The organism is Pseudomonas sp. XWY-1 (assembly GCF_002953115.1).
GTDB classification, from domain to species: domain Bacteria; phylum Pseudomonadota; class Gammaproteobacteria; order Pseudomonadales; family Pseudomonadaceae; genus Aquipseudomonas; species Aquipseudomonas alloputida.
The window spans coordinates 3,190,260-3,301,310 of record NZ_CP026332.1 but is presented as its reverse complement, the minus strand read 5'-3'; the positions used below and the strand labels follow the sequence as shown (position 1 = coordinate 3,301,310).

At 61.6% G+C, this 111,051-nt stretch carries 109 protein-coding genes and 2 pseudogenes (2 of these 111 running past the window's edge); 48 read left to right on the top strand and 63 right to left on the bottom strand.

Going from position 1 to position 111,051, the window contains the following annotated elements; translation table 11 throughout:
- The 3 genes from PRJ_RS15335 to PRJ_RS15325 form a co-directional block, all read right to left on the bottom strand.
- Positions 1 to 959, bottom strand: the 5' portion of a protein-coding gene (locus PRJ_RS15335) for an NAD(P)/FAD-dependent oxidoreductase (RefSeq protein WP_104961856.1). Its footprint begins 244 nt before the window's first position; 959 of the gene's 1,203 nt are visible here — the first part of the coding sequence; the start codon lies at positions 957 to 959; its stop codon lies off the left edge, out of view.
- Positions 960 to 1,039: 80 nt separating this feature from the next.
- Positions 1,040 to 1,639: a helix-turn-helix domain-containing protein gene (locus tag PRJ_RS15330; RefSeq protein WP_104961855.1), complete on the bottom strand. Its 600-nt coding sequence runs from the start codon at positions 1,637 to 1,639 to the stop codon at positions 1,040 to 1,042.
- Between the two features lie 39 nt (positions 1,640 to 1,678).
- Positions 1,679 to 3,631: an FAD-dependent oxidoreductase gene (locus tag PRJ_RS15325; RefSeq protein WP_104961854.1), complete on the bottom strand. Its 1,953-nt coding sequence runs from the start codon at positions 3,629 to 3,631 to the stop codon at positions 1,679 to 1,681.
- Between the two features lie 174 nt (positions 3,632 to 3,805).
- Between PRJ_RS15325 and PRJ_RS15320 the strand changes: the two genes are divergently transcribed.
- The 6 genes from PRJ_RS15320 (at position 3,806) to PRJ_RS15295 (ending at position 7,847) form a co-directional block, all read left to right on the top strand.
- Positions 3,806 to 4,849, top strand: coding sequence for an ABC transporter substrate-binding protein (locus PRJ_RS15320; RefSeq protein ID WP_104961853.1), 1,044 nt, complete (start codon positions 3,806 to 3,808; stop codon positions 4,847 to 4,849).
- 22 nt (positions 4,850 to 4,871) lie between these two features.
- The gene (locus tag PRJ_RS15315) at positions 4,872 to 5,627 is read left to right on the top strand and encodes a class II aldolase/adducin family protein (RefSeq protein WP_104961852.1); all 756 of its coding nucleotides are present in this window, start codon (positions 4,872 to 4,874) and stop codon (positions 5,625 to 5,627) included.
- 162 nt (positions 5,628 to 5,789) lie between these two features.
- A complete protein-coding gene (locus tag PRJ_RS15310) occupies positions 5,790 to 6,674 on the top strand; it encodes an EamA family transporter (protein WP_003253899.1) in 885 nt (294 codons plus the stop codon).
- A 70-nt stretch (positions 6,675 to 6,744) separates the two neighbouring features.
- Entirely contained in the window at positions 6,745 to 7,065 is a 321-nt protein-coding gene (locus PRJ_RS15305) for a YbjQ family protein (RefSeq protein WP_003258990.1), read from the top strand.
- 138 nt (positions 7,066 to 7,203) lie between these two features.
- Complete coding sequence (locus tag PRJ_RS15300; RefSeq protein WP_003253897.1) at positions 7,204 to 7,392, top strand: hypothetical protein; 189 nt, start codon at positions 7,204 to 7,206, stop codon at positions 7,390 to 7,392.
- Between the two features lie 143 nt (positions 7,393 to 7,535).
- On the top strand, positions 7,536 to 7,847 hold the full coding sequence (locus PRJ_RS15295; RefSeq protein WP_010953779.1) for a hypothetical protein: 312 nt from the start codon (positions 7,536 to 7,538) through the stop codon (positions 7,845 to 7,847).
- Between the two features lie 46 nt (positions 7,848 to 7,893).
- On the opposite strand, the gene PRJ_RS15290 is transcribed toward PRJ_RS15295, so the two are convergent.
- Together PRJ_RS15290 and ampC are read right to left on the bottom strand one after the other, a co-directional pair.
- Positions 7,894 to 8,226 (bottom strand): hypothetical protein, encoded by a 333-nt coding sequence (locus PRJ_RS15290; RefSeq protein WP_003253895.1) that lies wholly within the window; start codon positions 8,224 to 8,226, stop codon positions 7,894 to 7,896.
- A gap of 300 nt (positions 8,227 to 8,526) precedes the next feature.
- Positions 8,527 to 9,669, bottom strand: coding sequence for a class C beta-lactamase (gene ampC, locus PRJ_RS15285; protein WP_104961851.1), 1,143 nt, complete (start codon positions 9,667 to 9,669; stop codon positions 8,527 to 8,529).
- Between the two features lie 106 nt (positions 9,670 to 9,775).
- Here ampC and PRJ_RS15280 point away from each other — a divergent pair, with 106 nt between their 5' ends.
- Positions 9,776 to 10,777, top strand: a complete 1,002-nt coding sequence (locus tag PRJ_RS15280; RefSeq protein ID WP_010953782.1) for a bile acid:sodium symporter family protein — start codon at positions 9,776 to 9,778, stop codon at positions 10,775 to 10,777.
- A gap of 407 nt (positions 10,778 to 11,184) precedes the next feature.
- On the opposite strand, the gene PRJ_RS15270 is transcribed toward PRJ_RS15280, so the two are convergent.
- Entirely contained in the window at positions 11,185 to 11,778 is a 594-nt protein-coding gene (locus PRJ_RS15270) for a DUF4157 domain-containing protein (protein WP_020193791.1), read from the bottom strand.
- The gene (locus tag PRJ_RS15265; protein ID WP_104961849.1) at positions 11,765 to 12,328 is read right to left on the bottom strand and encodes a TetR/AcrR family transcriptional regulator; all 564 of its coding nucleotides are present in this window, start codon (positions 12,326 to 12,328) and stop codon (positions 11,765 to 11,767) included. Before PRJ_RS15265 ends, PRJ_RS15270 begins: the two co-directional genes overlap by 14 nt.
- A gap of 89 nt (positions 12,329 to 12,417) precedes the next feature.
- Here PRJ_RS15265 and PRJ_RS15260 point away from each other — a divergent pair, with 89 nt between their 5' ends.
- Both PRJ_RS15260 and PRJ_RS15255 read left to right on the top strand, forming a co-directional pair.
- Complete coding sequence (locus PRJ_RS15260) at positions 12,418 to 13,149, top strand: SDR family oxidoreductase (protein ID WP_010953786.1); 732 nt, start codon at positions 12,418 to 12,420, stop codon at positions 13,147 to 13,149.
- A gap of 28 nt (positions 13,150 to 13,177) precedes the next feature.
- Positions 13,178 to 13,792, top strand: coding sequence for a 2-hydroxychromene-2-carboxylate isomerase (locus PRJ_RS15255; protein ID WP_104961848.1), 615 nt, complete (start codon positions 13,178 to 13,180; stop codon positions 13,790 to 13,792).
- Here the strand turns inward: PRJ_RS15255 and PRJ_RS15250 are convergent.
- The 5 genes from PRJ_RS15250 to PRJ_RS15230 form a co-directional block, all read right to left on the bottom strand.
- Positions 13,765 to 14,064, bottom strand: coding sequence for a hypothetical protein (locus PRJ_RS15250; protein ID WP_256597838.1), 300 nt, complete (start codon positions 14,062 to 14,064; stop codon positions 13,765 to 13,767). The two genes, PRJ_RS15255 and PRJ_RS15250, sit on opposite strands and share 28 nt — an antisense overlap.
- A 2-nt stretch (positions 14,065 to 14,066) precedes the next feature.
- The gene (locus PRJ_RS15245) at positions 14,067 to 14,612 is read right to left on the bottom strand and encodes a cupin domain-containing protein (protein ID WP_003248033.1); all 546 of its coding nucleotides are present in this window, start codon (positions 14,610 to 14,612) and stop codon (positions 14,067 to 14,069) included.
- Positions 14,613 to 14,693: 81 nt separating this feature from the next.
- Positions 14,694 to 15,899: an MFS transporter gene (locus tag PRJ_RS15240; RefSeq protein WP_104961846.1), complete on the bottom strand. Its 1,206-nt coding sequence runs from the start codon at positions 15,897 to 15,899 to the stop codon at positions 14,694 to 14,696.
- A gap of 81 nt (positions 15,900 to 15,980) precedes the next feature.
- Complete coding sequence (locus PRJ_RS15235; RefSeq protein ID WP_104961845.1) at positions 15,981 to 16,514, bottom strand: cytochrome b; 534 nt, start codon at positions 16,512 to 16,514, stop codon at positions 15,981 to 15,983.
- A complete protein-coding gene (locus PRJ_RS15230; RefSeq protein ID WP_010953791.1) occupies positions 16,511 to 17,563 on the bottom strand; it encodes a catalase family peroxidase in 1,053 nt (350 codons plus the stop codon). The genes PRJ_RS15235 and PRJ_RS15230 overlap by 4 nt, the downstream gene beginning before the upstream one ends.
- 124 nt (positions 17,564 to 17,687) lie before the next feature.
- Here PRJ_RS15230 and PRJ_RS15225 point away from each other — a divergent pair, with 124 nt between their 5' ends.
- Both PRJ_RS15225 and PRJ_RS15220 read left to right on the top strand, forming a co-directional pair.
- The gene (locus tag PRJ_RS15225) at positions 17,688 to 18,209 is read left to right on the top strand and encodes a sigma-70 family RNA polymerase sigma factor (RefSeq protein WP_019437145.1); all 522 of its coding nucleotides are present in this window, start codon (positions 17,688 to 17,690) and stop codon (positions 18,207 to 18,209) included.
- Positions 18,206 to 18,958, top strand: coding sequence for an anti-sigma factor (locus PRJ_RS15220; RefSeq protein ID WP_104961844.1), 753 nt, complete (start codon positions 18,206 to 18,208; stop codon positions 18,956 to 18,958). The genes PRJ_RS15225 and PRJ_RS15220 overlap by 4 nt, the downstream gene beginning before the upstream one ends.
- A gap of 40 nt (positions 18,959 to 18,998) precedes the next feature.
- Here the strand turns inward: PRJ_RS15220 and xthA are convergent, their stop codons facing one another.
- Positions 18,999 to 19,811 (bottom strand): exodeoxyribonuclease III, encoded by an 813-nt coding sequence (gene xthA / locus PRJ_RS15215; protein WP_104961843.1) that lies wholly within the window; start codon positions 19,809 to 19,811, stop codon positions 18,999 to 19,001.
- A 162-nt stretch (positions 19,812 to 19,973) separates the two neighbouring features.
- Here xthA and PRJ_RS15210 point away from each other — a divergent pair, with 162 nt between their 5' ends.
- From PRJ_RS15210 to PRJ_RS15200, 3 genes are read left to right on the top strand one after another with little or no spacing between them, the layout of a single operon-like run.
- Complete coding sequence (locus tag PRJ_RS15210; protein ID WP_004576713.1) at positions 19,974 to 20,624, top strand: N-acetyltransferase; 651 nt, start codon at positions 19,974 to 19,976, stop codon at positions 20,622 to 20,624.
- 52 nt (positions 20,625 to 20,676) lie between these two features.
- Positions 20,677 to 22,419, top strand: a complete 1,743-nt coding sequence (locus tag PRJ_RS15205; protein ID WP_104962883.1) for an autotransporter assembly complex family protein — start codon at positions 20,677 to 20,679, stop codon at positions 22,417 to 22,419.
- A complete protein-coding gene (locus PRJ_RS15200) occupies positions 22,416 to 26,090 on the top strand; it encodes a translocation/assembly module TamB domain-containing protein (RefSeq protein WP_104961842.1) in 3,675 nt (1,224 codons plus the stop codon). Before PRJ_RS15205 ends, PRJ_RS15200 begins: the two co-directional genes overlap by 4 nt.
- Positions 26,091 to 26,109: 19 nt before the next feature.
- Here the strand turns inward: PRJ_RS15200 and PRJ_RS15195 are convergent, their stop codons facing one another.
- The 4 genes from PRJ_RS15195 to PRJ_RS15180 form a co-directional block, all read right to left on the bottom strand.
- Positions 26,110 to 26,664, bottom strand: a complete 555-nt coding sequence (locus PRJ_RS15195; RefSeq protein ID WP_019437142.1) for a DUF2589 domain-containing protein — start codon at positions 26,662 to 26,664, stop codon at positions 26,110 to 26,112.
- Positions 26,665 to 26,739: 75 nt separating this feature from the next.
- Positions 26,740 to 27,384 (bottom strand): DUF2589 domain-containing protein, encoded by a 645-nt coding sequence (locus PRJ_RS15190; protein WP_104961841.1) that lies wholly within the window; start codon positions 27,382 to 27,384, stop codon positions 26,740 to 26,742.
- 65 nt (positions 27,385 to 27,449) lie between these two features.
- Positions 27,450 to 27,830, bottom strand: coding sequence for a Mor transcription activator family protein (locus PRJ_RS15185; protein WP_010953799.1), 381 nt, complete (start codon positions 27,828 to 27,830; stop codon positions 27,450 to 27,452).
- A gap of 251 nt (positions 27,831 to 28,081) precedes the next feature.
- The gene (locus PRJ_RS15180; protein ID WP_012052540.1) at positions 28,082 to 28,540 is read right to left on the bottom strand and encodes a hypothetical protein; all 459 of its coding nucleotides are present in this window, start codon (positions 28,538 to 28,540) and stop codon (positions 28,082 to 28,084) included.
- 151 nt (positions 28,541 to 28,691) lie between these two features.
- On the opposite strand from PRJ_RS15180, the gene PRJ_RS15175 reads away from it, so the two are divergent.
- A complete protein-coding gene (locus PRJ_RS15175; RefSeq protein ID WP_003248064.1) occupies positions 28,692 to 28,880 on the top strand; it encodes a hypothetical protein in 189 nt (62 codons plus the stop codon).
- Positions 28,881 to 28,916: 36 nt separating this feature from the next.
- Here PRJ_RS15175 and PRJ_RS15170 read toward each other — a convergent pair whose 3' ends face one another.
- The gene (locus tag PRJ_RS15170; RefSeq protein ID WP_010953802.1) at positions 28,917 to 29,291 is read right to left on the bottom strand and encodes a hypothetical protein; all 375 of its coding nucleotides are present in this window, start codon (positions 29,289 to 29,291) and stop codon (positions 28,917 to 28,919) included.
- 196 nt (positions 29,292 to 29,487) lie between these two features.
- Here PRJ_RS15170 and PRJ_RS15165 point away from each other — a divergent pair, with 196 nt between their 5' ends.
- Entirely contained in the window at positions 29,488 to 31,800 is a 2,313-nt protein-coding gene (locus PRJ_RS15165) for an acylase (RefSeq protein WP_104961840.1), read from the top strand.
- Positions 31,801 to 31,881: 81 nt separating this feature from the next.
- On the opposite strand, the gene PRJ_RS15160 is transcribed toward PRJ_RS15165, so the two are convergent.
- Entirely contained in the window at positions 31,882 to 32,604 is a 723-nt protein-coding gene (locus PRJ_RS15160; protein WP_012052537.1) for a UDP-2,3-diacylglucosamine diphosphatase, read from the bottom strand.
- Positions 32,601 to 33,101, bottom strand: a complete 501-nt coding sequence (locus tag PRJ_RS15155; protein ID WP_010953805.1) for a peptidylprolyl isomerase — start codon at positions 33,099 to 33,101, stop codon at positions 32,601 to 32,603. Before PRJ_RS15155 ends, PRJ_RS15160 begins: the two co-directional genes overlap by 4 nt.
- Before the next feature lie 248 nt (positions 33,102 to 33,349).
- Between PRJ_RS15155 and PRJ_RS15150 the strand changes: the two genes are divergently transcribed.
- Together PRJ_RS15150 and cysS are read left to right on the top strand one after the other, a co-directional pair.
- On the top strand, positions 33,350 to 35,053 hold the full coding sequence (locus PRJ_RS15150; protein WP_010953806.1) for a glutamine--tRNA ligase/YqeY domain fusion protein: 1,704 nt from the start codon (positions 33,350 to 33,352) through the stop codon (positions 35,051 to 35,053).
- 9 nt (positions 35,054 to 35,062) lie between these two features.
- Entirely contained in the window at positions 35,063 to 36,445 is a 1,383-nt protein-coding gene (gene cysS / locus PRJ_RS15145; protein WP_104887522.1) for a cysteine--tRNA ligase, read from the top strand.
- A gap of 403 nt (positions 36,446 to 36,848) precedes the next feature.
- Here the strand turns inward: cysS and PRJ_RS15135 are convergent, their stop codons facing one another.
- From PRJ_RS15135 to csiR, 4 genes are all read right to left on the bottom strand, one after another.
- Positions 36,849 to 38,054 carry an ISL3 family transposase gene (locus tag PRJ_RS15135; RefSeq protein WP_104960601.1) on the bottom strand — a complete coding sequence of 402 codons (1,206 nt, stop codon included), beginning with the start codon at positions 38,052 to 38,054 and terminating at the stop codon, positions 36,849 to 36,851.
- A 227-nt stretch (positions 38,055 to 38,281) separates the two neighbouring features.
- Positions 38,282 to 39,673, bottom strand: coding sequence for a HAMP domain-containing sensor histidine kinase (locus PRJ_RS15130; RefSeq protein ID WP_104961838.1), 1,392 nt, complete (start codon positions 39,671 to 39,673; stop codon positions 38,282 to 38,284).
- The gene (locus PRJ_RS15125) at positions 39,651 to 40,331 is read right to left on the bottom strand and encodes a response regulator transcription factor (protein WP_010953809.1); all 681 of its coding nucleotides are present in this window, start codon (positions 40,329 to 40,331) and stop codon (positions 39,651 to 39,653) included. Before PRJ_RS15125 ends, PRJ_RS15130 begins: the two co-directional genes overlap by 23 nt.
- 74 nt (positions 40,332 to 40,405) lie before the next feature.
- Positions 40,406 to 41,101 (bottom strand): DNA-binding transcriptional regulator CsiR, encoded by a 696-nt coding sequence (gene csiR / locus PRJ_RS15120; RefSeq protein ID WP_010953810.1) that lies wholly within the window; start codon positions 41,099 to 41,101, stop codon positions 40,406 to 40,408.
- A 195-nt stretch (positions 41,102 to 41,296) separates the two neighbouring features.
- Between csiR and glaH the strand changes: the two genes are divergently transcribed.
- The 6 genes from glaH (at position 41,297) to proP (ending at position 48,960) form a co-directional block, all read left to right on the top strand.
- A complete protein-coding gene (glaH, locus tag PRJ_RS15115) occupies positions 41,297 to 42,274 on the top strand; it encodes a glutarate dioxygenase GlaH (protein WP_010953811.1) in 978 nt (325 codons plus the stop codon).
- A gap of 114 nt (positions 42,275 to 42,388) precedes the next feature.
- A complete protein-coding gene (gene lhgO / locus PRJ_RS15110; RefSeq protein WP_104961837.1) occupies positions 42,389 to 43,639 on the top strand; it encodes an L-2-hydroxyglutarate oxidase in 1,251 nt (416 codons plus the stop codon).
- A 151-nt stretch (positions 43,640 to 43,790) separates the two neighbouring features.
- Positions 43,791 to 45,182, top strand: coding sequence for a GABA permease (gene gabP / locus PRJ_RS15105; protein WP_104961836.1), 1,392 nt, complete (start codon positions 43,791 to 43,793; stop codon positions 45,180 to 45,182).
- Between the two features lie 87 nt (positions 45,183 to 45,269).
- Entirely contained in the window at positions 45,270 to 46,163 is an 894-nt protein-coding gene (locus tag PRJ_RS15100; protein ID WP_019437052.1) for a PA4780 family RIO1-like protein kinase, read from the top strand.
- 161 nt (positions 46,164 to 46,324) lie between these two features.
- Positions 46,325 to 47,299, top strand: a complete 975-nt coding sequence (gene hemB / locus PRJ_RS15095) for a porphobilinogen synthase (protein WP_020192985.1) — start codon at positions 46,325 to 46,327, stop codon at positions 47,297 to 47,299.
- Positions 47,300 to 47,457: 158 nt separating this feature from the next.
- Positions 47,458 to 48,960, top strand: coding sequence for a glycine betaine/L-proline transporter ProP (gene proP / locus PRJ_RS15090; protein WP_104961835.1), 1,503 nt, complete (start codon positions 47,458 to 47,460; stop codon positions 48,958 to 48,960).
- On the opposite strand, the gene PRJ_RS15085 is transcribed toward proP, so the two are convergent.
- From PRJ_RS15085 to PRJ_RS15070, 4 genes are all read right to left on the bottom strand, one after another.
- Complete coding sequence (locus PRJ_RS15085; RefSeq protein WP_104961834.1) at positions 48,961 to 49,662, bottom strand: YoaK family protein; 702 nt, start codon at positions 49,660 to 49,662, stop codon at positions 48,961 to 48,963. It abuts the gene before it with no gap.
- Positions 49,663 to 49,671: 9 nt separating this feature from the next.
- On the bottom strand, positions 49,672 to 50,301 hold the full coding sequence (locus tag PRJ_RS15080; RefSeq protein WP_104961833.1) for a riboflavin synthase subunit alpha: 630 nt from the start codon (positions 50,299 to 50,301) through the stop codon (positions 49,672 to 49,674).
- 173 nt (positions 50,302 to 50,474) lie between these two features.
- Positions 50,475 to 52,541 carry a maltose alpha-D-glucosyltransferase gene (gene treS / locus PRJ_RS15075; RefSeq protein WP_104961832.1) on the bottom strand — a complete coding sequence of 689 codons (2,067 nt, stop codon included), beginning with the start codon at positions 52,539 to 52,541 and terminating at the stop codon, positions 50,475 to 50,477.
- A gap of 191 nt (positions 52,542 to 52,732) precedes the next feature.
- Positions 52,733 to 53,650 carry a LysR family transcriptional regulator gene (locus PRJ_RS15070; protein WP_010953821.1) on the bottom strand — a complete coding sequence of 306 codons (918 nt, stop codon included), beginning with the start codon at positions 53,648 to 53,650 and terminating at the stop codon, positions 52,733 to 52,735.
- Positions 53,651 to 53,770: 120 nt separating this feature from the next.
- On the opposite strand from PRJ_RS15070, the gene PRJ_RS15065 reads away from it, so the two are divergent.
- The 3 genes from PRJ_RS15065 to PRJ_RS15055 all read left to right on the top strand — a co-directional run bounded on the left by PRJ_RS15065 (position 53,771) and on the right by PRJ_RS15055 (position 56,477).
- Complete coding sequence (locus PRJ_RS15065) at positions 53,771 to 54,529, top strand: 5-oxoprolinase subunit PxpA (RefSeq protein ID WP_104961831.1); 759 nt, start codon at positions 53,771 to 53,773, stop codon at positions 54,527 to 54,529.
- A 92-nt stretch (positions 54,530 to 54,621) separates the two neighbouring features.
- Positions 54,622 to 55,509, top strand: a complete 888-nt coding sequence (locus tag PRJ_RS15060; protein ID WP_049586156.1) for an allophanate hydrolase subunit 1 — start codon at positions 54,622 to 54,624, stop codon at positions 55,507 to 55,509.
- Positions 55,506 to 56,477: a biotin-dependent carboxyltransferase family protein gene (locus tag PRJ_RS15055; protein ID WP_014861077.1), complete on the top strand. Its 972-nt coding sequence runs from the start codon at positions 55,506 to 55,508 to the stop codon at positions 56,475 to 56,477. Before PRJ_RS15060 ends, PRJ_RS15055 begins: the two co-directional genes overlap by 4 nt.
- A gap of 62 nt (positions 56,478 to 56,539) precedes the next feature.
- Here the strand turns inward: PRJ_RS15055 and PRJ_RS15050 are convergent, their stop codons facing one another.
- Both PRJ_RS15050 and PRJ_RS15045 read right to left on the bottom strand, forming a co-directional pair.
- Positions 56,540 to 57,388 (bottom strand): TIGR03915 family putative DNA repair protein, encoded by an 849-nt coding sequence (locus tag PRJ_RS15050; protein ID WP_104961830.1) that lies wholly within the window; start codon positions 57,386 to 57,388, stop codon positions 56,540 to 56,542.
- The gene (locus PRJ_RS15045; RefSeq protein ID WP_020191325.1) at positions 57,379 to 58,599 is read right to left on the bottom strand and encodes a putative DNA modification/repair radical SAM protein; all 1,221 of its coding nucleotides are present in this window, start codon (positions 58,597 to 58,599) and stop codon (positions 57,379 to 57,381) included. The genes PRJ_RS15050 and PRJ_RS15045 overlap by 10 nt, the downstream gene beginning before the upstream one ends.
- Positions 58,600 to 58,743: 144 nt before the next feature.
- Here PRJ_RS15045 and mqo point away from each other — a divergent pair, with 144 nt between their 5' ends.
- On the top strand, positions 58,744 to 60,363 hold the full coding sequence (gene mqo / locus PRJ_RS15040; RefSeq protein ID WP_019438544.1) for a malate dehydrogenase (quinone): 1,620 nt from the start codon (positions 58,744 to 58,746) through the stop codon (positions 60,361 to 60,363).
- Positions 60,364 to 60,372: 9 nt separating this feature from the next.
- Here the strand turns inward: mqo and PRJ_RS15035 are convergent, their stop codons facing one another.
- A complete protein-coding gene (locus PRJ_RS15035; protein WP_104961829.1) occupies positions 60,373 to 61,701 on the bottom strand; it encodes a UDP-glucose/GDP-mannose dehydrogenase family protein in 1,329 nt (442 codons plus the stop codon).
- A 244-nt stretch (positions 61,702 to 61,945) separates the two neighbouring features.
- Here PRJ_RS15035 and PRJ_RS15030 point away from each other — a divergent pair, with 244 nt between their 5' ends.
- On the top strand, positions 61,946 to 62,992 hold the full coding sequence (locus PRJ_RS15030; protein WP_020191327.1) for a class I SAM-dependent methyltransferase: 1,047 nt from the start codon (positions 61,946 to 61,948) through the stop codon (positions 62,990 to 62,992).
- 145 nt (positions 62,993 to 63,137) lie between these two features.
- On the opposite strand, the gene PRJ_RS15025 is transcribed toward PRJ_RS15030, so the two are convergent.
- From PRJ_RS15025 to yghU, 6 genes are all read right to left on the bottom strand, one after another.
- Entirely contained in the window at positions 63,138 to 64,382 is a 1,245-nt protein-coding gene (locus tag PRJ_RS15025) for a saccharopine dehydrogenase family protein (protein WP_003248123.1), read from the bottom strand.
- Positions 64,383 to 64,414: 32 nt separating this feature from the next.
- A complete protein-coding gene (gene nspC, locus PRJ_RS15020; protein ID WP_003248125.1) occupies positions 64,415 to 65,512 on the bottom strand; it encodes a carboxynorspermidine decarboxylase in 1,098 nt (365 codons plus the stop codon).
- A gap of 184 nt (positions 65,513 to 65,696) precedes the next feature.
- Positions 65,697 to 66,614, bottom strand: a complete 918-nt coding sequence (locus PRJ_RS15015) for a pyridoxal-phosphate dependent enzyme (protein ID WP_104961828.1) — start codon at positions 66,612 to 66,614, stop codon at positions 65,697 to 65,699.
- A complete protein-coding gene (locus PRJ_RS15010) occupies positions 66,611 to 67,285 on the bottom strand; it encodes a transcriptional regulator (protein WP_104961827.1) in 675 nt (224 codons plus the stop codon). The genes PRJ_RS15015 and PRJ_RS15010 overlap by 4 nt, the downstream gene beginning before the upstream one ends.
- Positions 67,286 to 67,367: 82 nt before the next feature.
- A complete protein-coding gene (locus PRJ_RS15005) occupies positions 67,368 to 69,071 on the bottom strand; it encodes an amidase (RefSeq protein WP_104961826.1) in 1,704 nt (567 codons plus the stop codon).
- 191 nt (positions 69,072 to 69,262) lie between these two features.
- Positions 69,263 to 70,105, bottom strand: coding sequence for a glutathione-dependent disulfide-bond oxidoreductase (gene yghU / locus PRJ_RS15000; protein WP_104887530.1), 843 nt, complete (start codon positions 70,103 to 70,105; stop codon positions 69,263 to 69,265).
- A gap of 201 nt (positions 70,106 to 70,306) precedes the next feature.
- Between yghU and PRJ_RS14995 the strand changes: the two genes are divergently transcribed.
- Positions 70,307 to 71,353 carry a dienelactone hydrolase gene (locus PRJ_RS14995; RefSeq protein ID WP_064490685.1) on the top strand — a complete coding sequence of 349 codons (1,047 nt, stop codon included), beginning with the start codon at positions 70,307 to 70,309 and terminating at the stop codon, positions 71,351 to 71,353.
- Here PRJ_RS14995 and PRJ_RS14990 read toward each other — a convergent pair.
- The 4 genes from PRJ_RS14990 to PRJ_RS14975 form a co-directional block, all read right to left on the bottom strand.
- A complete protein-coding gene (locus PRJ_RS14990; RefSeq protein ID WP_104961825.1) occupies positions 71,315 to 72,508 on the bottom strand; it encodes an MFS transporter in 1,194 nt (397 codons plus the stop codon). The two genes, PRJ_RS14995 and PRJ_RS14990, sit on opposite strands and share 39 nt — an antisense overlap.
- Positions 72,509 to 72,750: 242 nt before the next feature.
- Positions 72,751 to 74,337, bottom strand: coding sequence for an ABC-F family ATPase (locus PRJ_RS14985; RefSeq protein ID WP_003248141.1), 1,587 nt, complete (start codon positions 74,335 to 74,337; stop codon positions 72,751 to 72,753).
- Positions 74,338 to 74,369: 32 nt separating this feature from the next.
- Complete coding sequence (locus PRJ_RS14980; protein WP_158682565.1) at positions 74,370 to 74,789, bottom strand: integrase; 420 nt, start codon at positions 74,787 to 74,789, stop codon at positions 74,370 to 74,372.
- Between the two features lie 176 nt (positions 74,790 to 74,965).
- The gene (locus PRJ_RS14975) at positions 74,966 to 75,439 is read right to left on the bottom strand and encodes an OsmC family protein (RefSeq protein WP_017147656.1); all 474 of its coding nucleotides are present in this window, start codon (positions 75,437 to 75,439) and stop codon (positions 74,966 to 74,968) included.
- A gap of 837 nt (positions 75,440 to 76,276) precedes the next feature.
- Between PRJ_RS14975 and PRJ_RS14970 the strand changes: the two genes are divergently transcribed.
- On the top strand, positions 76,277 to 76,606 hold the full coding sequence (locus PRJ_RS14970; RefSeq protein ID WP_080634978.1) for a hypothetical protein: 330 nt from the start codon (positions 76,277 to 76,279) through the stop codon (positions 76,604 to 76,606).
- 86 nt (positions 76,607 to 76,692) lie between these two features.
- On the top strand, positions 76,693 to 76,950 hold the full coding sequence (locus PRJ_RS30710; RefSeq protein WP_104961823.1) for a hypothetical protein: 258 nt from the start codon (positions 76,693 to 76,695) through the stop codon (positions 76,948 to 76,950).
- A gap of 270 nt (positions 76,951 to 77,220) precedes the next feature.
- On the opposite strand, the gene PRJ_RS14960 is transcribed toward PRJ_RS30710, so the two are convergent.
- Positions 77,221 to 77,886, bottom strand: coding sequence for an SOS response-associated peptidase (locus PRJ_RS14960; RefSeq protein ID WP_104961822.1), 666 nt, complete (start codon positions 77,884 to 77,886; stop codon positions 77,221 to 77,223).
- Between the two features lie 120 nt (positions 77,887 to 78,006).
- Complete coding sequence (locus PRJ_RS14955; protein WP_020189881.1) at positions 78,007 to 79,377, bottom strand: HD domain-containing phosphohydrolase; 1,371 nt, start codon at positions 79,375 to 79,377, stop codon at positions 78,007 to 78,009.
- A 197-nt stretch (positions 79,378 to 79,574) separates the two neighbouring features.
- Here PRJ_RS14955 and PRJ_RS14950 point away from each other — a divergent pair, with 197 nt between their 5' ends.
- The 5 genes from PRJ_RS14950 to PRJ_RS14930 all read left to right on the top strand — a co-directional run bounded on the left by PRJ_RS14950 (position 79,575) and on the right by PRJ_RS14930 (position 84,987).
- Positions 79,575 to 80,573, top strand: a complete 999-nt coding sequence (locus tag PRJ_RS14950; protein ID WP_104961821.1) for a cytochrome-c peroxidase — start codon at positions 79,575 to 79,577, stop codon at positions 80,571 to 80,573.
- On the top strand, positions 80,570 to 82,384 hold the full coding sequence (locus PRJ_RS14945; protein ID WP_104961820.1) for a DAHL domain-containing protein: 1,815 nt from the start codon (positions 80,570 to 80,572) through the stop codon (positions 82,382 to 82,384). The genes PRJ_RS14950 and PRJ_RS14945 overlap by 4 nt, the downstream gene beginning before the upstream one ends.
- Entirely contained in the window at positions 82,381 to 83,784 is a 1,404-nt protein-coding gene (locus PRJ_RS14940) for an ATP-binding protein (protein WP_049586148.1), read from the top strand. Before PRJ_RS14945 ends, PRJ_RS14940 begins: the two co-directional genes overlap by 4 nt.
- Before the next feature lie 157 nt (positions 83,785 to 83,941).
- Positions 83,942 to 84,355 carry an alternative ribosome rescue aminoacyl-tRNA hydrolase ArfB gene (gene arfB, locus PRJ_RS14935; RefSeq protein WP_104962882.1) on the top strand — a complete coding sequence of 138 codons (414 nt, stop codon included), beginning with the start codon at positions 83,942 to 83,944 and terminating at the stop codon, positions 84,353 to 84,355.
- A 266-nt stretch (positions 84,356 to 84,621) separates the two neighbouring features.
- On the top strand, positions 84,622 to 84,987 hold the full coding sequence (locus PRJ_RS14930; protein WP_014591145.1) for a histone-like nucleoid-structuring protein, MvaT/MvaU family: 366 nt from the start codon (positions 84,622 to 84,624) through the stop codon (positions 84,985 to 84,987).
- Between the two features lie 131 nt (positions 84,988 to 85,118).
- On the opposite strand, the gene PRJ_RS14925 is transcribed toward PRJ_RS14930, so the two are convergent.
- The gene (locus PRJ_RS14925) at positions 85,119 to 86,501 is read right to left on the bottom strand and encodes a PLP-dependent aminotransferase family protein (RefSeq protein ID WP_104961819.1); all 1,383 of its coding nucleotides are present in this window, start codon (positions 86,499 to 86,501) and stop codon (positions 85,119 to 85,121) included.
- Positions 86,502 to 86,622: 121 nt separating this feature from the next.
- Here PRJ_RS14925 and PRJ_RS14920 point away from each other — a divergent pair, with 121 nt between their 5' ends.
- Positions 86,623 to 87,489, top strand: a complete 867-nt coding sequence (locus tag PRJ_RS14920) for a DMT family transporter (protein WP_010953849.1) — start codon at positions 86,623 to 86,625, stop codon at positions 87,487 to 87,489.
- 112 nt (positions 87,490 to 87,601) lie between these two features.
- On the opposite strand, the gene PRJ_RS14915 is transcribed toward PRJ_RS14920, so the two are convergent.
- The 3 genes from PRJ_RS14915 to PRJ_RS14905 form a co-directional block, all read right to left on the bottom strand.
- A complete protein-coding gene (locus PRJ_RS14915) occupies positions 87,602 to 88,078 on the bottom strand; it encodes a nuclear transport factor 2 family protein (RefSeq protein ID WP_020190199.1) in 477 nt (158 codons plus the stop codon).
- 53 nt (positions 88,079 to 88,131) lie between these two features.
- Complete coding sequence (locus PRJ_RS14910) at positions 88,132 to 88,698, bottom strand: TetR/AcrR family transcriptional regulator (protein ID WP_010953851.1); 567 nt, start codon at positions 88,696 to 88,698, stop codon at positions 88,132 to 88,134.
- A 125-nt stretch (positions 88,699 to 88,823) separates the two neighbouring features.
- The gene (locus PRJ_RS14905; protein ID WP_104961818.1) at positions 88,824 to 89,714 is read right to left on the bottom strand and encodes a LysR family transcriptional regulator; all 891 of its coding nucleotides are present in this window, start codon (positions 89,712 to 89,714) and stop codon (positions 88,824 to 88,826) included.
- 105 nt (positions 89,715 to 89,819) lie between these two features.
- Here PRJ_RS14905 and PRJ_RS14900 point away from each other — a divergent pair, with 105 nt between their 5' ends.
- Both PRJ_RS14900 and PRJ_RS14895 read left to right on the top strand, forming a co-directional pair.
- A complete protein-coding gene (locus PRJ_RS14900) occupies positions 89,820 to 90,827 on the top strand; it encodes a zinc-binding alcohol dehydrogenase family protein (protein WP_104961817.1) in 1,008 nt (335 codons plus the stop codon).
- 114 nt (positions 90,828 to 90,941) lie between these two features.
- Positions 90,942 to 91,328: a putative quinol monooxygenase gene (locus tag PRJ_RS14895; protein WP_104961816.1), complete on the top strand. Its 387-nt coding sequence runs from the start codon at positions 90,942 to 90,944 to the stop codon at positions 91,326 to 91,328.
- A gap of 109 nt (positions 91,329 to 91,437) precedes the next feature.
- Here PRJ_RS14895 and PRJ_RS30080 read toward each other — a convergent pair whose 3' ends face one another.
- From PRJ_RS30080 to PRJ_RS14885, 3 genes are read right to left on the bottom strand one after another with little or no spacing between them, the layout of a single operon-like run.
- Positions 91,438 to 91,581 (bottom strand): hypothetical protein, encoded by a 144-nt coding sequence (locus PRJ_RS30080; RefSeq protein ID WP_177429898.1) that lies wholly within the window; start codon positions 91,579 to 91,581, stop codon positions 91,438 to 91,440.
- 56 nt (positions 91,582 to 91,637) lie between these two features.
- Positions 91,638 to 92,549, bottom strand: a complete 912-nt coding sequence (locus tag PRJ_RS14890; protein ID WP_104961815.1) for a magnesium transporter CorA family protein — start codon at positions 92,547 to 92,549, stop codon at positions 91,638 to 91,640.
- 3 nt (positions 92,550 to 92,552) lie between these two features.
- Complete coding sequence (locus PRJ_RS14885) at positions 92,553 to 94,133, bottom strand: RimK family alpha-L-glutamate ligase (RefSeq protein ID WP_020190206.1); 1,581 nt, start codon at positions 94,131 to 94,133, stop codon at positions 92,553 to 92,555.
- A gap of 94 nt (positions 94,134 to 94,227) precedes the next feature.
- On the opposite strand from PRJ_RS14885, the gene PRJ_RS14880 reads away from it, so the two are divergent.
- Complete coding sequence (locus PRJ_RS14880) at positions 94,228 to 95,322, top strand: GNAT family N-acetyltransferase/peptidase C39 family protein (protein WP_104961814.1); 1,095 nt, start codon at positions 94,228 to 94,230, stop codon at positions 95,320 to 95,322.
- Positions 95,323 to 95,555: 233 nt separating this feature from the next.
- On the opposite strand, the pseudogene PRJ_RS14875 reads toward PRJ_RS14880, so the two are convergent.
- The 5 genes and pseudogenes from PRJ_RS14875 to PRJ_RS14855 all read right to left on the bottom strand — a co-directional run.
- A pseudogene (locus tag PRJ_RS14875) lies at positions 95,556 to 95,772 on the bottom strand (NIPSNAP family protein); the annotation flags it as partial.
- 16 nt (positions 95,773 to 95,788) lie between these two features.
- Positions 95,789 to 96,304: a GrpB family protein gene (locus PRJ_RS14870; protein WP_104961813.1), complete on the bottom strand. Its 516-nt coding sequence runs from the start codon at positions 96,302 to 96,304 to the stop codon at positions 95,789 to 95,791.
- A 118-nt stretch (positions 96,305 to 96,422) separates the two neighbouring features.
- A pseudogene (locus PRJ_RS30420) lies at positions 96,423 to 96,554 on the bottom strand (histidine phosphatase family protein); the annotation flags it as partial.
- Between the two features lie 51 nt (positions 96,555 to 96,605).
- A complete protein-coding gene (locus PRJ_RS14860; protein WP_104961811.1) occupies positions 96,606 to 97,634 on the bottom strand; it encodes an SDR family oxidoreductase in 1,029 nt (342 codons plus the stop codon).
- Between the two features lie 3 nt (positions 97,635 to 97,637).
- Positions 97,638 to 97,826, bottom strand: coding sequence for a hypothetical protein (locus PRJ_RS14855; protein WP_104961810.1), 189 nt, complete (start codon positions 97,824 to 97,826; stop codon positions 97,638 to 97,640).
- Positions 97,827 to 97,943: 117 nt separating this feature from the next.
- Here PRJ_RS14855 and PRJ_RS14850 point away from each other — a divergent pair, with 117 nt between their 5' ends.
- Positions 97,944 to 98,825, top strand: coding sequence for a LysR family transcriptional regulator (locus tag PRJ_RS14850; RefSeq protein ID WP_104961809.1), 882 nt, complete (start codon positions 97,944 to 97,946; stop codon positions 98,823 to 98,825).
- 65 nt (positions 98,826 to 98,890) lie between these two features.
- Here the strand turns inward: PRJ_RS14850 and PRJ_RS14845 are convergent, their stop codons facing one another.
- On the bottom strand, positions 98,891 to 99,334 hold the full coding sequence (locus tag PRJ_RS14845) for a helix-turn-helix domain-containing protein (RefSeq protein ID WP_020190213.1): 444 nt from the start codon (positions 99,332 to 99,334) through the stop codon (positions 98,891 to 98,893).
- A 114-nt stretch (positions 99,335 to 99,448) separates the two neighbouring features.
- Here PRJ_RS14845 and PRJ_RS14840 point away from each other — a divergent pair, with 114 nt between their 5' ends.
- From PRJ_RS14840 to PRJ_RS14830, 3 genes are all read left to right on the top strand, one after another.
- Positions 99,449 to 100,447 (top strand): NADP-dependent oxidoreductase, encoded by a 999-nt coding sequence (locus PRJ_RS14840; protein ID WP_104961808.1) that lies wholly within the window; start codon positions 99,449 to 99,451, stop codon positions 100,445 to 100,447.
- Between the two features lie 46 nt (positions 100,448 to 100,493).
- Positions 100,494 to 101,288, top strand: a complete 795-nt coding sequence (locus tag PRJ_RS14835; RefSeq protein WP_104961807.1) for an SDR family oxidoreductase — start codon at positions 100,494 to 100,496, stop codon at positions 101,286 to 101,288.
- A 137-nt stretch (positions 101,289 to 101,425) separates the two neighbouring features.
- On the top strand, positions 101,426 to 101,905 hold the full coding sequence (locus PRJ_RS14830; protein WP_104961806.1) for a MerR family transcriptional regulator: 480 nt from the start codon (positions 101,426 to 101,428) through the stop codon (positions 101,903 to 101,905).
- A gap of 15 nt (positions 101,906 to 101,920) precedes the next feature.
- On the opposite strand, the gene PRJ_RS14825 is transcribed toward PRJ_RS14830, so the two are convergent.
- Complete coding sequence (locus PRJ_RS14825) at positions 101,921 to 102,847, bottom strand: acetoacetate decarboxylase (ADC) (protein ID WP_104961805.1); 927 nt, start codon at positions 102,845 to 102,847, stop codon at positions 101,921 to 101,923.
- A 114-nt stretch (positions 102,848 to 102,961) separates the two neighbouring features.
- Positions 102,962 to 103,765 carry a type 1 glutamine amidotransferase domain-containing protein gene (locus tag PRJ_RS14820; protein ID WP_064490604.1) on the bottom strand — a complete coding sequence of 268 codons (804 nt, stop codon included), beginning with the start codon at positions 103,763 to 103,765 and terminating at the stop codon, positions 102,962 to 102,964.
- A gap of 237 nt (positions 103,766 to 104,002) precedes the next feature.
- On the opposite strand from PRJ_RS14820, the gene PRJ_RS14815 reads away from it, so the two are divergent.
- The 3 genes from PRJ_RS14815 (at position 104,003) to PRJ_RS14805 (ending at position 106,441) form a co-directional block, all read left to right on the top strand.
- Positions 104,003 to 105,259 (top strand): NADH:flavin oxidoreductase/NADH oxidase family protein, encoded by a 1,257-nt coding sequence (locus PRJ_RS14815; RefSeq protein ID WP_104961804.1) that lies wholly within the window; start codon positions 104,003 to 104,005, stop codon positions 105,257 to 105,259.
- A 69-nt stretch (positions 105,260 to 105,328) separates the two neighbouring features.
- Positions 105,329 to 105,523: a DUF6196 family protein gene (locus PRJ_RS30705; protein WP_371928124.1), complete on the top strand. Its 195-nt coding sequence runs from the start codon at positions 105,329 to 105,331 to the stop codon at positions 105,521 to 105,523.
- Positions 105,524 to 105,679: 156 nt separating this feature from the next.
- Positions 105,680 to 106,441, top strand: a complete 762-nt coding sequence (locus tag PRJ_RS14805) for an SDR family NAD(P)-dependent oxidoreductase (RefSeq protein ID WP_019751731.1) — start codon at positions 105,680 to 105,682, stop codon at positions 106,439 to 106,441.
- A 342-nt stretch (positions 106,442 to 106,783) separates the two neighbouring features.
- On the opposite strand, the gene PRJ_RS14800 is transcribed toward PRJ_RS14805, so the two are convergent.
- The 5 genes from PRJ_RS14800 to PRJ_RS14780 all read right to left on the bottom strand — a co-directional run.
- On the bottom strand, positions 106,784 to 107,677 hold the full coding sequence (locus tag PRJ_RS14800) for a LysR family transcriptional regulator (protein ID WP_003248221.1): 894 nt from the start codon (positions 107,675 to 107,677) through the stop codon (positions 106,784 to 106,786).
- Positions 107,678 to 107,758: 81 nt separating this feature from the next.
- On the bottom strand, positions 107,759 to 108,811 hold the full coding sequence (locus tag PRJ_RS14795) for an alpha/beta hydrolase (protein ID WP_054888819.1): 1,053 nt from the start codon (positions 108,809 to 108,811) through the stop codon (positions 107,759 to 107,761).
- Positions 108,812 to 108,860: 49 nt separating this feature from the next.
- On the bottom strand, positions 108,861 to 109,805 hold the full coding sequence (locus tag PRJ_RS14790) for an alpha/beta fold hydrolase (protein ID WP_177429910.1): 945 nt from the start codon (positions 109,803 to 109,805) through the stop codon (positions 108,861 to 108,863).
- A gap of 121 nt (positions 109,806 to 109,926) precedes the next feature.
- Positions 109,927 to 110,700 (bottom strand): carboxymuconolactone decarboxylase family protein, encoded by a 774-nt coding sequence (locus PRJ_RS14785; RefSeq protein ID WP_104961802.1) that lies wholly within the window; start codon positions 110,698 to 110,700, stop codon positions 109,927 to 109,929.
- A gap of 229 nt (positions 110,701 to 110,929) precedes the next feature.
- Positions 110,930 to 111,051 carry the 3' portion of a cupin domain-containing protein gene (locus tag PRJ_RS14780; protein WP_003248227.1) on the bottom strand. It continues 346 nt past the right edge of the window, so only the last 122 of its 468 coding nucleotides appear in the window; its start codon lies beyond the right edge, outside the window; its stop codon occupies positions 110,930 to 110,932.

Genomic DNA, 111,051 nt, shown 5'->3' with positions numbered 1-111,051 from the left:
GCATTGTTGCCCGCATGGCGCCCCAGCGCAATCGCATGTTGGCACGACATCACGGCATGATTGCCAAGCTCGTCACAGGTGGCGTAGGCCACGTCTCCAGCTGCATACACGGCATCATTGCCCTTGACCTTCAGGTTGCCATCGACATGCAAGCGGCCGCGGTTGTCGCGCTCGCCGCTGATCTGTTCGGTGAGCGGGTTGGCCTTGAAGCCAACCGTCCAGACCACCGTGCTGGCGTCGATCCGCTGGCCGTTGTCCAGCTGCACACCGGCAGGGTCTACCGAAACTACTGTGGCACCGCAAACCCACTCCACGCCCAGGGCCTCGCATGCCTGCTCGATGGCTGGGCGGATGCCGTCACCCAGGGCTGCGCCAATCCTGGCGCCGCGGTCGATTACCACTACGCGCAACGCGGCGTCTTCACCCAGTATCGCGCGCAAGCGGGCCGGCAATTCGGTGGCCGTCTCGATGCCGGTAAAGCCGCCCCCGGCTACCACTACGGTATTGCGTGCCGGCGTGTTCGGCAGGCTGGCCAGTGACTTCAGGTGGGTTTCCAGGCGTGCGGCGCTGTCGAGCTTGTCGACGTCGAAGGCATGCTCGATGCCGTCCATGTCAGGGCGCTCAAGCTCACTGCCGCAGGCCATGATCAGACGGTCATAGGGCAGGGTGCAGCGAGTGCCGCTGCGGGTGCGATAGCCCACGCGGCGGGCCGCTTCATTGATGTGGTATGCCGTGCCCTGCACGAAACGGACATTGACAGCGTCGAACAGCGCCTGCAGGGGGGCGGCCAGGGTATGCACGTCTGGCTCGTAGAAGCGCGGACGCACATGCAGTTCAGCCTGGGGGGCGAGCAAGGTGACCTCGACGCCCTTGCTGCCGTTGAGGTCAAGCTGGCGGATGGCGCTGAGTGCGCTCCACAGGCCGGCAAAGCCCGCACCAATGATCAGGATCTGCTTCATGGTTGTGCTCCTTTGAAGTTCGGTGGACAAGGTAGACCGTATTGCCGGTCAACGGTGTTACCAGTGCTTGCCGGAGTGCTTCAGAATGTTGGCGGTGTGATCACCCAGATCACCACGGCATCCACTTCACCGGGGTTGCCGTAGCGGTGAGGTTCCTGGCTCGAGAAGCTGAAGCTGTCGCCTTCACTCAGCTGGAAATGCCGCTCGCCCACCCACAGCTCAAACGTGCCGCTGAGCAGGTAACCGGCTTCTTCGCCGTCGTGGCTGTAGCTTTGCTGGCTGTAAGTACCTGGCGGGAAACGTGAGTGCAGCATCTCCAGCTGGCGGTTGGGCTGGGGGGTGAGCAGTTGATCAACGATGCCATCTTCGTAGTGCACGCTCAGGCGGCTGTTGCGCCGCACCACATAGCCTTGGTCTTCGGGCGCGGTGGTGGCTTCGCTGGCGAAGAACCACTGGATGGTCACGCCCAGGCTGCGGGCGATATTGAACAGCGCCGGGATCGACGGGTAGGAGAGGTTGCGCTCCAGCTGGCTGATGTAGCCTGCGGTCAGTTCACTGTGTGCGGCCAGCTCCGCCAAGGTCATGCCGCGGCGCTTGCGCAGGCCGCGGATGCGGGTGCCGAGGAACTGCGGCGCGGCGCCCCCGGGTTCGCTGGCGGTGGGCTGGGAGGGTTGGCTCATGCGCGTCGGTCCATCGCAAAAGCCGCAGTATGTACAGCCTCAGAGTGCCCAGGCAACCGTCAGGCCATCGTGAATCGCTTCTTCGGCTGTGCGCGGCGCCAGGCAGTCGCCAATCCGCCGTACGTCCACCACACCTGCCAGTTCAGTGGCCAGGCGGTCTTGCGGTTGATGCCCCATGCACAGCACCAGGGTGTCGATGCCTTCGAAGATCATCGGATCGCCGCTGGCGGTGTGCTGCAAATACACCGTGTTGTCGTCGCTGCCATACAGGCGTGCGTATGGGGTGACAGGGATACCCAGGCGATGCAGCTCGCCGGCCAGTTGGTCACGTACATAAAGCGGCAGGCTCTCGCCGCAATGAGTGCCGTTGACCGCCAACTGGACCTGATGACCTTCGCGCACCAGGCGTTCGGCGATACCGGGGCCGATCCAGTCACAGCGCCAGTCGATCACCAGCACCGAACGCCCCGGTTTCACCTCATTGCGCAGCACTTGCCAGGCGTCCACTACCTGAAGCTCGCCGGTACGCTCGAACGCCGGCCAGTAGGGGGTGGCGCCGGTAGCGGCAATGACCAGATCAGGGCGCTCACGTTCGACCAGCGCGCGGTCGACCCAGGTGTTGCGCACCACTTCTACACCTGCCAGGGCCATTTCCCGTTGAAGGTTGGTGCTGGCACCCCCGAACTCGCTACGCCGTGGCAGTAGCTGGGCCAGCAGCACCTGCCCACCGAGCTGCGGGCCCGCCTCGTACAGCGTGACCTGGTGCCCGCGCGCGGCGGCCACGGCGGCGGCCTTCATGCCGGCAGGCCCGCCGCCGGCGACCATTATGCGCTTGGGCGAGGAAGTGGGCGTGAGGTGCCCGTACTGCAACTCACGCCCGGTTTCCGGGCGCTGGATGCAGGAAATGGGCAAGCCACGATGAAAATGGCCGATGCATGCCTGGTTGCAGGCGATGCAGGCGCGCACGTCTTCGACCTGGCCGTGTTCGGTCTTGGCGGGCATCGACGGGTCGCAGATCAGCGCCCGGGTCATGCCGCACACATCAGCCTGGCCGCGGGCCAGGATCAGCTCGGCTTCCTGGGGCTGGTTGATGCGCCCGGTGACGAACAGGGGGATAGCCAGCTGTTGCTTGAAGGTGCCAGCCTCGCGGGCCAGGTACGCCGGTTCGATGGCCATCGGTGGCACGATATGGACCGCGCCACCCAGCGAGGCCGAGGTACCGGCGACGATATGCAGGTAGTCGAGCTGGCCCTGCAAGGCCACGGCAGCAGCCAGTGACTCGACTTCACTCAGGCCCTGGCTGTCGCGCTCGTCAGCGCTGATGCGCAGGCCGATGATGAACTGCTCATCGGTGGCGGCGCGCACTGCGGCCAGCACTTCGCGCAAGAACCTCAGGCGCTGATCCAGGTCACCGTTGTAGCCATCACTGCGTACGTTCACCCGCGGGTTGAGAAACTGCGCGGGCAGGTAGCCATGGCTGGCCACCACCTCGACGCCATCCAGGCCGGCCTGGTGCAGGCGGCGGGCGGCGCCGGCATAGCCCTGGACGATTTCGTCGATCATTGCCTGGTCCAGCGCGCGGGGCATCACCCGGAAGCGCTCATTGGGCACCGCAGACGCCGAGTAGGCTACCGCCAACAGGCCGTCTGCCGACTCCATGATCTCCCGCCCGGGGTGAAACAGTTGCGACAGCACCACGGTGCCGTGCGCGTGGCAGGCCTCGGCAAGCTGGCGGTAGCCCTCGATGCAGGCATCGTCAGTGGCCATTAGCACATGCGAGGTGTAGCGGGCACTGTCGTGCACCCCGGCGACCTGCAGCACGATCAGGCCGACGCCGCCGGCAGCGCGGTCGCGCTGGTAGGCGATCAGCTTGTCGTTGACCAGGTTGTCGGTGGGCAGGCAGGTGTCGTGACCGGTGGACATGATGCGGTTTTTCAAGCGTTTGCCGCGGATCTGCAAGGGCTCGAACAGGTGTGGGAAGGCGGTCTGCATCAGGCGGCTCCGGTGCGGTGTTGTTATTTTTACTTATAAAAGTGTAGCGATAGTAAAAAATCAACTTGTTTTTTTACTTGCGTCTGTCTAGGTTTTCCTCACTCGCATGGCGAGGGTGTGACCTCAGAACAACAAGAAAACGGGCCCGTCGGGCACCGCCAGGAGGAAACTACGATGCAGCTATATCCACGTGTGACCGGCCTTTGTGCAGCCTTGTTGGCTCTTGGCCTGAGCAATGCGCAAGCTGCGCAGCAGATGGTCGTGGTCGGTTATGGCGGTGCAGGCCAGAAGGCCCAGGATGAGGCGATCTTCAAGCCCTTCATTGCCCAGGACGGCAGCCAGCTGATCCAGAGTGAATACAACGGCGAAATGGCACGGATCCAGGTCATGGCCGACACCGGCAATGTCGATTGGGATGTGGTGCAGATCGAAGGCCCTGACTTGATGCGCGGCTGCGACGAGGGGATTTACGAGCGCCTGGATTGGCAGCGCCTGGGCCATGCAGCCGAACTGATCCCGGCAGCCGCACAGGATTGTGGGTCGGCCGCGCTGGTCTGGAGCGTGGCTATTGCCTACGACCGCAGCAAACTGGCCCAGGCGCCGGCGTCGTGGGCCGACTTCTGGGACATCGGCAAGTACCCTGGCAAGCGCGGCCTGCGCAAGCGTGCCGTGTACAACCTGGAATTCGCACTGTTGGCTGACGGGGTCAAGGTCGAGGACGTTTACCGGGTATTGTCCACGCCGGCAGGTGTCGAACGGGCCTTCGCCAAACTCAGCGAACTCAAACCCCATATCCAGTGGTGGGACGCCGGCGCTCAACCCGCGCAATGGCTGGCAGCCGGTGACGTGGTCATGACCTCCACCTACAGCGGACGAATTGCGGTGGCGGCGCAGCAGGGCAGCCCGTTGGCCGTGGTATGGCCTGGCAGCCTGTACGGTATGGACTATTGGGCGATCATCAAAGGCTCGCGGCATGTCGACCAGGCCAAGCGGCTGATTGCCTATGCCAATCAGCCGGATACCCAGGTGCGGTATGTACAACAGATCCCCTATGGGCCAACCAATACCCAAGCCGCGGCCAGGCTTGACCCGGCGCTGGCCAACTGGGTACCCACCTCGCCACAGAACCTGCAAGGGGCGCTGGCCATGAACGTGGAATTCTGGGTCGATCATGGTGAAGAGCTGGAGCAACGCTTCAACGCCTGGGCCAGCAAATAGCGTTCAGTAAAGGGGCAACAAGATGACTGAAACGGAACTAAGCCTGCGTCGGGAGCTGGCTGCCTGCTACCGGCTGATCGCGCACTTTCGCATGAGCGATCTCATCTTCACGCATATCTCCCTGCGCCTGCCTGGGCCGGAGCACCATTTCCTGATCAATCCGTATGGCCTGCTCTTCGAGGAGATCACAGCGTCCAGCCTGGTGAAGATCGACCTGCAGGGGCGGCCGGTGGAGGCTGCCCGTCACCCGGTCAACCCGGCGGGGTTCGTCATTCACAGTGCCATTCACGCTGCCCGCGAGGATGCCCGGTGCGTGCTACACACCCACACCCGCGCAGGCTGCGCGGTGGCCGCACTGGAATGTGGCCTGCTGCCGGTCAACCAGATGTCCATGGAGTTTTACGGCAATGTGGCTTACCACGCCTACGAGGGCGTCGCGCTGGACATGGATGAACAGCAACGGCTGGTGGCCGACCTGGGCAACAAGCCGGTGATGATGCTGCGCAACCATGGGCTGTTGACCACGGGGCGCAGTGTGGCTGAAGCCTTCTTGCGCATGTACTACCTGGAGAAGGCTTGCGAGATCCAGTTGGCGGCGCAAAGTGCTGGGCAACTGATATTGCCGTCGACCGACGTGTGCGTGCGTACCGAACGGCAGTTCAACGCGCCGGGGAGAGGGTTGAAGCAGGGGGAACTGACCGACCCGGATGCGCTGCAATTGGCGTGGGCGGCGTTGTTGCGAATGCTGGAAAAGGTGGCGCCTGGTTATCAGGATTGAACCTGTGCTTGCTGATTTGGCAGTTAGTCGTCCAGCCGACAGCGGGCAGACGGAACAGTCACTGTAGTGCAACCATTGGTTTCAACTGTGCTGGTCCCTTTTCAAGGAATACCGTTATGCTGTAACGAAATATGTCTAAAAAGCCTGCAGAAGGAAGCCGCAATGCCACTCAAGGACCTGCTTATCGCCCTGGTGGTGATTGTCGCCTGGGGCGTCAACTTTGTGGTCATCAAGGTTGGCCTCGACGGGCTGCCACCGATGTTGCTGGGGGCATTGCGTTTCTTGCTGGTGGCGTTCCCGGCGATCTTGCTGGTCAGGCGGCCCAAACTGCCGTGGCGCTGGCTGATCGCTTACGGTGCGACCATTTCACTGGGCCAGTTCGCGTTCCTGTTTCAGGCCATGTACAGCGGCATGCCGCCAGGGTTGGCTTCGTTGATCCTGCAGTCGCAAGCCTTCTTCACCCTCGGTTTTGCTGCGTTGTTTCTCGGTGAGCGGCTGCGCCTGGCCAGCGTGCTGGGGCTGCTGGTGGCGGCCGGCGGCCTGGCACTGATCGGCAGCGAAGACGGCGGCCATGTGCCCATGCTGGCGTTGGTGCTGACCCTGTGTGGTGGTGCGATGTGGGGCCTGGGCAACATCATTACCCGGCGGTTCGGCTCGGTCGACCTGGTCGCGTTGGTGATCTGGGGTGGGCTGATACCGCCACTTCCATTCCTGGCACTGTCCTGGTGGCTGGAAGGCCCCGAGCGCATTGGCCATGCCTTGGCCAATATCAGTTGGAGTTCGGTGCTGGCCCTGGCGTATTTGGCCTTTGTGGCCACCATGCTCGGCTACAGCCTGTGGAGCAAGTTGCTGTCGCGTCACCCGGCAGGCAAAGTGGCGCCATTCTCGCTGCTGGTACCGGTGATTGGCCTGAGTTCGTCGGCATTGCTGCTGGGAGAGCGCCTGACCGCTACGCAGGGCTGGGGCGCATTGCTGGTGATGGCCGGCCTGCTGGTGAATGTATTCGGTGCACGCATCGGTCAGCGTTTGCGGGCTGCCAACGCGTAAAGCGCTTAAATCTGCTGACCTGCGCTCTGTTAGAATCGGCCTCTTTCTGCCAGGCCAACGGAGCGCATCCATGATCATTTCCACCACCAGCCAGCTCGAAGGCCGCCCGATTGCCGAATACCTGGGCGTGGTCAGTTCCGAATCGGTGCAAGGTATCAACTTCGTGCGCGATTTCTTTGCACGGTTTCGCGACTTCTTCGGTGGCCGTTCGCAAACCTTGGAAAGCGCGCTGCGCGAGGCCCGGGAGCAGGCCACTGAAGAACTCAAGGCCCGGGCACGACAGTTGCAAGCCGATGCGGTAGTGGGGGTGGATTTTGAGATCAGCATGCCGTCGGTACAGGGCGGCATGGTCGTGGTATTTGCCACCGGTACGGCAGTACGACTGAAGTAAAGCCTTTTGCCATTGGTCGGCTGCAAGGTTCTTGTCCGGTCGGTCCGCAAATGACCAGCTAGTCTCACTTTCACAGGCCGCGTTTCCTGGGCAACTTGTCTGGTTGCCGACGCGACCGCCACTGGAGGGAGACTGGGCATGAGCGAATCCTTTTTCGAAGACCTGAACGATGCGTTCCCGATCAACAGCCAGGTGCGTTGCGGCCAGGCGGCATTTCGCCTGGGTTTCGCCCACATGACGCTGGATGATTCCGAACAGCTCCAGCCTGCACATTTGCAGCGCAGCAAAAAAGGCCGCTTCATGCCGCGGGTACCGCTCAAGAAGTGATCCCGCGCCTGCACACGCCCCCCGCCCAACGGCGGGGTTTTTATTGCCATTCGTTGATCCGCCTCATGGTATTGCCCGGTAGCGCTCGCCGGATGGCCCGGCCTGTGGTTTTCTGACGCGGCATTCCAGCAACGGAGGATTGAATGCTCATGCGAGTCAGGGAAGAAACCTATTGGCAGTGGGCCGACGCACAGCTGCACAGCCGCTGCCACGACGAAGCACTCAGCGACGGCACCACACTGGACGTGCAGGTGCGCTTGTCGCGCCTGGGGGCGACGCAGCTGTTTCTGGGGTTGTACGCCGGGGATGGGCGGGCGTTGCTGGAAGAGTATTACCCCGCGCTGCCGGGCGAGACCATGACCCGTGCGCTGGTGTGGGGTGTCGACCGCGCCCGGGCGATGGCAACAGGCGCCTTGCCTCTGCCGGAAACCCGTCTGCAGCGGCGCCAGGCATGAAAAAGCCCGGCCTATGCAGGCCGGGCTCTGGTAAGGGTGCGAACCCTCAATTCAGCGGTTCGATCACCTTGACTGCCTGCTGCTCACGGGCAGCGGGCCATTCTTGTTGCAGGGTCTGCAGCACGCGGCCAACGAATTCAGTGTCGGCGGCGGCTTTCTTGCCGACGTAGCCTTGGCCACGGCGGTAGACCTTGAAGCGGGCACGCATGCTGGGCAGGTGCTCTTCAAATTCATCTTCGACGGTGTTCGGTGGCAGGCGGTCGAGGCGCACTTCACCGGTTTGGCTAACCCACAGCAAATGGTCGTCAAGGCTGTCCTTGCGCACGGCGAACAGCTGGGCCAATTGGTCGATAGTCGGATTGTTGTTCAAGTTCATCATAAAGCCCCCATTACCCATTCATAGGTGATTTTCACAGTTGGCGCTATCACGGTGTAGCGCACTACCAAGGCTGCTACAGCAGCATCGCAACAGGGGCTTTCTCACGCTGCCTTTTGGACAGTTTCCCTCTCCACGGACGGCCTGCGTTACCGCGCAGGCCGTCTGGAACACCCTTGCCACCGCTCCCGATCGGGGAGACGGCTTCATCATGCCCAAGCGCGATGAACGGCGTCAACCATTTTGTAGTGAATATTTTTGTTCACTACATTCTGTCGTTTTGTCCGACAATCAACGCGAGCGTTATAAGCCGGAAAGGATGTCGAAGGCGGCTTGCACCCGCGCCTGGTTGGGGTAATTCCGATTGGCCAGCAGCACGACTGCCAGCTGTTCTGCCGGCACGAACGCGGCGTACGCGCCGAAGCCGTTGGTGGCGCCGGTCTTGTTGTACCAGGCTGCCGGTAGCGCGGGCAGGGCCGGCTGCAAGCGAGTGGTGGCCTGCGGTTCGCGGATCAGCCGTGGGCTGTTGCCATCGATCAGTGTGCTCAGCGTGACCGGGTAGGGGTAGCGTTCCCAGCCCAGGCCTTGCGTCATGGCGCCAACCTGGAAGTAGCCCTGCTGGGTAATGGCGGTGGCTTTCGCCAGGGCCGGTGGCAGGCCCTGCGGCTGCATGTGCAACCGCACATAGCGCAGCAGGTCGCTGGCGCTGGTTTTGATGCCGTAGGCCTCATCGGCGTAAGGGCCGGGCCCTACACGCACCGGCTTGTCGTCGGCGTCATACCCTTGGGCATAAAGCCCCTGGGCGCTGGCCGGAACCTGAAGGTAGGTGTTTTTCAGGCCCATCTTCGCCAGCAGGCCCTCACTCATCAGCGTGGAGAACGGTTGGTGCTGCGCACGGGCGGCCAGGTCACCGAACAAACCCAGGCTGGGGTTGGAGTAGCAGCGCTGGGTGCCAGGTTTGGCACGAGGTTGCCAGTGGCGGAAGAAATCGACTACCTGTTGCGGTGTTTGTACGGTGTCGGGGAACTGCAGTGGCAGGCAGTCGGCGCTATAGGCGCCCAGTTCCAGCACCGTCGCGTCGCCGATGGGGACGCCGGCCAATGCCGGGTGATAGCGCTTGGCCGGGGCCTCGAGGTCAAGCTTGCCCTCGGCGCTGGCAAGCGCGGCCAGGGTGGCCGTGTAGGTCTTGCTCAGCGAACCGATCTCGAACAGCGTATCGCGGCTGACCGGTACGTTGTCGGCCTTGCTGGCCACACCGTAGCTGAAGTAATGCGCGTGGTCGCGTGCATAGATGGCCACAGCCATGCCGGTGATGCCTTGTTCCTGCATGAGCGGGCGGATGATCTGGTCGACCTTGGCCTGTAACTGGTCGTCTGCCTGGGCGCTGGCATGGCCTAAGGCAAGGGTAATGGCGGCTGCAAGTGCAGCCAGACGTGGGCGGAGCATGGTGAGTCCTTTTGTGGAGCGTGTCCGTTGAGCGATACCACTCGGGGTTCCGGCGTTAGCGACGGGGAGCCAAAGACCTTATCGTCTGCCCACCCACCATGACAAGATGGATACAGTGATGAAGTATTTGCGCATGTTATTTGACAATTTCACCCTGGCCTTGCTCGGTGTGGTACTCATCGCCACCGTACTGCCTTGCTCGGGCGATGGCGCGGTGTATTTCGGCTGGCTGACCAACCTGGCCATTGGCCTGTTGTTCTTCTTGCATGGCGCCAAACTGTCCCGTGAAGCCATCATTGCCGGTGCCGGGCACTGGCGCCTGCACCTACTGGTGTTCTCCTGTACTTTCGTATTGTTCCCGCTGCTGGGCCTGGCGTTCAAACCTCTGTTCGTACCGCTGGTGGGTAACGAGCTTTACCTTGGCATCCTGTACCTGTGTGCCTTGCCTGCAACCGTGCAGTCGGCCATTGCCTTTACCTCGCTGGCCCGCGGTAACGTGCCGGCGGCCATCTGCAGCGCAGCGGCCTCCAGCCTGCTGGGTATCTTCCTCACACCGTTGCTGGTGATGCTACTGCTGGGCGCCGGTGGTGATACAGGTTCCGGCCTGGATGCGGTGTTGAAGATCACTTTGCAGCTGCTGGTGCCGTTCGTTGCCGGGCAGGTCGCGCGGCGCTGGATCGGCGCCTGGGTCAAGCGCAATGCGCGCTGGCTCAAGGTGGTGGACCAGGGTTCGATCCTGCTGGTGGTGTACACCGCCTTCAGTGAGGCCGTGGTTACCGGTTTGTGGCACACCGTATCGCCGCAGCACTTGGCGGGGTTGTTCGTGGTGTGCGCAATTCTGCTGGCAGTGGTGCTGTTTGGCACCCGCTTGCTTGGCAAGGCGCTGGGCTTTGACCTTGAGGATCGCATCACCATCCTGTTTGCCGGCTCCAAGAAAAGCCTGGCTACGGGTGTGCCCATGGCCCAGGTGTTGTTCGTGGGCAGTGGCATTGGCGCGATGATCCTGCCGCTGATGCTGTTCCACCAGATACAGCTGATGGTGTGTGCTGTGCTGGCGCAGCGTTATGCCAGCCGTGAGCAGGCGGTGGAGGCTTCGGCGGTGTCTTGAGCGCCTTTACGTTCCCATGTAGATGCTGTGTTGGCGGTCAAGCTTTTCTGCGGTGCTGAGAGCTGAAAAGCTTGGTCGTATCAAAGGGTTGATAGCCGCGAAGAGGCCGGGCCTTCTGGCCAATCTCCACCCGTCGTTCATCGTTGCCGCCGCCACCGTATTCGCGGGTAAACCCGCTCCTACACAGATCGGGGTGGACACACATCGGGGGTTGGGCGCATGCCGTCGTGTAGGAGCGGGTTTACCCGCGAAAGGGCCGGGCCTGCTGGCCAATCTCCACCAGTCGTACTCTGTTGCCGCCGCTACCGTATTCGCGGGTAAACCCGCTCCTACCACGGTTCGCGCGAACGGCTGAATTTTGCGCTGGGCAAGACCTGCACTGTCGATGTGGAGCGTAATGGCAGCGATCAGCGGGCCAGGCCTGAACGACGCTCGCGCAGCGCCTTGTCGACTTCGGCCTCGATCTTGTAGGCCGGCCCCTCCAGGTCGTCGAAGTTGCGCGTATAGCGTCGGGCAAACTCCTCCACGCCCAGCTCCTGATACTGCTGCACATGCTTGAGCTCGTGCGCCCACAAGGCCACGTTGTCCTCGGCATCGGCGGCCCGGCGGAAGATGATCGTGTCGATCAGTGTAACGGCGTTCACATCGGGGTTCTGCAATAGCGCATTGGCTGCGCTGATCTGTTGCTCATCCCCCACCCGGAAGCGCGCCGCGTCGAGCACGGCAAAGTCATACCAGGGTTCCAGCTGCGCCCGAATATGCAACGGAATCGGCTGCACACCGCTGGCCGTGGCCTCGTCGCGGGCCTGGCGCAAGGCGTATGCCAGGCTGGACGAGGCCATGACCTCCACATCCTTGAGGATCTGCCCGGCCTGGCCTGGGTCGATCGGGGCGCAAAAGCAGCCCATCAGGCACACTTGATACTGCCCAGGCGGGCAGGCCTGTTCGGCAAGCGCAGGGAGGGCCAATAGCAAACCCAGCAGGGCACTAATCCGCCTCATGCAGGGCCTGTTCGACAAACTGGCGGCTGGCGTCCAGTACCTGCACTTGCACGCTTTCACTGGCCAGCATGCGCCCGACCAGCAATGCCCCTACGCACTGGCTGATCAGCACCCAGGCCAGCTGCTCATCCTCCAGGGTTGTGCTCCAGGCCCGGTGCAGTTCTACCAGCCAGTGCTCAGCCACTTCACGCACTGGCGTGTCGGCCCGGGCGATTTCCACTCCCAGCGGCGGCAACGGGCATCCACCTTCGGCATTGCGCAGGTGGACCAGGCTCAGGTACTGCTGCAGGCAGCGGCCCAGGCGTTCACGGTTGGCTCCCTTGCTGGCCAGGCGTGCCAGGGGGCTGTTGCTCAGCTCCTGGCGTACCACCTCGGTAAACAGGTCGTCCTTGGACGGGAAGTGGTTGTAGAAGGCACCGCCGGTCAGGCCGATCGCTTTCATCAACCCGGCCACGCCGGTGCTGGCAAACCCCCCGCGCTTGGCCAGCGCGCCGCTGCTGGCCAGCAACCGTTCGCGGGTTTGCTGTTTGTGTTCGTTGGAATAGCGCATTCACATGCCTCGGCAAACAGGCTTGACGATGACCGCGATCATAACATAGCGTTCGTTTACTAAACGATCATTTACCAATGGAGGCAGGCATGTCAGAACAACAAAAAGTCGTGCTGGTGATCGGGGCGGGCGACGCCACTGGCGGCGAGATCGCCAAGCGTTTTGCGCGTGAGGGCTATATTGCCTGCGTAACCCGTCGCCAGGCCGACAAACTGCAGCCGCTGCTGGAGGAAATACACGCCGCTGGCGGTCAGGCCTACGGTTTTGGCTCTGATGCGCGCAAGGAAGAGGAGGTGGCCGAGCTGGTAGAGACTATCGAGCGTGATATAGGTCCGATTGAGGCATTTGTCTTCAATATCGGTGCGAATGTGCCGTGCAGCATTCTCGAGGAAACCCCACGCAAGTACTTCAAGATCTGGGAAATGGCCTGCTTTGCCGGTTTCCTCACCGCGCAGGCGGTGGCCCGGCGCATGGTTCAGCGTGAGCGCGGCACAATCCTGTTCACCGGCGCTACAGCCGGTACCCGCGGCGCAGCCGGTTTTGCCGCCTTCGCCGGGGCCAAGCATGGCTTGCGTGCCCTGGCACAGAGCATGGCGCGCGAGTTGGGGCCACGCAACATCCATGTCGCCCATGTGGTGGTGGACGGTGCCATCGACACGGCCTTCATCCGCGACAGCTTCCCCGAGCGCTATGCCCTCAAGGACCAGGATGGCATCCTTGACCCGGCGCACATTGCCGACAGTTACTGGTTCCTGCACGCCCAGCCCCGCGATGCCTGGACCTTCGAGCTGGACCTGCGCCCCTGGATGGAACGCTGGTAACCCCCGTTAACATGCAAGGACCGTCACCATGCAAACGTCTGTCGATTTCTTTTTTGACCTGGGTAGCCCGGCCAGCTACCTGGCCTGGACCCAACTGCCGAACCTGTGTGCCCGCCACGGCGCTACGCTGCGCTACCGGCCAATGCTTCTTGGCGGGGTTTTCCAGGCTACCGGCAATGCTTCGCCGGCCATGATCCCGGCCAAAGGGCGCTACATGTTCACCGACCTGGCCCGCTTTGCCGAACGCTACGGTGTGCCGTTCGGGATGCCGCCGGGCTTCCCGGTCAATACCCTGACGTTGATGCGCGGCGTGACAGGGACCCAGTTGCGTTCACCGGATCGGTTCGAGGCATTGCTATCGGTGCTGTTCACTGGGCTGTGGGTACAGCGGCGCAACCTGAGCGACAGCGCTGTGCTGAATGAAACACTCGCGCAGGCAGGCTTCGACCCACAGGTTTTTCATGCCCTGGCCGCTGACAGCGAAGTAAAAGCAGCGCTAAAGCACGCGACCGAGGCAGCTGTGGCGCGCGGGGTGTTTGGCGCGCCCACCTGTTTTGTCGGTGATGGGATGTTCTTCGGCCAGGACCGCCTGGACTTTGTCGAGGAGGCGCTACGTCAGGGGGCCAGCAGCCTCTCCAGCTGAGTGCGCTCCCACAGGCTGAGCAGGTCGGTGGGGTTGGTGCCATAGCGCTGCCAGTGTTCGAGGCCGGCCTGTTCGCCGTCGGGGGCTTGGCAATGAACGCAATGCGCCAGGCCTTCGGTATCCAGGGCCAACGTCAGTTGCCAGCCCTGGATGCCGACATCGACCAGGCCGCCATCGCGGCGTGCAGCCACCTCAAGGTGATGCACGCCAAGGGCCACATTGCGCAGGCACTGGTAGACATCCCGGGCGCTCGGTGAACGTCTGTGGGTCAAGATCAGAAATTCGCCGGCGTGTTGGCGCTGATGATCTCGGCCTCATCCGGGCCGATGTTCTTGAAACTGTGCGGCAGGGTCGTGGGGATGTAGTAGCCGTCGCCCGAATTGAGCACGCTGACCTGGCCGTCGACCCACAGCTCGACGGTGCCACGGGTGACCAACCCGCATTCTTCGCCTTCAGCGTGCACGATCGGCTCGCCAGAGTCGGCGCCGGGTGCGTACAGCTCACGCAGCATGCGCATTTGGCGGCCTTCGACGCTGGCGCCGACCAGCAGCATGCGCAGGCCATTGCGGCCCAGGTCGGGTTGTTCGCCACCACGGAATACGTAGCGTTCCTCACGCACCGGCTCGTCGAAGCTGAAAAACTCCGCCAGGCTCATGGGAATGCCTTCGAGCAGTTTTTTCAGGGAGCTGACCGAAGGGCTGACGCGATTCTGCTCGATCTGCGAGATCGTCGAGTTGGTCAGCCCGCTGCGACGGGCCAGTTCCCGTTGGGAGAGGTTGTTGCGTTCACGCACCAGTTTGAGTCGCGTCCCCGTGTCCATAGCCGCCTTGTAATCAGAGGTGTCAATAATAATGAGCGATGCGCATTAAAACACACTCTGCGCCCTTGCGCGCTGTGCTTCTCAAACCCGCTGCTCACGCGGCATTGGCCACAGCCCGACCAGCAGCAACAGCACGGCCACGGCCAGGAATGGCAAGCGCGGATCAAGGGCATACACCAAGGTACCGGCGAGCGGCCCGATCACCGCGCCCATGCCTTGGGCGGCGCCAATGGAGCCGGCCGTGGCGCCTTGTTCGGAGGCCTGCATGGCATTGGCCGCCAGTGCCGAAAACGCCGGGAAGACGAAGCCCATGCCGGCCGCCGCAACAAAATAGCAAGCCCACAGCCAGGGGGCCGTGCTGGCCAGCGAGCCACAGGCAAAGCCCAGTGCCGATACCGTGGCACCCACCCGGATCATCTTCAGCGGTGGCCACTCCAGTTGGCGCAGTATCACCTGGGCCAGCATCAGCGCCACACCCACGGTGGTCAGGGCGATGCCAGCCGCCTGGGCCGCTTCGGCAGGGCCCAGATGCAAGCGGTCAAGGGCAAAGAAACCGACGATGATCTGCGATACGGTCACGCTGAGCATGGCGCTGAATGCCACCAGCAGCGGCCGGCGCAGGCGCGGGTCGTTCAGTCGCACCGGGCTGGGGGCGTGGCTGTGCGGCAGCGCCTGTGGTTTGAGGGTAAAAAACAGCACGAGGAAGGCAGTGGCCGGCAGCAGCGACATGATATGGAATGGCAGGCTCAGGCTGTGCCGCGCCAGCAGTGCGGCCAGCGCCGGCCCGACCACCAGACCGACGGCGTTGGCTGCCCCCAGTGAGGCCATGGCCCGCGCCCGGCGTTGCGGCTCCACATGGTCGGCGATCAGCGCATTGCAGCCTACCGGGATGGCGGCATAAAAGGCGCCGATGCAACCACGCGCGATCATCAGGCCGATGAACGCCAAGGTTGCCCCCGGCAGCCAGCGCAGTGCGCCTTCGACGAACAGGCACAGCAGCCAGTAGGCCAGGGTGAAGCCGGCGCTGCCCAGCAGCAGGATGCGCCGGCGGCCCAGGCGGTCTGCCGCGCGGCCCCAGGGCCGGGCCAGCAGCACCCAGACCACGCCGGCCACGGTCACGGCGGCGCCGGCTTGCCAGGTGGCCATGCCAAGCTGGCGGGCTATCGGGCCGATCAGGGCGACGAACGCCATCATCGACATGGTGCAGGCCATGTTGGCCAGCAACAGCGGGCGCAGGTTCAGGGTGCTGGCAGGCAGGAGGGTTGCAGGATCCTTTGCGACGTTCATGGGCAGTCCAAGGCAGAGTGGTAAACAAACCGATATTATTAGGAATCATTATCGATTGTCGAACCCCTGGGCCGCTGCCGTTCATTCGCTGCGGCGCAAGGGGCCAGGCCACATGCTACGCAGCACACCGTCCCGGCGCACCCACGCATGCATCAAGGCTGCCCCCACATGTACCAGCACCGTGGCAAACAGCAGGTAGCCGGCCCAGCCATGGGCCTGGCGCAACACGGCATATAGCTGCAGGTTGTGGGGGGCGATGGCGGGCAAGCCGAGCGGGCGCGGGTAATCGCCTGCCGACAGCATGGCCCAGCCCAGCAGCGGCATGGCCAGCATCAGGCCATAGAGCAGCAGATGCGAGGCTCCGGCGGCCCAGCGCTGCAGTTTTGGCAGGTCGTTCGGCAGGGGCGGGTGAGGTAGGGTCAGGCGCACAGCGATGCGCAGTACCACCAGCACCAGCAGGGCCAGCCCGGTGGCCTTGTGCAGGCTGATCAGCACCGGGTGGCGTAGCGACAGGTCGGCGACCATGCTCACGCCGATGAACAGCATGGCCAGAATCAGCACGGCCATCAGCCAGTGCAACAAGCGGGCGAAAGGGTGGAAGGCTTGAGGTTTCATGGCTTGGCTCCGGTGCTGAGCGATTCGCGGCTACGGCGGTTGAACGATTCCGAATAGGCGGCCGAGCGGGCGGCGAGGATCGGGTCGGCCGACGCCTCTATACCGCGCGGCAGGATCAGCGGGTCGAAGTTGAGGTCGCGGCAGGCCCCTTGCTCGGGGGCGTCGACCTGTTCCAGCACCAGAGTGCCGGCGTCCACGCTGCGCCGCTCGGCGGGCCACGGCCGTGCAGGGTCGTCCACGGCATCGCCTGGTTCGGCCAGTACCAGGCGCAGCGTCCAGCGCAACGGGCCTTGGGCAAGGCGCTGCTGCAAGTCGTGTTGCAGGAATTGCTTGTCATCAACTTGCGCGGGCAATGCTGCAAATGCAGTTTGTGGCTCGAGCTGCCAACGCACCGGATGCGCCGCGCCAGCTGCGTCGATCAGGCGGAAGGCATTGATACTGTGGTATTGCGTGTTGGCGAAGCTGTCGCTGGGTTTGTAACCCGCCGCCCATTGGCGAAACGCCGCGCTTTCCGGGTGGGCGGCGAAGAACGCCTGCAGCTTGCCAGGGTCCGGTTTGCCGGTCGCTGGGTCTGGTGCACTCGCCAGTACTTGCTGGTAGAACGCTTGCGGCGTGCTGACTGCCAGCACCGGAGGGTTGTTCATGCCCGTCCGCCAGACCTGGCCGTCGTCGGTGCTCAGCTCAATCGCCAGGCTGCGTACGGGTATACCCGTATCCGGGGCGAACGGGTTGGCACCGCCGATGGCAAAACGGCCAACCACCGGCACCCGTTGCTGGCTGAAGGCGCGCGCCGTGGACAGGTTGGCGGCCTGCCCGCTGGCCTGGAAGTAGCCGCTCACGCACAAGCCCTTGGCGTGGTTCTTGCGGTAGCCTGGGTAATGCCCGGCCTGGGCTTCGAAGGTGTCGATAATGCGCTGTGGCGTAAGTCGGGGGGCGCCGAGCCAGCCAGCGGCATAGGCAAAGCCGGCACCTGCGGCCAGCAGCACGCCGCCAATGGCGGCCAGGCGCAAGGCTTTGGCCGGGCCGTGCAAGGGTGTGTTCATGGTCATCGTCCGGTTCAGTGAAGGTGCCAGTACGACGTGTCAGAGAAAAAGTTATTCCCTCATCGGGAATAGAATTTGTTCACAGGCGTCTGCCCTTTACACTGACAACCCCAGAGGCCGGGACCTAGCCATGCATGATTTGGACGACCACCAGTGGCGCGAGCTGCTGGCCCGCCTGCGCCGCTTTGCCGTGTGGCTGACCCGCGAGCCGGGCAGCGCCGACGACCTGGTGCAGGCTACGGTCGAGCGGGCCCTGAGCCGTCGCGACCAGCAACGGGACGCCGATGCCCTGCGTGCCTGGCTGTTCACCATACTTTATCGACAGTTCCTCGACGGTAAGCGCCGCGAGCGACTGCATGCGCGCTGGTTGTCCTGGTTCGGCCGTAACGAGCACGACGATGAGCCGGCTGGTGACAACCTCGAAACCATCGTCCTGGCACAGGCCGACCTGCAGGCGTTTGCCCGGCTGACGGCGGAGCAGCGTGCCTTGTTGTTGCTGGTCAGCATCGAAGGCTTGAGTTACAAGGAGGCCGCCCAGGCCTTGGGCATCCCCATCGGCACTGTGATGTCGCGCCTGTCGCGCGCGCGCAATGCCTTGCGCGAACTGACCGAGGGCAACCCCCAACCCCCGGCCTTGCGGAGACTGAAATGACGCGCCTGATCCCCAGCGATGATGAATTGCACGCTTACGTCGATGAGCGCCTGGAACCTGTGCGCCGGGCCGAGGTGCAGGCCTGGCTGGCGGCCAACCCGCAAGCTGCGGCACGTGTGGAAGGCTGGCGCGCCGATGCCCGAAGGCTGCGCACAGCGCTGGCCGGGTTGGGCGAGCTGCCCGGTGCGGCGCAGCTGGACCTTGGCCAGTTGCGTCGGCAATTGCGCCAGCGTCGGCAGCGGCGCTGGGCTGCGGCGGCGGTAGTGATGCTGGCGTTGGGTGTGGGGGGCTTGGGCGGCTGGCAAGTGCGCGATGCAACCCTGGCGCGGGTCGACCTGCCCATGGCTGATGCTGTTCAGGCGCACCGTCTGTTCGCCGGCAGTGAAGCACTGGATATCCAGGCCAGTGATCCTGGGCAGTTGCGCGACTGGCTGGGCCGCCATTTCAGCCGGGTGGGCCAGTTACCGGACCTGGCGGGGTATGGCTTCAAACCGGTGGGCGCGCGCTTGCTCAGCAACGAGCAGGGGCCGGCTGCATTACTGGTGTTCGAAGATGGCAAGGGCCAGCGCATCAGCCTGTTCCTGCGCTCGCCGGGCAACCTTTATCGGCGCATGCCGGACGGGCAGCGGGTCGATGGCCAACTGGAGGCGCGGTACTGGTCGCATGGGGCTTATAACTTTGCCCTGGTCAGCGCGGCGGACGATGTGCGTGGGGCAGGGGTGGGGGAGGCGTTGAGGCTGGGGTTGTGAGTGTGGGCCCAAGGCGTGCACCTTGGGCCCGTCACCAGAGTCAGCTCAACTCCAGCCAGATCGGCGCATGGTCCGACGGTTTTTCCATCCCGCGCAGCTCATAGTCCACGCCCGCTGCCTTGATGCGCGGCACCAGCGGCTGTGAGGCCATGATCAGGTCGATGCGCAGGCCGCGCTTGGGCTCGTCCTCGAAGCCGCGGCTTCGGTAGTCGAACCAGCTGAAACGGTCGGTCACGTCCGGGTACAGGTGGCGGAAGCTGTCTACCAACCCCCAGCCTTTCAAACGTTCCATCAACTCACGCTCTTCCGGCAGGAAGCTGCACTTGCCGGTCTTCAGCCAGCGTTTGGCGTTGTCCGGACCGATGCCGATATCACAGTCTTGCGGCGAGATGTTCATGTCGCCCATCACCAGCACTGGATGGTCGTTGCGGAACTGGCTTTCCAGCAGTGCCTGCAGGTCACTGTAGAAGCGCTGCTTGGCTGGGAACTTGGTGGGGTGGTCGCGGCTTTCACCCTGGGGGAAATAGCCGTTCATGATGGTGATCGGGCTGCCGTCAGCATCGGCGAAGGTACCCCAGATGAAGCGGCGCTGGGCATCTTCTTCGTCGGTGGCAAAGCCCTTGTGCAGGCTCAGCGGCGCCTGGCGCGACAGCAGGGCCACGCCGTAGTGGCCTTTCTGGCCATGGTAGTGCACGTGGTAACCCAGTGCCTGCACGTCGGCCAGCGGGAACTGATCGTCGCTGACCTTGGTTTCCTGCAGGCCGATCACGTCCGGCTGGTGCTTTTCGATCAGCGCCGCCAGCTGATGCGGGCGGGCCCGCAGGCCGTTGATGTTGAAACAGACGATCTTCATGGAAAGACAATCCCGGTAAAAGGCGCGATGCTAGCCGACATCGACCTGCATCACCAGCATGGCGGCCAGGCGAGCCTGCTGCTAACGTGCTGTTGGGGGTGAACGAAGCGCGCTGGGGCACCTCCAAGGCACTGAACGCCCATTCCAGGAGGTCTTTTCGCAATGCCCGAAACCACAGCCGCCCCGGCCCGTGTCTGCCTGCTCGACGATGGTTACAGCCGCGAGGCACGTTCGCTGCTGTACAACGCCTACCGCCACGAGCCCACCTTCGCCTATATCTTCGAAGCCCAACGCCCGGGGTATGAGCGGCGCCTGCGGGTGATGGTGCGCGAATGGGTGCGCCAGCACTTCTACCTGCAACTGCCCGCCATTGGCCTGCTGGTCGAGGACCGCCTGATTGCCCTGGCCCTGATCGTGCCGCCGCAGCGCCGGCTGGGCGTGGCCGACAGCTGGGCCTGGCGCCTGCGCATGATGCTGGGTACCGGCCTGCGCTGTACGCGGCGCTACATGGACTACCAGGCTGCGTTGGCCAGCTGTCTGCCCACTGACCAGGTGCATGTGCTGCCTTTGCTGGGGGTGCATCCGCAATTTCAGGGCAAGCATTACGGCGAGCAATTGTTACAAGCCGTGCACGACTGGTGCGCGGAAGACCCAGGCACCCAAGGGGTGGTGCTGGACACCGGTAACGAGCACTACCTGGCTTTTTACCAGCGTCAGGGTTATGAGGAAATTGGCGAAGTAGCTGTAGGACCGATCCGAGAGAGGGTGTTCTTTCATCCTAATCCAGTCTCTTCAAAACCCGCTTTTGCCTGAACAGGCCGCCAGGCGGCTCCCTTGAGCGCCCGGCTCTGGTAGCATGCGCCGCATGACGTATTCAGGAAGATTGACCTGGGGCCTGGTTTTCTGGGTCGCCAGTTTCGCAGCATGGGGCCAGAGCGAGTTGTTGGTGAAGGTGAAGCCGGCCAACAAGGCGCTCAAGGCCAATGTCGAAGGCTATATAGGCACATTGGGTGACCGCGACGAAGAAGCACTTTTGCGCTTCAGTCGCGGGGCAGAGGAGCAGGCGCGCAAAGCGGCGCAGGCACTTGGCTACTATCAGGCGCAGATCGATACCGAGGTCAAGCCCGCCAGCGACGCAGACCATCCCCCACAACTGATCATCAGCATCAACCCGGGCGAACCGATTCGCCTGCGCAACGTGACCGTGCGCATCGAGGGCCCAGCCAGCGAGATGAAGGCCTTCCGCGTGCCTGACAGCAAGGCGCTGCGGGCGGGTGAACAACTCAATCACGGCCATTACGAGGATGCCAAGCGGTTGATCCAGAACCAGGCGTCGCGCTATGGCTTCTTCAGTGGGCGCTTCAGTAGCCAGCGCCTGGCCGTCGACCCGCAAGCCGGTGTGGCGGATATCGAACTGGTCTACCAGAGTGGCCCGCGTTATCGCCTGGGCGCCGTCACCTTCGGTGGCGACACACCGCTGGACGAGGACCTGCTGCAGCGCATGGTGTCGTTCAAGCCGGGTACCCCTTACGACTCGGAACTGGTCGCAGAGCTGAACAACGACCTGCAATCGAGCGGCTATTTCGAAGGCGTGCGCGTGGATGCGGCGCCCACTGCTGCTGTGGGTGAAGAAGTCCCGGTGGATGTTCACCTGGAAACCCGTAAACCACGCACCATGGGCCTTGGCCTGGGCTTCTCGACCGACGTCGGGCCGCGCGGCAAGGCCAACTGGACCCGCCACTGGGTCAACCCACAAGGCCACAGCTATGGCTGGGAAACCGAACTGTCGGCCCCGCGCCAGAACGTCGGCCTGTGGTATGACATTCCGCTTGATCCGCCGCTGACCGACAAGCTGCGCTTTGCCGGTGGCTACCAGAACGAGGAGCTTGCCGGCACCGACACGCTCAGCAAGCTGTTGACGGTCGGCCCCGAGTGGCACAGCAAGCTGCCCAGTGGCTGGCAGCGGGTGATTTCGCTCAAGTACCAACGCGAAGAATATCGCCTGGGTGACGACTCCGGTTTGAGCAACCTGCTGATGCCAGGCGTCAGCTATTCCTTCCTGCGCAGTGACAACCGTATCGATCCGCACAACGGCTATCGCCTGCAGTTCGATGTTCAAGGTGCCAAGGAAGGGCTGGTTTCCGACACCAACCTGCTGCACGGCAACGTATTGCTCAAAGGCCTTACCACGCTCGGCCACAACCACCGCTTTCTCGGGCGCGTACAGTTTGGTGGCAGTGCGACCAATGGCTTCAAGAACAACATTCCGCCGTCGCTGCGTTTCTTCGCGGGTGGCGACCAGAGTGTGCGCGGTTACGACTACCAGACCCTGTCGCCGAAGAACAGCGACGGTGACCGTATTGGCGGGCGCTACCTGGTGGCAGGCAGTGTCGAGTACCAGTATTCGCTGACCGAAAAATGGCGGGTCGCGACGTTCGTCGACCAAGGCAACTCGTTCAACGACCTGGAGCTGCCCAGCCTCAAGACCGGTGTCGGCTTTGGTGTGCGCTGGGTATCGCCGGTCGGGCCGCTGCGCCTGGACCTGGCCAAGGCGCTGGATGACGAAGGGGGCATTCGCCTGCACTTTTCCATGGGGCCCGAGCTGTGAAACGCGTAATCAAATTTACTTCACTGGGCCTGTTGGGGGGCGTCGCGAGCGTGGGCCTGGTGCTCGGCTTGCTGCTGGGTACCCAGGCCGGCAGCCGCTGGGTACTGGGCAAGGTGCCCGGGCTTGAAGTGGCCGACTTCCAGGGTCGCCTGGCGGGCAGTTGGCAGGCCAGCCGGCTGACTTGGGCCGACGGCGGCAGCACGGTAGAGATGCTGGCGCCGTCGCTGGCCTGGTCGCCTGCCTGCTTGCTGCGCGCGACCTTGTGCATTGACCGGTTGCAGGCAGACCGCATTGACATGGCCTTTGCGCCAAGCACCGAACCCACCGAGAGCGCCCCGCTGCAATTGCCGACCCTGCGCTTGCCGCTGGCCATCGAACTGGGCGAGGTCAAGGTCGGGCAGCTTCGCCTGGATGGCAGCGATCTGCTTGGCGATTTGCAACTGGCTGCGCACTGGACCAACAGCGGGATACGCATCGACAGCCTGCGGCTGCTGCGCGACGACCTGCAATTGAGCCTACAGGGCGACCTGCAACCCGAAGGCGACTGGCCGGTAAAACTACAGGCGCAATTGCAGTTGCCTGCGGTAGACGAAAAACCCTGGCAACTGGCACTGACGGCCAATGGCCAATTGCAGAAGACGTTGGAACTCGCCGGCACCAGCAGTGGTTACCTCGATGCCACAGTGAGCGGGCAGTTGCAGGCACTGGCCGAGCACCTGCCGGCGACCTTGCACATCCGCTCCGAGGCGTTCAAGCCGGCTAGTGCGTTGCCTGACACCCTGCAATTGAACGCGCTCGAGCTCGATGCCAAGGGCGATCTGCTCGATGGCTATAAACTGTCCGGCAAGGCCAGCCTGCCGGCCGAGCAGTCACCGATCGCCTTGCTCCTGTCCGGTCTGGTCGACAGCAAAGGCGCCAGGCTCGATGCCCTGGACCTGACCGCCAGCGACAGCCAACGGGTCAAGCTGCAAGCCACGGCTGACTGGCAGCAAGGCCTGAGCGCCGATGCGCAGCTGGACTGGCAGGACTTCCCGTGGTTGCGCCTGTACCCACTGGAGACCCCGCCCGAAGTCACCCTCAAGCGCTTCAATACCCAGGTGCATTATCGCGATGGCAATTACCAGGGGACTTTCACGGGGGACCTGGACGGCCCGGCGGGAGCGTTCAGCATCGCCAGCCCGTTCGAAGGTGACCTCACCCAGGTGAAACTGCCACAGTTGGCGCTGACCGCCGGCCAAGGCAAGGCAGCCGGCAGTGTCGCCGTACGTTTTGCCGACACCCTGGCCTGGGATGTCGACCTGCAGCTCTCCGCGCTCGACCCGGCCTATTGGCTGGCCGAACTGCCGGGTACCCTGGCGGGGCCACTGCGCAGCAAAGGCGAACTGAAAGGCGATACGCTTACCCTGGATGCCCAGCTTGACCTCAAGGGCCGCCTGCGTGGCCAGCCAGCCATGCTCAAGGCCGAAGCCCAGGGGGCGGGGCAAAACTGGACCCTGGGCACACTGGCCATCCAGCTGGGTGACAACCGCATCAACGGCAGTGGCAGCTTGCAACAGCGCCTGGCTGGGCGAATCGACCTTGACTTGCCGCGCCTGGGCCAGCTGTGGCCGAGGCTACAAGGCCGGGTCAAGGGCCGGCTGGATGTCGCCGGCACCTTGCAGGCCCCGCAAGGTACGCTCACCCTGCAGGGCCAGCGCTTGGCCCAGGCCGAAAACCGCCTGCAGCAGTTGGACCTGGATGCCCGCCTGGACAACGCCCAACGCGGTGTAGTCGAGCTCAAGGCAACCGGTATCCACCTGGGTGACACAGCCTTGGGCACGTTGCAGGCCAACGGCAAGGGCGACATTCGCCAACAGGCCTTGACCCTGGCGCTGGACGGCCCGCAGCTCAAGCTCGACCTTGGCCTGGATGGTCAGTTGAACAAAGGTGACTGGCGCGGCCGACTGGCCACTGGCCGAATCCAGGCCGGTGGCCAGGACTGGCAGTTGCAGGCGCCTGCACGCCTGCAGCGGCTGGCCAGCGGCCAGCTCGACTTCGGGGCCCACTGCTGGCGCTCCGGCCAGGCAAGCCTGTGTGGCGACGACCAGCGGCTGGCCCCCGAACCGCGCCTGCGCTACCACCTCAAGCAGTTCCCGCTGGGCAGCCTGGCCCAGTGGCTGCCGAAGGACTTTGCCTGGCAAGGCCTGCTCAATGCCGACATCAACCTGGACATCCCGGCCAGCGGCCCCAAGGGCACTGTCGTTGTCGATGCCAGTGGCGGCACCCTGCGCGTGCGCGACAAAGGCCGCTGGATCGATTTCCCTTATCAGACCCTGCGGCTGGACAGTACGCTGGCACCGCGGCGTATCGATACGCGCCTGGCGTTTCGCGGTGAGCGCCTGGGTGAGCTGAACGTCAACGCCCGGCTCGATCCGCTGGGCAAGAACAAACCGTTGTCGGGTGATTTCCGCCTGGCCGGGTTGGACCTGTCGGTGGCCCGCCCATTCGTGCCCATGGTCGAACGCCTGGCGGGGCAGCTCAATGGCAGTGGTCGGCTTTCAGGCACCTTGCTGGCACCTCAGGTCAACGGCAACCTGATGCTCAGCGGTGGCGAAGTCAGTGGCGCCGAGCTGCCGGCCAGCCTTCAGGACCTGTCATTGCAGGCGCTGATTGCCGGCGAGCAGGTGCAGCTCAACGGCAATTGGCGCAGTGGCGAGGCGGGACGTGGCCAGTTGAGCGGTAACCTCACCTGGGGGCAGGCACTGGGCATGGACGTGCGTCTGCAAGGCCAGCAACTGCCGGTCGCGATCGAGCCCTACGCCACACTGGAAGTTGCCCCGGACCTGACCTTGCGCTTGATCGATGACAAGCTGGCGGTGACCGGCAAGGTGCAGGTACCCAAGGGCAAGATCACTGTACGTGAGCTGCCGCCGTCCACGGTCAAGGTGTCGGATGACACGGTAATCGTCGGTCATCAGACCGAGGAAGGCAAACCCCCCATGGCCATGGCCATGGACATCGATGTTGAAGTCGGCCGCGACAAGCTGTCGTTCAGCGGCTTCGGGCTGACTGCCAACCTGCTGGGTCATGTGCACATCGGTGATAACCTCGATACCCGTGGCGAACTGAGCCTGGCAGACGGCCGCTACCGTGCCTACGGCCAGCGCCTCACCATCCGCCGGGCGCGTCTGCTGTTCGCCGGCCCGATCGACCAGCCGTATCTGGACATCGAAGCGATCCGCAAGGTTGACGATGTAATAGCCGGTATCCGCCTGAGCGGCAGCGCCGAGCAGCCGACGACCAAAGTGTTCTCGGAGCCGGCCATGAGCCAGGAGCAGGCGCTTTCGTACCTGGTCTTGGGCCGGCCATTGGGCAATACCGGCGAAGATAACAACATGCTCGCCGAGGCGGCGCTGGGCCTGGGCCTTGCCGGGAGCGCCGGCATTACCGGCAGCCTGGCGTCGAGCCTGGGGATCGATGACTTTCAACTGGATACCGAAGGTTCTGGCAACAGCACCAGCGTGGTCGCCAGCGGTAACATCACCGAGAAGCTCAGCCTTCGTTACGGGGTGGGCGTGTTCGAACCGGCCAACACGATCGCGTTGCGTTACAAGCTGAGCAAGAAGGTCTACCTCGAGGCCGCCAGTGGGCTGGCAAGCTCACTGGACATCTTCTACAAGCGCGACTTCTAGGCCCGCAGCGTGGCGGCCATCAACGGACGGTGGCCGCCTCGATGAACTCGTTGGTGTCGGGTGAGGGCGGTGGGGGGGTGGCGCGTACCGGGACGATCAGGTTGGTGTATTCCTCGATCAACCGGTTCAGGGCCTCTGGCGGTTCGCTTGCCTGGAACTGCATGCGGATCTGCACTTCGTCCGGATCGCGGTTTTCGCCCTGACGGCCTTGGCCGCCAATGGTGACCTTGAAGCTCGCGGCCTTGCTCTCGCTTGCGGTCAGCAGTGCCTGCTGCGCCTCGGTGCCTTTGACCCTTACCGACAGGTCGACCTGCATGCGCTCAAGGGCCAGGCCTTTCGGTGACACCAGCGCAAACAGGGGGACGCGCATGATGTGCTGCCCATCCATGGCCACCTCGACCATCTTGGCTTTCATGGGGGCGCCCAGCGCCTCGGTGTCGCACTCGAAAAACTGGTCGAACAGGTTGATGTACTGCTGGGCAATCAGGCTGTTGGTGGCACTGGCGGCTTCTTGCAGGCCACGGGTAATTTCACGCAGGTCAATGGAGGTCATGGGGGCGGGGGGCTTTTGCAATGATTCGACTCCTCAGGCCAGGGTGTGCCCCTCCCACTACCGGCAGGAGGGGCTGTCGGGTCAAGTGCCAGTGTCTTACGGGGTCGCCAGGTTCGCAGGCGCGGGCCGTTTCAAGGTATCCGCCTGGGATATTTCGTCCGGGCTTTCCAACTCGGCGGTTCGGACAACGGTTGGCTTGGTCGCGGCATCAGTGAGGAACTCGATTACCCTCATCATCGCTTCGGGCGGTTCCTGACGCTTCAGGGTCGTGTTGAAGGCATAGCGGGCGCGGGTATCTGTTTTGCGGGTTTGCGTGGATTTGTGGCTCACACTGCCTTTCACGTTCAGCCTGAACGGCCCCCATCCCAGTGAGCCGGTAACTTCTGCATTCATGTCCTTGCTGGAAACATCTTCCGACATCTGGTTGATAACCAGCTCGAACTCTACATTGCCCTCTTCGATGGAAATGTTCGGGTGGGTAATGGCCGCCATCAGCGGCACTTTCATGGTCTTGCTGACCACGCCTTTGTATTCGCCCTGTTCGTCGACGATGGTTTCGTCGTAGTCGAACTGGATGGCCACTGCCTTGCCATCCTGGACGCATACCTGCATCAGGAAGTCGGCGTACGATTTGCTGGCGGTTACCTGCGCCTGGACCATGGCCTGCAAGGGACCGGCGATCATGCGGTCCATCGGCAGGGCATTGATCACGGAGCCTATAAGGCTGTTATCTAACGACATATCGGGAAGCTCGCTCTATTTAGTGGGTTAAGGCAGCCGCGAATAGCTGCCAAGGTGTTCGGGCGTCAGCGCTCGCAAAGCTCCTGGCGCCGGATGTTGCCGATCTGCCGCAGGCTCAGGCCGTACTTGTTGGCCAGCAGGCTGCGGGACAAACCGTTGGCGCTTTCCTTCTGGATCTGCTGGTTGCGCAGCTGACGCAGAAAGTGGTCAGCCTTGGGGATCTCCAGGGCGACCCCGGCAAAGCGCTTGATCAGTGCGTCAAGCGCTTCGGCCGGCAGCACGTCAGCGAGCTTGGTGCGCTCGCGGTGCTTGGGGATGTACTTGGGCCTGCCGCCGTAGGCGCAGGTCAGCTGGTAGGCGTTTTCGATGCCGATACAGTCGATCAGGGCCTGCAGCGAGTGGGGCAGTTGGCTGATATCGATCTGGCTCAAATCTGGCATTTGCATATGGCGCTCCTTCGGGGTGGATGGGATGTGCGACCCGATCACCCGCGGCGTTGTGTCGAAGGTGTGAGCAAATTCTGTGCGACAGCCGAGGCGCGTCGCTAGGCGGCATATGGGTTGGGGGTTGTAGCTTCGGTGAACAGGATTTGCAGGCAGCGATATCTGGCGCTGTAGGAAATGGCGTGGACATCTGGCTGCGCCTCTTGGTTTCCTGTCGGGGCGCTCGCGATGATGCGCAGTGGGTACAGCACCCCTCAATCGCACGGGTAGCTGCTCAGCAAACTGGCGCTACCCAGATAGGCTTGAGGGGTGGCGCGCATGCCCGGCGGCAACGTGCGCCAATCGACCAGCAGGCACAGCGCGTGCAACGGCTGGCCGTTGCGCTGGCCGATGACCTGGTCGGCAAAATGGCGGCGGTACAGTACCTGGGTCTGATTCAGTGGCTGTGCCTGGTCGGCCTGCGCCAGCGTTTGTCGGGCCAGGTCGGGCAAGCGGGCTGTGGGCACGCTGAAATGTACCGGTGCGGCGTCGGTCTGCAGGTAGCCGGCCTGGCGTACGCGTTGCCACAGTTGTTGCCATTGGCTGGCACCGGCATGGGTGGCCAACTCGCGGCCCAGTTCGAGCAGGTGCTCGGTCGGCGTCTGCTGGGTGTCCAGTGCATGAAGGGAGAGCGGGGTCAGTAACAGCGATGCGAACAACAGGGGTTTGTACATGGTGCCTCCGGCGTGGGTGCTAGGAAGCCCCATGCTTTCAGGCTGACGTCACCCCACCCAGCAGGAAATCCAGCGCCGGGGGCGGTGACCGTTGTATCATTGCCGCGGCTCGTTGCGAGCCATTTGCCCCTGATGTTGCAAGGAACATTCGATGACACACGTGCAGCGCCTCAAATATTCACTTCTGATCATCCTGGTGGTACTGGGCCTGATGCTGGGCCTGTCCCACCTGCAGAAGCAGGGCACGATCAGTGAGCAGACCTTCCAGATGCTGGCCATCGCCATTGCCGTGGTGGTCGTGGTGATCAACGGCATTCTGCGGCGCAAGGTCAAGCCCTGATCTGCGCGGGCCGGCCAGGTATGGCCGGCCATGCGCTCAGCGCGAGGGTGTTTGCTCCAGTACGGCGCGCGCCTGGGGGTTGAGCCTGTAGCACTTGTCGCTACCCAGTTGTATGACGCCTTCGGTGCACAGGCGCTTGAGCACTTCACGCACACTGAGGAACGACAGCGGGATATCCAGTTGTTCCAGTTGTGCGTGCACCCCGCGCACGCCAATACTGCGGCCATTGCGGTCGGCGGCGTGCAAGGCGTCGATAACCTTGAGGCGGATCAGGCTGGTGCGCAGGCCGAAGGTGCGCAACAGCTCGCGGATCTGTTCGTTGCCGATTCGTTCTTCGGCAAACACGTCCTGTCCCTTGGACGTTTTGCCTGGGACGCGCCCGGCCTGGACCGAGGTTTGCGGGTTGTACATGCGAATGCTCCTTTTCGTGGACGAACCCGAAATGTGGGTGGCTCACTTACTAGGACGAATGAGCACGCAAAAACTGCAACCCATTCGTGAAAAAAATGCCTGTTTCTCATCAAGACGCTCCATCGCCTTGTAATACGTAAAATATTCATCTGGCCATTCGTCTGATCGGGATGACCCCCGAACCCGAGGAGTGCCCGTGTTTTCACTTTGCCGTCCCATGACCTGCGCCGGCCTGGCCGCTGCCCTGGTGGCCTTCAGCGTCGGTGTGCAGGCGCAGCCCGCGCCAGCCGACGCCAGTGCCCAGATCCGTTACACCCGTTACGGCGTACCGCATATCGTGGCCAAGGATGAGCGTGGTCTGGGCTATGGCGTCGGCTATGCCTACGCCCAGGACAACCTATGCCTGCTCGCCAATGAAGTGCTGACCGTGAGCGGTGAGCGCTCACGTTATTTCGGCGCCGAGGGCCAGACCCTGGAGCAGCGTGACAACCTGGCCAGCGACCTGTTCTTCACCTGGCTCAATAGCCCAGCGGCGGTCGATGCCTTCCTGCAGGCGCAACCCGCGCCGGTGCAGGCTTTGCTGGCGGGTTATGCCAGCGGCTACAACCGGGCGTTGGTCGAGCGCCGTCGTCAAGGGCTGCCCGCCGAGTGTGGTGATGGTGAGTGGGTGCGCCCCATCAGCAGCCAGGATCTGGTCAAACTGACCCGCCGTTTACTGGCCGAGGGCGGTGTCGGGCAGTTCGTCGAGGCGTTGGCAGGGGCGCAACCGCCAACGCTGGCCCGTCAGCAATCGTCAGCGGGCTTTGCCACCGCGCTGGCCCGGCAGGAGCGGTTCGCCGCGGAGCGTGGCAGCAATGCGGTGGCAGTAGGCGCGCAGCGCTCAGCCAATGGCCGCGGCCTGTTGCTGGCCAACCCGCACTTCCCGTGGATGGGCGGCATGCGCTTCTACCAGATGCAACTGACCATTCCCGGCCAGCTTGATGTGATGGGCGCGGCGCTACCGGGCCTGCCGGTGGTCAACATCGGTTTCAACCAGCACCTGGCGTGGACGCACACCGTCGACACCTCCAAGCACTTCACGCTCTACCGCCTGCAACTCGACCCCAAAGACCCGACCCGCTATGTGCTCGATGGCAAGTCGCTGCCGATGGCCCGGCAAACCATCCGTGTCGCGGTCAAAGGCACGGATGGCAGCCTGAGCCAGATTGAGCGGCAGGTCTACAGTTCGCAGTTCGGCCCGGTGGTGCAATGGCCAGGCCGCCTGGACTGGGACGCGCAGGCAGCCTACAGCGTGCGAGACGCCAACCTTGAGAACTCGCGGGTGTTGCAGCAGTGGTACCAGATCAACCGAGCCGACAGCCTGGCGGCATTGAAGGGATCGGTCGAGCAGTTGCAAGGTATCCCTTGGGTCAACACGCTGGCCGTGGATCAGGGAGGTCGGGCCTTGTACCTGAACCAGTCGGTAGTGCCCTATGTTGACCAGCAACTGTTGGATACCTGCAGCAACCCGCGGGCGCAAGGGCGCCTGGTGGTGCTGGATGGCTCGCGTAGCGCATGCCAGTGGAAGGTTGACGCGCAGGCGGCGCAACCGGGCATCTTCCCGGCGCGGCTGCTGCCAAGCCTGGAGCGTGAAGACTTCGTACAGAACTCCAACGACCCGGCCTGGATGGCCAACCCGGCGCAGCCGCTGACCGGCTACTCGCCACTGGTCAGCCGCAATGACCAACCACTGGGCATGCGTGGCCGCTTTGCCTTGCAACGCCTACAGGGCAAAGCCCGGTTAGGTGTAGATGAATTGCAGCGCATGGTCACCGATGACGAGGTGTACCTGGCCAGCCTGGTGTTGCCAGACCTGCTGCAATGGTGCAAGGGCGCCAGCGCAGATGTGCAGGCCGTGTGCAGCAGCCTGGCCGCCTGGAACGGCAAGGCCGACCTCGACAGTGGTATGGGCCTGGTGCACTTCCAGAACCTGTTCAATGCGCTGGCCGAGCACCCGGAAAGCTGGCGAGTGGCATTCAATCCGGCCGACCCGCAGCACACCCCGCGCGGCCTGGCTGTCGAGCAGGCGGCGGTAAGCAGGCTGGTTCATCAGGCAGCACTGGCGTCGCTCAAGCAGGTCAGTGAAAGCGGCGTTGCCGAGGCGGCACGCTGGGGGCAGGTGCAACAGGCCCTTGATGGCACGCCGGTACCGGGCGGCCCGCAGGCGCTAGGGGTGTACAACGCGATCTACAGCGTGCCGCACGGGCAGGGCAAGCGGCTGGTGGTGAGCGGGACCAGCTACCTGCAACTGGTCAGCTTCACCGACAAGGGGCCAGAAGCCCGTGGCCTGCTTGCGTTTTCCCAGTCGAGTGAGAAGGCTTCGGCGCATGCCAGTGACCAGACCAAGGCCTTTGCGGCCAAGCAACTGGCGCTGATCCCGTTTACCGAGGCGCAGATCAAGGCAGACCCTGAGTACCGGGAAGTGGTGATCAGTGAGCGGGACAAGGGGGCGGTAGTCAGCCAGCCCTGAGGCGTCAGCCTGCGCCGGCCCATTCGCGGGTAAACCCGCTCCTACAGGGGCCTGCGGGCTTGCCCGCGAGACCCTGTAATGTCAGGAAAACTCGAACGGCGCCAACTGAAAGCCCTGCTCGTCAACCTGCAAGGCCCAACCGCGGCGATCCCAGTCGCCCAGCACGATACGCCGTGCCGGTTGGCCGTCGACCACCAGCTTGTGAATCGCCGGCCGATGGGTATGGCCATGCACCAGGGTGCGCACGCCATGCGCCGCCATCACCTTGGGGACTTCTTCCGGCGTGACGTCGACGATTTCGGTGGACTTCATCCGCACTTGCGTGCGGCTTTCGCTGCGCAGCTTGCGGGCCAGCTTGTAGCGGGCCGACAGCGGCAGGTGGCGCAGGATCCACAAGCTCAGCGGATTGCGCAGCAGGCGGCGCATCTTCATGTAGCCCAGGTCGCGGGTGCACAGGGTGTCGCCGTGCATCAGCAGCACCTGTTCACCGCCCAGCTCGATCACGCTGGGGTCGCTCAACAAGGTGCAGCCAGCGGCATCGCAGAAGGCCTGGCCAATCAGGAAGTCACGGTTGCCATGCATCAGGTAGATGGCCGTGCCACTGTCGCTCAGCCGGCGCATGGCCTGGCAGATCGACTGCTGGAAGGGCGTCATGGCATCGTCGCCAATCCACGCTTCGAAGAAGTCACCAAGGATGTACAGGGCCTTGGCGTGGCGGGCGCGGCCGTCTAGCAGATCAAGAAACGCCCGGGAAATATCCGGGCGTTCTTCTTGCAGGTGCAGATCAGAGATCAGCAGAATCACTCAATGATCTCGGCTTTCTCGATGATCACGTCGTCCTTTGGTACGTCCTGGTGGCCAGCTTTGGAACCGGTGGCCACTTTTTCGATGGCGTCGACCACTTCACGGCCTTCGATCACTTCACCGAATACGGCATAACCCCAGCCTTGCACGTTCTTGCCGCTGTGGTTGAGGAAGTCGTTGTCGGAGGCATTGATGAAGAACTGCGCCGAGGCGGAGTGCGGCTCCATGGTACGGGCCATGGCAATGCTGTACTTCTTGTTCTTCAGACCGTTGTCGGCTTCGTTCTGGATGCTGGCGCGGGTTTTCTTCTGGCTCATGCCGGCCTCGAAGCCGCCGCCCTGGATCATGAAGCCTTTGATCACACGGTGGAATACGGTGCCATTGTAGTGGCCGTCCTTGACGTACTGAACGAAGTTTTCGGTAGTCAGCGGCGCTTTCTCGGCGTCCAGTTGCAGGACGATGTCGCCGTGGTTGGTGCTCAGTTTGACTTTGGACATGCTGAAACTCGCTCTTTCAAGGCAATCAGAAATTAGGGTGCGCAGGGCGCGGGTTATCACCAGACGCAGGATCAGGCGATCGCGACACATGGCGCGCACTGGCCATTTTGCCAGGCTGCGGCAAAAAGCCGTGATAAATCACATCAGTTTGTCCGGGCGCGGCTGTCAGCAGCTTGACTGCTTCGGCTATGATAGGCCCTTTGATTCAATCGGCCTACCCAGGCTGGACACACGCATTCAAGGATCCTATGAGCAAGCCCACTGCCGACAACGCGCCCAACGCCGCTGCCAAAGGCGCCCCCGCTGTCCCTGCGAACTTCCTGCGGCCGATCATCCAGGCCGACCTGGACTCGGGCAAGCACAGCAGCATCGTCACCCGTTTCCCGCCGGAGCCCAATGGTTACCTGCACATCGGCCACGCCAAGTCGATCTGCGTCAACTTCGGCCTGGCCAAGGAATTCGGCGGCGTCTGCCACCTGCGTTTCGACGATACCAACCCGGCCAAGGAAGACCAGGAGTACATCGACGCCATCCAGAGCGATGTCAAATGGCTGGGCTTCGAGTGGGGCGGCGACGTGCGTTACGCCTCCGACTACTTCGACCAGCTGCACGACTGGGCGGTCGAGCTGATCAAGCGCGGCAAGGCCTACGTCTGCGACCTTACGCCCGAGCAAGCCAAGGAATACCGCGGCAACCTCAAGGAGCCGGGCAAGAACAGCCCGTTCCGCGAGCGCAGCGTGGAAGAAAACCTCGACCTGTTCGCCCGCATGAAGGCCGGCGAGTTCAAGGACGGCGAGCGTGTGCTGCGGGCCAAGATCGACATGGCCTCGCCAAACATGAACCTGCGCGACCCTATCCTGTACCGCATTCGCCATGCTCACCACCACCAGACCGGCGACAAGTGGTGCATCTACCCCAACTACGACTTCACCCACGGCCAGTCGGATGCCATCGAGGGCATTACCCACTCGATCTGCACCCTGGAGTTCGAAGGGCATCGTCCGCTGTACGACTGGTTCCTCGACAACCTGCCGGTGCCGGCACACCCGCGCCAGTACGAGTTCAGCCGCCTGAACCTGAACTACACCATTACCTCCAAGCGCAAGCTCAAGCAGCTTGTGGACGAGAAGCACGTCGACGCCTGGGACGACCCACGCATGTCGACCCTGTCCGGCTTCCGTCGCCGTGGCTACACGCCGGCTTCGATCCGCAACTTCTGCGAAATGATCGGCACCAACCGTTCCGACGGTGTGGTCGACATGTCGATGCTCGAGTTCAGCATCCGTGACGACCTGGACCGCACCGCGCCACGCGCGATGTGCGTGCTGCGCCCGCTGAAGGTGGTCATCACCAACTACCCGGAAGGCCAGGTCGAGCAGCTTGAGCTGCCACGTCACCCGAAGGAAGACATGGGCGTGCGTGTGCTGCCGTTCTCCCGCGAGCTGTACATCGACCGCGACGACTTCATGGAAGAACCGCCGAAGGGCTACAAGCGCCTGGAACCGGCCGGTGAAGTGCGCCTGCGCGGCAGCTACGTGATTCGTGCTGACGAAGCGATCAAGGACGCCGACGGCAACATCGTCGAACTGCGTTGCTCGTACGACCCCGACACCCTGGGCAAGAACCCTGAAGGCCGCAAGGTCAAGGGCGTGATCCACTGGGTGCCGGCCGAGGGCAGCGTCGAGTGCGAAGTGCGCCTGTACGACCGCCTGTTCCGCTCGCCGAACCCAGAAAAGACCGAGGAGGGCGGCAGCTTCCTGGACAACATCAACCCTGCTTCGCTGCAAGTGCTCAGCGGTTGCCGTGCCGAGCCGTCGCTGGCCCAGGCGCAGCCCGAGGACCGTTTCCAGTTCGAGCGCGAAGGCTACTTCTGCGCCGACCTGAAAGACAGCCAGCCGGGTCGCCCGGTGTTCAACCGCACTGTCACCCTGCGTGACTCCTGGGGCAGCTGAGGAACCGCCGTGCTTACCATCTACAACACCCTGAGCAAAGCGAAGGAAACCTTCAAGCCGCTGGATGGCAACAAGGTGCGCATGTACGTGTGCGGCATGACCGTGTACGACTACTGCCACCTGGGCCATGGCCGCAGCATGGTGGCCTTCGACCTGGTCACCCGCTGGCTGCGCAAGAGTGGCTATGAGCTGACCTACGTGCGCAACATCACCGACATCGATGACAAGATCATCAACCGGGCCAACGAGAACGGCGAAAGTTTCGACGCCCTGACTGCCCGCATGATCGACGCGATGCACGAAGACGAGCGCCGCCTGAACATTCTGCCGCCAGACCAGGAGCCGCGTGCCACCGACCATATCGCCGGCATGCACGCGATGATCCAGACGTTGATCGACAAGGGGTACGCCTACGCGCCAGGCAATGGCGACGTGTACTACCGGGTTGGCAAGTTCGTCGGCTACGGCAAGCTGTCGCGCAAGAAGATCGAAGACCTGCGTATCGGTGCACGCATCGAGGTCGACGAAGCCAAGCAGGACCCGCTCGACTTCGTCCTGTGGAAGGGCGTCAAGCCGGGCGAGCCGAGCTGGGAATCGCCATGGGGCCCGGGTCGCCCGGGCTGGCACATCGAATGCTCGGTGATGTCCACCTGCTGCCTGGGCGAGAGCTTCGACATTCACGGTGGCGGCAGCGACCTGGAGTTCCCGCACCACGAGAACGAGATTGCCCAAAGCGAGGCGGCCACTGGCAAGCAGTACGCCAACGCCTGGATGCATTGCGGCATGATCCGTATCAACGGCGAGAAGATGTCCAAGTCGTTGAACAACTTCTTCACCATCCGCGACGTGCTCGAGAAGTACCACCCGGAGGTGGTGCGCTACCTGCTGGTAGCCAGCCACTACCGCAGCGCGATCAACTACTCGGAAGACAGCCTGCGTGACGCCAAGGGCGCGCTGGAGCGCTTCTACCACGCCCTGCGCGGCCTGCCACGGGTGGCGGCCAAGGGTGGCGAAGCGTTTGTCGAGCGCTTCAGCGTGGCGATGAACGACGACTTCGGCACCCCCGAAGCCTGTGCCGTCCTGTTCGACCTGGTGCGCGAGATCAACCGCCTGCGCGACAGCGACGTGGAGGCCGCTGCTGGCCTGGCCGGTCGACTGCGCGAGCTGGGTGATGTGCTGGGTGTGCTGCAACTGGAGGCCGATGACTTCCTGCGTGCTGGTGCCGAAGGCAAGGTCGATGCGGCTGAAGTCGAGGGCTTGATCCAGGCGCGCCTGAAGGCGCGTGCGGACAAGAACTGGGCTGAGTCTGACCGCATTCGCGATCAGCTGACCGCCATGGGTGTAGTGCTGGAAGACAGCAAGGGCACGACTACCTGGCGTCTGGCTGACTGAAGTAACTGGGGCTGCGTTGCAGCCCTTCGCGGGCACGCCCGCTCCCACAGGGATAGCGCACACTTGAAATGTCGCGCCAATCCTGTGGGAGCGGGCATGCCCGCGAAGGGCCGCAAAGCGGTCCCAGCTTTTATTTGCCTAGGCCCGCAAGCGGGCAGTGCAATACCAGCCTGGCCCACAGGGATAGCGCACACTTGAAATGTCGCGCCAATCCTGTGGGAGCGGGCGTGCCCGCGAAGGGCCGCAAAGCGGCCCCAGCTTTTATTTACCTAGACCCGCAAGCGGGCAGTGCAATACCAGCCTGGCCCACAGGGATAGCGCACACTTGAAATGTCGCGCCAACCTGTGGGAGCGGGCGTGCCCGCGAAGGGCCGCAAAGCGGCCCCAGCTTTTATTTGGTTCTTCACGGATTGCCGGGAAAGTCATTCTTGATCTTCATGAAAAAGAATTCGCTGTCCCGGTAACCGTAAGCCATCCGCTTGATCACCTTGATCCGGTTGTTGATGCCTTCCAGCTGGCCCGTATGCATCGGCCATCGCACCCTGCTCAAGATGCCGCGCCAGTATCCCTTCAGGCGTTTAGCAAACTGCTTCAGTGCCGGTATCGCGCTTTCATCAGCCAGACGCAGCCACTGCTTCCAGGCTGATCGCCAACCCCAGGCGGTGGTGGGCGACCACAGCGCTTTTAACTCTGCTTTCATCAGATAAACCGTCATCAGCGATTGGTTAGCCGACAGCAGATCCCTCAGGTGCACCTGTTGATCTTTTCGCTTGAGATTTTCCGGATTACGCAGCAGTAGCCAGCGTGCTTGCTTGATCACCCTGCGCGCGGGTTTGTCATGGCGCAGACGGTTGGCTTCGTCGACCCGTACCCGGTCAATCACCTCGCGCCCATACTTGGCGACTACATGAAACAGGTCGTAGACCACGCGTGCCTGAGGGCAGTGTTGGCGTACCTCCAGGTCAAATGCGGTGTTCATGTCCATCGCCACTGCTTCGATCCGCGCACAGCCTTCTGGCCCCAACTCCTCAAAGAAGGGCCTGACAGCCGCTCTGCTACGTCCTTCGCCAATCCACAGAACCCGGCGGGTATCGGCGTCCAGCACCACGCTGGCGTAGCGATGGCCTTTGAACAGGGCGAACTCGTCCATCACCAGGCGCCTGGGCTGGGCCTTTGGTAGCTTCTCTAGAGCGGCTTGTAGAGCTCGTCGCTCCAGCAAGCGCACACTGTCCCAATGCAAGTCAAACAGCTCAGCGACGTGCAGGGTAGGCAGCCGCTGGCAAGCCTGGATCACGGCCTCGGCCAAGCGCTGGGTCATACGCGAATAGCGATCAAGCCAGCTGACTGACTCCATCCGCTTGCCGCATGCGCGACACCCAACGCGCCGCAGTTCCACATTCAACCGTACCGCATGGCCAAGAATGGGGAGATCACGGATCGAACGCTGGCAGTATTCGTGGATGGCGGTGCTGGGCTGATGGCAGCCGCTGCAGGTGGGGAACCTAGTGGGCTGCGGAATCAGGTCGATCAGCAGATCGTCGCCGTCAGGCCTGATGGCAATGACAGAAAAGCCCTCCCAAAAGGGCAGAAACGTATTAATATCGTGCACAAGAACGCCGGTTTGTTGATGTGTTTGCTCGCACGAACATCATCCATCAAACCGGCGTTCTTGTTTCTGTCTTTCCCGGGATTCCGTGAAGAACCTTTTATTTACCTAGACCCGCAAGCGGGCAGTGCAATACCAGCCTGGCCCACAGGGATAGCGCACACTTGAAATGTCGCGCCAACCTGTGGGAGCGGGCGTGCCCGCGAAGGGCCGCAAAGCGGCCCCAGCTTTTATTTGCCTAGACCCGCAAGCGGGCAGTGCAATACCAGCCTGGCCCCACCCAATTCGCTTTCGCCGATCTCCAGCCCGAACCCATGCAGGTCGACGATCGCTGCCACGATCGACAACCCCAGCCCGAAGCCGGCATGGCGGTGGCCCTCATCGCTGCGATAGAACCGTTTCAGTACAGCCGTGCGCTCGGCTTCGGGAATACCAGGCCCGCTATCCTCGATCGCCATGTGCACGCCGCTGTCATCCTGCGTGGCGGTGATGCGCACCCGACCACCCTCGGGCGTGAACTTGATCGCGTTGCCCACCAGATTCGCCAAGGCCTCGAACAGCAGTTCGCGGTCGCCGTGCAACGCCGGTAGCTGCGCAGGTTGGTGCAATTGCAGTTGAATGCCGCCATCCTCGGCCAATGGCAGGTAAAAATCATGCAGTTCTACCAGCAGCTCATGCGGGTCAAGCTGGATGAAGCCGGCGCGGCGCTGGCGGTCTTCCAGCTCGCTGATGCGCAACAACCCGCGAAAGCGCGCCATCAAGGTGTCGGTTTCGCCAATGGCCTGGTCCAGCGCTTCGGCTTGCGCAGAATCCACGTCGCTTTGCTGGCGAATACGGTACAGCTGGGCGCGCAGGCGGGTCAGCGGTGTGCGCAGGTCATGGGCAATGTTGTCGCACACCCCCTTGACCTCATGCATCAGCCGTTCGATACGGTCGAGCATGGCATTGACGATCGCCGCAAGCATGTCCAGCTCGTCGCGGCGGGCCGACAGTGGCAGGCGGTGGGTCAGGTCGCCGGCGACAATCAGTTCGGCCTGGGCCTGGATCGCCCGTATACGCTTGAGCGGCCTGCGCCGTAGCAGGTACCAACCGGCAAAACCCGGGATCAGGGTCAGCGAGATGCCCCAGAGCAGGGCGTGCAGGATGATACGGGTAACCACGAACAGCGAGCCATTGTCACGCACCAGCACCAGCCACCGGCCATCCTGTACCTTGATTGCCACCGCGTCGCAGCTGTCGCGGGGCATGCGTGGGTCGTCGGCATCCAGGCAGCGTTCCAGCTCATGGATCTTGCCATCCAGTTTGAGCTCTGGGGGCAGGGCTCGCACGGTGCCGCCAATCGGGTTGAGCTGGCTATCGAACAGGCCGTAGGCGTCAAAGCTGCGCTCCTCGAAGGCCTGGCTGGCGATCAGGGCGTCGTCCAGTTGCTTGCCGCTCATGTGGGCGAACAGGTGCTGGCGCTGCAGCATGGAATGACGGGTGAGTTTGTTCAGGTAGCTGGAGACCTCGAAGTACAGCACCCCCATGAGGATGCTGCTCCAGGCCACGAACAGAAAGCTGTACAGCGCCAGCAGGCGGCTGGTAGAAGAACTCCAGCCTTTAGACGGGTTCAGCAATGGCATAGCCGGAGCCCCGTACCGTACGGATCAGCGGCGACTGGCCGGGTGAGTCGATCTTCTTGCGCAGGCGGCCGATGTGCACGTCGATCAGGTTGGTGCCCGGGTCGAAGTGATAGCCCCAGACTTCCTCGAAAATCATCATCCGCGTGATCACCTGGCCGCTGTGGCGCATCAGGTACTCCAGCAGCTTGTACTCGGTGGGCAACAGGTTGAGGGTGTTGTCACCGCGGCGCGCTTCGTGGCTGATCAGGTCCAGCTGCAGATCGGCAACCTGCAAGCGGGTCTGGGTCGTGGGTACGCTGTTACGGCGCAGCAATACCTCGACTCGCGCGGCCATTTCGTCGGAGGCGAACGGCTTGGTCAGGTAGTCGTCTCCGCCGGCACGCAGGCCGCGCACCCGCTCATCGACGTCGGAGAGGGCGCTGATCATCAGGATCGGTGTAGCGATCTTGAGGTTGCGCAGGGTGGTGACGATGGTCAGGCCGTCGACCTCGGGCAGCATGCGGTCCAGGGTGATCAGGTCGTAGCCGCCCGCAATGGCTTTGGCCAGGCCTTCACGGCCATTGTCGGCCCAATCCACTTCCAGACCGTGGCTGGTCAGTTCGGCGACGATTTCCTGGCCGGTGACGGCGTCGTCTTCGATGGTCAGTACGCGAGGCATGCTGGTTCCTGGGCATCTAATGGAGATCTGATTGTGCCAAAGAATAGACAACCGGCGATTTAAGAAAAATTCATCTAGCGGGCACCGATGCCTTCGGCGTGCATGATCTGCGCAATGATCGGTACCGGTGTCATCAGGTGCGAGCGCATCATGGCGCTGGCGGTTTTGGCATCCCGGGCAAGGATCACCTCGACCAGTGCCGCATGCTCCTGGCGCTTGAGCGCCAGCGCCTCTTCGGAAAACACCGTCTGCGTCAGCCACAGGTGGCGGTAGCGCTCGGCCTGGTCGAACAGGTAGGTGCGCGCCTGCAGCAGGTGCTTGGAGCCGCAGCCCGAGGCAATGGCAGTATGGAACGCCTTGTGCCGCTCGTCCCACACATCCAGCCGCTGCTCGCGGGTTTTTACTTCCACCACCTTGGCCAAGGTATGCGAGTGGGCCAGCACCGACGCCTCCCAGGCGTCATCGCCGCGCTCGATGGCCAAGGCAATGATCATCGCTTCCAGGTTGGCGCGGGCGTCGTAGATGTCGTTCATCTCATCCAGCGACATGGGCGCTACCCGGTAGCCTTTCTGGCTGATCGCGTTGACCAGGTGCTCGGCCACCAGTTGCGACAGTGCTTCGCGCAGCGGGCCCACACCCAGGTCGTAGCGTTCCTTGAGGGTGCTCATCAACAGCTTTTCACCGGGCTTGAACACCCCGCGGATGATGTCCTTCTTGAGCCTCTCATACCCGCTGAATGCTGAGTTTTGTCGGGGGGCGAGCGCTTCCAAGATCCTGTTCCTCAAAACGTTTTGCCGATCATACCGAAACCCTCTGCTGACGAAAAACAATGGACAAACGCGGGCAGTGTCGTTGAAACATAAAAATGTAGACATTTTCAGTTAGTGGCGATATTTTTACCTCGCCCGCACTGATCCAGGTCATGACCGGACGGCGCCATCTACTTTTTTAGCCAGGACACTGCCATGAACGCCTTTACGCAGATCGACGAACTTGTCATGCCACTGCCTCTCGAACCGCAGGGCTATACCATCGCCCCTTCGAAACAGTCGCCGCGCCTGCTTGAACTGACCTTTGCCCGGGAAACCGTCGAAGCGTTCGTGCAGGCCGTTGCCCAATGGCCGGTGCAGGCATTGGAGTACAAGTCGTTCCTGCGTTTTCGTGTAGGCGAAATCCTTGACGAGCTGTGCCAGGGCACGCTGCGCCCGGTGCTGCTCAACACCATCCTCGACCGCGCCACAGGCGGCATGCTGATCACCCCGATCGGCCTGGATGACGTGAGCCAGGCCGAGGACATGGTCAAGTTCACCACCGCCTGCGCTCACCTGATCGGCCGTTCCAACTATGACGCCATGAGTGGCCAGTTCTATGCGCGCTTCGTGGTGGTCAACAGCGACAACTCCGACAGCTACCTGCGCCAGCCGCACCGGGTCATGGAGCTGCACAACGACGGCACGTTCGTGAACCAGATCACCGACTACGTGCTGATGCTGAAGATCGACGAAAAGAACATGGAAGGCGGCAACTCGCTGCTGCTGCACCTGGACGACTGGGAGCAGTGCGAGGCGTTCTTCCGTCACCCTCTGGCCCGCCGCGAAATGCGCTGGACCGCACCGCCGAGCAAAAAGGTTGCCGAAGATGTGTTCCATTCGGTATTTGACACCGATGCCGAAGGCCGGCCGACCATGCGCTACATTGACCAGTTCGTGCAGCCGGAAAACTACGAGGAAGGTATCTGGCTGAACGCCTTGTCCGAGTCGCTGGAAGGCAGCGGCAAGAAGGTCTCGGTACCGGTAGGCGTAGGCAGTTTCCTGCTGATCAACAACCTGTTCTGGCTGCATGGCCGCGATCGCTTCACCCCGCACGAGGGCCTGCGCCGCGAACTGATGCGCCAGCGTGGTTACGTCGCCTTCCCCAAGCCGCTGTACCAGCGCGGGCAATAATGACAGGGCGCGGGGCGGGCGCCCGCCCACGCGTTTTTGCACAAAACTATGCCACCAGGTCCCGTGCGGGCTTTGGTGAGCCTGCCAGGCAATGCCTGCGTGTGAGGTAAGGCTGTGTACGATTTCATCATTATTGGCGGCGGGATTGTGGGCATGTCCACGGCCATGCACCTGATCAAGGTCTATCCGGACGCGAAGATGCTCCTGCTGGAGAAAGAGTCTGGCCCGGCCCGCCATCAGACCGGCCATAACAGCGGCGTGATCCACGCCGGTGTGTATTACACCCCCGGCAGCCTCAAGGCGCGCTTCTGCCTGGAAGGCAACAAGGCGACCAAAGCCTTCTGCACCCAGCACGGCATTCGCTTCGATGAGTGCGGCAAGCTGCTGGTCGCCACCAACGATCTGGAAATGCAGCGCATGAAGGCGCTGTGGGAGCGGACGGCGGCCAATGGCCTGGAACGCTACTGGCTGTCGGCTGACGAGTTGCGCGAGCGTGAGCCCAACATCGTCGGTATGGGGGGCATCTTCGTGCCGTCCAGCGGTATCGTCAATTACGCCCAGGTGACGGCTGCGATGGCCGCTGAGTTCCAGCGTGCCGGTGGCGAAATCCGCTATGGCGCAGAAGTGGTCGGCCTGCAGGAACAGGCAAATGAGGTGATCGTGCGCACTCAGCGTGATGAACTGCGCAGCCGTTTCCTGGTGACCTGCTCGGGGCTGATGGCCGACCGCGTGGTGAGCATGCTCGGGCTGCGTACCGAGTTCGTGATCTGCCCGTTCCGTGGCGAATACTACCTGCTGCCCAAGCAGCACAATCAGATCGTCAACCACCTGATCTACCCGATTCCCGACCCGTCGATGCCCTTCCTGGGGGTGCACCTGACCCGCATGATCGATGGCACCGTCACCGTAGGCCCCAACGCTGTGCTGGCGATGAAGCGCGAGGGCTACCGCAAGACCGATGTCAGCCCCAGCGACCTGTTCCAGACCCTGACCACGCCCGGCATCCTCAAGGTGCTGGCGAAGAACTTCCGCCCGGGCCTGATCGAGATGAAGAACTCGCTGTTCAAGGGTGGGTACCTCAAGCAGGTGCAGAAGTACTGCCCGAGCATAACCAAAGCCGACCTCACGCCTTACCCGGCCGGCGTGCGTGCCCAGGCGGTGTCGCGCGACGGCAAGCTGATCGACGATTTCCTGTTCGTCAACACCGCGCGCAGTGTCAACGTGTGCAACGCACCGTCGCCAGCCGCGACCTCGGCCATACCGATCGGCGCCTACATCGTCGAGAAAGTGTGCGAGCAGGTTGGCCTGCAGGGCGGCAGCTTCCCCAAGGCCGACCGGTCGGCCAACCAGAGGGCCGCCAGCTGACCCCCCCGGTAACACCTTCTGCGGTTTCGTTTTACTCAACCCGTACTGCCCTGCTCACCATTCAGGGCAGGGCGGGCTTTTTCGCGCCTGCGTCGGTGACGTGCAGCCGGCGGCCCCTGCGTGGGCATGACAAAAACAACAAGGTAGCGCCATGCAAACCCACAAGAACAATTTGAGTCATGGATTGAAATCACGGCATGTCACCATGCTGTCCATTGCCGGCGTGATCGGCGCCGGGCTGTTTGTCGGCTCTGGCCGCGCCATCGCCGAAGCGGGGCCTGCCACCATCCTGGCCTATATCCTGGCGGGCGGCCTGGTGGTGCTGGTGATGCGCATGCTGGCCGAAATGGCGGTTGCCTCCCCGGACACCGGCTCGTTCTCAACCTACGCTGACCTCGCCATCGGCAAATGGGCCGGTTACACCATCGGTTGGCTGTACTGGTGGTTCTGGGTGCTGATCATTCCGATCGAGGCCAATATCGCCGCTACCATCATCAACTCCTGGGTCCCGCAGCTGGAGATCTGGGTGTTGTCGTTGGTGATCACGTTGCTGCTGACGGCCACCAACCTGTTCAGCGTGAAGAATTACGGTGAGTTCGAGTTTTGGCTGGCACTGGTCAAGGTGGTGGCCATCGTCAGCTTCATCGCCCTGGGTGTTTGCGCCATTTTCGGCCTGTTGCCGGGGACCGGCGTCAGCGGCGTCTCGCGCTTGTGGGATACGGGGGGCTTCATGCCCAACGGCTTTGGTGCGGTGCTGAGCGCGATGCTGATCACCATGTTCTCGTTCCTCGGGGCCGAGGTGGTGACCATTGCTGCGGCTGAATCCGACGAGGCGGGCAAGCATATTTCCAAGGCTACCAATTCGGTGATCTGGCGGATAACGCTGTTCTACATCCTGTCGATCTTCATCGTCATCGCACTGGTACCGTGGACCGACCCACGCCTGGCGACCGAAGGCTCTTATGTCACGGTGCTGGACACCCTCGGCGTGCCAAATGCCAAGGCCATCATCGACTTCGTGGTGCTGACGTCGGTGACCAGCTGCCTCAACTCGTCGCTGTACACCGCCTCGCGCATGGTCTATTCGCTTAGCCGCCGGGGTGATGCCCCGGCCTGTGCCCAGATAACCAGCCGCAGTGGTACACCCGTGGTGGCAGTCTTGTTGTCGACGGGGGCTGCATTCCTGGCGGTGATCGCCAACTACCTGGTGCCGGCCAAGGTGTTTGGCTTCCTCATGGCAAGCTCCGGCGCCATTGCCTTACTGGTGTATCTGGTCATCGCCATTTCCCAGCTGCGCCTGCGCCAGCGCCTGACGGCACAGGGCAAGACACTGGGTTACCGCATGTGGCTGTTCCCGTGGCTGACCTGGGGCGTGATCCTGTTCATCAGCGGCGTACTGGTATTGATGCTGTTCCGCCCGGATCATCGCCTGGAAGTGGTCTCGACGATGGTGCTGGCGGTGTTGGTGGTGTGCTCGGGGGTGCTGGTGACCCGGCGCCGGGCGCGCGGCGGGGCCGTGGCTGGCGTAGGGCAGGGCGCCTGATTCGTCCGGCCTGAAGACAGACGAGCAAGTCGCATCAGGCTGTGAGAGGATGTCCGCCAACAAAGCCAGGACCCTGAACGCAGCCTGATGAAGACACCTAAAAGAATCGAACCGTTGATCGAAGACGGCCTTGTCGACGAAGTACTACGGCCGTTGATGAGTGGCAAGGAAGCCGCTGTGTACGTGGTGCGCTGTGGCAGCGAGGTACGCTGCGCCAAGGTCTATAAAGAAGCCAACAAGCGCAGTTTCCGCCAGGCCGCCGAATACCAGGAGGGCCGCAAGGTACGCAACAGCCGTCAGGCCCGGGCCATGGCCAAGGGCAGCAAGTACGGCCGCAAAGAAGCCGAAGATGCCTGGCAGAACGCCGAAGTGGCAGCGCTGTTCCGTTTGGCCGCCGCAGGTGTGAGGGTGCCCAAGCCTTATGACTTCCAGGACGGCGTGCTCCTGATGGAGCTGGTCACCGATGCCGATGGCGATGCGGCCCCACGGCTGAACGACGTACACCTCGAAGCGGAGGATGCCCGCGCGTTCCACGCCTTCGTCATTCGCCAGGTCGTGCTGATGCTGTGCGCCGGAATGGTGCATGGCGACCTGTCCGAGTTCAACGTGCTGCTCGGCCCGGACGGGCCGGTGATCATCGACCTGCCGCAGGCAGTGGATGCAGCCGCCAACAACCACGCCTTCAGCATGCTGCAGCGCGATGTGGACAACATGGCCCATTATTTCGGGCGCTTTGCCCCGGAGCTGAAAAGCACCCGCTATGCGCAGGAGATGTGGGCGTTGTACGAGGCCGGCGAGTTGCTGCCCGACAGCCCGTTGACCGGGGTGTTCGAGGATGACGAACATGAAGCTGACGTAACCGGGGTGATGCGCGAGATCGACGCCGCCCGGATGGACGACGCTCGCCGCCGTGCAGCACGCGCCGAGGCCGAGCATGGGCCGGCCAAGGCAGAGGAGGTAACGCCGCCCTGGCTGCAGTAGTTTATTCCTGTACCGCCTCTTCGCGGGTTTACCCGCGAAGAGGCCAACACAGGCAAACCCCGGCCGTTGCCATTGACGCAAGACACAATCTCGTCATTTAGCCTTTTCACTGGCGCGCGACAGGCATAAGGTATACGCCGTTCAAATTCCCTGGAGCTGTCATGTCCAACCAATTCCCGTCCGTTCGTCCCCGCCGCCTGCGGCAGAACGAGTCCCTGCGCACGATCTTCCAGGAAACCGAGTTCCGCCTTGAAGACCTGATCCTGCCGATCTTCGTCGAAGAGGGCATCGATGATTTCGTGCCGATCACCAGCATGCCCGGTGTCAACCGTATCCCCGAGAAGCTGTTGGCCCAGGAAATCGAGCGCTATGCCCGCGCCGGCATCAAGTCGGTGATGACCTTTGGCGTATCGCACCACCTGGATGCCGATGGCAGCGACACCTGGAACGAAAACGGCCTGGTTGCGCGCATGTCGCGTATCTGCAAGGACACCGTGCCGGAAATGGTGGTGATGTCCGACACCTGCTTTTGCGAATACACCAGCCACGGCCACTGCGGCGTGCTGCATGACCATGGCGTGGACAACGATGCCACCCTGGCCAACCTGGGCAGGCAGGCAGTCATCGCCGCTGCTGCCGGTGCCGACTTCATTGCCCCCTCGGCGGCGATGGACGGCCAGGTGCAGGCTATCCGCAGTGCCTTGGACGGTGCTGGCTTCCACGACACCGCGATCATGGCCTACTCGACCAAGTTCGCCTCGTCGTTGTATGGCCCGTTCCGTGAGGCCGGCGGCACCGCACTGAAGGGCGACCGCAAAAGCTACCAGATGAACCCGATGAACCGCCGCGAAGCGGTGCGTGAGTCGCTGCTCGACGAGCAGGAAGGGGCGGACGTGCTGATGGTCAAGCCGGCCGGTGCCTATCTTGATGTGATCGCCGACATCCGCGCCGCTTCGCGCCTGCCACTGGCGGCGTACCAGGTGAGTGGCGAGTATGCGATGATCAAGTTCGGCGGGCTGGCCGGTGCCATCGACGAAGGCCGGGTGGTGCGCGAAAGCATTGGCGCAATCAAGCGTGCCGGTGCCGACCTGATCCTGACCTACTTCGCCATGGACCTGGCGCGCGAAGGTATCTGAAGCCAGGTCTTGGTCATGAAAGCCGCTGCCATTGCAGCGGCTTTTCTTTGTGCGCCGTTGGGTGGTGCCGCAAACGCACAAAAAAACAGTAAGCGCTGAATTATTTAGTGTCCTGTTGTATCTGATCCCTTAGAGCATTCATCGACAGGGATACGGGTATGAAACCTCGCAAGAAAAGCGTCCAGCCAATCGGCCTGAAGGACATCACCATCGTCGACGACGCCAAGATGAAGAAGGCGATCACAGCCGCCGCGCTGGGCAACGCCATGGAGTGGTTCGACTTTGGGGTATATGGCTTCGTCGCTTATGCCTTGGGCAAGGTGTTTTTCCCCAACGCCGACCCCAGCGTGCAAATGATCGCGGCCTTGGCCACCTTCTCGGTACCGTTCCTGATCCGGCCTCTTGGCGGGTTGTTCTTCGGCGCCTTGGGCGACAGGTTCGGGCGGCAGAAGATCCTTGCCGCAACCATCGTGATCATGTCCCTGAGCACCTTCGCCATCGGCCTGATACCGTCCTATGCAAGCATTGGTATCTGGGCGCCGATCCTGTTGCTGCTGGCCAAGATGGCCCAGGGCTTTTCGGTGGGTGGCGAATACACCGGTGCCTCGATCTTCGTTGCCGAGTACGCGCCTGACCGCAAGCGCGGCTTTCTCGGCAGCTGGCTGGATTTCGGTTCGATTGCCGGCTTTGTCCTGGGCGCAGGGGTGGTGGTGCTCATTTCCACGGTGCTGGGTGAAGAAAAATTCCTCGACTGGGGCTGGCGCCTGCCGTTCTTCCTGGCCCTGCCGCTGGGCATCATCGGCCTTTACCTGCGCCATGCGCTGGAAGAAACACCTGCGTTCCAGCAGCACGTCGACAAGCTGGAGCAGGGCGATCGTGAAGGCCTGGCGTCCGGGCCCAAGGTGTCGTTCAAGGAGGTGGCCACCCAGCACTGGCGCAGCCTGGTGACCTGCATCGGCGTGGTAATTGCCACCAACGTCACCTACTACATGCTGCTTACCTACATGCCCAGCTACCTGTCGCACAACCTGCACTACAGCGAAGACCATGGCGTGCTGATCATCATCGCGATCATGGTCGGCATGCTGTTCGTGCAGCCGATCATCGGCCTGCTCAGCGACAAGTTTGGCCGACGGCCGTTCATCATTGTCGGCAGTGTCGGCCTGCTGGCCTTGGCCATTCCGGCATTCATGCTGATCAACAGTGGGGTGCTTGGGCTTATTTTCGCCGGCCTGCTGATCATTGCCGTGCTGCTGAACTTCTTCATCGGCGTGATGGCCTCGACGCTGCCGGCCATGTTCCCTACGCACATCCGTTACAGCGCCCTGGCCAGCGCCTTCAACATCTCGGTGCTGATCGCCGGCCTTACCCCAACCCTCGCTGCGTGGCTGGTGGAGACCACAAACGACCTGTACATGCCGGCCTATTACCTGATGGTGATCGCTGCTGTCGGCCTGGTCACCGGCCTGACCATGAAGGAAACCGCCAACAAGCCCCTGCGCGGCGCGGCATCCGCGGCATCGGACATCGAAGAGGCGCGTGAACTGCTGCAGGAGCACCACGACAACATCGAGCAGAAGATCGAGGACATCGATGCGCAGATCGCCGAGCTGGAAGCCAAGCGCGAGAAACTGGCACTGCAGCACCCGCGTATCGAATGATCAGCGCGGCATGTAGCCACGCTGCCAGGACCGCGGAATGAACCGCGATATCAGCGCCAGCACGCAGGCCAGCGCACAGCTGCCGGCCAGCGCCTGCAGGCCCAGGTGTTGTTGCAACCAGGCGCCGAGCGCGGCGCCCAGCAACATGCCGGCCCAAGGCACCAACTGCACCCGCCAGCCGTTGCGCCGCTCGCCCAGCAGCCAACGCCCCAGGCCGCGGCCGAAACGCGACAGGGCGCCCGTTACGTAAGTCAGGCCAATGGGCAGGCCATTCACCTGCTCGACTACCGCATTGATCATGCCCATGGCCAGCGTTGCCGCCAACAGCGCAGGGAAGGTGGCCGGCAGCGGCCACGCTGCCGCGAAAGCCAGCAGTGCGGCAACCACCAACAACACCGGCCAGGCTCGACGGCGCAATCCGTGAGCCAGGAGCACACCCAGCGCATTGCCCGCGACAAAGCCCAGTACCGCGCCACTGAGGCGTAGCACAAGGGCCAGGTCTGCTTCACTGATGGCCACCGCCAGGCGTGTGGTGTTACCACTCATGAACGACACGAAATCGCCCAGTGCCAGCAAGCCGATGGCATCGGTCATGCCGGCCAGCACCGACAGGGCGGCGACCAGGCCGAGGCCGACGCGACCACGCATTACCTGCAGGCGCAAACGCCTGGCTGTGCGCGCGGGGAGGGCGTTAGGGAGCATGTGCAGGCCTCAGGGCAGCAGGTTTTCGCGGGCCAGGGTACCTTTGATGGTGCGCTCTACCACATCGACCAGCACCATGGTCTGATGGTCGACCTCGATGTTGAGCAGCTCACCTGGGTGGTAGCTGGCGAAGGTGGTCTGCCGCAGGGTTTCCGGGATCAGGTTGATGGTGATCACGTTGTCCTCCACGTCAGCGACCGTCAGGCTGCAGCCATTGACCCCGATGAAACCACGCGGGAACACGTACTTGCCCCATTGCGGCGGCATGCGGAACTTGATGAAGGCGCCGGTTTCCTTGATCGACAGCTCGACGATCTCGGCGGTGGTGGCGATGTGGCCGGCCATCAGGTGGCCGCCGACTTCGGCGTTCATCTTCGCCGAACGTTCGATGTTCACGCTCCGGCCAGGCGTGAAGCTGCTCAGATTGGTGCGTTCGAGGGTAGCGGTCATGGCGTCGAACCTGACCTGGCTGCCGTCGATTTCGGTCACGGACAGGCAGGTACCTTCGACACTGACGCTGGCACCGATTTTCAGCTCGTCGAGCAGTTCCGGGGTGAGGTCGATGGTGAACTGGTTGTGGCCCGGGTAGGTGGTCACATCAAGCAGAGGGCGGACGGCCTGGACGATGCCGGTGTACATGGAGTTGCTCCTGGGCACGGAAAAGAAAACTTCCGAACGCTATGCCCGTAGCGCAGTAAATGCAAGACCAGGCTTGCTGGCTGGCAAGCCGGCTTGCGAGTCTGGCGCCTGCGCGGGGCAGGCGGCGTGCTTGTGGGCGAAACCGGTTTGCCGACGGCAGGGCCACTGCAGATTCAAACATGCCCGCTGCTGTTGACGATCCGCAGGCACAGCGCCTCGTACGGATCCAGGTTCACCATCAGGCGCCCGTCCTCGGTCAAATCGCCTTCGACCGTCTCGTTGATCATGTCGACCACCGGCCCAGGTGTGAACCCGGTCAACAGCAGTTCCTCGGCAATCGCGTCCTGGCCGAAGTTCAGCGCAGTGATCTGGATACCGCGCCCGGCTGGCAACTCATGCACCATCACCAGCAGCCCCGGGCTGCTCACCTCAGGTACCAGCACCTGACGGCTGGTGGCGATGCCGTAGGCCTGGCGCACAGCCAGCAGTTTCTTCACCTTGCAGGCAAATGAATCACTCTCGTCCAGCTGCCTGTCCAGGCTGCCGTACAGCGCCCGGGCACGCGGCATGCCCCGCACAGAAGCCTCTGCCTGTGGGTCAAGCCCGGCCAGGTCATAGCCGCCCCGGTGAATCCAGCGGGTATCGCCATCGAGCATGCGTTCGGCAACCGCTTCGGCGGGCAAGGGCAGGGCGCCGACCAGGTCCCAGCCGGACAAGGCGACCACCCCCGGCTGCATGGCGTTGTACATGACCAGCAGCAGGTGCACCTTCTTGATCAGTTCGATATCCGCTACGCCAATCTGTTCGAGGTCGCGAATACCCAGTGCAGCAGCGATCAGGCTGGCGGTGGTGCAGGCAATGCCGTTGGTCACGAAGCGCAGGTTGTACGGCGCATGTTCCCCCGACAGCCGTTCGTAGATCTCTTCGCGAATATGTTCGCGCAGGATGCTGCCAGGCAGGGTCTGGCCCTTGTACAGGTACATGTCGTGCGCGTGCAGTGTCCAGAAGTGCACCAGCTCCACGGTCAGCTCGTCATGGTTTTGCAGGGCATGGATCAGCGAGGCCGGGTCGATGCCGAAGGCGTGCATCTCCTTGAGCATCAGGCGCAGGAACTCGGTGTCGCCCGTCAGCAGCGCATGCTGGTAGGCCGGCCGGGTAATGAAATCGTAGGACAGGTCGGCACCACCCTTGGACATCTGCGCAATGTCATCGAGGGTCAGGTTCAGCTCCTGGAAGCTGAAACCACCGGCCTTGCGGATCATGCCACCGATCAGCTGGTTGCCGACGAGCGACAGCGGGTGGCTTTCTGACCAGGCGGTGCCACTGGCGCGGGTTTCCACGCCGAGAAAGCCGTTGGCGTCCAGGCGCAGGCCGCGTGCACCCAGGCAGTCCAGCGCGTGCAGCGCGTCACCAATGATCATTTGTTGGGCGGCGAAGGTAGGGTCCAGCCAGTTCAGCGAGGGCTGGCCTTCCTTGAAGTAATGCAGGTACACCCAGCGGCGGGTCTTGCCGTCGACGCCTGTGATCGGCGGCGTGGCGCTCCAGTCGGTTTCCTTCACGCCCGGCTCGAAGAAGATTACCCGTTGCAACTGGCCAACGATGTAATGGCGCGCCTTCAGCTCGTCACACTGCGCTGGCAGCAGATTGACCGCATCGCGCCCGGCGGGCACCTCGGGCAGCAGCGCCCAGTCTTCTTCGCGGATCTCGACCATGTGGTACAGCCCCGGGTAGGGGCCATGGGCGAGCTCGGCCAGGCGGAAGTCGGCGCCCTTGCCGGTGTGCGAGGGGATCAGGTCGTCGATGGTCACGGCATTGTGCGCAGCGGCCATGCGGCTCATCTGGATCAGTTCCTGCTCGCTGCCGTACAGTGGGTCGATGTCGAAGCTGATGCGGTCGAAGTTGCCGTCCACGCTGGGGGTGAGTTCGCGGCCGCGGATGCCACCGGACAGTTTGATCGGGCCCGTGTGCAGGCCCTGTACGCCGATCTCCGACAGGCGCTTCCACAACGCTTCGTGGGCCAGGGCACCGAGCACCGAGCAACCCTCGGGCGCGATGATGGCGTCGGGGTAGACGGTCAGCCACACCGAGGCGATTTCGGTGGCGCGGCGGGGCTGGGCCTCGGCATAGGGGTGTTGCCACAGTCGCGACTGGCCTGAGTACAGGCTGGCACGCGCCTGGGAGGCCTTGAGCATGGCGCGGTCTTCGAGCCATTTGACGTATGACGGGTCGGGCTGGGTCATTTCGCGTCCTCTTTGCGTGTCGGCACCGGCTCAGATTATGACGGCATTGCGGCGTGAACGTTCGGCTCGAGATGGGTGTTGGTTTCTTCGCGGGCTTGCCCGCTCCCACAGGCTGCCATACCGCTGAAGATTTGCGCTGCACCTGTGGGAGCGGGCGCGCCCGCGAAGAGGCCGGGCCTGCAAAGGCAGGATCAGCGCCGGGCCGACAACTGCTGCGGTGCCAGAAACGCATCATGGAAGTAATTGCGCACCGCCTGCATCGCCGGGCTGAATGCCCGTTCCCGGTGCCAGGCCAACCCCACGCTCATCGGCGTGACCGGGTCGCTGATGGTCACCGTCTCGATGCGCTTGCCCTCCAGCGACCACGGCCGGTGCACCAGGTCCGACAGGATCGCCACACCGCTGCCATTGGCGACCATGCTGCGCACGGCCTCCACCGAGCTGGTCCGCACCCTTACGCTTGGCCTTTGCCCGGCCTGCTCCCAGTAGCGCATGGCACTTTGCTCGGCCTCATCCACGGTCAAAAGGATGAACGGCTCACAGGCCACCTCGGCCAGGCTCACGGCCGATCGCTCGCACAGTGGGTGATGCCCGGGCAGCCACAGCCGGCGCTCGGAGTTGAACAGGGTTTCCGAGACGATGTCGGGGTGAGTGAGGTTGGCGGTGAGCACCACCGCCATGTCGAAACGCCCCTCCAGCAGGCCTTGCTCGATGGCGCTGCGCTCCTGCTCGTAAAGCTCCAGGGTCACGCCCGGATGCCAGTGCTCCAGGCGCTGCAAGTGGTGTGGCAGGAAGTAGCCGATCACCGTGTAACTCGCCGCCAGGCGCAACAGGCCACTGGCACGCACGTCCGGTAGCGGGCTGTTCAACGCATCGTCGACACTGCGCAGGATGACGTAGGCACGGTTCAAGAAGTGGCGGCCGGCTTCGGTCAGGCTCATGCCTTGGGCCGAGCGCTGGAACAACAGCACGCCGAGCATCGCTTCCAGCTCCTTGATGGCCGTGGTGACTGCCGACTGGGAGATGTTCAGGTGGATCGCCGCTTGGGAGATCTGGCCGATTTCAGCGGTGGCAACGAAGTAGCGGACCTGGCGCAGGGTGAGTGACACGGTAGGCTCCCGGGGTATCTGTTTTTCAGAAGGTACCCCATCTGTTTATAGATCTTCCCAAGGGGGTGCGGAGAATCTAACGTGGCTTGCATGCAGTCACAAGTGCCAGGAGACGCGGTCATGCAAGCAGTGGATTTCAACTCGGACATGGGTGAGGGCTTTGGCCCGTGGACTATTGGCGACGGCGTCGATCACGAACTGATGGGCTACATCAGCAGCGCCAACATCGCCACCGGTTTCCATGCCGGTGACCCCGGCACTATGCGCCGCACCGTCGAGCGCGCCAAGGCACTGGGCGTTGCTGTGGGGGCACACCCGGGGTTCCGTGACCTGGTCGGCTTTGGCCGCCGGCATATCAATGCCTCGGCGCAGGAACTGGTGGACGACATGCTCTATCAATTGGGCGCGCTGCGTGAAATCGCCCGTGCCCAGGGCGTGCGTCTGCAGCACATCAAACCGCACGGGGCGTTGTACATGCACCTGGCGCGTGACGAAGAAGCCGCGCGCTTGCTGGTGGAAAACCTGCGGGTGATCGAGCCGGAACTGCTGCTGTTCTGCATGCCAGGTTCGGTGATCTGCCGCATTGCCCAGGAAATGGGGCAGCCGGTGATTCGCGAGTTCTATGCCGACCGCGAGTACGACCTGAGCGGGTCGATCGTGTTTACCCGCAATGTGCGTGGCTACGAGCCCCAAGCCGTCGCCGAGCGGGTGCTGCGTGCTTGCCGGCAAGGCGTGGTGCGCACGGTCGAAGGCCAGGACCTGGCGATCGAATTCGATTCCATTTGCCTGCACAGTGACACCCCGGGCGCGCTGGACCTGGTCGAGGCCACGCGCAGGGCACTGGATGCGGCCGGCATCGTGGTGCGGGCACCGCGCTGAACCCGTCAGGCATCCGGCAAACCGACACGCCGGAGCCCGTGCATCTTGTTTTCGCCTGCCTTTCTATAAAGATTCCAAGAAAAGGAACTGTCATGGCCGAACCGCTTGCTACAACCCCGATCCGTTACAGCTTCGGCGCCGACGAGCACCTGTTTGCCGAAGTCAGCGAAAGCATGTCGCTGGAGGCCTTTTTCAAGGGTATGGCCGTCACCCGTGCGGTGGAGCGCATGGCCCTGGATGGCGTGCTTGATGTGTGCCTGGCCAATGCGTCGTTCCAGGTCCGCTTCGACCCGGACCGTATCGCCCCCGAGGCACTGCTCGAAGCCGTGCGCGGCGCCGAAGCGCAGGCGGTGGCCGAGCGTTCGTTGCAGACGCGGATCATCGAGATCCCGGTGCTGTACAACGACCCCTGGACCCATGAAACCCTGATGCGCTTTCGGGATCGCCACCAGGACCCGACCAGCACTGACCTGGAGTACGCCGCGCGCATCAACGGCCTGGCCGATGTCGAGGCATTCATCGCTGCCCACAGCGGCGCGCCATGGTTCGTGTCGATGGTCGGCTTTGTCGCCGGCCTGCCGTTCATGTTCCAGATGGTCGAGCGCGAGCGGCAGCTGCAGGTGCCCAAGTACCTGCGCCCCCGTACCGACACGCCCAAGCTCACCCTGGGCCATGGCGGCTGCTTTGGTTGCATCTACTCGGTGCGCGGGGCGGGGGGCTACCAGATGTTCGGCGTCACCCCGGCACCGATCTACGACCCGCAGCAGACCTTGAATTACCTGAAAGAGCACATGGTGTTCTTCCGCCCGGGTGACATCGTGCAGTTCAAGCCTATCGACCGCCGCACCTACGACCAGGCGGTGGCGGAAGTGGAGGATGGCTGCTTCGACCTGCGCATTCGCCCGGTGGCGTTTTCCCTGGACGCCTTCCTCGCCGACCCGGTCGGCTACCCCAAATCGTTGCAGGAGGTGCTGGCATGATCAAGGTACTCAAACCGGGGCTGGCCACTTCTGTACAGGACCTGGGCCGCGAAGGTTACTACCACCTGGGTATCCCACCGTCCGGCGCACTCGACCAGTACGCCTTGAGCGCAGCCAATCACCTGGTGGGCAACCCGGCCGGCGCTGCGGGCCTGGAGTGTGCGCTGGTGGGGCCGGAGCTGGAGTTCCAGCAGGACGCACTGGTCGCTGTGTGCGGTGCGCAGATGCCAGCGTTGCTCGATGGTCGCGAGCAGCGCCCGGACACTGCGTTTGCCGTGCGGGCCGGGCAAGTGTTGCGTTTCGGCTTTCCAACAGCGGGCGCCCGGGCCTACCTGGCAGTGGCCGGAGGCATCGATGTGCCCGAGGTACTGGGTAGCCGGTCCACCTACGCGCTGGGCGCGTTGGGTGGCTTTCATGGGCGCAAACTGATGGCGGGCGACCTGCTGCCGGTCGGCGTGCCCAGCGGCAAGACCCGTGCCGGTGCAAGTTTGCCCATGGCCCTGCGTCAGGCCCTGGGGGGCGAGGTGGTGTTGCGGGTGGTGCCTGGGCTGTACTTCCACCGCCTGACCGAAGCTGCAGCGCAACGTTTCTTCACCGACGCCTGGACCGTTGGCTCCGAAGCGGACCGTATCGGTTATCGCTACAAAGGCGGCAGCGCCTTGAGTTTCCAACCGCGCGAGCAGCCGTTCGGTGCGGGGTCGGACCCGTCCAATATCGTCGACAGCTGCTACCCGATCGGATCGATCCAGGTGCCGGCAGGGTTGGAACCGATCATCCTGCATCGCGATGCAGTGTCGGGGGGCGGCTACGCCATGATCGGCACGGTGATCAGTGCCGACCTCGACCTGATCGGGCAGATGCAGCCCAACCAGCAGGCGCGGTTCCTGCCGGTGAGCCTGGAGCAGGCACTGGAGGCGCGGCGTTCGTACAAGAAGAAGCTGGCCTGCCTGGCCAGGCTCTTCAGTTGAGCATGATGTTTTCGCTGTAGCTGCGGCCTTGTGTCTCGACGGGGCCGCAACAGGCTCCGCGGCTACACCGAGCGCGCAGGCTTACTGATGGTCTTGCCGGTTTGCGAGGCCACCTCAAGGGCTTGGCCGTCCCGCTGTTTGCCTTGGCGCGCCAGGCCTTCAAGCTGCGGTATCAGCATGCCTTCCGGCAAATGCCGCCAGAACCGCCCTGGCATGTGCAGGCGCAAGGCATCCGGGTTGAGGCGGGCCGGGTTGAAGGTATGGCGGTAGTAGGTGCGCCAGAGTTCGGCGCCGGGGTCTTCGGCGTTGCGGGCCCACTGGCGCCAGGGCTCGGGGCACTTTCGCTGGTACTCGAACGTCTGGCCGTCGAAGCATATGCCATCCTGTGGCGTGGCAATCAACCAGCGCAAACGCCCCAGGCGGTCGGCAAAATGCGCGCTGGCACTGTGCAGAATGTCGTGTGCCGGCTCGTGATAGGCCACCAGATCCAGCTGCAAGTGCTCAGCCAGTTCCTCAGGCAACGGCACGAAGCGTACAAACGCGTGCAAGTGATGCGCCTCGCGGGTTACCTGCTTGATGCGCCGTTGCAGCTCACTGCCCAGCCGGTCACCGGCCAGCATTGCCGTGCGGTCGCCATGGGCGACGCGCCACAGCACTTCATACAGCAGGTTCCAGCGCTGTTCGCCACGGTAGCGAGAGGCCTGCTCCAACTGGCTCAGCAGTGCGGCCGGGACTTTGGCCCGGAAAGGGCCCGGCCCGTCAGGCGGCGCTGCCGGCACGGCCAGCAGGTCCGCCATCGGGCCTTGCGACCAGGTGACTTCCGACGGGTCGATGCCATGGCTCAACAATACGCGGGCCTGCTCGCGCCAGGTGGCGAACAGGTCGTCGCAGTCGAGTGCGATCACCCCCATAACCCCATCTGCACGGGCGCTGGCGGCTCACTCAAGCGCGCGCGCAGCAAGCCGCTGCGCAGCTCGGCCTGGGCGGGGCGGTAGTCGCTGGTGACGATGAACGGCCGTGCCTTGTCCAGCACGCAGCGCAGCTGGATCAGGTCGTCATAACGGATGCGCCGCTCCCGGCGCAGGGCGACCAGGCGCTGTACGCTGCGCAGGCCGATGCCGGGGATACGCGCCAGTAGCGCAGGTTCCGCGCGGTTCACGTCCAGCGGGAACACGTCGCGGTTGGCCAGCGCCCAGGCTAGCTTGGGGTCGATGTCCAGTGCCAGGTTACCGCTGTGGCCCAGCAGCTCGCCAGCCTTGTAGCCATAGCCACGCAGCAGGAAGTCGGCTTGATACAGGCGGTGTTCGCGCAGCAGCGGTGGTGCGGCGAGGGGCACGCTGCCGGGGCTGTCGGGGATCGGGCTGAAGGCAGAGTAGTACACGCGCTTGAGGCCGTAGCCCTGGTACAGCGACTCGGCATTGCGCAGCAAGGTACTGTCGTCGGTGCTGTCGGCGCCGACGATGACTTGGGTGCTCTGCCCGGCCGGGGTAAAGCGCGGCGCCCTGGGCTCGTTGGCCACGGCCTGCTGGCCCTGATGAATCACGCCCATGGCCTGGCGAATGGTGTGCCCTTGCTTTTCCGGCGCCAGGCGCTTGAGGCTGGCGTCGGTGGGCAGTTCGATGTTGACACTGAGGCGGTCGGCCAGGCGCCCGGCCTCTTCGATCAGCAGCGGGTCGGCATCGGGGATGGCCTTGAGGTGGATGTAGCCGCGGAAGCTGTGTTCTTCGCGCAACAGCCGGGCCACACGGATCAGCTGCTCCATGGTGTAGTCCGCCGAGCGGATGATGCCAGAGCTGAGGAACAGGCCGCTGATGCAATTGCGCCGGTAGAAGTCCAGGGTCAGGCGCACCACTTCCTCGGGGCTGAAACGTGCGCGCGGCACGTTGCTGGAGCGGCGGTTGACGCAGTACTGGCAGTCATACAGGCAGAAGTTGGTCAGCAGTACCTTGAGCAGTGATACGCAGCGGCCGTCGGGGGTGTAGCTGTGACAGATACCCATGCCATTGGTAGCGCCCAGGCCGTCAGCGCCGCGCGAATTGCGCTTGGGCGCACCACTGCTGGCGCAGGAGGCGTCGTACTTGGCTGCGTCGGCAAGGATGCCGAGTTTGGCGATGAGTTGCATGGTGGCTGACCTGCGATACTGAGTATTCATACAGTATTTTGAGATGTGGCCGATTGCAAGTGTTTGTGCGTCGTCATACCCGACTAAACGCGTCGGCTAAGCTTGTGGCTGAACCACGGACAGCAACGAGGCGCGGGAGAGGTTATGAAGATCACCATCAAGCCAAAACTGGCGATGGCCGGGCTGGCCTTGGCCATCGGCATGCTCAATGCCCAAGCGGCGGAAACCAGGAAGGTCGATGTGCTGCTGGTGGGCGGCGGCATCATGAGTTCTACCTTGGCCGTGTGGCTCAACGAGTTGGAGCCCGGCTGGTCGATGGAAATGGTCGAGCGTCTGGACAAGGTAGCCGAGGAGAGCTCCAACGGCTGGAACAACGCCGGCACCGGCCACTCGGCCCTGGCGGAGTTGAACTACACCCCGGAAAAAGACGGCAAGATCGACATCAGCAAGGCGGTTGAAATCAACGAGTCTTTCCAGGTAACGCGCCAGTTTCTCGCCTGGCAGGTCAAGCAGGGCGTGCTGAAAAACCCGCATTCGTTCATCAACACCACCCCGCACATGAGCTTTGTCTGGGGCGATGACAACATTCGTTTCCTTAAAAAACGCTACGAGGCCCTGCAAGCCAGCCCGTTGTTCAAGCCCATGCAGTACTCCGAAGACCACGAGCAGATCCGCAAATGGGTCCCGCTGATGATGGAAGGCCGCGATCCCAACCAGAAGCTGGCCGTGACCTGGACGCCGATCGGCACCGACGTCAACTTTGGCGAGATCACCCGGCAGTATGTGGGTTACCTGCAGACGCGGCCGAACTTCGATCTCAAGCTGTCGAGCGAAGTGCAGGACATCACCCGTAACGACGACGGTTCCTGGCACGTCGAGTACAAGAATCTGAAGAATGGCAGCAAGGCAGCCACCGATGCCCGGTTCCTGTTCATCGGCGCTGGCGGGGCGGCACTGCCGCTGCTGCAGAAGTCGGGTATCGACGAGGCCAAGGACTATGGCGGCTTCCCGGTCGGTGGCTCGTTCCTGGTCACTGACAACCCGGCTATCGCCCAGCGCCACATGGCCAAGGCCTATGGCATTGCCGCAACCGGTGCGCCGCCCATGTCGGTGCCGCACCTGGACACCCGGGTACTTGATGGCAAGCGCCTGATCCTGTTTGGGCCGTTCGCCACCTTCTCGACCAAGTTCCTCAAGCAGGGCTCATTGCTTGACCTGCTCGCCAGTACCAGCGTGCACAATGCCTGGCCGATGGTGCGGGTAGGAGTACGCGAGTTCGACCTGGTGCAGTACCTGATCGGGCAGGTGCTGCAATCGGACGATGACCGCTTCGAAGCGCTGCGCACCTACTTCCCCGAGGCGAAGAAAGAAGACTGGCGGCTGTGGCAGGCGGGCCAGCGGGTGCAAATCATCAAGAAAGACGAAGCGTTGGGCGGCGTGCTCAAGCTCGGTACCGAGGTGGTGACGTCCAGGGACGGCAGTATCGCCGGCTTGCTGGGGGCTTCTCCCGGTGCGTCGACCGCTGCGCCTATCATGCTCGATGTGTTGAACAAGGTGTTCAAGAACAAGGTGGCGTCGCCCGAGTGGCAGGCCAAGATCAAACAGATCATCCCGTCCTATGGCATCCGCCTGAACGACCACCCGGATCAGCTAGAGAAGGAGTGGGCATATACCAACGAGGTGCTGCAGCTTGAGCCGCCTGTCAGTCCGCAGCGCCCTGAGTCGATAAGGCCGGCTGACAGCCAGGGAGTGGCCAGCCGGTAATCATTGCAGTCAAGCTGGCGCAATCTTGCCACGTCCGATGCCGTAGTAAGTCAGCCCTGCCGAGGCCATGTGCTCGGGTTCGTACAGGTTGCGGCCATCGAACACCACCCGGTCGGCCAGCTGCTGCGGCACCTCGTCCAGGTTGAGCACACGGTAGTCCTGCCATTCGGTGACGATCACCAGGGCATCGGCGCCCCGCAACGCATCGTCCTTGCAGGGCACCAGTTGCAGGTCGGCACGCGGGCCGTAGTGGCGCCGGATTTCTTCCATGGCCTGAGGGTCGTGAGCCTGCACCCGCGCGCCCGCGGCCCACAGTGCTTCCAGCAGGACCCGGCTGGAAGCTTCGCGAATATCATTGGTATTGGGCTTGAACGACAACCCCCACAGGGCAAACACCTTGCCCCGCAGGCCGCCGGGGTAATGGCGCTGGATCTTGCTGAACAGCCGGCCCTTCTGCTGCTCGTTGACCGACTCTACTGCGCGCAGCAACTGCGTCTCGAAGCCTTCTGCCTCGGCACTGTGGCGCAGGGCTTGCAGGTCTTTGGGGAAGCACGAGCCGCCAAAACCGCAGCCGGCGTAGATGAAGTCATAACCGATGCGCGGGTCCGAGCCGATGCCACGGCGCACCATTTCGATATCGGCCCCCAGGTGCTCGGCCAGGTTGGCGATTTCGTTGATGAAGGAAATCTTGGTGGCCAGCATGCAATTGGCTGCGTACTTGGTCAGCTCGGCACTGCGCGCGTCCATGACCATGAACTTTTCGCGGTTGCGGTTGAACGGCAGGTAAAGCTCGCGTAGCAACTCCACTTCGGCCGCTTCTGCGCCACCGATGATGATGCGCTGGGGGCGCATGCAGTCGTCCACCGCAGACCCTTCCTTGAGAAACTCCGGGTTGCTGATCACCTGGAAGCGGCTGGTATCGGCCACGGCCTGGGCGATGCGTGCCTTGATGCGGTGTACCGTACCCACCGGCACGGTGGACTTGTTGACGATTACTTTGGGCCCGTCAGCGTGTTCGAGGATGCTGTCGACCACGGCGAAAACGTGCTTCAGGTCGGCGCTACCATCGGCTTGCGGCGGAGTACCGACGGCAATGAACTGCAACCGGGCATATTTGGCAGCCACTGCGGCATCCGTGGTGAAGCGCAGCCGACCGCAGGCGAGGTTCTTCTCCAGCAGCGGCGCAAGGCCGGGCTCGAAGATCGGGCAATGGCCTTCACTCAGGCTGGCCACCCGATCGGCATCGACATCCATGCACAACACCGAATGGCCTACCTGAGCCAGGCACACCGCCTGGGTCAGGCCGACATAGCCGGTTCCGAAAACCGTGACCTTCATTTGACAGCTCCTTGATAGGAAAGCTGAAAAAAAATGTCACATCGTTGTTTAGGAATTGTGACCTGAGGGAAATGATCGTGGGCCATATGGCCGTTATTCCGCGTCGCCCAGGCAGAGCATCTAAACTTACTGACAGCTCGCGGTAGCGTGTTGTACCGCGAACGAAAACCCTTGAACCGACCACCGCCTTCCCGGAGCGGACGTCCCTCGTTGGCGATGGCCTTCTTGCAGAGGAGGGCAGGTCATGGACGAGGCAAGGCTTCACGATTTCATGGGCAAGCTGGTGGGCGACATGGGCGCAGCGGCGACGCTGGCCAATGTCATTCTCGGCGATGAACTGGGGCTGTACCGGGCCATGGCCGACAGCCAGGCGGTCACCCCTGAGCAACTGGCGGAAAAGACCGGCTGCCACCCGCGGCTGGTGCGCGAATGGTTGAATGCCCAGGCGGCATCGGGCTACATGGTCCATGACAAGGGTAGTTTTGTGCTGCCTGAAGAACAGGCCATGGCCCTGGCGCTGGAGGACTCCCCGGCCTACATGGCCGGCGGCGCGGCGGTGGTGGCGGCGCTGTTCCATGACAAGGACAAGCTGGTAGCCGCCATGCGCGGCGATGGCGGGTTGGCCTGGGGTGATCACCACCCGTGCATGTTCAGCGGTACCGAGCGGTTTTTCCGGCCGGGGTATCGCACCTTCCTGGTAGCGGATTGGCTGCCGGCACTGGAGGGTGTGGTGGCCAAGCTGCAGGCGGGCGCCAAGGTGGCGGACGTGGGCTGCGGTCATGGTGCCTCGACGCTGGTGATGGCGCAGGCGTTTCCGGCGTCGACCTTCGTGGGGTACGACTATCATCAGCCTTCGATCGTCACCGCCAACGCGCGTGCACGGGAAGCGGGGTTGGAGGGGCGGGTGAGCTTCCAGCAGGCCAGCGCCAAGGAGTACCCGGGGCATGACCATGACCTGGTGTGCTTCTTCGATTGCCTGCACGACATGGGTGACCCGGTCGGGGCAGCCCGGCATGCCTACCGTGCTTTGAAGGCTGATGGCACGGTCATGCTGGTTGAGCCGTATGCCGAGGACTCGCTGGAGGGTAACCTGACACCGGTCGGGCGCTTGTTCTATGCGGCGTCGACGTTTATTTGCACGCCCAATTCGTTGTCGCAGGAAGTGGGGCTGGGGTTGGGTGCGCAGGCCGGGGAGGCGCGATTGCGGGCGGTCTTCGAGGAGGCAGGGTTCAGCAGGTTCCGGCGGGCGACGCAGACGCCGTTCAACCTGATTCTGGAGGCCCGCAAGTAGAGCGTGATCCTGCACCGGCCTCTTCGCGGGCTCGCCCACACAGGTTAGGTGCTTGTTTCAGGCCTGTGAGCGCCTGGGCTGCCCGCGAAGTGGCTGGGCCTGGAAAGCAGAAGGGGCGCCATGTGGCGCCCCTTCTGTTTGTTGCTTAGGCTTCAGCGTCCCAAGGACGATCGCCTTTTTCATCTTTGACGCGGGTCGGCAGGCCCATCACGTCCAGCGCCTTGAGGAACGGCTCGGCTGGCAGCTCCTCGACGTTGACCATGCGCTTGGCATCCCACTCGCCACGGGCTACCAGCAGGGCGGCAGCCACTGGCGGTACGCCGGCGGTGTAGGAAATGCCCTGGCTGTCGGTCTCGGCGTAGGCTTCTTCGTGGTCGGCCACGTTGTAGATGAACACTTCGCGCGGCTGGCCATCCTTGGTGCCTTTGACCAGGTCGCCGATGCAGGTCTTGCCGGTGTAGCCAGGGGCCAGCGAGGCCGGGTCTGGCAGTACAGCCTTGACCACTTTCAGCGGTACCACTTCCAGGCCTTCGGCGGTTTTCACCGGTTGCTCGCTGAGCAGGCCCAGGTTTTTCAGAACCGTGAACACGTTGATGTAGTGCTCGCCGAAGCTCATCCAGAAGCGCACGTTCGGGACGTTGAGGTTCTTCGAAATCGAGTGAACTTCATCGTGGCCGGTCAGGTACAGGTTTTGCGAGCCTACCACTGGCAGGTCGTCGGTACGCTTGACCTCGAACATGGTGTTGCTGGTCCACTGGCTGTTCTGCCAGCTCCACACTTGTCCGGTGAACTCGCGGAAGTTGATTTCCGGGTCGAAGTTGGTGGCAAAGTACTTGCCATGTGAACCGGCATTGACGTCGAGAATATCGATCGAATCAATGCTGTCGAAATACTGTTGCTGCGCCAGCTTGGCGTAGCTGTTCACCACACCCGGGTCGAAACCGACGCCGAGAATGGCGGTAATGTTCTTTGCCTGGCACTCTTCGAGGTGTTTCCACTCGTAGTTGCCGTACCACGGTGGGGTCTCGCAGATCTTGCCCGGCTCTTCGTGGATGGCGGTGTCCAGATAGGCGACACCCGTATCGATGCAAGCACGCAGCACCGACATGTTGAGGAAGGCGGAACCCACATTGATCACGATCTGCGATTCGGTTTCGCGGATCAGCGCCTTGGTTGCCTCGACATCGAGGGCATTGAGCGAGAAGGCCTGGATGTCGGCGGGTACCTTGAGGCTACCCTTGGCCTTGACGCTGTCGATGATGGCCTGGCATTTGGAGATGTTCCGTGACGCGATGGCGATACGACCCAGTTCGTCGTTATGCTGCGCGCACTTGTGGGCCACCACCTTGGCGACACCTCCTGCACCAATGATAAGAACGTTCTTCTTCAATTTACCCTTTGCTCCTTACTTGAAAGCCGGTCTTACGACAGGCTGGAAACGTAGTCTTCGAAACCGAACTCGCGGACGACTTCGACGCTGCCGTCGAGCTGCTTGACCACGATGGAAGGCATCTTCAGCCCGTTGAACCAGTTTTTCTTGACCATGGTGTAACCCGCCGTGTCGATGAACGACAGGCGATCGCCAATGGCCAGCGGACGGTCGAATTGGTACTCGCCGAAGATGTCACCGGCCAGGCATGACTTGCCGCAGACCATGTAGGTATGCTCGCCGTCATTGGGGGCCATCTTGGCGTTGAGGCGGTAGATCAGCAGGTCGAGCAGGTGCGCTTCGATCGAGCTGTCGACCACGGCCAGGTGCTTGCCGTTGTACAGGGTATCGAGCACGGTCACTTCCAGCGAGGCGCTGTTGGTGATGGCGGCTTCGCCGGGCTCCAGGTATACCTGCACGCCGTATTTTTCCGAGAACGCCTTCAGGCGCGCGCAGAAGGCGTCTACTGCATAGTCTTCACCGGTGAAGTGAATGCCGCCACCAAGGCTGACCCACTCGACCTTGTGCAGCAGGTGGCCGAAACGCTCTTCGATGTGCGTGAGCATCTTGTCGAACAGGCCGAAGTCACCGTTTTCGCAGTTGTTGTGGAACATGAAACCGGAGATCTGTTCGATCACCTGTTCGATCTTCGCCGGGTCCCATTCGCCCAGGCGGCTGAACGGGCGGGCCGGGTCGGCCAGCAGGTAGTCGGAGCTGCTGACCTGCGGGTTGACGCGCAGACCACGCACCTTGCCTTCGGATTGTTCGGCAAAGCGTTGCAGCTGGCCGATCGAGTTGAAGATGATCTTGTCGCAGTTCTCAAGCATCTCCTCGACCTCGTCGTCGGCCCAGGCCACGCTATAGGCATGGGTTTCGCCGGCGAACTTCTGGCGGCCGAGCTTGAGCTCGAACAGGGAGGACGAGGTGGTTCCGTCCATGTACTGCTGCATCAGGTCGAACACCGACCAGGTGGCGAAGCACTTGAGGGCGAGCAGCGCCTTGGCACCGGAGTGTTCGCGCACGTAGGCGATCTTCTCCATGTTGCTGAGCAGCTTGGTTTTATCGATGAGGTAATACGGCGTCTTGATCATTTAAAGGCCCCCGGCCAGGCCGGCCAAAAAAAGGACACGCATTGTGCCTTCACTTGCCGCAGACCGAAAGGGCGGGATACGCATTTCGTCAGGGTTGACGCCATTGCGTGGGCTTTTCGGTTGCGGCGAGCCTAGTAGATCAGGTGGATGTGACTGTCGTAATCACCCCCGACAGATGGCAGCTTCAGTCTGCCTGCTGCAGCCAGGCCTTGATCTGCTCCAGTGTTGCGGTAGCGCCGCCACAGACCACCACCAGGACATTGCGCAAGGCGCCCAGTGCCTTGGCATCATAGGCCACTGCCAACGCCGCCCCGCACGCGGGCTCGACCAGCACACGGTGGTCCAGCAAGAACCGCTCACAGGCCTCCAGCGCTGCGCGATCGCTGACCAGATGGCTGTGCACCGGATGCTGCTGCACGCACATCAGCGCCTGATCAGCCACACGCTTGGCCCCCAGCGACGTCGCCACCGAGGCGATGCGCTCCAGTTCCACCGAATGCCCGGCCTGCATGGCCGCATGCAGCGACGCCGCGCCCTCGGTTTCTACTGCCAGCACCGGCACATCGCCCCAGCCATTGCGCTTGAGCCCCTCCACCACGCCACTGAGCAAGCCGCCCCCGCCGACTGACAATACCACCGCGTCCGGCTTCAGGCCGGCCTCGGCCACTTCATCCACCAGGCTGGCATGCCCGGCCCACAGCAGTGGGTCGTCGAACGGGTGGATGAAGGCATCGTTCGGGCCTACCAGTGTCTGTGCCAGGGCGTTGGCCTCTTGCCAGGAACTGCCGTGCACCACCACCTTGGCGTCTTCCAGGTGCAGCAGCTGCTTGGCCCGTTCGGTGGTGGTTTCGGGTACCACCACGGTCACCGGCACCCCCAGCTTGCGTCCGGCATAGGCGACTGCCAAACCGGCATTGCCACCTGACGAGGACACAAAGTGCCGGGCGCCACGCGCGTGGTGTACCTCGCAGGCGTGGCCTACACCGCGCAGTTTGAACGAACCGCAGGGTTGCAGGGCGTCGAGCTTGAGCCAGATATTACGACCGGCCGCCAACGACAGCGGGCGCGACTCGATCAGGGGGGTATGAATGTGCAAGGTCATTGGCTGGCTCCGCGTAGTTGCTCGAGGTAGTTGTAAATGGTGTAGCGCGTCACGCCGAGGGCGCTGGCAGCCTTCTCGACGCCGCCCTTGACGATGAACAGGCCGCGCTCCTGCATGACGCGCACGGCCTCGACCTTGGCCTGTTTGTTCATCCGCCCCTGGCCGCTGCGCTGCAGGGCGGCCTGGATGATCTCGCTCATCAGCAGCTCCATGTCGGCAGGTTCGTTGACCGCAGGTATGGCCCCCAGCGGCTGCAACTGCTGGAGAAAGCTCATGGCTGCATCCAGGCCGGTGACGTCGGTGTTGACGCACAGGCTGGCGAACGGGTGGCCGCTGCTGTCACGGAAGATAGCCGTGGCACTTCGTAGCGTGCGGCCTTTGAGCGTAGTGGGGTAATCGGGCAGCACCACCGGCTCACGGCCGTGCTGGTCGGCCGAGGCCTGCATCAGTGCCTTGAAGCCCTGGTCCTGCTCCGGTGCGGCGAGGATCGGGCTGCCTACGCTGCGGCCGGACAGATGACCGTTGACGATCGCCACCACCGAGTGTTCGGGGTGGTCAAGGTCGTGCAGGAGTATTTCCATGTTGCGCGCGGCAACGCTGCCCAGGGCCTGGATGGCGGCCTTGAGCACGGTGAGGGTGAGTTGGCGTTCTTCGCTGGGGGTGATAGGCATGGCAGATCGCAAAATCAACTGTTTGTGTATTTTTACACATATGGTTGAAATTCGCGATCTGCTTTTAGGGGCCCTGTAAGACTCAGCCGAGCGCCGGCGTGCGCGGCGGAATCATCCGGCGCGAGCCGGTGGCTTCGAACGCGGCAGCAAAACTCAGCAGCGCGTTGTCGCTATAGGCCTTCCCGGCAAAGGTCAGCCCCACCGGCATACCGATATCGGCCATCACGCCCATCGGCACGGTGACGGTCGGCACGCCCAGATGACGGATTGCCAGGTTGCCGTTGGCTACCCAGACACCGTTGCTCCAGGCGATGTCCGCCGATACCGGGTTGATATCGGCATCGGCCGGGCCAACGTCGGCTACGGTGGGGAACAGCACCGCGTCCAGGCCCAGCTTGTCCATCCAGTCTTCCAGGTCCAGCTTGCGGGTCTGCTCCAGGCCGCGCAGGCCGTCGGGCAGGGTCTCGATCTGGTCCCAGGTCTTCAGGCCACGTTTGGCCATGTTGACGTACTCGTCCATGCCGGCAGCCAGGTCATCTTCACGGTTGGGCAAGGTGCCCGGGTCGTGGGGGAAGATCTTCAGCCCGTCGACATCGGCCAGGCGGTTAAGCTTGGGGTCATCGTTGGCGCGCAGGAAGTCGTCAAAGGCCCAGCCCGACAGTTCCCACAGTTCGTCATGCAGGAATGCCTTGCTGACGATGCCGCGGTTGTACACGGTCGGCGCACCTGGGCGGTCGCCTTCGCAGTTGGACACCAGTGGGAAGTCCACTTCCAGTACTTCGGCACCCGCTGCTTCCAGGGCCTGGCGCGCTTGTTGCCACAGGTCGATCACCGTGGCGCGGGTGTTGATGCGTTGGCCGGTCGGCCCGCCGATGCCTGGCTTCTCGGAGGTGCCTGCTTCGGGATCGGCATTTATATACATGCGTGGTACGCCAAAGCGCTTGCCCTTGAGCGCGCTGGCATCTACCGCCAGTTCAAGGTACGACGCCGGACGTATCGTTGAAGCAGCCGGGATCGGCACCCATGGCTGCAGGCGCCACAGGTCGCCGCGCTTGTCGGCGTCATCGGCTACCACCACGTCGAGGATTTCCAGCAGGTCGGCCATGGTGCGGGCATAGGGCACCACCACGTCCATGGTCGGCGTCAGCGGCCAGTTGCCACGTACCGAAATCACCCCGCGCGACGGGGTGTAGGCGCACAGGCCGTTGTTGGACGCCGGGCCACGGCCGCTGGACCAGGTTTCTTCGGCCAGGCCAAAGGCGCTGAAGCTGGCGGCGGTGGCGGTACCGGCACCGTTGGACGAGCCCGAGGCGAAGGGCGCGGTCAGGTAGTCGGCGTTGTACGGGCTTTCGGCGCGGCCATAGACGCCGCGCTGCATGCCACCGTTAGCCATGGGCGGCATGTTGGTCTTGCCCAGGCACACGGCACCGGCGGCGCGCAGGCGCTCGATGGTGAAGGCGTCGCGCTGGGCGACCAGGTCCTTGAAGGCAGGGCTGCCGGAGGCGGCAGTCAAGCCTTTGACCAGGTAGCTGTCCTTGGCGGTGTAGGGGATGCCGTCCAGCGGGCTAAGCACCTGGCCCTTGGCGCGGCGGGCATCGGAGGCCTCGGCTTCTTTCAGCGCCTCCGGGTTGCGTACCACTACGGCGTTAAGGGCAGTGGCTGTGTCGGCGCCATCGTAGGCGTCGATGCGCGCCAGGTAGGCCTTGACCAGCTCGACCGCTGTCGTGCGGCCCGACTCGAGCGCGTCGCGCAGCTCGGCAATGGAAACCTCGGTTACCTCGATCATGCGTTCACCAAAAAATGTGCAGGTGGGGGCTAATGCGAGGAGTGTACAAGAAGGGCTTGGCCGACGCAGGTTTGCGCAGGGGCAAATGGTTTTATGCAGGGGGGCATTGTCGGGGGCATTCACAGGTATTGCCCGGCCCATTGTGGGGGCGGCCTTTCAGTCACCAAAGGGCCGCTCCCACACGGTTTGCGTCAACCTTCCAGGTCTGCGGCGCTATGGCGCTCCGGCACCTGGCTGTGTTCATCTCCCCAGGTACGGTTCACGCGTGTACCGCGCTGCACAGCAGGGCGCAGGGCGATGTCCTCGGCCCAGCGCTGTACGTTCGGGTACTCGTCAACCGCCAGGAACTGCGCGGCGTCATACAGGTTGCCGCGCACCAGCTGGCCATACCACGGCCACACGGCAATATCAGCGATACTGTATGCCTCGCCGCCCAGATAACGGCTTTCGGCCAAGCGGCGATCAAGTACGTCCAGTTGACGCTTGGCCTCCATGGTGAAGCGGTTGATGGCGTACTCGAACTTTTCCGGTGCATACACGTAGAAGTGGCCAAAACCACCGCCCAGGTAAGGCGCCGCACCCATCTGCCAGAACAACCAGTTCAGGCATTCGGTGCGCGCAGCCGGCGATTTTGGCAGCAAAGCACCGAACTTCTCTGCCAGGTACAGCAGGATCGAGCCTGATTCGAACACCCGCACCGGCGGCTCCACGCTGCGGTCGAGCAGGGCAGGGATCTTCGAGTTGGGGTTGACCTGGACGAAGCCGCTGGAAAACTGATCACCCTCGCCGATGCGGATCAGCCAGGCATCGTATTCGGCACCGGCGTGGCCCAGGGCAAGCAGCTCTTCAAGGGCAATGGTGACCTTGACGCCATTGGGCGTGGCCAGGGAATACAGCTGCAGCGGGTGCTTGCCCAGCGGCAGGTCCTTGTCGTGAGTCGGGCCGGCTACCGGGCGGTTGATGCTGGCGAACTGGCCGCCGGAGGCTGCGTCGTTGCGCCAGACTTTGGGTGGCACGTAGGCAGGCTTGCTCATGCATGAATCTCCTTCAAAGGCGCGAAAACGGTCACGTGAAAACGTTGACCTGCATCTATGCCATGGGTTCGACACAATGCGCAAATGCACAGGGTGCAGGCGCAGCTTGCATGACGGCGGTTTCATCCAGTTTTCATCCGGCACAACGCCGGCCGGTTTTATGCTGGGTTATCACTTCGTCTTGCAAGGAACCGCTGGCCGATGACCCTTGCACGCTGCGTGTTGGCGCTGGTCCTGCTCGGCGGCCTGCTGGCCCGCGCCGAGGCCGCGCCGTGGGTTGCCGGCCTGCACCTTATGACCTTGACCGACCCGGTCGATAGCCGCCCGATGCAAGCCCTGGCGTTCTACCCGGCCGTTGGCAAAACCCGTATCAGCCGTATAGACGGGTATCCCGTCGACGTGGCCGAAGAGGCGCCCGTGGCCATGGGCCGATTCCCGTTGCTGGTGCTGTCTCACGGCAATACGGGCAGCCCACTGGCCTTGCATTACCTAGCAACGTCGTTGGCGCGCCAAGGGTTCGTGGTGGTGGCGGTGGTGCACCCGGGGGACAACGTGCGCGACCACAGCCGCCTTGGCACCCTGAGCAATCTTTATGGGCGGCCGCTACAAGTCAGCGCGGCGATCACCGCAGCGCGCGGTGATGCAGTGGTCGGGCCTTATCTGAATGACGGCAAGGTGGGTGTGATCGGCTACTCGGCCGGCGGAGAAACCGCGTTGATCCTGTCTGGCGCACGCCCCGACCTGGAGCGTCTGCGTCAGTACTGCCTGGAGCGCCCGCATGACGCAGACGCCTGCAAGACCCACGGCATACTGATTGCCGACCGCAGCGAACTGGCGCCCGAGACCGACCCGCGAGTGGGGGCGGTCATGTTGATGGCGCCGCTGAGCCTGTTGTTCGGGCGCCATGCGCTGGCCGGGGTACAGGTTCCCGCACTGATCTACAGTGGCGACAGCGATCAGCTTGTCGCGGTAGACCGTAATGCCGAGGCCCTGGCCCGCAAACTGCCGGTCACACCGGACTACCGCCTGTTGGCGGGTGCCGGGCATTTCGTGTTCATGGCCCACTGCGATGCCGAGCAGTACGCGCGAATGCCGGCGCTGTGCAAGGACGCCGACGGCGTCGACCGCCGGCATATCCATCATTCGCTGCAGCGAGAAACGGCAGCGTTCTTCAGCCAGGCGCTGGGGGCGCCAGCGCCGGCTCAGCGTTCAGCTGCGACGGGCGCGCCGCGCCAGCCACAACGTTAGGCCGACCCCGGCTAGGGCGAGCAGGGCAGCCACGCAGAAGATCGAGGCATACCCCAGGTGTACCGCCACGGCGCCCATCACCGGGCCGGCAATGGCCAAGGCCATGTCGAAGAACACAGCATAGGCGCCCAGCCCTGCGCCGCGGCTGCTGCTGGGGACTTGCTTGATCGCTTCCACGCCCAATGCCGGGTAAACCAGCGACAGCCCGAAACCGGTCAGCCCGGCGCCAACCAGCGCCCAGGGCGGCGAGGGCGCCAGCCACAGAAGGCTCAGGCCAAGCACTTCGGTGGCCATGCAGGCGACCGCCACGTTGTAGCCACCAAAGCGGTTGACCGCGTTGACGAACAGCAGGCGCGAAATGATGAAGCACACGCCAAACGCACTCAGGCACCAGGCCGCGCCGGCCCAACCGCGCTCGAGGTAATACAAGGTGACGAAGGTGGTCAAGGTGCCGTAGCCGATCGAGGCCAGGGTCAAACCCAGGCCACACGGGGCAACCCGGCCGAACGCCGACCAGAAGGGCAGGCGCTCGCCGCGCACCACGACCATGTCGGGGCGCTTGCGAAGCACCAGCAGGGCAAGGGTTGCCAGCACCAGCAAAGCCGGCCCCAGCACGCTGAAGTCCAGCCCGTCCACGGCCAGCACGCCAACTGGCGCACCGATGGCGATCGCGCCATAGGAGGCGATGCCGTTCCACGAGATGACCCTGGCAGTGTGTTCGGGGCCGACCTGGCTGATACCCCAGCTCAAGGTGGCCACGCCGATCAGCCCTTGGGCGATGCCCAGCAGCAAACGGCCACCGAGTAGCAGTGTCAGGCTCAGCAGCGGTAAGGTGAGGGTCCAGGCTGACAGCAACGTCAACACCCCGCAACCGGCAATCCCCAGCAGGCCAAAGCGGATGGCCTGTTTCCCTCCCAAGGTGTCCGCCACCCTGCCTGCAAAAGGGCGGCTCAGCAGCGTGGCCAGGTACTGCAGGCCAATGGTTACACCGGCGATCACTGCGCCAAAGCCGAGCTGGTCGTGCACATAGCTGGGCAGTACCGCAATCGGCAGGCCGATGCAGAGGAAGGCAATGAAGGTATAGAAAACGATCGACAGGATCTGCAGGGTGATGTGCAGCGTGTTATTGGCGGGGGCAGGTTGTTGCGCGGTCATGGGCTCTTTCGCGGGCGGGCGGTTGGGCGTGGTCCCATCATGGCCGTTGCGCGAAGGAAAAGACAGCAGGCTAACGAATTATTCGTCGGGCCGTGCCGGTCGGTGGGATGGGGATGGACTCTTCGCGGGCTTGCCCGCTCCCACAGGGACCCCACAGGTATTGAACGCTTGTGGGGCCTTGGGAGAGCGGGCAAGCCCGCGAAGAGGCCCGGCCATCCGAGATGGCCAGGCCGTCCCATCAATCAGACCAGCACACCCTGGCTACGCAGGTAGTCGTCGTAGGTACCGCTGAAGTCCACCACACCATCGGCCGACAGCTCGATGATGCGCGTGGCCAGCGACGACACGAACTCGCGGTCGTGGCTGACGAACAGCAGGGTGCCCGGGTAGTTTTCCAGCGCCAGGTTCAGCGCTTCGATCGATTCCATGTCCAGGTGGTTGGTCGGCTCGTCCATCACCAGCACGTTCGGCTTCTGCAAAATCAGCTTGCCGAACAGCATGCGACCTTGTTCACCACCGGAAATCACCTTCACCGACTTGAGGATTTCGTCGTTGGAGAACAGCATGCGCCCCAGGGTGCCGCGGATAACCTGCTCACCAGAGGTCCACTGGCCCATCCAGTCGAACAGGCTCATGTCGTCTTCGAAGTCGTGGGCGTGGTCCTGGGCGTAGTAGCCCACTTCGGCGCTGTCGGTCCACTTCACCGAGCCCGCATCCGGGGTCATCTCGCCGACCAGGGTGCGCAGCAGGGTGGTCTTGCCAATACCGTTGGGGCCGATGATCGCAACGCGCTCGCCCGCTTCGACGGTGATGTCGAAGTTCTTGAACAGCACCTTGTCGTCGAAGGCTTTGGCCATTTTTTCGACGACCACGGCCTGGCGGTGCAGTTTTTTCGTCTGTTCGAAGCGAATGAACGGGCTGACGCGGCTGGACGGCTTGACCTCGGCCAGCTGGATCTTGTCGATCTGCTTGGCACGAGAAGTGGCCTGCTTGGCTTTGGAGGCGTTGGCCGAGAAGCGGCTGACGAAGGTCTGCAGCTCGGCGATCTGGGCTTTCTTCTTGGCGTTGTCCGACAGCAGCTGCTCACGCGACTGGGTGGCTGCGGTCATGTACTCGTCATAGTTGCCCGGGAACAGGCGCAGCTCACCGTAATCCAGGTCAGCCATGTGGGTGCAGACGCTGTTGAGGAAGTGCCGGTCGTGGGAAATGATGATCATGGTGCTGTTACGCGCCGTGAGGATCGTTTCCAGCCAGCGGATGGTGTTGATGTCCAGGTGGTTGGTCGGTTCGTCGAGCAGCAGCACGTCCGGGTCCGAGAACAGCGCCTGGGCCAGGAGGACACGCAGCTTCCAGCCCGGTGCCACTTCGCTCATCGGGCCGAAGTGCTGGTCCAGCGGAATACCCAGGCCCAGCAGCAGTTCACCGGCGCGGGACTCGGCGGTGTAGCCGTCCATTTCGGCGAATTCGGTTTCCAGCTCGGCGACGGCCATGCCGTCTTCTTCGGTCATTTCCGGCAGCGAGTAGATACGGTCACGCTCGGCTTTGACTTTCCACAGCTGGCCGTGGCCCATGATCACCGTGTCGATCACGGTGAATTCCTCGTAGGCGAACTGGTCCTGGCGCAGTTTGCCCAGGCGGGTGTTCGGCTCAAGCATGACCTGGCCTGCGGACGGCTCCAGGTCACCGCCGAGGATTTTCATGAAGGTCGACTTGCCGCAACCGTTGGCGCCGATCAGGCCGTAGCGGTTGCCGTTGTTGAATTTGACGGAAACGTTTTCGAACAGCGGCTTGGAGCCGAACTGCATGGTGATGTTAGCGGTAGAAATCAAGTGCTTGTCCTGCGGGGGTTCCAGAGGTGTATTTAGGCCCTGTCGTCAGTCTTGGGCCAATTTTGGGCCAATTCGACTCGGGGCGGCAGCTTCTCCAGCTCCCTCCAGTCCGAGGAGGAGCTGATCCATTTCGCGTAGGTAGAGAGCAACATCTCGACGCTGTGGCCAAGCTGGCTCGCGATGAACGCGGGGTTCATCCCAGGCATCAGGCATAGGGTGGCGTAGGTGTGGCGGGTGTCGTACTGACGGCGTTCACGGATGTTCAGCGCCTTCAGCGCCGATTTGAAGGGGCGGATTGTAACACTTGGCTCGTTGATCCACAGCCCACCTTTGCTAGGTTGGAACACGAAGGGGCTAGTCGGGTGGGCCGACTTGGACGCCATGCGACGAAGGGTAGCCATTCGCTGGGCCTGGTTGATGGCGTTCAATGCGCGCTCGTTTAACAGGACCACCCGATGATGCTTGGTTTTCGTCTGGTCAGGTTTTCGCTTTGGATTGATCGCGGTCGGTCGTGATTATCAGCTTTCGACCCTTATCGGCCTCTCGTGAAAGAGTGCCTCGCCCCTTCTATTGATAGCGTCGATTAGAAGCCATTGTTAAACAACGGAAGCAGTTGTATTCAAAACAACTAGTCTTGATGCTTGATAACAGCACTGCATCTGATAGGGAAGTTGACTGAGTTGGCAATAAAACATTCGTGGTGAGCATCGTCGTGCAGGCGTCTTGCAAGATCCAGATTTGACTGGCTGCTGATAATGACCTGAGGCCTTAACTCAGCGTCTTTGAAATGGCCCTTGCGCTGGCCATCCCCTTCAAGCATCCGGCCCACCGGGTAGTCGACATATTCCAAGACGTTCACGTTGTTGACTGCGCACAGATGAAGATACCAAAGCTTGTGGCAGGCCGAGATCGAGGCCAGCAACATGTCTTCAGGGTTCCAGCGTTCAGGGTTCCCGCGAAAGGCGGGGTCGGCAGAGCCAAGGATCGGTGCCTTGCCTGGAGCCTCCACGTTGAAGTCTCTCTGGTATGCCGTGTAACTGGCAGTGCCTTCACCCGTGTTACCTATCCAATTTACCGTGACAGCGTAATGGTGTTCTTTCATGGTCACTCCTGTGTCGAAAGATGGCCGGAAAATCTTGCCCATCGCTTGGGTGCTGTTATCTTGCTCTCGATTGAGGGCTCTCCACCAGCAACTAGTGTTTGCAGCGACGCATGAGCAATCCGAGCACATGCAATGATCCGAACTGCGAATAGTCCTGATTGCTGATTTTCTCGTGCTCTCTGTCGTGTCCTGGGCTTGAGGGTATCGAAACCCTATCTCAAGCTTGGGGCCTCAACACGCAAAATGGTGCTTCAGCTCAACGGAGCCTTCGCCGCCGCCTCGATCGCGTCGAGGTCCAACTCAATTGTTTCGGGCATGACGATTCCTTGGCCGCTCTTGCGACCGGCCTGTGCTTTAATGGGCGATTGTTGAAATGGATTTTTCTAGCGAGGGATAACGCTTATGTTTGCTGTCGGAATTGCGCTTCTTGCCGTTGGATTAGGCACTTCAAATCCTGGGCTCTGGATACCGGGCGCCGCGCTCATGGCTGCCTGCGTCGTGAAACGAGCACGCAGCTGACCCCTTGGCCCCCATATCGCGGCAGTGAATAGAGGGGGAAGGGGACAGGGGTTACACAGAAAGAGTACGGATTTGCCCTCAGATCAGAAGGACCTGCGCTGCGGTGCGGTCGTCCCTCAGCTTTTGCCCGGACGTGCGCCCACCTGGATCTGTGTGTAAGAAAGTGAAGCCTGTCGACCCGCACGGCGGCTCCGTATTGACTCACCGTGTTCTCTCATCTGGATAAAAAAATGTAATACACACCTTAAGCAGTGGATTCATTGGAACAGCTGTGTATTCTGTCTCTCCAGTCAAGAATATGAGTTCTAGGTCCGTTCCATGCGTAATCGCGGCAAAATCTATTGGGAATGGGCCAATTCTGCGTTGCATTCCCGCAACTACGATGAGCGCCTTCCCTGCGGCACTTTAATCAACATCCAAGCCCGACTCTCACTTGAAAACGTCACTCAACTTTTCCTGGGTATCTACGGGAAAAAAGGCGTGCTCTTGCTCGAAGAGGTACACCCTGACTGCCGTGGACAGAAACTGTCCGCGGCGATGGCCTGGGCGCTCGAGCGTGCTCACGACTGGGTCGCCAAGGCGTTTCCTGCGCCCAAAGCACCAGGGCCTGAACCACTCCCGCGCAGAGGCTCGCGTCTTCACGGATAACGATGCAGGGAAAACGGAACGCTCGTCAGATCGCTTGAGTCGTATCTCCATCAAAAGCGCATTGAGGCGCCCAGTTGGAGAAAGTGATGAGCCTTCAGTCCACCAGTCATGACCTTTACGTGCATTCCTACCTTGGTTACCAGGCATCGATTTACGTGCTGTGGGAGTCGAGCGTCGAATTTCCCACGGGGATGTTGGTCGAGGTAGGGAAGCCGGGCGCAACGGCGCGAACCCTGCGTGTGAGTCGACCATTCTCCTCTTCGACAGAAGCCATTCTCGAAGGGAAGGTTATGGCTGAACAGTACGTGGAAAGTCAGAAAAGGGGAGCTTGTGCTGCCAGGTGAGTTCGCCGAGGTCTGATCGGACCCACCGCAACCACGGGCAGGTCGACCACCTGCGAATCTGTGCAGCTGTTGATAACGGTATTCCCTGTTCGTCGAGTCGAGCCATTTCAACAGTAACCGCTTGCGCAAGTGCCATTGTGGACGGTGGTGTTACCAATCGTCGTGCTGCGCGGGTTCCAAGTCGACCCGGTCCCCGAGTCGAAACCCTGCACATCAGTGGTCGATGATGTTGCGCTGCCGGTACTTGGGCCGGCATGGTCTACTACCGCTTCACTGAAGCGGCTCTATCAGCTCAGCGCCTTGATTGCGCACATTGCCAATGGCTGTGCTCACTCGATACCACTCGAAGGCCTCGGCTGGCTCGCCCAGGTTGAGCGCCATCTGCTCGGCTTGTTCGCCCGGCGTCGCGGGTTGCATCCACTCACGCGCAAGGTCTGGGGCCAAAACCACTGGCCTGCGGTCGTGCACATCTACCATTCCGCCCTGGGCATCGGCCGTAATGATGACGAACCCGTCATGCTCGCTGCCAGCGAACTGGCCGATGCTGGCGCAAAGGGAAGGGCGCCCGTCCCGGCGTCGGATGTAGTACGGCTGTTTCTTCGGTCCGCCTTCATCGACCCATTCATACCAGCCGTCGATCGGCGTTATGCCTCGGTGCGGCCAGATCGCCCGGAAGAAGGGGCCGTGTGCCACCTTTTCGACCCTGGCGTTGATCGGCGCGGCACGGTCGGTCGCCCAATGCGGTCGCCAGCCCCATCTCACCAGGTCCGCCCGCGGGCCTGCTTCATCCACTCGCAAGAGTGCCATCGGCGTGGTCGGCGCGACGTTGTACCGGCCAAGTGGCTGGTCGCCGACGTTGTTCCGCCAGGCCTCTGGCAGGCTCAGGGTTTCGACAAAGTCGTGTATGCCTCGGTATTGACTCAACCTTCCACACATGCGCGGCCCTCCTGCCAGAGCAAGCATAGCGCTTGGGCGTATCGCCGGTGTGGAGGGGGCGACGGCGTGCCGTACGCGCAGTCCTGGCGGTGCAGGGCTGAATGAACGCCCCACCGCCATTCAGCACGGCGCCAAGTCTGATCTTCCAGGCGTTATAGGCTCGTTCGAGGGGACCCGAACGAAAATGCAGTACTTACCACCCTCCATCGATTCAAAGGCCACCAGCTTTTCCACCAGCGCGGCGCTCAAAACCTTGCCGGCGTTAAGCAGCAACATGCCGTTGTCGGCGTTCAGGTTGCGCGCAAGCACCATTCCCGGCGCCAGGTCACGGGTGGTACACACCTGGACTTCAGGGTCCACCAGGGTGAGATCGCTGTGGAACGAGGCGCAAACCTGGACGAAATCCTCAAGGAGTGCTGGGTCATACAACCGGCCGGCGTACTTGCGCAGGTAGAGCAAGGCCTCGTCACTGTTCATCTGCCGTTCAAGAATCAAACCCCGCTGCAGCTCAACGAAGTCCACGGCCAGCTTGAGCAAGCGAGCGCCGAACGGGATAGCTTCACCCTTGAGCCGGTCGGGGAAACCGCTGCCGTCCCAGTGTTCCTGGTGATGCAGGATCAGGCGCGCGGCATCTTTCATGGGCTCAAGGGTCATCAGCAGCGCTTCACTTTGGCGTGGGTAGTCGCGATAGCGGTCGCGGTCGCTGTGCATCAACTGGTCCGAAGGGGCAACGATCATGCTATCCGGCCAACTCAATTTGCCTATGTTGTACAGCGCCGCAGCCATGGCCAGATCGCGGCTGATCGCCTCGTCCAAGGCGTGGGCCCGACAGTAGCAACGCACCAGTTCGATGATCTGCCGATTGGTCTGCTTGGCTGGAGGCAGCCGCAGATTAGCCAACATCGAGAACACTTCAGTCCCGGTCACATAGCTGTGTTTCAGTTCTTCATAGGCCAGATCGAGCATGTCAGCGGTCTGCTGCAGCTCCGCGGTACGGGCTGCAACGCGTTTCTCCAGGTCGTTATTGAGCAGTCTCAACTGGGCGTTCTGCCGACGTGCCAGCAGCTCCAGGCGTTGGCGCTCGCGTTCGGAATGCTGGTGCTCCAGGGCCTGGCGCAAGGTCAGTAGCAATTCGTCGTCGTTCCAGGGCTTGCTGATGTAACGGTGGATCTGACCGTCATTGACGGCCTTGATGATTGCGCTCGGGTCGGCGTAGCCGGTCAGCAAGATCCTGACGGTCGATGGGTGATGCTGATTGATCTGTGCTAACAAGGTGGCGCCGTCCATACCAGGCATGCGCGCATCGCTCATCACCAGGTCTACCGGGCCCTCGGCCATCTGCGCCAGTGCCTGTTCGCCGCTGGTCGCCAGCTTCACGTCATAGGGTTGGCCACGCAATAGCCGACGCAGACTGCTAAGGATCGACTCCTCGTCGTCCACTAGCAACACGGTCGGCCGATAGGGTGGGTTCGGGTTCGGTTGCACTTCCATGGCAGGCCTCACGCGGTCGATCTATGGAGCACTCGAGCTCAACGAGTGCTTAGGTCAAAGGCTAGATCATTTTTCCGCGACAGGTGTCGGAGCAAGACGTGGCGGGTGGCAGGCAAATTGTCTGGAAGGCATCTAACCTGACGGCATGGCACCACCCTTCTGTATATCCGTAAGCCCAGGGAAAAGGATTCTCCCGGATGTTCGCGCAGACAACCTGTCGTTTTCGTTCCGTTCTTCACCCGCAGCGCTTGCGACGTTGCCTGAGCCTGTGGGTGCTACTCGTTCTGAGTGTGGACAGCGGGGCCGAGCTGCTGGACGAGCCGCTCAAGCCACTGCCTCCGATTCCCGCTCTGGCACCTGGGCGTGTCGAGCTGGGCCGCCAGTTGTTCAACGATCCACGGTTGTCGCGCAACGGCACACTGTCCTGCGCCAGTTGTCACCGTCTGGACAAGTACGGGGCCGATGACCGGGCGTTTTCCATGGGGGTAGATGGCCTGCCGCTTACGCTCAATACGCCAACGGTACTCAATGCCAGCCTTAATTTCCGACAGTTCTGGAATGGCCGGGTCGAGTCACTCGAGGAGCAGGGGGATGCGGTGATCACCAGCGCTCACGAGATGGGCGGAGACTGGCGCGTGATCGAGCAGCGCATCGCCGCAGACGTGCGTTACCGCCAGGCGTTCAAGGATGCCTACCCGGACGCGGTGACAAAGGACAACATCCTCAGCGCGTTGGCCGATTACCAAAGGACGCTTCTTACCCCTGGCGCACGCTTCGATCGTTACCTGCAGGGCGATACCGAGGCGCTTACCCTGGAGGAAAAATACGGCTATCAGCGCTTCAAGGACTATGGCTGCATCGCCTGCCACCAAGGGGTGAATATTGGGGGCAACATGTTCCAGAAATTTGGCGTGTTCGGCGACTACATCGCTGACCGCGGCAACCCCACCGAGGCGGATCAGGGCCGCTTCAACGTGACCGCAGAGGAGGCCGACCGGGGTGTGTTCAAAGTGCCGAGCCTGCGCAATGTGGCGATGACCGCGCCCTATTTTCACGATGGCTCGGCGCCTACGTTGGAGCGTGCGATCGACGTGATGTTCCAGTATCAGCTTGGACGAATCCCAAGCGATGAGGACCGCAGGCTCATCATGCTGTTCCTCAAAACCCTTACTGCTGAAAAGGCGGGTCAGCCATGAGGGTGATTTCTCGGCGTACAAGCCTGATTCTATTCAGTGGCTTGGTCTTTGTACTGGCGTCGATGCTGCTGTACTTGTACCTGAATTCCGGGTCTGAGCAGACCCAGACCTACAACGAATCCCGAGATCTCATTCGTCAGCTCAAGCAACAGGATGCTGTATGGGAAAACGAGGTGCTCAAGGCCCGGGTAGCCGTTTCCCATAACTACGATCCACTTGTGATCCCTCTCAAGGAGATGAAGCGGCTGTGGGCACGATTCGACCGCCGGGAAGCCGAGCAAGGGCGCGATGACTCAGACCAGTGGCGCGATGCCCATGACGGTTTTCTTTCTGCGTTCGGGGAAAAGGCTCGGCTCGTGGAGCAATTCAAGTCGCACAATGCCTTGTTGCGAAATTCGTTGGCATTTCTACCCACCGCCGAGGACGGTATTCAGGCCCAGATCAACACCATGCTGGCCCCGAATCGGCAGGAGGTACACGTATTCGTCACGGACACTTATGACCTCTTGCTAAGTGCCCTGGAGTTCGCGCAGGTTACCTCTGTGGAAAGGGCTGCCGAGATAGAGGTGGGGTTAGGCAACTTGGCTGTTAACACGGAGAACCTGCCCAAAGAATTCCAGACGCCCCTCAATCTGTTGAGCAATCACGTGGCGTTGATCCTGCGCGAGCAACCTGTCGTCAACCGCCTGCTCGAGCAGATCGAGGCGATCCCGGTTGCTGAACGCCTGGATACGATCACCAGCCTTTTGGACAGGGATCAACAGCAGGTTGAAAAGGTCAACCGTAAAAACCATCTCTACACGTTATGGCTATCAGGCTTGCTGATGTTCTCGGTCATTTGCCTGGCTGCGCTGCTGGTGCGCAGCTTCGCCGAGGTGAGACGGGTCAACAACGCATTGCAAAGCGCCAATGACGTCCTGGAACAGCGGGTCGAGGAACGCACCCTGGCGCTCCGGAACGCTCAGAGCGAGCTGTTCAACGCCGCGCGCCAGGCAGGTATGGCGGAGATCGCCACCAATGTGTTGCACAACGTGGGCAACGTGCTCAACAGCGTGAACACATCCTCTGATCTCATCGCTCGAACGTTGCGCAGCAGCAAAACACAGGGTTTGGGCAAGGCCATGCAACTGTTTCGCGAGCATGCCACTGACATCGGTCGGTTTCTCGACGAGGATCCCAGAGGCCGGTTGCTTCCCGGCTACCTCAACCAGCTGACCGAGGCGATCGCCGATGAACAGAAGGAGATGGCGATCGAGCTGGAACGAATGAACAAGAGCATCGACCACATCAAGGAAGTGGTGGCCACCCAGCAATCCTATGCCGGCGCTAAAAATGTGCCAGAGCCGCTGTCGGTCAACGACCTGGTCGAGGACGCACTGCGCATGAACGCAGGCGCGTTGACCCGGCATCAAGTGAGGGTAGTGCGCGACTTCGCAGATCTGCCTCTGGTGATGGGCGACCGGCATCGGCTGTTGCTGATTCTGATCAACCTGATCAGCAACGCCAAGTACGCCATGTCCGGCCCCGTCAGCGACCCGCGGACGATGATCCTCAGGACGCGCATCTTTGAGGGGGGCTTCCTGGAAATGAGCGTGCTGGACGAAGGCGAAGGCATTGCCCCTGAAAACCTGCAGAAGATCTTTGCCCATGGCTTCACCACGCGCAAGGACGGGCATGGTTTCGGCTTGCACAGTTGCGCCCTGGCCGCCCTCGAGATGAATGGTCACCTGACCGCACACAGCGACGGCCCTGGCTTGGGTGCTGTCTTTACCCTGAGGATCCCGCTGATCGCGGTGACGGAGCCTGCATGAGTGACATGATCAATCGCCGGATCCTGCTGATCGATGACATGCCGACTATCCACGAGGACTTTCGCAAGATCCTTGCCCCGGCCAGATCGCAGAACTCTGAGCTGGACGAGATGGAAGGGTTGTTGTTCGGCGAGCAGGTCAAGAATGAACGACCGGTATTCGAACTCGATTCAGCCTATGGCGGTGAGGAAGGTCTCGGCCTGCTGAAGCGTGCGCTGCAGGCCAGCAAGCCCTACGCGTTAGCGTTCGTCGACATGCGAATGCCAGGTGGATGGGATGGCGCTCAGACCATTGAGCACCTGTGGGAAGAGGACCCGCTGTTGCAGGTAGTCGTCTGCACTGCCTACTCGGACTATTCCTGGGATGAGTTGCTCGACCGGCTGCAGGCACATGACCGCCTGCTGATCCTGAAAAAACCGTTCGACAACATCGAGGTCCAGCAAATGGCCAGCACCCTGCTGACCAAGTGGGAAATGACCCAACGAGCCTCGCTGAAAATGCACCAGCTCGAACAGCGGGTAGAGCGGCGTACCCAGCAACTGACCCAGGCCAGCGAGGCGCTGCAGCAGGAGATCGAGGAGCGCAAGCAGCTGGAAAGCCAACTGGTGCAATCGGAGAAGCTCGCCTCGTTGGGGCAGATGGCTGCCGGCGTGGCGCACGAGATCAACAATCCGATCGGTTTCGTGTCCTCCAACCTGGGCACTCTGGGAGGGTACTTCCAGCAACTGGTAGCGATGCTCGACGCCTATCGCGAGGCCGAACTGATGCTCGGCGCAAACGAAACCACTGGGCGCTTGCAAAGGCTTCGTGAGCAGACGGAGCTGGAGTTCCTTATGGAAGACATCCCGATCCTCATCAAGGAGTCCAAGGACGGAATCGGTCGAGTGGCGCATATCGTCAAGGACCTCAAAGACTTCTCGCGCGTTGATAGCGCTCAGCAGTGGCAATTAGCCGATTTGCAGCAGGGCATTGACTCCACGCTTAACATCGTCGCGAGCGAGCTGAAACATAAAGCCGACCTGGTAAAACGGTACCAGCCGTTACCCCCTGTCGAATGCCTGCCGTCGCAGATCAACCAAGTGATAATGAACCTGGTCCTTAACGCCGCCCAAGCCATGGGCCCCGAGCGGGGCACCATCACATTGGGCACTGCTCATCAAGGCGCCTGGGTGTGCATCGAAGTTGCAGATACAGGCGCGGGGATAGCACCGGAGAACATCAAGAAAATCTTCGATCCTTTTTTCACCACCAAGCCCGTCGGCCAAGGTACAGGGCTAGGCCTGTCCCTTTCCTATGGCATTGTAAAGAAACACGGTGGGGAGATAACCGTATCAAGCCAGGTCGGAGTGGGAACAACGTTTCGTGTACAACTGCCGGTAAAGCAGAGCGCAACGCTGTGATAGCGCACGCGTTCTAGCGCTGGCTGGCATGAAGTGCAGGAGCCCGACGAGGGGAGGGCTCGCTTGGGTCGGCTTGCGCACTGATTCAGAGAACCCTGCATTGTGCTATGGGGGAGCGGCACAGTCTGTGATAATGGGCAATGACAAGGGCCCTATCATGCTGACTATCTCCAATAACGTGCATCTGCCAGATGCCGAAATCGAACTCACATACATCCGCGCGCAAGGCGCGGGTGGGCAGAATGTCAACAAAGTGTCCAGCGCGGTACACCTGCGCTTCGACATCCAGGCCTCATCGTTGCCCGAGTTTTACAAGGCGCGGCTGCTGGCGCTGCGTGACAGTCGCATCACCGGCGACGGCGTGTTGATCATCAAGGGCCAGCAGTACCGCACCCAGGAGCAGAACCGTGTTGACGCATTGGCGCGTCTTGCCGAGTTGATCATCACCGCAGGCAAGACCGAAAAGAAACGCCGCCCCACTAAGCCGACCCTCGGCTCGAAGACCCGCCGCCTCGAAGGAAAAGCCAGGCGGAGCACTGTCAAGGCGGGGCGGGGGAAGGTGGAGTTCTAGTGTCTGTATGAACAGCGTTGAGACGAAGTTCAGGCAAGGCGAAAACAGCCGAGGAAGCGGAGTTTACGGGTTGTAATTGAGCATTCCGAGGCTGTTTTCAACGCGGCCTCACCGAGTATCAAGGTATTTCATACAGCGCCAAGAAGGAGATATACCCAATGTCGTCGAGCTGACGGTAGATCTTTGCCGCTGATTTTTAATTTTGGTTTGAACTTGAACTGCGTTAGGATTCTCTAAACAGCATCCACGTATTCAGGAGTATGCACATGTCGCGTTTGGCAGAGTTTAGACAGCTTGAACAGAAGTTGGCGGCCCAGTTGGCCGAACTGGAAGCCATGAAAAGCAGCGGTGAGCTTCAGAAAGAGATCGAGTTCGAGACCAAGCTGCGTGACCTGCTAAGCAAATACGGTTACAGCCTGCGCGATATCATCAACATCCTGGATCCTCAGGCCAGTCGCCGTTCCGCAGCTCCTGCGGCTACAGAGAAAGCCCCACGCCGTGCCCGGCAAGTGAAGCAGTACAAGAACCCGCATAATGGAGAGGTCATCGAGACCAAGGGTGGCAACCACAAGCTGCTCAAGGAATGGAAAGCCCAGTACGGGGCAGAAGAAGTGGAATCCTGGGTGTCCTGATTTGTGCTGATGTCGCCCTCATTGCGCTATCTGAAACGCCTTGTTCTTTTTCGAGGAAGCGACAGCGTCGCCTCCTCGAAATACGGCGTTGGGCGGAATGAGCTGACGTGGTTAAACAGGAAGTTCCGCGACTAAGCACTCAGGGCCCGTTTCAACACTTCGTAAATTTTGGCATCAGCCGATTGGGCAACGTTGAAACGGAGGAAATCACCCGCAGCCATCGACTGGCTGAACGCATTTCCGGGCGCCAGCACTACACTTTCATTCAAGCAAGCCCGAGCCAGCGTTGCTGCATCCTTGCCTTGAGGAAGTTGGCACCAGACGTACATGCCTGACTGGGGCGTTATCCAGGGCTTGATACCAATGGCTTGAAGCCTCGCCACCGTTCTTTCCATAGCCTCGGCCAGCCTGAGGCGAACACTTTCCATGTGTTTCCGGTACCCGCTATCGGTAATCGCCAGATGGATGATGTCCGCGGCCAGGCGGCCACCCCCGAATGTGGTCGCAATCTTGAGATCGACCAGGCTCTCGATCCAGTCACTGCGAGCCGCGATGTAGCCGCATCTAATCGAAGCAGAGATGGTCTTTGAAAAGCTACCTATCTGGATGACACGAGAGAGGCCATCGAAGGCAGACAGCCGTGGCGCTGGTGCATTCTCGAAATCCCCGAAGATATCGTCCTCTACGATCACCAGGCTGGAGGTGTCGGCCAGCTTTAGCAACCTGTGTGCCGTGACCGGAGACAGGGTGGCGCCGGTCGGGTTGTGGATGCCTGAATTGGTTATGTACAACCGGGGAGAATGCGCGAGCAGGGCAGCGCCAAAAGCATCGATGTCCGGGCCCGTCGCGGTGTAGGGAACCCCTACGATATTCACCCTGTGCGCTTTCAGCAGTGCGTGAAAATTGAAATAGCAGGGGTCATCGACCAGCACAGTGTCCCCCGGCTCCAGCAGAAAACGGCAGATCAGGTCGATGGCGTGGGTGCCGGACTCAGTGAGCATGATCTGTTCAAGAGGGGCTTCGATCCCGATGCCTGTCAGCTTCCGTGACAAGAATTGCCTGAGAGGCAGATGCCCAAGTGGCGAGGCGTACTCAGTCAGTTTCAATGTGTCGGAACGGGCAACGGTTCGAAGCGCTTTGCGCAAGCCGGCTTCGAACATCCAGGAGGCAGGTAGCCACCCGCACCCCGGTTTCAACGCATCGCTAGCGGTGTCAAGAGACTGACGCGAGATCCACAGCGGGTCCACTTCACGATCAAGCCTTGGGCCGAGTTCGGTGAGTACCAAGGGCGCCACTGGCCCGGCTACGTAAAAGCCGGAGCCAGGACGAGAATTGAGTACACCCTCTGCCATCAGCCTTTCATAGGCCTCAAGCACCGTAGAAACCGACACCTGCATGGTCTGAGCCATCGCACGCACCGAGGGAATTCTCGCGCCTGGTGTGTAGGTTCGAGAGGCTATCCGCGACTGGATTTCACCCATGACAGTTCGAATTCGCGTTCCGTCCCGTTTCATCGCACCCTCAACTGTGCTGGAGTCATATGCATAACAGTTTGGTTTAAGTGTATTGGATTGTACATGGCCTGGGTGAGCCTGTCGGTGATGTACTGAGCCTTGGCTTATCGAGGACTTACCGATGGAAAAATCAGCAACCGGGTGGATCAACGGTTTCATAGGCGTCGCCATTTTTGCGGGTTCGTTGCCGGCAACCCGAGTGGCAGTGGCCGACTTCGAACCGACGTTCCTCACCTGTGCCCGGGCGACAATTGCCGCCATGCTGGGCGCGCTTTTTCTGATCGTGCTACGCCAGCCTCGACCTAAACGGCGGGATTTGTCGCCTTTGGCCGTAACAGCGCTCGGCGTCGTTATCGGTTTCCCGCTACTGACAGCATTTGCCCTTCAGCACATAAGCTCTGCTCACTCCATTGTTTTTGTCGGGCTCCTGCCATTGTGTACCGCAGGATTTGCGGTTTTGCGGGGCGGTGAACGACCTCGGCCATTGTTCTGGCTGTTCTCGTTGACAGGTGCCGGGTTGGTCGCTGGCTATGCGTTGATGAACGGAGGCGAGGCGTCGGCGGTGGGCGATCTGCTGATGTTGGCTGCGGTTGTGGTCTGTGGGTTGGGCTATGCCGAAGGAGCGCGCCTCTCGCGGACATTGGGTGGTTGGCAGGTGATCAGCTGGGCGTTGCTGGTAGCGTTGCCGTTCATGCTGCTGCTGACGGTGGTCAATCTTCCAGCCCCTGATGACTTTGCCAGGGTAAGTGCCCCTGCGTGGTTCAGCTTTGGCTACGTTTCACTGTTCAGCATGCTGATCGGGTTTGTGTTCTGGTACCGAGGGCTCGTCCAGGGGGGGATTGCGGCAGTGGGCCAATTGCAACTCTTTCAGCCGTTCATGGGGCTTGGGCTGGCAGCGTTGCTTCTGCACGAGCATGTCAGCTGGACGATGCTGCTCGTGACGCTGGGGGCTGTCATCTGTGTTTATGGGGCCAGGAAGTATGCCTAAGCACAGCGACGTGCCCAGTCAAATAGCTGGGTATAGCCCCCGCCGTCTGCCCCCGGGCTGAGTTGCACAAAACACCTGATCCTTTATGTAAAAGGATCAGGTTTAACCTGACTTACAGGCCCAGTTCAGTCAGCCCTGGGTGATCATCCGGACGGCGACCCAGTGGCCAGTGGAACTTGCGCTCGCTTTCCTTGATGGGCATGTCGTTGATGCAGGCGAAACGGCGGTGCATCAAGCCATCGGCTTCAAATTCCCAGTTTTCGTTGCCGTAGGAGCGGAACCAGTTGCCCGAATCGTCGTGCCACTCGTAGGCATAACGGACCGCGATGCGGTTGTCGGTGAAGGCCCAGAGCTCTTTGATCAACCGATAGTCCAGTTCTTTTTTCCACTTGCGAGTGAGGAAGTCCCGAGCTTCTTCACGGTTGTTTGCAAACTCGGCACGGTTACGCCATTGGGTGTCCACCGTATAGGCCAGGGCAATCTTTTCGGGTTCGCGGGTATTCCAACCATCCTCAGCGAGTCGGACCTTTTCAATCGCCGATTCGCGAGTGAAAGGAGGAAGTGGCGGACGAGCGTGTTCGTTGGACATGGTGGTGCCTCCAATCTTTTGGATGGTTCAGTTGGGTGGGTATTTCTTTAACTTTAAGCGCTTGCGCGTTGCACGTCCTTGAGCAAGACCTTTGCGATTTCTCGTGCACTGTCGAGCGCGGTGTGATCACCCATGACGTGGGCCACGGTTATCGTGCCCTCTATAATCAAGAGAAGTTGCTTGGCCAAGCCAGTCGGATCGTTAACACCTAATTCGCTGGTCAGTTCTAGCGTGTAGTCCAGCAGCTTTTGTTTATGCAGTTTTGCGATCTGTCGAACAGGATCGTCTGCGTTACCCACCTCTCCGGCGGTGTTGATAAAAGCACATCCGCGAAAACCGTCTGACTCGAACCAACTTTTCAGGGCATCAAAAATGCCAAGGATGCGTGCCTCTGGCGTTTGCGCTTTTTCGCATTCACTTCTGAACCACGTCATCCAGCGTATATCGCGTGCATTGAGTGCCGCCGCTGCTACGTCGTCTTTATTCGCAAAATAGCGATAAATACTTTTACGGGCGACGCCCGAGGTCTTTACCAAGAGGTCCATGCCCGTGGCGTGAATCCCGTTTTCGTAAATAAGCTTCTCGGCAGTCGCCAGGATTTTTTCGCGTGTATCGGTCATTGGCTTATCCATGTAGTCAGAGTAGAACGATCGTTCTCCCTGGTCAAGCAGCTCTTGAAATTATTCGATTGCGTGCAAGCGGGGCGCCGGCGTGCTTTCGATCAGAGTGGCTGGCTTCGCGCTGATCAGTCGCGCTCCAGTTCGGCGAAGCGGCTGGACAACCAGGCGTGCAGGTGCCTTACCGCAGGCGACAGCTGCTTGCGGTGCGGGCACACCAGGCTCAGTGGCATGGCGGGCCCGGGGTGATCCTGCATGAGCACGACAAGTCTTCCCGCCAGCACATCGTCGCTCACATCCAGCCAGGACTTGTAGGTTATCCCTTCGCCGGCCACGGCCCAGCGCCGGGCGATATCGGCGTCGTCGCAGAGCAGGGCGCCACGCACTTGGACGGTCTGCGTTCCCAGTTGCCACTTGTCGTAGACCCGCCCCTGCTGCATGTACAGCAGGCACTGGTGTTCGAGCAGATCTTCGGGGGCTTGGACGGTGCCTTGCCGCGCCAGGTACTCGGGCGAGGCCACCAGCACCTTACGGTTCCAAGGTGCTAGTGGCAGGGCTATATAGTTGGCTTCGGCGTTCAGGCCATAGCGGATGGCGATATCTACCGGATCGCGAAAAAGATCGGCGATCTGGTCGGAGAGAAACAAGCGCAGGTTCAACTGTGGATGCTCTCGGCGAAACGCCGTGAGCCAGGGCAACAGCACGTTGCGGCCCAGATCGGAGGGTGCAGCCACCTGCAAGGTTCCGCTGAGCTGGGCGCTTTCCTGACGCAGGTTGTCGCGCCCGTGCCTGAGGGCTTCCAGGGCGACAAGGGCCGAGGGCAGGTACCGCTCGCCTTCGGCTGTCAGGCGCAAGCTGCGCGTGGTGCGGGCAAACAATCGCACATCCAGTTCACGCTCCAGGCGCTTGACTGCCTCGGCTGCCTGGCCAGGTAGCAGGTCGGCCTCGTGGGCCGCCGCGGTAAAGCTGCCCAGCGCAGCGCTGCGAACGAAGATACCCAGGTCGTCGAGACGGATCATTATCACTCCTGCAATGAAAGTGTTGACGGACAGGGCCCGTTTTTCCCGGACGCCTGGGACGCCAGACTCGATGCCAAATCAAACCACATTCAGCAGTGAGTGCCTATGAAAGCGATCAGTTTCATCCACAAAGGCTTGCCTATCGAAGACCCTGCGTCTCTCCAGGACATCTTCATGCCCAAGCCCAGCCCTGGGCCCAGGGACATTCTGGTCGAGGTCAAAGCCGTGTCGGTCAACCCCGTAGACACTAAGGTACGCGCGGGAACTTTCACGGGAGAGCCGAAAATACTCGGCTGGGACGCGGCCGGTATCGTCCGCGAAGTCGGGCGTCAGGTGACCCTGTTCAAGCCCGGAGACCAGGTGTACTACGCCGGTTCCATCGCCAGGCCCGGCAGCTACAGTGAATATCACCTGGTTGACGAACGTATCGTCGGGCATCAACCGCGCAGCCTGGGTGCGGCGCAGGCAGCCGCGCTGCCGCTGACGGCCATCACCGCCTGGGAACTGCTGTTCGATCGCCTGGGGATCGCGGAGGGCGGCGGGGAGGGCGATGCCCTGCTGATCGTTGGCGCTGCCGGCGGCGTCGGTTCGATGCTGGTGCAGTTGGCCCGGCAACTGACCCGCCTGACGGTTATCGGCACGGCCTCCCGCGCCGAGACCAGCAACTGGGTACGCGAACTGGGCGCCCATCACGTCATCGATCACAGTGCGCCGCTGCAAGGGCAGCTGCAGGCCCTGGGGATCGAGTCAGTCAGCCATGTCGCCAGCCTCACCCATACTGATCAGCACTTTGCGCAACTGGTTGAAGTGCTGCGCCCCCAAGGTCGCCTGGGCGTGATTGACGACCCGCAGACCTTGGACGTCATGCCGCTCAAGCGCAAGTCGCTGTCGCTGCACTGGGAGCTGATGTTCACCCGCTCGCTTTACGAAACCGACGACATGGTGCGCCAGCACGAGCTGCTCGAGCGCGTGGCCGGGCTGATCGATCAAGGCATCCTGCGTACCACCTTGGGCGAGCATTTCGGCGCCATCAATGCCGCCAACATGCGCCGTGCCCATGCGCTGGTCGAGAGTGGCAAGGCGCGCGGCAAGATCGTCCTGGAAGGCTTCTGAAACCTGTTTGACAGACAACGGCGGACCGGTCGATCCGGTCTGCCATGAGCATGCTTGAACGAACCGTGTTTCTCCGCGCCGCGCACATTCCCGGCGCTACGCCCGGTGAAACTCATGCACACATTGAAGCAGGCAGTACCGCGCCTGCTCTTTGCCACTGACCAGGAGCTTGATGTGAACCGACAAGATTACCCCCTCGTTTCCCTCGCCATCCTCAAGGCCAAGCCAGGCCAGGCCCCAAAGCTGAAAGCGGCCTTGCTGGCATTGATCGAACCGACTCGGGCGGAGCCCGGCAACCGCGACTACATGTTGTTCGAACGCAGCGACGAGCCTGGGACGTTCTACATGCGCGAGGCGTTCGACCATCGGCAGGCCCTGGACGCGCACCTGACCACCGCTCACTTCCAGCGGTTTGCCGAGCAGGCCGAACAGCTGTTGGCGGAGCCCTTGCAACTGATCTTCCTTGACCCGGTGTCATCTGCCGTTGCGCCCTGTCCCTGAGGCAGGCCAGGCAATGCGACCCGCCCTGGGGCACTGTTACCTCGACCGATGTGGATGGCTGTTCTCGAGGACGTTGGCGCCAGTTTGCGAGTGGGTCGCCATTCCAAGTTCAAGGACGCCGCTGAACTTTGGTTGCCAGCTGCTTGATGCTGGGTTCTTTTGAACGTACGGCGCGGTGTTCAAACAGACTTATCAGGGTGCCCGTAATTGCAATCAGCGCCAGCATAAATAATCCGATGTCCGAATTTTCCATGGTCTCGTCCTGCGGGTTGATGGGTACAGGTTGACACTATTTCTTGGCACGGCGGGTCATGCCATACGCCGTAAAGCCACGGCCATGGCCCCGCCAAGTACCGCCATGGCCAGCAGCAGCGTGGGGAACGTCAACCACCAGGGCATGCCGGCGGTCATCATGCTGAACTCCGACATGCCGCCGATGCTGGCAAGCAGGTTCAACGGCAGGAACACCACATTGATCATGGTCAGGTTGCGCAGCGCGTGGTTCATGCCGTTGTTGGCCAGGTTGCCGCGGGCCTCGATCAGGTTGGTAAAGACCTGGGCATGGATCTTCGCCTGCTGGTAGCTTTGCTCGTTTTCGATGATCAGGTCATTCAGCACTTCCAGTTGCTCGGGCCCGAAGCCGTGTTTCTGGCCATGGCTGCGCAGCAGGGCTAGCACGGCGCCATTGCTTTGAATGGCGTTGACGTAATACACCAGGCTTTCGCTAAGGCTGTACATCTGCACCAGGTGCTGGTTGTCCATGGACCGATCGAACTGCAGCTGGATTTCGCGGGCCACCTGCTTTACCACCCGCAGGTGGCCCAGGTAGTGATGCACGCTCTCAGCCAGCATCGCCATCAGCACATCCAGTGGGGTACTCATGCCCGCCTGCCGGTCTACCCCGGCGAGTAGCGAGTTGGCGGCGCAGATCACCACCAGGCGCTTTTCGCTGAGTACAACGCCGAATGACGAGACATTGAATACCCGGCCATCGAAGCTTTCCGGGCGCTTCCAGATCAGGAACAGATGATCTGGCTTGATCTCGATACGCGCCACTTCATCCGGGTCCAGGGAGGACTCCAGCGACTGGGCACTGACCCCAAGGCACTCGCACAACCGGGATTGCTCCGTTGCGTCCGGCGCGACACACAACCAGACGCTGGCTCGTTCCTCGGGGGCTTCAAGGAGGGCACCGTCTACGGCGAGGTAGTATTCGATCATCGTTTACCAGGCCTGGCCGAGGTGTTTACGTTCAAGCCGCTGCACGAAAGCCTGCAGCACTCGCTGGTAGAGCGCGTTACCCAGCACGGCATCTTCGGTGCCGGCATCGAGGTTGGGGTTGTCGTTGACTTCGATCACCAGTACACGGTCGCCGGTCTGCTTCAGGTCCACACCGTACAGCCCTTGCCCGATCAGCCTGGCAGTGTCGACGGCCAGCTTTACGACTTCGGGCGGTGCCTGTTCCACCGGGACCGCGCGGCACAGGCCGTTGACTTCGCCGGCCTGGGCCTTGTGGTTGTAGATTTGCCAGTGGCCCTTGGACATGAAGTACTGACAGGCATAAAGCGCTTCACCGTTGAGTACGCCGATACGCCAGTCGTATTCGGTGTAGCAGTACTCCTGGGCCAGCAGCAGTACCGAGTGTTCGAACAGTTCCTGTGCCGCCGAGGCCAGTGCCTGGGCGTCGGCGACCTTGATCACGCCTTTCGAGAAGCAGCCGTCGGGAATCTTCAACACCAGCGGAAAACCGAGGCGCCGGCCCACAAGTTCGAGTTCCTGCGGGCGGTCCTTGTACAGGATCTCCGTGGCCGGTGCGCCGAGGTTGTGGCGTTTGAGCAGATCGGCGAGGTACACCTTGTTGGTGCAGCGCAGGATGGAGGAGGGGTCGTCGATCACCACCAGGCCTTCGCTTTCGGCCTTTTTGGCAAAGCGATAGGTATGGTCGTCCACCCGCGTGGTCTCCCGAATGAACAAGGCGTCAAATTCGGCCAGGCGCGCATAGTCCTTCTTTTCGATCAGCTCTACATCGATGCCCAGCTGTTTACCGTTTTCGATGAATTGCTCCAGCGCCTCGGGATTGGACGGTGGCAGCGCCTCGGCCGGGTCATGCAGAATCGCCAGGTCGAACCGGGCCAGGCGTTTGGAGGCGGGCTGGCGCCACGTCCGGCGGTTGAAGGCATCCAGCGCGTTGGCAAACAAGTACTGTTGCTCATCCCGCAGTTTGTGCAGCGCGCCGGCCTTGATCCCGTCGATCTGCCAGGTATCACGCCTGCGAAACTCCACCAGCAAGACAGGGCAGGGGAACGACTCGAACAGCTGTCGGCCGATATCCTGAAGGGGTTCAATGGCGGTCCGCCCGAAATACAAGGTGAGGGTGAAAGCCTCGGTGCTGCCATAGGGGTGATCGGCCAGGGCTCGTTCCAGCGTGCGTTCCAGGTCATCCAGCCCCACGCCATAGAGCGCCTTGCGGGTGAGCTCGCTGATGGTTCGCACCGACGGGAACACCTTGTGGCCCCGTGCCTCGGCGAGCAGCGAGCAGTAGTAGCCTTGCCCCAGATACTTGTAGCTGCGGCACAGGTTGATTACCTGCGTACGCCTCGCAACATCGTCGCTGTGTTCAAAGTAGTCCTGGGCCAGCATCAGGCTCTCGCTGGGAAAGTAGCTGGCCCAGTCTTCCTTGCGCTCCACCACGATCAGCAAGCGGTTACCGGCGCTCCGCTTACTGGGTGGCTCCTCGGAGAGGGTTATTGTGGAAACTTCGGTTTTGGCCAATACTTCGGCCACGTTGGCTTGCACCGCTGACATGAGTATTCGATCCCTGTTGAAGAAGACGCCCCTTCAATAAATCACGGGTTTCCCGACCTGTCCCGGTTCGTTACTCAAACATTACGGTGTTGCCATGGCTTTTGATTTTCGCTTTGCATCGGTGGCCGATATCGATGCGCTGGTTGCCCTGGAGCAGGACTGTTTCACCCTCGACCGCCTGAGCCCGCGTAATTTCAACTGGATGGTGCGACGCGCCAATGCCAGCTTTATTGTCGCTGAACAACAGGGGCATCTGGCGGGCTACGCGCTGCTGCTGTTCCATCGCGGCACGTCACTTGCCCGTCTGTATTCAATTGCCGTAAGCCCGGCCTGGCGCGGCCATGGGTTGGGCCAGCAGTTGCTGGAGCAGGCCCAGGCAAGTGCGCTTGAGCGTAATTGCGCCTGGCTGCGCCTGGAGGTGCGTGCGGACAACCCTGCGGCCATCAGCTTGTACGAAAGCAATGGCTATCAACGCTTCGCTGTGGTTGAGAACTACTACGAAGACCACAGCCAGGCGCTGCGTTTCGAGAAGCGTATCCTGCGCAGTGCTCCGCCCCCTGCACGGCAAGTGCCGTACTACGCGCAAACGACCGAGTTCACCTGCGGAGCGGCCTGCCTTTTGATGGCCATGGCTGCGGTCGAACGGGCGCGGGCCATGCACCGCAGCGAGGAAATTCAACTGTGGCGAGAAGCGACCACCATCTTCATGACGGCAGGGCACGGCGGTTGCAGTCCGCAGGGGCTTGCACTGGCGGCCTGGCGCCGCGGGTTCGAGGTGTGCATGGTGGTCAGCCAGCCTGGATCGCTGTTCCTCGATGGAGTACGCAGTGCTCAGAAAAAAGACGTAATGCAATTGGTCGAGGACGGCTTTGCCGGAGCGTTGGCCGAAACCGACGTGCATCAGGTGCTGGCGCCCGGCCTTGATGTGCGGTCAGCGTTGCAAGACGGGTTCAGGCCGGTGGTGCTGATTAGCAGCTACCGTTTCACTCGTCTGAAAGCCCCGCACTGGATCTTGGTCACGGGTTGCGATGACGAATTCGTGTACCTGCATGATCCTGATGTGGATCACAGCCGCCAAAAACGCATCCTGGACTGCCAGCATCTGCCAGTAAGCCATGCCGAATTTCAGCGCATGAGCAGTTTCGGCAGGCAGCGGGTAAGGGCCGCTGTGCTGTTGCGCGGGCGATAGAACGGCTGTGCAGGTGGGTACGTATGGCATGGGCATGGAGTGAACATGAATAGTGCTCCGGATGGGCTCACATGCCGGAGCACTTTGCGCTTCAAGCGTGAAGCAATGCCTCGAGCTGGCCCTTGCAGTCGAGACACGCCAAGTCATCAGCAGAATACGCACGCTACTGTTGCCAGTGTTGGACCCGACTGGCGCGATAGCCGAGGCGCAGGAAGGGCAGGCCTTCGTGCGTGTTAATCAAGCAAAGGGCGAAGGAAGCTCCTTTCGTAGCTTACGATGAACTTCAATTCGGACGCTTCCTCCACCAGGCGCATGCACTCAGGATCGCGTGCGGCTTCCTGACGGTATCGCGCGTAGTCGGCAAGGTCTGCGAAGCTAAAAAGGCAATACGCGACGTTATTGGCCCCTTCAGCCGGCAATTACCCATCCGTGATGCTGGCCACCCAGACGGGGCCAGAAAAACCGATCATTCACGCGTGGTTATACCGGCATGAAGCAGCGCCGCGATAATGAAAGGAGCCTTTTTCTCTAGATACTCAGCCATCCCACCCGTATTGCTCGACTCCAACTGAAGCTTCAGCGTTTCATACTGTTGGCGGATCGAGGCATCGCGCCTGAGCAAATCTCTGAACCCCAGCATCTGAGTGATCGTCAGGTGGTCGCGGGTACAAACATGGAGCTTGTGCGTGCGAATCCCATCCACATTGCGCCGGTAGAAATGATGGCCCTCTGACAGATCACTTCCCCGTACATACCCCAAAGCCATCAACACCTCGTCCCGCGTCGAGGTATTGCGATGCGCGTGAACCTCAATGAGCACATCGAGTTCGGGCTTCGCCGCCAGCCCTGGGACAGACGTGCTTCCAACGTGGAGGATAGCAATCAGTTCAGCGTCGAATGCCGAGGCAATGAGTGGCTTGTCTGTCAGGAAGCGGGCGGGCCATGTGGGATCGTAGGGGGTAATCTTGCTGGTCAGTGCCATGTCCGTTCCTTGGCGATAACTATTTGAGGCGCCGGATTGTCCATCAAGGCGTGTGCATTTGCCACCGACTTACAGGGCAATCACTGTCGCCGAGATGTGTCTTCGGAATCCGGGCGATTCACGCTTCAACACCCGGATATCGATAGACCGTCGCACTCCAATACTGGCTGCCGCTACGCGCTTGGCGTTTCCATCCGTCTGCCATCAGTTGTTTGGAGATCATCCGGTTCATGAAACCGTGACCGAACAATGGCTGTGACTCGTTTTGGCTGGCCGTGGCGCATCAGGATTATTTCCCCGCTCACAGTCGGCTGCCTTTTTCAAACCAGCCGTGATCACGGTACCACGCCACGGTGTCGGCGATTGTCAGCTCGAGTGCCCGGAAACTCAGTCCAAGCTCCTGTTCACTCTTGCGGTGGTCGAAACGGGTGCGGTCATGCTCTTGTACCAGTAGACGCAACGTGGCCATGCTCAGCAGAATGGGTCTGCCGGTCAGGCGCGCGTAGATCTCCTGCACAGCCGCCAAGGTGTATAGAAAGGGCAGCGGTATTTGTCGGGCTGGTGTCTTGACGCCCGCCATACGTCCTAAAACAGGCATCAGTTCGCGCATTATCATATGTCGGCCCGCCGCGAGATAGCGCTCACCTCGGCGCCCATGTCTGGCTGCGGCAATTTGTGCCAATGCCACATCGCGGGCATCGACAATGGAAAAACTGCCAGGGATCAACCCGGGCAACTTGCCCTGTACCACATCGTTGACCAATTGCCCCGACGAGGTTGGGCCAACGTCGCCAGGCCCCCACATCCAGCCAGGCAGGACCATACAGGCATGCATCTGGGGGTGGCTCTCCAGGAACGACAATACGACACGGTCAGCGAGGATCTTGCTGCGGTAGTAGTCATCGGCGTCGGCGTCGGCCCTCAGGCAGTTCTCCTCGATGGACGTGCCAGGTGCGCCGTTGAGCACAGCAATGGAAGACGTATGGATGAACCGTCGTATGCCGGCCCCGTAGGCCTGCTCAAGCAGGCGCCGCGTACCCGACACGTTTATCTGTTCGAGTTCGTTCCAGTGGCTGCCGCCCTTGTAGTTATCGCGGAAGAACGCGGCTGTGTGAAATACCGTATCGCAGCCTTGCAGCGACGCTGCGAATGCGTCGACCTTGGCCATGTCCCCAACGACCAGTTCCACCCCCGGCAGATTGTTGAACTGCTGTTCACCTTTGGCTTTTGAGCGGACCAGGCCTTTGACCGTGTAGCCGCAAGCGACCAATTCACGCACTAGGTTGTTGCCCAGCAAGCCGGTTGCTCCGGTCACAAATACGCTGCGCATGGCTCAACAAGCTCGCTGTTCGGTTAACGGCAGCAACACGGCGCTGTCGAAAAAGGCCTTGTCCATGACGACAAGACCCATGGTATCGAGGTGGATGCAATCGTTGCCAACCACTGCAAGCAACGCCTCTGGATCTGGTCGATTGAAAGCGCCAGAGGCGTGCTGCGCATAGGCGTTGGGGGTGATAGTCATAAAGTCCGGTCCATTCGTATCGAAGGGCTATAGATATACCTTTGAGGATGCTTTCGAAAAACAGCAATCACTGCATAATGGCTTTGCATATTCGCAAAGCCAGGAATGACTGACAGTATGACATCGCACGCAAATTGGGATGATCTTCGCCTTCTGCTGGCCGTTTCGCGACGTGGCAGCTTTCTTCAGGCTGGACAATTGCTCGGTATCGCAGCTTCTACCTTGTCACGCCGCCTGACCCAACTTGAGATTGCAGTGGGCGAGCCACTTGTCGAGCGCGGCGTTGAAGGGTGCCGGCTGACGTCCCGGGGGCAATCCCTGGTGGAAGTTGCTATCGCTGCAGAATCAGGCCTGAGGCGGCAAACCCTTTCTGGCACATCGCAGCAGCCTACCGAGCTGTCCGGCAGTGTGTTGGTCAGTGCAGGGGAGGGGTTCTCGGATTACGTTCTGGAGGCGATAAGGCGCTTTACATCCCTGCACCCGCGTTGCTCCGTGGAGCTAACGGTGGCAGCCGACTTTCACAAGATCGCCCGCGGCGTGGCAGATGTTGCTGTGCGCACCGCCCATCTGGGGGAACCGTCACTGATTTATCGACCCATTGGCCGGCTCGCCTACGGCATCTTTGCTGCCCCGGGTTATCTGAAGCAATTTCCAGGCGTGACGCTTTCCACGGCGGTCAGTATTTCCTTGCTTCCCCCGCTGGATATCTTGCCGCAAATGCGAGCGGCAAAGGCCGCGGGTCTGGACCGCGCGCAGATCAGCGTGAACTCATTCGCCGTGCAGCTCCAGTCGGTGAGGCGAGGGATGGGGGTGGCTGTGCTGCCCCGTATCGCGGCTACCGATTTGGTCGAGCTGTTCCCGCATCTCCAGCTTCCAGATATGGAGATCTATTTGGTGACCCGGCCTCAGGCCTTGAAGCAAGCTCACATCAAATGCTTTTTTGACACCTTGGAGCGGGTTCTGCTCGAAGCCCTGTCCTCGGCACATGTTGACGGTTGATCCAGCAGCACCCTGATCACTGCGCAGCACCTCACCGACCGCCGACCAAGGCTGCAGAGGTCGTGTCAACTTTCCTCAGGTGTGACAATGCGCAGGGGGCGCGTGCCGATCTTTGCCCCCGTAATCTCGTCCACGGCGACAGCTTTGATTTCTGTGCCGGTTTGCGCATCGAAGAAGCGCGTCAGCTTACCACCGCCTCGGTATTGCCGGCCCCATGCACCAATCATGAACAGCACAGGCAGAAAGTCGCGACCCGCAGCGGTCAGCAGGTACTCCTCCCGAGGCGGGTGCTCGGAGTAGCGTCGCTTCTCCAGTAATCCTTCCTCCGTCAGTGTCGCCAGCCGGCGGGTCAGCATTGTCGGTGCAATACCCAGGCTTTTCCTGAATTGGTCAAAGCGAGAAAGGCCGGCATGGGCATCACGCAGGATCAATATGCTCCAGGCATCACCGGCAACTGCCAGGCTGCGGGCGATCGGGCACGGGTTATCGCAACTATTTTTCACGTCCATACTATTTTGATAGTGACCTGCCTGCGAAAGGGTAGTATTGTCTGTATCAAATCGATAGTAACACCTCGATGACGAGCCATCCACCCGCAAAAACCAATGATGAATAGCCGAACAATGCAAGCACTGACCTTCAAGCGCTACGGCAAGTCACCCGACATCGGGTTGGCCGACGTTCCCCGCCCCACGCCAAAGGCTGACGAATTACTGGTGCACGTCCACGCTGCCGGCCTGAACCCGATCGACAACATGATTCCAACGGGGATGTTCAAGCCTGTATTGCATTTCCAGCTGCCAGCCACCCTGGGCAGCGATCTGGCCGGCATCGTGACCGAGGTAGGTAGCAATGTGACCCGCTTCAAGCCAGGCGATGCTGTCTTCGCCAGCCTCTTCGATCTTGGCACAGGGGCGATTGCGGAATTCGCGGTTGTGCCGGAAAGCGCCGCCGCGCTGAAACCGGCCAATCTGAGCTTCGAGCAGGCGGCGTCGATCCCGATGGTCGGCCTCACCTCATGGCAAGCGTTGAAAGAGCGCCTCAAGCTTCAGGCCGGGCAGAAGGTGTTCATTCCTGCTGGGTCGGGCGGTATCGGTACGTTCGCAATCCAGTTGGCCAAACACCTCGGTGCAAAGGTGGGCACCACCACCAGTACAGGCAACGTTGACCTAGTGCGCGCTCTGGGGGCGGACGAGGTTGTGGACTACAAGACGCAGGATTTCGAGGCCGTGCTGCGCGACTACGACGCGGTGCTCGGAACCGTAAGGGGGGATGCGATTAAAAAATCCTTGTCCATCCTCAGACCCGGAAGCCAGATTGTCTCGCTCATTGGCCCACTGGATGCTGCGTTCGCCCGGGCCAAACGCCTGAACCTCCTCCTGACCTTCGTGTTCGGCCTGATGAGCCGCAAGATCATGCGCCTGGCAAAGAGGCGGAATGTCCAGTACTCGTTTCTTTTCGTGCAGCCCGACGGTGCCCAACTCGCCGAAATCGGCAAGCTTCTGGACGCCCAGCGGATTCGGCCGGTGATCGACCGGGTATTTCCGTTCGAGGACGCAAAGAGTGCGCTTGAGTACCTTGCTCAAGGGCGTTCCAAGGGCAAGGTCGTAATCAAGATGTGACTGACGCCGTATTTCTCACACAACCATCGACATAAAGGTAACGTCCATGACCACACGTCCGACCGTACTCATTACCGGCGCCTCCAGCGGCATTGGCGCCACCTACGCCGAGCGTTTCGCCCGTCGTGGCCACGATCTCATCCTTGTGGCGCGCGACACATCGCGCATGGAGGCGCTTGCATTACGCTTGCGCAAGGAAAGCCATGTGGCCGTTGAGGTGCTGCCAGCCGACCTGACCAGCTCGGCAGACCTGTCCGTGCTTGAAAGTCGGCTGCGCGACGACGCCAATATCGGCGTGTTGATCAACAACGCGGGTATGGCCCAATCGGGTGGTTTCCTGGACCAGTCCGCTGAATCTATTGAGCGCCTTGTCACGCTCAACACCACCGCGCTGACGCGGCTCGCTGCTGCAATCGCGCCGCGCCTCGCGCAGTCGGGCACTGGTGCAATCGTCAACGTAGGTTCAGTGGTGGGTTTTGCGCCCGAGTTCGGCATGTCCATCTACGGCGCTACCAAAGCCTTCGTGCTGTTTCTGTCACAGGGGCTGAGCCAGGAGCTGTCACCCAAGGGCGTGTACGTGCAAGCGGTGCTGCCGGCAGCGACCCGTACCGAGATCTGGGCGCGTGCCGGCATTGACGTCAACACACTCCCGGAGGTGATGGAGGTCGGTGAGCTGGTCGATGCTGCACTTGTCGGTTTCGACCGTCGCGAGTTGGTAACCATCCCGCCACTTCATGTTGCCGAGCGCTGGGATGCACTGGAAGGTGCGCGTCAAGGGCTGATGTCTGACATTCGACAAACCCACGCGGCTGAACGATATCAGCGCCCACTGAACGCGTGATTGTGTACGAATGATCGAATCCGCGGCCTCCGCTTCCCTATGAAACCAAGGCGACCAAGTCACACGTTGTGCTTGGCCGCCCGATGACTTCAGGTTTAAAGTCAACTTTAAGGTCAATAGGTTTTTCAGGGTGAGGTATGAGAATAGGTGAACTGGCAAAAATCAGTGGACTGGCACCGTCACGCATTCGATTCTATGAGGCCAGTGGCCTGATCAGCTCCGTCGAGCGCAAGGCCAATGGATACCGGGACTATGCGCCTGATACCGAATGGGTTCTGCACCTCATAACCAGCGCACAGGCGGCGGGTTTTTCTCTTGAGGAGATCCGGCAACTGATGCCGATGAACGCCAGTGGCTGGCGGCACGACGAGTTGCTCACTGGGCTCAAGCAAAAGGTTGAGGAAATCAGTGCGCTGGAGGAACGGCTAGCACAAAACAAAGCGCAACTTCTGCTCGTCATCGAAGGCATCGAGGGTAAGCCCGAAGGCATGGCGTGCGCGGACAATGCGCAAATGCTGATAAATCGTTTGCGTGAAGAAGGGGTTGGCCAAGCGTCCGGCAAGCGTGCGGTAACGTCTTCCACGAGAAAAAACGCCCGCCAGGCTTCCGGGGCCTGACAGGCGCAAAAGGTCTCAGCGCTCGCCAATCAGGCCGGCGAGTGGTTTGGGTGCATAGAGCGCACTCTGAAACTCTGGCACGTATTCGTACTTCATCATTTTCCCAAGCTTCAGGGTGCGGAGGTAATTCGACAGAGTGCCGTCGCCTAGTGTGAGGGTGGCTGAATCTGCGTCGCGGCTCGAGCCGTGACGGAGTTGGCGGGAAACCGCATAACCGTATGCCAAGTGGCCCTGATGATCGAGATTGGTGAAGCTGCTGGTGACGATATCGACTTCGCGTGAGAGCTTGTCGAGTTTCTTCGCTTTGAAGGACACATCGACTTTTCCGGTCTGGCTGTCGTTGATGTCATAGACCACAGACTGGGCATCTTCTTTGCGGTCGATACCAGTCAGCCATTTAGGCAGGTTGTAACCGACGACACCACGCACCCGTGCAAGCTCGGTATTGACCGGCAGCTTGAGCACATAGCCCCAGAAGTCGCCGGACATCGACTGGCCAATCAGTGTGAACGGACCCAGATTGGCTTTGCCTGGCGTGTTGGTAATGATCGACACCGCCACTTCGTTATAGGCGTCGTTATCACAATGCTCATAGGTGTATGCAGTAAACGCAACCAAGCCACGGCCTGGCCAGACTTGCAATGGGGATGCGGTTGCTAGTACTTCCGGCGGCATCAATGCCCGAAGTGCGTCCAAGTCGGCCGTGTAGACAGCCGTTACCCGACTGTTCTGGTAGTAAAAGTTCGGGGAGTATGACTCGAAGCCGATGTCGACCTTGTGCTTTTCCAGTCCTTTGAACCAGCTCAAATCAACACCTGGCAGCTCTGCTGCAATCACCGACAAGGGCGGGTTCGAGCGATAACGGTCGTACAGGCCGCCTTTGACGACCGGCACCGGGTGGCCTGCGATTTCGATTGTGTTGGTTTCAGTCGACGTGAGCATTTCAGGCGTCCCCGCCAACCCTTGGTTGGCAATTGAGCTGAACAGCAATCCTGTTAATGCGGTGCTTGCAAGTTTCAATCGGTCTTTCTCCGCGGGTGGGAACAACTTGAGGGTTCAGCGAGCTACGTTGTCGCCAGAGAGCACCGCCATCACCGCTTCAGCTACGGCTTTGGGTGATTGAGGGTTTTGGCCGGTGACAAGCCTTCCATCCGTGATGGCAAATGACGTGAATGGCAGCCAGCCTTTGCGGTACCGAGCACCCTGACTCACCAACTTGTCCTCAAGGAAGAAGGGCACCTGGCTTTTCATGCCGGAGAACAGTTCTTCGCGATCAGAGAAGCCGGTGATGTTCTTGCCCTTGATGATCAACTGGCCCTTTTCATCCTTCAGATCCAGCAGGCCCGCTACGCCATGGCAGACGGCCGAGACGATGCCACCCTGGTTGTAGATGGTTTCGGCGACACGTCGCAGGTCGGGGTTATTGGGGAAGTCCCACATCACGCCATGGCCCCCGGTGAAGTAGATGACGCCGAACTGGGACGGATCGATATCTGCGATCGGCAGCGTGTTCTGCAAGCGGGCGCGAAAGGCCGGGGACTGCAAATGCTCACGCGCGGCCTTGTCCATGTACAGCCAACCGAGACTGCGCTCGTCCAGTGGCACCGCACCGCCTTTGGGACTGGCAAAAACTGTGCTGTAGCCAGCCGCCTCCACCACATCGGTGAAATGCGTCAGCTCAGTTAGCCACAACCCCGTGGAATCGGTGCGTGAAGGATATCTGGCGTGATTGGTCATAATCACCAGAATCTGGCGATTCTTGGCAGTCGTTGTGGAAGCGGCGGTGCCAGCATTTGCAAATGTCATGAAAGCGCTACCTATCAGTACCAACGCATAAGAAACAAAGGTCTTGAGCATCATCCGAGCTCCATCACTCAAGCAGGTCAGTGCATGCTCACCTTAAACCTCGCTTTAAGGTCAATCCCCTTGCTGCAAATAATGTCCGACGCATCTGGCGCTGGGGTTTGATTCGCGCCCATCGGGTGACGCACTTGCCAGGTGCCGGCGTGTTGAAAATCGACTGACCTTGAAAAAGGTATTGACCTTAAAGTTGACTTCAAACTTAAGGTGGCCTCATATCCAGTTGAGGACTGCTCCATGAATGTGTTCGACACCCTGATGCTTCCCAACGGTTCGACCGTCAAGAACCGAATCGCCAAAGCCGCCATGGAAGAGAACATGGCGGATGCCGACCAGGCGCCTTCCGAAGCACTCATACGTCTCTATCAAGCGTGGGCCGACGGTGGTGCCGGCCTGATTATCACTGGCAATGTGATGGTCGACGGCCGCGCCATGACCGGGCCGGGTGGCGTGGTGTTACAGGACGATCAGCAACTGGACAAGTTCAAGCGCTGGGCGCGTATTGGTCGATCCGGCGGCGCGCAGTTCTGGTTGCAGATAAACCACCCAGGGCGGCAGATGCAGTCCAATCTTGGGCAAAAAACCTGGGCACCGTCAGCCGTGCCGCTGGAACTGGGCACAATGTCCAAGCGTTTTGCCACGCCTCACGCGATGACTCCCGGTGTGATCGAAGAGGTCATTCAGCGCTTTGCGAACACCGCACGCCTGGGCGAACAAGCCGGATTCACAGGTGTGGAGATCCACGCTGCCCACGGCTATTTGTTGAGCCAGTTCCTTTCGCCGTTGACCAACCAAAGGACGGACGAGTGGGGTGGCTCTCTGGAAAACCGGGCGCGCCTGTTGCTCGAAATCGTCAAGGCGGTCCGGGCCGTGGTTTCTGTGGATTTTGCAGTGGCGGTCAAACTCAACTCCGCCGATTTCCAGCGCGGAGGGTTCACCACCGAAGACGCGAAAAAGGTCGTTGAGTGGCTCAACGACCTGGGCGTAGACATGGTGGAGTTATCGGGAGGCAGCTACGAAGTCCCCGCCATGCAGGGTGACGCGCGCGATGGTCGCACCCTGGCTCGCGAAGCTTATTTCGTCGAGTTCGCCCGTGATCTCCAAACCGTCGCCAAAATGCCGGTGATGGTCACTGGCGGTATACGTCGGCGCCCGGTGGCCGAAAGCGTCGTGCAGAGCGGTGTGGACATGGTGGGTATCGGCACGGCGTTAGCCATCGATCCGCACTTGCCTCGTGACTGGTTGCAGGGCAAAGACAACGCCCCTCAATTGCCGCCGATCACCTGGAAAAACAAAGCCATCGCATCCTTGGCAAACATGGCAGTAGTGAAGTTTCAACTGCGCAAACTCAGCCGGGCTAAAAAGCCTGATCCGAGCGTTTCGCCGTTGCGCGCGCTGATCGTGCAACAGCTCTTCATGGCTTATCGCACGCGCCAGTATCGAAAATGGATTGAAACGTCTGCGCATGACAAGGGCCTGGGAGACGCAAGATGACGATCGCTGTAGAGGGCTCGTTGGCTGTTTGGCAATGCGCCTGAAGCAGAAGTTTGGGACCGGCATTTTGTGACTTGTGGCCAGAATCGAGAGGAGGGCGGGATTTTTGATAATTGGGTCGTCCCGGCTAGCCTGGCTTCAGATGTCTTCGCAGAGATCCAGACGTTGGTAGATGGCCAAGCAGGCGGGGAGGTGGCGTTTCCCGGTAGCGGATATGTTCGCGTGTCCCCCGTTGTCAGCTTCTGCGCGGCTGAAGGGTCATGACCCATGCGCGTAGCTAAACGATGTGCTGACGCGGCTGCCGACGCAGTGAGCCAGTGAGACCGAGCAACTGCTTCCGCATCTGCGGATGGCTGACTGATCTGTGCAAGGTGTGTACGCTGGCCGCTTACTCTTTAGCACTCCATTCGAGATATCCATATGACACCCAATCCGACAACCGATAACGCATTACGCGTTGCGTTGGTGACAGGATCAACGTCCGGTATCGGTGCAGCCATTGCACGTGTCCTTAGCCGGGCAGGCTATGCGGTGGTGCTCCATTCGCGAAATTCTGCGGATACGGGACGCGCGATGGTTGCCGAAATGAAGCAGGCTATTTACTTGCAAGCTGATCTTGCTGTCGAAGCTGACAGGGTCAGGCTTGTTAACGAGGCTATCGCCGCGTGGGGGCAGCTCGACGTACTGGTCAATAACGCCGGTATTAGCAGAGTCATTGCGCACGGCGACCTTGCCGCTGCCAGTTCGACGGTGTGGCACGAGCTTAACGAGGTTAATGTCGTGGCACCGTTCCATCTGGTTGCTTTGGCCGAGTCGGCACTGCGCGATGCCGCCCGTTACCGTCGAGCAGGTTGCGTCGTAAACATCAGTTCGCATGCCGGTACCCGTCCTAAGGGCGCATCGATTCCCTATGCGGTAAGCAAAGCTGCGCTAAATCACATGACCCGCTTGCTCGCGCTATCGCTGGGGCCAGACATTCGCGTAAACGCTGTGGCGCCTGGCTTGGTCGACACGCCTCTGACCGCAGAGTGGACAGAGGCCCAAGAGTTGTGGCGAACTCGCGCACCCATGCGCAGGGCCGCCAGCCCAGACGACATCGCAAAAGCTGTTGTCATGCTGGTCGAGTCGGACTACTTGACCGGCGAGATACTCCTTTCAGACGGTGGGTTGAATCTGACTTAGGTTTAGCGTGTTCCGGTGGAGCAGAAGAGAAGAAGGCCATATGGGCCGCTTGCTGGCCCATATGCCTGTTTACGGGCCAGCAAGCGGCGGGATTCACGCCCTGATCGCCTCAAGTAGCCCTATGATGCCGAAGATGCTCAGCCTTGGCGCCACGATCTCGACGATCAGAAGGTTAGACAATCGCAGGCGTTTTCACACAGGCTGGACCCAAAGCAGCCCTTCACGAAGGACTTCTAACGACCGATTGCAATCGGTCGCGTACGCCTGCAATCGATCAAAGATATCTAATCATTCGCGGGTTTGTGGGGCGGGTAAAAGTCAGACGCCTTGAAGGTCGATGACTCAGTGCTTGTAGAGTAACGCTTCAACAACAACGCCAAACGCTGACGAATGTTCTCGGCGATTGGGGTAGTAGAGATGGTAACCGGCAAAGGGTTGGCACCAATCTTCCAATACCCGCACAAGGCTACCGTCCGCTAGCTCCTTCGCCACCATGTCCTCCGGCAGGAACCCCAAGCCACATCCCGCCACGGCCGCACGCAGGATCGGCAGGCTGCTGTTGAACGTCCATTGTCCTTCGACACGGGCCTTCAGTTCGTGACCATCCTTCTCAAAATCCCACTGCATCAGGCTGCCATGGGTGGGTAGGCGTAGATTGATGCAATTTTGCGCGGCCAGATCACCAGGTTCCTTCGGCACCGGCCGCTGTTTGAAATACTCGGGTGAGCCCACGACCGCGATGCGCAAGGGTGGGCCGATAGGAACGGCGATCATGTCCTTAGCCACCTGATCTCCCAAACGTACTCCGGCGTCATAGCGTTGCGCGACGATGTCGGAGAGGGCGTAGTCGACAGTGATTTCGACTTTGATGTCCGGATAGTCGGGTAGCACCTTCAATAGCTTGGGCCACAGAATATTGTTGGCGGCATGTTCGGATGCTTGAATCCGCACATTGCCTGCTGGGGTGTCACGAAACTCGCTGACCGCAGCCAGTTCGAGTTCAATTTCATCGAACCTCGGCGCCATCGATTGATACAGCCGCTGACCCGCCTCGGTGGGCGACACGCTGCGGGTGGTACGTGTCAGCAGGCGGACGCCCAATCGGCTTTCCAGCGCGCGCATGGTGTGGCTCAGCGCTGACTGCGAGACGCCAAGCTGAGCGGCCGCGCGGGTGAAACTGCCTTCGCGGGTGATGACCACGAAGGCTTGCAGGTCGTTTAGATTGGCGCGTGACATTGATGAGAACCTCTCATGAGGGGCGCGGGATTAATCCATGAAAGCAGGTTACACACGGAAGCGCGACCCCAAGAGCGGTAATTACAAGGTGCGGGCGTAAAACGCGGTCAGTTTGCCAATTGCGGCATCGACATAACGCGGCACCCAATAGGTTTCGATGTGCGTCGCGCCGTCGAGGATAAACACTTCCTTGTCGGTGGTGCCGGTGGCCTTGGGCAAGGCGTCCTGCGTCATGTACAGGCTATCGGCTTTGCTGCCCGCGATCATCAGCAACGGTTGGTTGATCAGCTCGATATGGTCAGTGGCGTCGAAACGCATCAAGTCGATCAGGCTGCTGGTGGTGTATTTGAAGGTCGAGTTCGGGTGCGCGTGGGTCTTCCAGTAGTATTCATAACCTTGGCGATACAGCTCGAACGGCAGTTTGGCAATCTGCTCGTCGGTGAGGTTGGCATCGCCCGAGTACAGCACCGCGCCGCCGGCCGCTTCTTGCGCGCGGGCTGCTGACGCCTGTTGCAGGCGTTGCTGAATGCTGTCCAGTTGCGAGTCGTTGTAGCCGTTGCGACGTACCCGGCCCGAATTGAACATGCTCACGGTTGCCAGCGATTTGAATCGTTTGTCGGTTTGCGCTGCCGCCAACGAATAACCACCGCCACCACAGATGCCGAGCAGGCCCAGACGCTTGTCATCGACGCCGGCAAACTGGCTGATGAAGTCGGCCATGCCGTGAATGTCTTCGATGCGATACGCCGGTTTATCGATGCTGCGCGGCTGACCACCGCTGGCACCCTGATACGCCGCATCGGCCGTGATGGTGATGTAGCCCTGTTCGGCCAGGCGTTGGGCATACAGACCGGCGACTTGTTCTTTCACGCCGCCATTGGGGTGGGCAACGACCACGGTCGGGTAGGTCTTCTTCGCATCGTAGTTGGCCGGAGTGTAAACGTTGGCGGCGATGTCCAGACCATTGAGTTTGTAGCTGACCGGGTGGATGTTGACCTTGCCCGGTTCGTTCTTGCTGATCGCGCCGTCGTAGGAGAGGGTGAACGGGTTCTTTTTGTAATCGGCGGCCAAGGCTTCGCCCGCCGAGAGGCCGACCAATGCCGACATGAGCGTGGCTTTGAGAGTGTTTTTCACGTGAAGCTCCTGAGCAATCAAAAGGGCGGCAGTTGCAGATGTGTTTGGGTCAGTCCAGCTGTTTATCTCTGAGGAATTGCGCGATCAGGTCAGCGATCTGCACGTTGTTCAGATCCGACATGGGGAAGTGGGTATTGCCGTGAATGCCGATCTCCGGCAGGTGGATCAGTCTCACATCACCGCCGTGGCGATTGACCGCGTCACGCCAGAGCCGGGCCATTTTCAGGCGTGCGCGCCAACTGTCCTGAGCGGGCAGGTCGACCGCCTGCTCCGGGATGTTGTCGCCGTAAAGGATCAGGATCGGAATGCGAGTGAGGGCCATGAATTGCTCCATCGGCACCGCCGCGCCTTGCACCGTGTCGAACGCGCTGGGAATCGGCGCAGGCACTTCACCATCTGCAAACACGAAGCTGCTTCCCGGCTCGAACGCCACGATGGCCTTGACCTTGTCGTTCTTGATCGCCGTCAACCAGCCCGGCCCGCCACCTTGCGAGTGGGTGAATAAAATCCCTGGGCCGATTTTGTCGAAAAGTGCTGACACGCCATCAGCGACCACGCCCATGTCGAACGGCCCGGTGTTCGGCGTCATCGCCCGGAAAAACTGCTCGCGGGTCTGGGCGTCCTGTGCCACTTGTACGCCCTTGAAGTAGTTGGGCCACAAGCCGATGCGGAACTGGTTGAACCACAGTTGTTCGTCAGGCACAGGCTTGATTGTGGTCTCGACCATGCTGCGCCCGGCATCGCCACGCCGGGGCTGATCAATCAGATAGACGCCGTAATGGCGGCGCAGAAAGATGTTCTGAAAGCCTTCGCGACCATCGGCGGTGGTTTCCCAGGTCTTGGAAAACTGACCCGCACCGTGCCACATGACGATGGGCAGCTTTCGCGCATCCACCGGGATTTGATAGAAGGCGTAGGCATGGTCACCATGGTAGGTCTGGCCGTTGGGCGTCATCGGTTGGTGCGGGTTGAAGGTGCCCGGTGCAGTGGTCACCGTTCCGCCTGCGGCGAAGCTGCCTTGTTGTTGAATCAGCAACGGGCCATCGGGGTGGTTCGCGCAGGCCGCCAACAGGCTCAACAGCGTGATGCTCAGCAGGTACTTTGCAGATTTCATGTCATTTCCCCGACGCCGCGAGGGCCTGGGCCAACGCGGTGTTGGCGCGTTCAGCCGTCTGCGCATCGCCGTGTTTTTTCAGCAGTTCCGTGACCTCGTGCAACTGTGCCGGGCTCAGACCGACGCGCAGGCTCGCCGCCATGTGCGCGCGTAGTTGCGGCTCGACCCCAGGCGTTGCCGCCAGGGCCCCGACGGTCGCCAGTTCGCGGCTTTGCCAGTCGAGGTTGTCACGCTCGAAGATGTCGCCGAACAGGTGGGTTTGCAGGAAACGGTTGATCACTGGCGCGAACTCGAACACCGGGCCTTTGACCGGGGCGCCGGAGATCCGGGTTTGATTTGCAGTGCCGGCGGCCAGCAGCTCATCCCCGATCGGGGTCGGCCGGCTCGGCTCACGCCCCGGTGCGTCTTCGATACCGCGCTTTTTGCGCGCCTGCACCACGGTCATCAGCTCGTTCAAGGCGTTAAGGCTACGCGGGAAGCCCACATAGGCGTACAGCTGCACCAGAATTTCCCGGGTTTCACTGATGGTCAGGCCGGCATCGAGCCCTTGATTGAGCGCGGTGTTGAGGTTGGGTATGTCGCTGGTCGCCATGAACGCGGCGATCAGAGGGATCGTTTGTTGTTGGCGCGACAACGTGGCTGCGCTGGTGGGCTTGCTGGCCATGGTCTGCGATGCCTCGGCTGCTTGAGTGGTAACGCTGAACATCGCCCCGATGCCCAGACAAAGCGCCATGAGTGCGGGGAGGGTAGCGTTGTTGCGTGCGTCAATGGTCATCGTGAAAGGCTCCATTCGTTGCAGGTCACCGGGGTGTCGCTGGATCGTACGGAGGATGGTTGTATCGATTAACCCCGAAATTGCGCATGGACTTCTGAGCAGAGCTCATGAGTCGACCTTGACCTTACCGCTGCAATTCCGGCGCGACCCCGCTGATGCGGGGCCTGTAGGGCGGATGACGGACTGCGATAAAGGTGCCGGGCGAGCAACTTCGACACATTCCGTAACTTCATTGGCCGGCGTATTGCGCCTCCGAGACCTGTTCTGCCCAGGTGACGGTGTTGCCGTCCTCGGCTTCAGCGATGGCGATGTGGGTCATGCCGTTGCTGGCCGTGGCGCCATGCCAGTGAC

Excerpts from the sequence above, each read along its gene's own strand:
- PRJ_RS14915 (WP_020190199.1), bottom strand. The coding sequence starts at position 88,078 with ATGTCCAACGAACACGCTCGTCCGCCACTTCCTCCTTTCACTCGCGAA.
- PRJ_RS15300 (WP_003253897.1), top strand. The coding sequence starts at position 7,204 with ATGAGCGAATCCTTTTTCGAAGACCTGAACGATGCGTTCCCGATCAAC.
- PRJ_RS15210 (WP_004576713.1), top strand. The coding sequence starts at position 19,974 with ATGCCCGAAACCACAGCCGCCCCGGCCCGTGTCTGCCTGCTCGACGAT.
- PRJ_RS15230 (WP_010953791.1), bottom strand. The coding sequence starts at position 17,563 with ATGACCATGAACACACCCTTGCACGGCCCGGCCAAAGCCTTGCGCCTG.
- PRJ_RS15180 (WP_012052540.1), bottom strand. The coding sequence starts at position 28,540 with ATGTACAAACCCCTGTTGTTCGCATCGCTGTTACTGACCCCGCTCTCC.
- PRJ_RS15010 (WP_104961827.1), bottom strand. The coding sequence starts at position 67,285 with ATGCCTATCACCCCCAGCGAAGAACGCCAACTCACCCTCACCGTGCTC.
- PRJ_RS14890 (WP_104961815.1), bottom strand. The coding sequence starts at position 92,549 with ATGATCGAATACTACCTCGCCGTAGACGGTGCCCTCCTTGAAGCCCCC.
- PRJ_RS15125 (WP_010953809.1), bottom strand. The coding sequence starts at position 40,331 with ATGCCTCGCGTACTGACCATCGAAGACGACGCCGTCACCGGCCAGGAA.
- PRJ_RS15055 (WP_014861077.1), top strand. The coding sequence starts at position 55,506 with ATGATCAAGGTACTCAAACCGGGGCTGGCCACTTCTGTACAGGACCTG.
- PRJ_RS15240 (WP_104961846.1), bottom strand. The coding sequence starts at position 15,899 with ATGAACGTCGCAAAGGATCCTGCAACCCTCCTGCCTGCCAGCACCCTG.
- PRJ_RS14930 (WP_014591145.1), top strand. The coding sequence starts at position 84,622 with ATGTCGCGTTTGGCAGAGTTTAGACAGCTTGAACAGAAGTTGGCGGCC.
- PRJ_RS14950 (WP_104961821.1), top strand. The coding sequence starts at position 79,575 with ATGTTCGCGCAGACAACCTGTCGTTTTCGTTCCGTTCTTCACCCGCAG.
- glaH (WP_010953811.1), top strand. The coding sequence starts at position 41,297 with ATGAACGCCTTTACGCAGATCGACGAACTTGTCATGCCACTGCCTCTC.
- PRJ_RS14975 (WP_017147656.1), bottom strand. The coding sequence starts at position 75,439 with ATGAAAGAACACCATTACGCTGTCACGGTAAATTGGATAGGTAACACG.
- yghU (WP_104887530.1), bottom strand. The coding sequence starts at position 70,105 with ATGAGCAAGCCTGCCTACGTGCCACCCAAAGTCTGGCGCAACGACGCA.
- PRJ_RS15205 (WP_104962883.1), top strand. The coding sequence starts at position 20,677 with ATGACGTATTCAGGAAGATTGACCTGGGGCCTGGTTTTCTGGGTCGCC.
- PRJ_RS14940 (WP_049586148.1), top strand. The coding sequence starts at position 82,381 with ATGAGTGACATGATCAATCGCCGGATCCTGCTGATCGATGACATGCCG.
- PRJ_RS15310 (WP_003253899.1), top strand. The coding sequence starts at position 5,790 with ATGCCACTCAAGGACCTGCTTATCGCCCTGGTGGTGATTGTCGCCTGG.
- PRJ_RS15235 (WP_104961845.1), bottom strand. The coding sequence starts at position 16,514 with ATGAAACCTCAAGCCTTCCACCCTTTCGCCCGCTTGTTGCACTGGCTG.
- PRJ_RS14835 (WP_104961807.1), top strand. The coding sequence starts at position 100,494 with ATGACCACACGTCCGACCGTACTCATTACCGGCGCCTCCAGCGGCATT.
- PRJ_RS15100 (WP_019437052.1), top strand. The coding sequence starts at position 45,270 with ATGAAGACACCTAAAAGAATCGAACCGTTGATCGAAGACGGCCTTGTC.
- PRJ_RS15005 (WP_104961826.1), bottom strand. The coding sequence starts at position 69,071 with ATGATCGAGGTAACCGAGGTTTCCATTGCCGAGCTGCGCGACGCGCTC.
- PRJ_RS15080 (WP_104961833.1), bottom strand. The coding sequence starts at position 50,301 with ATGTACACCGGCATCGTCCAGGCCGTCCGCCCTCTGCTTGATGTGACC.
- PRJ_RS14945 (WP_104961820.1), top strand. The coding sequence starts at position 80,570 with ATGAGGGTGATTTCTCGGCGTACAAGCCTGATTCTATTCAGTGGCTTG.
- PRJ_RS15190 (WP_104961841.1), bottom strand. The coding sequence starts at position 27,384 with ATGTCGTTAGATAACAGCCTTATAGGCTCCGTGATCAATGCCCTGCCG.
- PRJ_RS30710 (WP_104961823.1), top strand. The coding sequence starts at position 76,693 with ATGAGCCTTCAGTCCACCAGTCATGACCTTTACGTGCATTCCTACCTT.
- PRJ_RS15175 (WP_003248064.1), top strand. The coding sequence starts at position 28,692 with ATGACACACGTGCAGCGCCTCAAATATTCACTTCTGATCATCCTGGTG.
- PRJ_RS14860 (WP_104961811.1), bottom strand. The coding sequence starts at position 97,634 with ATGCGCAGCGTATTTGTGACCGGAGCAACCGGCTTGCTGGGCAACAAC.
- PRJ_RS15030 (WP_020191327.1), top strand. The coding sequence starts at position 61,946 with ATGGACGAGGCAAGGCTTCACGATTTCATGGGCAAGCTGGTGGGCGAC.
- xthA (WP_104961843.1), bottom strand. The coding sequence starts at position 19,811 with ATGAAGATCGTCTGTTTCAACATCAACGGCCTGCGGGCCCGCCCGCAT.
- PRJ_RS14870 (WP_104961813.1), bottom strand. The coding sequence starts at position 96,304 with ATGGCACTGACCAGCAAGATTACCCCCTACGATCCCACATGGCCCGCC.
- PRJ_RS14905 (WP_104961818.1), bottom strand. The coding sequence starts at position 89,714 with ATGATCCGTCTCGACGACCTGGGTATCTTCGTTCGCAGCGCTGCGCTG.
- PRJ_RS15325 (WP_104961854.1), bottom strand. The coding sequence starts at position 3,631 with ATGCAGACCGCCTTCCCACACCTGTTCGAGCCCTTGCAGATCCGCGGC.
- PRJ_RS14855 (WP_104961810.1), bottom strand. The coding sequence starts at position 97,826 with ATGACTATCACCCCCAACGCCTATGCGCAGCACGCCTCTGGCGCTTTC.
- PRJ_RS15295 (WP_010953779.1), top strand. The coding sequence starts at position 7,536 with ATGCTCATGCGAGTCAGGGAAGAAACCTATTGGCAGTGGGCCGACGCA.
- PRJ_RS14845 (WP_020190213.1), bottom strand. The coding sequence starts at position 99,334 with ATGGACGTGAAAAATAGTTGCGATAACCCGTGCCCGATCGCCCGCAGC.
- PRJ_RS14880 (WP_104961814.1), top strand. The coding sequence starts at position 94,228 with ATGGCTTTTGATTTTCGCTTTGCATCGGTGGCCGATATCGATGCGCTG.
- PRJ_RS15265 (WP_104961849.1), bottom strand. The coding sequence starts at position 12,328 with ATGCGCTATTCCAACGAACACAAACAGCAAACCCGCGAACGGTTGCTG.
- PRJ_RS15255 (WP_104961848.1), top strand. The coding sequence starts at position 13,178 with ATGCAAACGTCTGTCGATTTCTTTTTTGACCTGGGTAGCCCGGCCAGC.
- PRJ_RS14885 (WP_020190206.1), bottom strand. The coding sequence starts at position 94,133 with ATGTCAGCGGTGCAAGCCAACGTGGCCGAAGTATTGGCCAAAACCGAA.
- PRJ_RS15060 (WP_049586156.1), top strand. The coding sequence starts at position 54,622 with ATGGCCGAACCGCTTGCTACAACCCCGATCCGTTACAGCTTCGGCGCC.
- nspC (WP_003248125.1), bottom strand. The coding sequence starts at position 65,512 with ATGATCAAGACGCCGTATTACCTCATCGATAAAACCAAGCTGCTCAGC.
- PRJ_RS14820 (WP_064490604.1), bottom strand. The coding sequence starts at position 103,765 with ATGATGCTCAAGACCTTTGTTTCTTATGCGTTGGTACTGATAGGTAGC.
- PRJ_RS14970 (WP_080634978.1), top strand. The coding sequence starts at position 76,277 with ATGCGTAATCGCGGCAAAATCTATTGGGAATGGGCCAATTCTGCGTTG.
- PRJ_RS30080 (WP_177429898.1), bottom strand. The coding sequence starts at position 91,581 with ATGGAAAATTCGGACATCGGATTATTTATGCTGGCGCTGATTGCAATT.
- PRJ_RS15220 (WP_104961844.1), top strand. The coding sequence starts at position 18,206 with ATGACGCGCCTGATCCCCAGCGATGATGAATTGCACGCTTACGTCGAT.
- PRJ_RS14815 (WP_104961804.1), top strand. The coding sequence starts at position 104,003 with ATGAATGTGTTCGACACCCTGATGCTTCCCAACGGTTCGACCGTCAAG.
- PRJ_RS14895 (WP_104961816.1), top strand. The coding sequence starts at position 90,942 with ATGCACACATTGAAGCAGGCAGTACCGCGCCTGCTCTTTGCCACTGAC.
- PRJ_RS15290 (WP_003253895.1), bottom strand. The coding sequence starts at position 8,226 with ATGATGAACTTGAACAACAATCCGACTATCGACCAATTGGCCCAGCTG.
- PRJ_RS14960 (WP_104961822.1), bottom strand. The coding sequence starts at position 77,886 with ATGTGTGGAAGGTTGAGTCAATACCGAGGCATACACGACTTTGTCGAA.
- PRJ_RS15170 (WP_010953802.1), bottom strand. The coding sequence starts at position 29,291 with ATGTACAACCCGCAAACCTCGGTCCAGGCCGGGCGCGTCCCAGGCAAA.
- PRJ_RS14900 (WP_104961817.1), top strand. The coding sequence starts at position 89,820 with ATGAAAGCGATCAGTTTCATCCACAAAGGCTTGCCTATCGAAGACCCT.
- PRJ_RS15260 (WP_010953786.1), top strand. The coding sequence starts at position 12,418 with ATGTCAGAACAACAAAAAGTCGTGCTGGTGATCGGGGCGGGCGACGCC.
- PRJ_RS15050 (WP_104961830.1), bottom strand. The coding sequence starts at position 57,388 with ATGGGGGTGATCGCACTCGACTGCGACGACCTGTTCGCCACCTGGCGC.
- PRJ_RS14990 (WP_104961825.1), bottom strand. The coding sequence starts at position 72,508 with ATGACCGCGCAACAACCTGCCCCCGCCAATAACACGCTGCACATCACC.
- PRJ_RS14910 (WP_010953851.1), bottom strand. The coding sequence starts at position 88,698 with ATGACCGATACACGCGAAAAAATCCTGGCGACTGCCGAGAAGCTTATT.
- PRJ_RS15330 (WP_104961855.1), bottom strand. The coding sequence starts at position 1,639 with ATGAGCCAACCCTCCCAGCCCACCGCCAGCGAACCCGGGGGCGCCGCG.
- PRJ_RS14825 (WP_104961805.1), bottom strand. The coding sequence starts at position 102,847 with ATGCTCACGTCGACTGAAACCAACACAATCGAAATCGCAGGCCACCCG.
- PRJ_RS15150 (WP_010953806.1), top strand. The coding sequence starts at position 33,350 with ATGAGCAAGCCCACTGCCGACAACGCGCCCAACGCCGCTGCCAAAGGC.
- arfB (WP_104962882.1), top strand. The coding sequence starts at position 83,942 with ATGCTGACTATCTCCAATAACGTGCATCTGCCAGATGCCGAAATCGAA.
- PRJ_RS15320 (WP_104961853.1), top strand. The coding sequence starts at position 3,806 with ATGCAGCTATATCCACGTGTGACCGGCCTTTGTGCAGCCTTGTTGGCT.
- PRJ_RS14830 (WP_104961806.1), top strand. The coding sequence starts at position 101,426 with ATGAGAATAGGTGAACTGGCAAAAATCAGTGGACTGGCACCGTCACGC.
- PRJ_RS15305 (WP_003258990.1), top strand. The coding sequence starts at position 6,745 with ATGATCATTTCCACCACCAGCCAGCTCGAAGGCCGCCCGATTGCCGAA.
- PRJ_RS14920 (WP_010953849.1), top strand. The coding sequence starts at position 86,623 with ATGGAAAAATCAGCAACCGGGTGGATCAACGGTTTCATAGGCGTCGCC.
- PRJ_RS14850 (WP_104961809.1), top strand. The coding sequence starts at position 97,944 with ATGACATCGCACGCAAATTGGGATGATCTTCGCCTTCTGCTGGCCGTT.
- PRJ_RS14925 (WP_104961819.1), bottom strand. The coding sequence starts at position 86,501 with ATGAAACGGGACGGAACGCGAATTCGAACTGTCATGGGTGAAATCCAG.
- ampC (WP_104961851.1), bottom strand. The coding sequence starts at position 9,669 with ATGCTCCGCCCACGTCTGGCTGCACTTGCAGCCGCCATTACCCTTGCC.
- PRJ_RS15315 (WP_104961852.1), top strand. The coding sequence starts at position 4,872 with ATGACTGAAACGGAACTAAGCCTGCGTCGGGAGCTGGCTGCCTGCTAC.
- PRJ_RS15225 (WP_019437145.1), top strand. The coding sequence starts at position 17,688 with ATGCATGATTTGGACGACCACCAGTGGCGCGAGCTGCTGGCCCGCCTG.
- PRJ_RS15035 (WP_104961829.1), bottom strand. The coding sequence starts at position 61,701 with ATGAAGGTCACGGTTTTCGGAACCGGCTATGTCGGCCTGACCCAGGCG.
- PRJ_RS14840 (WP_104961808.1), top strand. The coding sequence starts at position 99,449 with ATGCAAGCACTGACCTTCAAGCGCTACGGCAAGTCACCCGACATCGGG.
- PRJ_RS15245 (WP_003248033.1), bottom strand. The coding sequence starts at position 14,612 with ATGGACACGGGGACGCGACTCAAACTGGTGCGTGAACGCAACAACCTC.
- PRJ_RS15015 (WP_104961828.1), bottom strand. The coding sequence starts at position 66,614 with ATGACCTTGCACATTCATACCCCCCTGATCGAGTCGCGCCCGCTGTCG.
- hemB (WP_020192985.1), top strand. The coding sequence starts at position 46,325 with ATGTCCAACCAATTCCCGTCCGTTCGTCCCCGCCGCCTGCGGCAGAAC.
- mqo (WP_019438544.1), top strand. The coding sequence starts at position 58,744 with ATGAAGATCACCATCAAGCCAAAACTGGCGATGGCCGGGCTGGCCTTG.
- PRJ_RS15155 (WP_010953805.1), bottom strand. The coding sequence starts at position 33,101 with ATGTCCAAAGTCAAACTGAGCACCAACCACGGCGACATCGTCCTGCAA.
- PRJ_RS14800 (WP_003248221.1), bottom strand. The coding sequence starts at position 107,677 with ATGTCACGCGCCAATCTAAACGACCTGCAAGCCTTCGTGGTCATCACC.
- PRJ_RS14785 (WP_104961802.1), bottom strand. The coding sequence starts at position 110,700 with ATGACCATTGACGCACGCAACAACGCTACCCTCCCCGCACTCATGGCG.
- PRJ_RS15270 (WP_020193791.1), bottom strand. The coding sequence starts at position 11,778 with ATGAGGCGGATTAGTGCCCTGCTGGGTTTGCTATTGGCCCTCCCTGCG.
- gabP (WP_104961836.1), top strand. The coding sequence starts at position 43,791 with ATGCAAACCCACAAGAACAATTTGAGTCATGGATTGAAATCACGGCAT.
- treS (WP_104961832.1), bottom strand. The coding sequence starts at position 52,541 with ATGACCCAGCCCGACCCGTCATACGTCAAATGGCTCGAAGACCGCGCC.
- PRJ_RS15065 (WP_104961831.1), top strand. The coding sequence starts at position 53,771 with ATGCAAGCAGTGGATTTCAACTCGGACATGGGTGAGGGCTTTGGCCCG.
- PRJ_RS15130 (WP_104961838.1), bottom strand. The coding sequence starts at position 39,673 with ATGCCATTGCTGAACCCGTCTAAAGGCTGGAGTTCTTCTACCAGCCGC.
- PRJ_RS14995 (WP_064490685.1), top strand. The coding sequence starts at position 70,307 with ATGACCCTTGCACGCTGCGTGTTGGCGCTGGTCCTGCTCGGCGGCCTG.
- PRJ_RS14955 (WP_020189881.1), bottom strand. The coding sequence starts at position 79,377 with ATGGAAGTGCAACCGAACCCGAACCCACCCTATCGGCCGACCGTGTTG.
- PRJ_RS15085 (WP_104961834.1), bottom strand. The coding sequence starts at position 49,662 with ATGCTCCCTAACGCCCTCCCCGCGCGCACAGCCAGGCGTTTGCGCCTG.
- PRJ_RS15185 (WP_010953799.1), bottom strand. The coding sequence starts at position 27,830 with ATGCAAATGCCAGATTTGAGCCAGATCGATATCAGCCAACTGCCCCAC.
- PRJ_RS14805 (WP_019751731.1), top strand. The coding sequence starts at position 105,680 with ATGACACCCAATCCGACAACCGATAACGCATTACGCGTTGCGTTGGTG.
- PRJ_RS15045 (WP_020191325.1), bottom strand. The coding sequence starts at position 58,599 with ATGCAACTCATCGCCAAACTCGGCATCCTTGCCGACGCAGCCAAGTAC.
- PRJ_RS15280 (WP_010953782.1), top strand. The coding sequence starts at position 9,776 with ATGGATACAGTGATGAAGTATTTGCGCATGTTATTTGACAATTTCACC.
- proP (WP_104961835.1), top strand. The coding sequence starts at position 47,458 with ATGAAACCTCGCAAGAAAAGCGTCCAGCCAATCGGCCTGAAGGACATC.